The sequence below is a fragment of the Streptomyces sp. NPDC088246 genome (assembly GCF_044741025.1).
Taxonomy (GTDB): Bacteria; Actinomycetota; Actinomycetes; order Streptomycetales; family Streptomycetaceae; genus Streptomyces.
The window spans coordinates 1-97,070 of sequence record NZ_JBIURV010000028.1 but is presented as its reverse complement, the minus strand read 5'-3'; the positions used below and the strand labels follow the sequence as shown (position 1 = coordinate 97,070).

Below are 97,070 nucleotides of genomic sequence, written 5' to 3'. Positions count from 1 at the left end.
TTTGAATGTTCATTGAGCTGGTAGTGACGGACTGAGCGTTGCGCCGTTATGCGGGGTGTGCATCCGTGGAGCGGGGTATCTGAGCGAGTACGGCTGGGCTTGATCACGCAGTGGGTGACGCCCGAGTTGGTGGGCGAGGTCCTGTCGGAGTGTCGCAAACGGGACCGCCGGCCGGGAGCGTTGCCGGCCGGGTTCATGGTCTACTTCACACTCGCGCTTGCGCTCTGAGTAGGCGTGCCCCGAGAGGCTGACCGGATCCCCGGTCACCACCGCGGCTTCGTCGGGTTGAAGTCCGGGTGGAACCGGCGCATGTAACCCGTGTCGTCGCGTCCGGTGATGCCCTGCCGAAGGTAGTTCTCATGCAGCCGGGCAAGCGCGTCCCGGTCCAGCCGCACGCCGAGCCCCGGCGACATCGGCACTGGCACGGCGCCGTCGACGAAGGTCAGCGGGCGCTCCACCACGTCGACACCCAGCTGCCAGGGCGTATGGGTGTCGGCGGCGTAGGACAGCTGCGGCAGTGCCGCGCCGAGGTGGGTCATCGCGGCAAGGCTGATGCCGAGATGGCTGTTGGAGTGCATCGACAGGCCAAGGCCCCAGGTCTCGCAGATGCCCGCCAGGCGCACAGACTGCCGCAGTCCGCCCCAGTAGTGGTGATCGGACAGGATGACCTGAACGGAGCCGCGATCGACGGCCTCGGGAATGTGGTCGAAGGAGACCACGCACATGTTGGTGGCCAGCGGCATCCCGGCGGTCTCGGCGACGGCGGCCATGCCGGCCAGGCCCTCGGTGGGATCTTCGAGATATTCCAGCAGGCCCTGAGTCTCGGCGGCGACCCGGCGGGAGGTCTCGACGCTCCACGCGGCGTTGGGATCGATGCGCAGCGGCAGCGTGGGGAACTCCTCACGCAGCGCGCGAATGGCGTCGAGTTCCACGTCGGGAGGGAAGACACCGCCCTTCAACTTGATCGACTGGAAGCCGTACTTCTGCACCATCGTCCGGGCCTGGGCCACGATCCCGGCAGGGTCGAGCGCGGCGCCGAAGAGGTCCGGGGCATCGCCGGGATGCTGCGCCCACTTGTAGAACAGGTACGCCGAGAAGGGCACGGCGTCGCGTACCCGGCCGCCGAGGAGATCGTGGACCGGACGGCCGATCGCCTGGCCCTGTACGTCGAGGCAGGCGACCTCGAATGCGGAGAAGACCCGCAGCGACACCTTCTCCGGGCCCATGCCGCCGGACGGACCGAGTTTCTCCGACGGCGCGTCAACGGTGCCGAGCAGCCCGTCCACCACGGACTTGATGTATTCGGTCCGGAACGGGTCCAGCCCGATCAGCAGCGGTGCCACCGTACGCAGCACCGCCAGGTGCGAGGCGTCGCCGTAGGTCTCGCCGAGCCCGACGAGTCCGTCGCCGCAGTCGACTTCGATGATCGCGCGCAACGCCCACGGCTCGTGGCAGCCCACGGCGTTGAGCAACGGCGGGTCAGGGAATGCGATGGGCGTGATGCGGATGTCGACGATCGTGGGGTGCCCTGACGGGCTCTGTGGCTCCATGGGGCCCTTCCTCGTACGAGAACCAGTCGTCATGCGCGGGACTCCTCCAGTCGACGGAGCGCCGTGCGTCCGCGGTCCACGATGGACGCGAGTTGCGCGACGTGCTCCGGTGCGGCCTCCACCAGCGGCGGGCGGACGGGGCCGACGGCCAGACCGGCCAGCTGCGCACCGGCCTTAACCAGCGAAACGGCGTAGCCGGGCACGCGGTCGCGCAGCGCGGCGAACGGCAGGTAGAACTCCGTCAGCAGTGTTCGCTGCGCCTCCTCGTCGTCGTCGCGCACAGCCCGGTGGAACGCGGTGGCGATGTCGGGGGCAAAGCAGTGCACCGCCGAGGAGTAGCTCTCCACGCCGATCGCTGCGTAAGCCCGTGCGCTGAGCTCCGCAGTCGGCAGGCCGTTGAGGAATCCGAACTCGGCGGCGCGGGGGTGTCCGCTGGTACGTACGGCCGTGACCAGGCGCAGCATCGCGTCGACGTCGCCGCGGCCGTCCTTGATGCCCACTACGTTCGGGATGTCGAGCAGCTCCACCGCGGCTGCCGGATCGAGGACCGCGTTGGCCCGCTGGTAGACGGTGATCGGCAGCGGTGTGGCCGCGGCGACGTAGCGAATGTGGTGCACCAGCCCCTGCGGGGTGGACGTCAGCAGATAGGGGGGCAGCAACAGCAGTCCGTCGACGCCGCATTCCTGTGCGGCCAGCGCGAACTTCCGCGCGACCCGCGGGCCTCCGACCGCCCCGGCGAACACCGGTATGCGTCCGGCGACCTGCTTCACCGCGGTGGCCACGACCTGCCGGTACTCGTCGAGCCCGAGCGCGGGGAACTCGCCGGTGCCGCACGCCACGAACAGCCCGCTGGGTCCGGCGGCGATCTGTGCCTCGACGTGGGAGGCAAAGACGTCCAGGTCGACCTCGTCGGCGTCGTCGAAGGGAGTCAGAGGAAAGGAGAGCAGTCCCGAGAGCCGCGTTGTTCGTTCATCGCATTTCACGGTATTCATGGATGAATCTCCACTTCAAGGGTTACCTCGGCCGAGGCGGTACTCGGCCGACTGTTACGAGCAGATGGCTGTTATGAACGGATGGCTGTCACAAGGTCTGCCCCAGCGGGATGGCGCACCAGTCGCCCCCGAGCCGGGGTGTGATCGGGTCGGCAGGGTCCGGCAGGCCGCACTCGCCGATCACCTCGGGTGCGAACTGCTCGGCGTCGTCGAGCGGGTGGTAGCCGATCGCCTCACCTTCGGCCAGGCTCACCCAGCCCCGGGTGTTGCGGCTGACTCCCCAGACGATCCGGTAGCCGGGTTCGCGGCAGCTCAGGCAGGCTTCGACGAGGCGGTGCCCGTCGGCCGGTGACAGCCAGGTGGACAGCCCGCGCATCCCGTTCGGCGTCGGGAACCAGCTTCCGATGCGCAGACAGATGATGTCCATGCCGAAGCGGTCGTGGTACAGGCGCCCGGCGGACTCGATCGCGGCCTTGCTCCAGCCGTAGAGGGTGTCCGGGCGGGCCGGTGCGTCTGCGGCGACCGGAGTGCCGTCGTACTGGTGGAAGCCGACGGCATGTGCCGAGGAGGCGAGGACGACCCGGGGCACGCCGGCCAGCCGGGCCGCCTCCAGGAGGTTCAGTGTGCCGCGCACGTTGCGGTCCAGTACGTCGTCCAGGGTGGACTCGACGCTCTGGCCGCCGAGATGGACGATCGCGCTGACGCCCCGGCATGCCTCCAGCAGCGCCTCGGTTTCGGTGAGAGAGGCGATCACGGTCTCCTCCGCTCCGCTCCCTTCGACGGCGGGCGGCGTGGTGATGTCGAGAAGCCGCAGCGTGCGGCCCTCCCGCGCCGCCAGCGGCCGCAGTTGCGTGCCGACCCTGCCGGCGGCGCCCGTGAGCAGAATCCGGGTGGTATCGGTGGAGCCGGTGGCGTGCGCGCCTTGCCGGGGCATGCGGAACCTCCAATGTCGTTCGATGCGTGACTGAGCCGCGTCCATGACCGGCAGCGGCCCGGCCTTCCGGTCACGCCCCGGCGCCGGTGATCAGGTGGCCGAGCCGTAAGCCGGGCCACCCAAGTCAGCGCCGGGAGAGGGCAGTACCGGTGGCCGCTGGCGAACACGTCGCCCGCGCCCACCGGTTCGCCGTACACCGACAGCGACCCGTACCGTTCACCGCGGCCATGGGTGAACACGGTCGCGGTACGGATCGCGCCCGCCTACCGTGTTGCAGCCGGATGGTCCTATTCGTCGCGCTGCGACGGCTTGGCCGCGCCGGTCGCGTGGCGACGGAAGGCCTCTGCGGCGTCGTCCTCCCGGCCGTTGACGAGTATGTCGAGCAGGCGCGCGTGTTCGTCGACCAGCTTGTCGCGGCTGCCGGTGTAGAACGGGTTGGAGACCACGCGCAGCGTCCAGAGACTGGGCTCCATCACCTCCCACAACCGCGGCAGCAGGTGGTTGCCGCTGGCCTGGCAGACGAGGCGGTGGAAAGCCATGTCGCTGTCGCGGAAGCTGCTCGGGTCGTCGTGCAGGGCCGCCCGTCGCATGTCGTCGATCACCGAGTTCAGCTGGTCGACGTAGCCCTCGGCGCGGCGCTGGGCGGCGGCTCGGGCGGCGAACTCCTCCAGCAGACCGCGCAGCTCTCGTGCCTGCTCGGCCTGCTCGATCGAGATGCTGGCGACCCGGCTGCCCAGCCGTGGCACGTGAGTGACCAGGCTCTCGTGTACCAGCCGTTTGACGGCCTCGCGCACGGGAGCCTGGCTGATGCCCAGGCGTTTGGCGATGTCGGATTCGACGATCCGCTGATCCGGCGCCATCTCGCCGCTCAGGATGGCCGAACGCAGCAGCCGGTAGACGCGGTCGGACAGCAGCCCGCCCGACGTCATGCCCCTGTTCTGTTCGAGCAGATCGTTCAGACCAGTCATCAGTGCTCCCTCTGCCGGATCATTGTCATCCTGTCCATGGTGGACGTGCCCGCCGGATCGAGTCCGTAGGCCCCGACGGCCGTTCCGCCCCATACTGCGGCGGCTTCGTCCGCGGTCAGCCCGCCCAGCACACCGGCCGCGGCCCCGGCCACGTCCTCGTACGCCGACCACTGTGTGCTGACCGGCCAGTCGGACCCGAACATCAGCCGGCGTGGCCCGAACACGTCGAGCAGCACCCGAGCAACGGCATCCATGGGCACTCCGCCCGGCTCAGCGGTGGCCTTGCCGAGTCCGGACAACTTGCACACCACGTTGGGCAGTCGGCCCAGTGGCGTCAGCTGCGCGGCCCATTCGCTGAGGCCTTCGCGCCGCACATTGACGGCCGAGATCGCGGCGTGGTCGACGACGAACCGCACCTGCGGCAGGTCCCTGGCCGCTGCGTATGCCTCACGCAGAGTCCCGTGCCCCAGCAGCAGGTCCATGGTCAGGCCCCGCTCACCGAGAGCCGCGAGTGAACGCCGCACCTGGGGCAGTCCGAGACGGGCGCCCTCGCCTGCCCCGACCGGGTCACGGACCCCGACCAGCGCCGAACTCCCGTCCTCCGCACGGAGTGCGTCGATCGTGTCCACACCGGCCGGATCGGCGAGATCCGCGTGGACGACGACGCCGGAGAGCCGTGCGGACCGCGCGGCCAGGCTCAGCAGCCAACGGGCCTCGGCCACGGTCCGCCCGGCCTGCACGACCACAGCCGTCACCGATCCGGCGGCCGCGGTGAGGTCGTCGAGGAGGAAGGGGCGGTTCAGTTCGCCCGCGGACCGCAGCCACGCGTGGTCGTGCAGGCCGGGGTCCCACAAGTGGACGTGTGCGTCGAGGGCGGTCACGGGCTCGGCACCTCCTGCGGGAGCAGCCCCGCCGCGCGCAGCTCTGCCCACAGGTCGGCGGGGACGGTGGTCTGCGCCATGGCGAGGTTCTCCCGCACTTCACCGGCCGTCCTGGCTCCGACGACCAGAGTGGACACGGCAGGATGCCCCCACCCGAACTGCAGGGCCACCGCCTTCATCGGCACCCCGTGGCGGGCACAGATCTCTGCGATGGCCAGCGCGGCGGCAACCTGGTGCGGTTCGGCTGTCCGGTAGTCGTACCTCGCGCCAGGTCGCGGATCCGCCAGCAGGCCGGAGTTGTACACCCCGCCCAGGACGACCCCGACACCGCGAGCCTCGCATTCGGGCAACAGGCCCGTCAGAGCTTCCTGGTCGAGGAGAGTGTACCGGCCGGCCAGCAGCACGCAGTCCACGTCGACCCGCGTGACGATCCGCTCCAGCATGGCGCTCTGGTTCATGCCCGCGCCCACCGCCGACACCACGCCTTGCTCCCGCAGGTCGATCAGGGCGCGGAAGGCCCCCGCGAGGGCCTCCTGCTCATGGTGGTCGGGGTCGTGCACATGCGCGATGTCCACCCCGTCCAGGCCGAGCCGGGTCAGGCTCTCCTCCAGGCACCGCATGGTGCCGTCGTAGGAGAAGTCCGGCTCGGCCCCGTCGCCGGTCAGGAGGTATCCGACCTTGGTCGCGACGACGACCTCGGACCTGGGCACCCCGGCCAGCACCTGGCCGAGGCGCTGTTCGGACACGCCGTTGCCGTACCGGGGAGCGGTGTCGAACAGGCGCGTCCCGCCCGCCAGCGCGGCATGCACCGTGCCGGTGGCGTCTTGCTCCGGAACCGGCTCGTACAGGTTGCCCAGGGGCGCGCAGCCCAGGCCGAGCCTGCCGACCGTGAGACCGGTGCGGCCCAGCACACCCGGGCCCGAGACCTGGTTCATCGCTGCGACGACCGCTGCTGGTCGCGCCACTGCTCGTACTCCGCGCGCGACTCCGAGGTCAGCGGGTAGTAGTTGCCGAGCTTGGCGCCCTGGTCGAGGCGCATCCGGCTGAACACCTCCCACTCCTGGTGGTCCTGGGCCGTGGCGACCACCTCCGGTGCGGTCGCCTGGGGGACGACGACGGCGCCGTCGTCGTCGGCGACCACGATGTCGCCGGGCAGGCACAGCACTCCGCCGGCGGCAACCGGCACGTCGTACGCCCAGGGGAACAGTTCCGACTGGGAGGCGTAGTGCGGGGTGGTGCCGGTGCACCAGATCGGCACGCCGAGCTCGCGGACCCGCGGAGCGTCCCGGATCCGGCCGTCGACGACGATCCCGGCGCCGCCCTTGCGCTTGAAGTAGCGGACGAGCATGTCGCCGACACAGCCGCTGAACGCCGACCCGTACGCCTGGATGACGAGGACGTCACCGGGCTGTACCGCCTCCAGCACCGCCCACAGGGCGGTCTGGCGCTCGACGGCCTCCTGGGCCAGGCCGCTGGCTATGTCCTCTCGCTGCGGCATGAACTGGAGCGTCAACGCCGACCCGGCGATCTTCTGCCCGGTCGCGAGGGGCTGCGGCCCCTCCATCCACGTGCGCCTGATGCCCATGCCGTGGAGCTTCGCGCACGCGGTGGCGCTGCTCACCTGGCCCATCTGGCCCACCAGTTCCGCATCGGCACGCTGGTACGCGTCGCCGCGCACCGGGAGGGGGAACACCGGCTGGGCCTGTTCATCGGTCGTCATTCTGCTTCTCCTGGTATCGGTCGAACGTGGGGTGGCTCGGGGTGAACTGGTGGCGCCGGACCTGCATGTCGAGGCCGAGCCGGGTACCCGGCGGCAGGATCACCAGCAGGTGGTTGTCGCGCACGTCGATGCGCCGGGTACTGGTCGTGAACTCGTCCGCCCGGTAGGCGCGGTTGGGGCCGGGGTAGCCGTCGTCGAGTTGATCCACCACGACGTGGTCGATGCCGTCCTCGGCGAACGCGCCGGCCTGGACGACCACACGCCGTTCTTGCGTATTGCTCAGGTTGACCAACTGGACGCCGACCCGGGTCTCGTCGAGCCCGTCGACGAGGGCGGCGACGTCGGCCGGCAGGCCGGGACGGCCGCGGTCGGCGTCCCAGTAGCGCACCCGGGACTGCTGGAGCCCGCCGTTGTAAGGAGCGGCGGGAGCGCCGGTGGTCAGCTGCACCAGGATCTCGGTCACCACGGGATTGAGCCGCTGCCACCAGTGGATGTCATCGGTGCGGACCGATGACGCGTCCTCGTGGACGAGTGCCATTCTGCGGGCGACCTGACCCAGCGCCATGCCGAGGGCCCGGGCCGGGTAGTCGGGGTTGCGACCGTCGAGGTAGGCGAGCCACGGCGCCTCGTGTCCGGCCTCCTCCTTGTCGCGGAAGGCGTGCACGGTCGTCCAGTCGTAGCCGCATTCGCGTTCCACGTGGTCAAGCCGCTGCCGGTCCTGCGGGTCGCCGGAGCACCACCAGATCCAGGCCGGGAAGGCGATCTGCAGCGGCTGGTGGTCGAACCAGCCGTGCAGGCCGTACCGGTAGGGCACCAGTTGCAGGTCGCTGTCGGCATCAGGGCCGAGGCGCTGGAGCCAGGTCGAGGCCATGCTGGAGTCACCGTCACGAACCGGCCCGCGCGTCGCCTCTTCCAGCACCCGGTCCAGTGGGGCGCGGGCCAGGTCGAACCACGCGTTGTCGCCGGTCACCAGAGCGGCGTTCATGGCAGCGACGACCGCGACCGCACCGACGCTGTGCAGACCGTGCGGCCAGGTCCAGCCGTACGGGCCGCCGTACCAGCGGCCGTCGTGCAGCTCACCGACCTCCCCGGAGGGCCCCACGTTGTCGGGGATGACGCCGCCCGCGGCGGCGGCCCGGTCCCGCCAGGCCTGCACGTAGTCGACGAGCCAGTCGCGGTACCGGTCCTCGCCCGTGTACAGCCACGCGTTGGCGATCAGCGAGGTGGAAGCGAGGTTCACCGCGACGTCGCCGTCGCCGAGCCGCCGGTTCATCGCCTCGCCCATACGCCGCGCGTTGACGGGGTCGGCCAGGTCGTCCCAGGTGTCGATGCCGGGCAGATCCTCCAGGGGAAGGCCGTACGGTTTCATGTTGGTCAGTCCGGCGCCGAACCCCTGCGCCCATCCGTCGTCCACGCCCCGGCGCGGCCCGCCGGCCCCGGTGTGCGGAGCCCGGATGATCCGCTGCGAGCCGTCGACATTGCCGACGGGCGAGGTGGGCAGGTAGAGGTCGGCGAAGCGCAGCGCCCGCTGGCGGAACGTGTCGTCGGACGGGTCGGCCGCGCAGATCCCGTAGAACATCAGCAGCGACTCGCCCTGGTGGAACCAGTCGTACCCGCGCTCGTACTCATCGACCAGGAACCCGGCGTCGGAAAGCTGTCGAGTGATCCCGTTCCAGTGCTTCTTGCAGGCGTCGAGGAGGTCGTCCGCCCCGCCGAGCATGTACAGCATCGGCCAGTTGAAGAACGGTTCGTAGAAGTCGTCCGCCCCGTCACGGCCTTTCAGTTCCCCGTCGAAGCGCAGCCCGCCGTCGGGGTGGCAGTACCGGTCCTCGAAGACCCGCCATGCCTCGTCCAGCACCGAGAACAGCTGTCGTTGCAGTACGGCCCAGGCCGGCGGTTCGCAGGCCGGCACGGACGCCGTCACGCTCACCATGTGCTTGCCCACGGTCACCCCTTCGTCGCGCCGGCGGTGAGGCCACCGACGATCTTGCGTTGCATGATCACGAAGAAGACCAGCACCGGTGCGATCGCCAGGAGCAGCGTCGGGTAGACCACGGACAGGTCGGTGGTGTGCAGACCGATCGCGGAGTACACGCCGGTCATCACGGTATACAGGCCCGACGTCGGGCCCAGCACGATCTGCGGGTTCACGAAGTCCGTCCAGACCCCGATGGTGTGCAGGACGACCGCGGTGACCACGACCGGCCGCATCAGCGGGAAGATCACTTGCCAGAAGGTGCGCAGCCGGCCCGCGCCGTCGATCTGCGCCGCCTCGTCGAGCTCCCGGGGGATGGACTTGATGTAGCCCACGAACAGGAACATCGACAGGGGCAGGGTCAGCGTCGCCTCGTACATGACGAAGCCGGGGATCGTGCCCATCAGACCCGTGAAGCGCAGCACGTAGATCACCGGGATGACCAGGACCTGCCCGGGGATGAACAGCCCGGCCAGGAACACCAGCAGCATCCCTTTGTGCCACGGGCGGGTACCCCGGGCGATGACGTAGGCGGCCGGACCGGCAAGCGCCAGAGACAGCGCGTTGACCAGGACCACGAACAGCACCGTCACACCGAACGCCTTGATGATGTTGTAGTCCGGCGACGACAGCGCCGATCGGAGATAGTCCGTGGACAGCACGCCCGGGTCGGCGGAGAACGGCCGTTGACGGATCGCCGATTCCGGTTTGAACGCGTTGACGATCACGAGGTACAGCGGCGCCAGCATGACCAGTGCGAAAAGACCGAGCATGACCGAGCCGACCCGGCTGCCTGCATTGCGGTTCACAGTTCCACCGCCTTCTCGCTGCGCTGGCGCAGCGCCACGATCACGACGGCGAGCACCGCGATGACGACCATGAGGACAATGCTCTGGGCCGAGGCGTAGCCGATCTTCCCGTTCAGGAACGACTCCGACAGGACCAGGTACGCGTACGTCTGCGTGTGGCCGGCCGGACCACCGTCGGTCATCGCCAGTACCAGGTCGTAGACCCGCAGCAGTTGGACGAGTACGAGGACCACGTTGATCGTCACGGTGGGTGCCAGCATCGGCAGCACGACCTGGCGGAACGTCTGCCAGCGTGAGGCGCCGTCGATGCGCGCCGCCTCCAGGAGCGACTCAGGGATCGTCTGCAGCCCGGCGAGGTAGAGGACCACGTTCACCCCGAACGTCGACCAGATCACCACGAAGACGACCGCTGCGAGCGCCCACTGCGGATCGGACAGGAACGGGATCTTCGAGCGGTGCGCCGCGGTCAGGAGGGTGTTGACCGCTCCTTCGCTGCTCAGTATGGCCGACCACAGGAAACCGATGATGACCGCGCCGAGCACGTGCGGGTAGAAGAACAGGCCCCGCAGCATCGCTTTGACGCGCCCCTGGCCGTTGAGCATGACCGCGAGGCCCAGGCCGAGGACGTTGCAGGCCACGGTGCCGACCACCGCGATCACGAGCGTGACGTATGCCGCGCTCGCCACGTCCGGGTCGTGGAACAGCTGAACGTAGTTGTCCAGGCCGAGGAATTTGGAGTTGTCGGAGAAACCGTCCCAGTCGGTGAGGCTGAGCCGTCCGGCGACCACGACGGGGATGAGGATGAAGGCCACGATCGCCGCCAGTGCGGGGCCGACCATGAAGATGCTGGGCAGGCTGCGGGCGGCGCGTGCGCGCAGCGGGCGCGGGGAAGTGTGGTGAGTGTGACGGGGGCGCTCGGGGACCGGCGGGTTGTCCGACGGTCCAGGAGCGGTAAGCGTCACGTTACTTGGGCGCATTCGCGGCCCACCACTTGTCCATGGCACCCGCCACCTGATCGGCTGTCGTCCCGAGATACATGCTCTGGACCTGGGTGTTGAACTCCGCGGGGAAGCCCGACGGGGAGGAGTTGTCGCCCAGTCCGGGGCCGATCGCCACGGTCTTGCCGCCGGCCTCGTCGAGGAGCTTCGCGATGTCCTTGGTCAGCGGGGAGGCTTCGTAGCTGTATCCGGTACGGAAGTTGCCCTCCGCGCTCAGCGCCTTCGTGATCGCCTTCTTGTCGCTGACCAGGTACTTCACCAGGTCTATTGCCGCGTCCGAGTGCTTGGAGCTCTTGAGCACCGAGTACGGCATGGCCGGGTTGGCCGCCTGTGGCGGCGTGGAGCCGTCGAGCGTGGGGACGGGGAACACGCCCGCGTCGATGCCCGGCTTCGCTTCGGCGAGCGAGGCCGCCAGCCAGTTGCCCATCACCATCGTCGCCGACTTGCCGGCTGTGAAGTTGTTGATCATGTCCTGGTACTTGATGCCGTTGGCGTCCTTGGGAACCAGGCCGTCCTTGATCCAGGACTGGTAGACGCCCAGGTACTTGGCGTAGTTGCTGCCGGCGAAGGTCACGGAGCCCTTGTTCCGCTTCGCGTACCACTGCGGCTCGGTGTTCATCACGTTCGGGTTGGCCATCATCAGGGCCTGCGCGCCGGTGGTCCACTCACCACCGGTCTGCAGCGGCGTGTAACCGGCGCCCTTCAGCTTGCGCAGCGCGGCGGTGAACTCGTCGACCGTCTTGGGCGTCCCGGTGACACCGGCCTTGGCGAAGGCAGCCTTGTTGTAGAACACCAGCGACTGGAGCTGGACGCCGGTACCGGCCATCCACACCTTGCCGTCCAGCTTGGACGCCTCCGCGAACGGTGCGTCCTTCACCCACTGCTCGTCGGGCAGCGGCTCCATCTGTCCGGCGAGAGCCGTGTTCTGCCCGCCGGCGAGGATGTCGGGCGGGCTGCCCGCGGCCAGTTGCTGCTTCAGCGTGTCCTCGATGCCCCTGCCGGTGGGCGCCTCGATCGTGACCTTCACTCCGGGATGACTGGCGACGTACCCCGCCACCAGGTCCTTGTAGAACTGCTTGGTCAGCACCGGAGTGATGTTGACCAGCATGCGGATGTTCTTGTCGCCGCCTGCTGAGTCCGTGCCGGTCGAGCAGCCCGTGAGCAGTGCGGCGGATATGGCGATGGCACCCAGCTTGACCAGGTGCCGGCGAGAAACCGAAACCATCGAAACCTCCATCGATCGCTAATCGCCTATCGCTTATCGATAGCGAGCTCACCATCGAGGACCTGCCGGGCAGCGGTCAAGAGCTGGCAACGGCAGCGTTACCCGTTCGCAACCTACGTGACGGGTGAACTCGGCTTCATTCAGCGGGTTTTGCAAGACCCCTTGACACTCGCTACCGCCGACCCACTACTTGTCGCTCAGCGATTATCGATTAGCCGGAGCATCGTGCAACGAGGGCCCGGCCGGAGGCGCCGTGCGCCCGGACCGAGGGCCCGGTTCCAGTAGGCACCTACGAAAGGCACTACATGTCCAGATTCTCTCGACGTGATCTCCTCAGGGCCGCCGGGGCCGTCGGTGCCGGTGCGTCGGCAGCCCTCATCGCCGGGCCGGCCTACGCCGGTACCGGTGACCGGCGAGACCGGGCCGAGGACCAGAAGTCCTTCTTCGTGGCAACGGACGGGAAGGACTCGAACCGGGGCACGCAGGCCGCGCCATTCGCGACGCCGGAGAAGGCGCGCGACGCGATCCGGGCCTGGCGGCAGGGTGCGCCGGGCCGTGCCACGGCACCGGTGACCGTCTTCCTCCGGGGCGGCACGTACCGGCGGACGCGAAGCTTCACCCTCGAAGCGCAGGACTCCGGTGCGCCGGGCCGGCCGGTCACCTACGCTGCCTACAACGGCGAACAGGTCCGGCTCGTCGGCGGCGTGGACCTGCCTGCTACCGGGTTCGAGGCGGTCAGCGACGAGGCGATACGCAACCGTCTCCCGGCCGGGTCACGTGACATCGTCCGCGAGTTCGACCTGAAGGCGCTCGGGATCACCGACTACGGCCAGATCGTCCAGACCGGATACGGCCTGCCGCGCACGGTCACCCCGCCCGAACTGTTCTTCAACAGCGAGGCGATGACCCTCGCCCGTTACCCGAGCACCGGGTTCCTCGCCGTCGGCCAGGTCATCGACCCGGGCGGGAACCCCCGCAGCGTCCTCGGTGACCCCGACAAGATGGCCGCCGAATTCGCCAAGGGGGCCACGTTCAAGTACACCGACCCCCGGCCGTCGACCTGGACCGACACCAGTGACGTGTGGATGCAGGGCTACTGGTTCTACGAGTGGGCCGACGGCAACCTTCAGATCAAGGCGATCGACCCGGCGGCGCAGACGGTCTCCACCAAGACCGCCAGCATGTACAGCGTCAAGGCGGGCCAGCGCTACTACTACTACAACGTGCTTGAGGAACTCGACTCGCCGGGTGAGTGGTACCTCGACCGGGCCACCGGGAAGCTGTACCTGTACCCGCCGAGTGACCTGACCGGCGCGTCGGTGCAACTGTCGCTGCTCGCCGACCCGATGGCCGTCCTCAACGGCTGCTCGAACGTCACGTTCTCGAACCTCACGTTCGAGGGGTCGCGTGGCGACGGCATCGTCATCACCGACGGCACGTCCAACACGGTCGCGGACTGCACCCTGCGGCTCCTGGGCGGTCGCGCGGTCACGATCGGTGACACGAGTGTCTCGGCCGGCCCGCACGGCGGATCGGGGAACGAGGTCCGCGGCTGCCACATCCAGGCCATCGGCCAGGGTGGCATCGCCCTCGCCGGCGGTGACCGGGCCACCCTCACCCCGGCGCGCAACCGGGCGGTCGGCAACGAGATCCACGACTACAGCCGCCTCCAGTTGACGTACAGCCCCGCAGTCGAACTCGCCGGTGTCGGAAACCACGTCGCCAACAACCACATCTACGATGCGCCGCACGTCGCCATCCTCTTCCGCGGCAACGATCACGTGATCGAGTACAACGAGATCAACGATGTGGTGAAGGAGACCAACGACGCCGGCGCCATCTACGCGGGACGGGAGTGGACCGGACGCGGCACGGTCATCCGCTACAACTTCCTGCACGACATCGTGGGCAGCGGCGGATCCCACTTCGCCTCGGGCGTCTACCTCGACGACTGCTTCTGCGGAACGACGGCGTTCGGCAACATCTTCTACAAGGTAGACACCGCCTTCCAGATCGGCGGCGGCCGGGACAACGTCATCAGCAACAACATCATGCTGTCGTCCGGCCGTTCGGTGACGCTCGACGAACGAGGACTCAACTGGGCGGCGGCGAACGTAGCGCCCGGTGGCGCCTGGGGTATGTACAACATGCTGGCCGCCGTTCCCTACCAGGAAGAGCCCTGGCGGTCGCGCTATCCGAACCTCGTGAACATCGCCGACGACCAGCCGGCGTACCCGAAGTACGACGTCGTCGAGTACAACGCGCTCTACACCGTCGCCGCGCTGAGCATCGCCCCGTCCGCGCGCACCTACGGAACGGTTGACCACAATCTGACACTCACTGCCGATCCCGGCGTCGTGACAGTCGTGGACGGGAAGCCGACCCTGGGCAACGACGACCTGATCGCCGCTCAACTCCCCGGCTATCAGCGGATACCCATGAACCGGATCGGACTCTCGTGACCCGCACGGCCGAGAGCCGCGGGGCAGGGAACCGGCCCAGTCAAAGCCAGTAGATAAATTAGTAATTAATCTTGACGGTGGCCCGGTTGCCCCGTCAGTCTGTATCAGCCGAACGAGGCCCGGCCGCCTGGGTCGGGAGGCCGGGCCTCGTTCCGTGGGCGCGCATGCAAAGTCGCAGGCACACCTCGGCACAGCACAGAGCCGCACCTTTCTGGTCACCCTGCAGTCCAACTCGTCGTACGCGTGAGGCAGTAGCCAACCGTCCGAACGGCGCCACCGGCAGAATCGCCAACAGCTTCACCACCCGAGGAGCCGACAGCCCCGTGAACGGAAACACCCGCTTCGCCGACAAGGTGGCAGTGGTCACCGGAGCCGCGTCGGGCATCGGCGCGGCCACCGCCGAACGGCTCGCCGCCGAAGGCGCGGCGGTGATCCTCGCCGACATCGCCGAGGACGCGGGCGAGCGTGTCGCCGCGGGCATCCGAGCAGCGGGCGGCCGGGCCCTCTTCGTCCGCACGGACGTCGCGGACGAGGGCGACTGGGGGCGGATCATCTCCGCGGCGCACACCTTCGGCCCCGTCGACGTCCTGGTGAGCAACGCCTTCACGGTCGACGTCACCCCCGCGCACGAAATGACCGTCACCTCGTGGGAGCGCCAGCTCGCAGTGAACCTCACCGGAGCGTTCCTCGGCTTCCGTGGGGTCCTGCCCGACCTGCGCGAACGCCGCGGCGCCGTGGTGCTCACCTCCTCGGTCCACGCCCACAAGGGCATCCCCGGACATCCCGCGTACGCGGCGTCCAAGGGCGCGCTGCTCTCTCTGTGCGGACAACTGGCGGTGGAGTACGGACCCGAGGTGCGGGTCAACACCGTCCTGCCCGGCCCCATCCTCACCGGGGCATGGGACCGGGTCTCGGAGGAGGACCGGAGGCAGAGCGTCACCGAGACTGCCGCCAAGCGTTTCGGCACCCCCCAGGAGGCCGCGGCGGCGATTGCGTTTCTCGCCGCCGACGAGGCGTCCTACATCACGGGATCGAGCCTGCTGGTGGACGGCGGCTGGTCCGTCGTCAAGGCCTCGGCCTGACCGTCTCCGTACCCATCGCGCACCAGAAAGGCACACAGACATGACGCCATACGCGCGCCGCGGAGTGCACGGCCAGACCGTGGAGACTCTCGCGCGCCGGGTGCTGAGCGGCGAGATCCCCGAAGGAGCGACACTCGATCTCGTGGCGCTGCAGGACGAGTTGGACGTCAGCCTGACCGCCTTGCGGGAATCCCTGAAGGTCCTCGCCGCCAAGGGGATGGTCGATGCGCGCCAGAAACGCGGCACCTTCGTCAGAGCCCGCGCCGACTGGAACCTCCTCGACGCGGACGTGCTGCGCTGGCAGTTCGCGGGTGGCACCGACTCCGGCACCGATCCGGCACTGCTGCACAACCTCGGTGAGGTGCGCGGCATCATCGAGCCGGCCGCTGTCCGGCTGGCCGCCGCCCGCCGCACCGATACCGACCTGGACGCACTCGAAGCGGCCCTCGCCGCGATGGGTGAGCAGGAGGGCGGCGCGGCCCACGCGGTCGAGGCGGACCTCGCCTTCCACCGCGCGCTCCTCGCGGCCACCCACAACGAATTGCTCGAACGCATGGAGATGGTCATCGAGTCGGGCCTCGCGCACCGCGACGAGATCGTGCACAGTTCGCCGCACGGCGAGGACCCCGTACCCAGTCACCGGGCTGTGCTGGACGCCGTACGCGACCAGGACCAGGCTGCCGCCGAACGCGCCATGCGGGACCTGCTCGACCAGGCCGTACGCGACCTCGACCGGGCCCACGGCACCCGGCCGGCCACCGACGAGGGGACCGCGAACCGGTGAAGATCACTCGCATCGAGACCTTCCTCGTACCGCCACGCTGGCTGTTCTGCCGGATCGAGACCGACGAGGGCGTCGTCGGCTGGGGGGAACCCGTCATCGAGGGGCGGGCCGAGGTCGTCCGCGCCGCCGTCGATGTCCTCGCCGAATACCTGATCGGCCAGGACCCGCTGCGCATCCAGGACCACTGGCAGGTGCTCAGCAAGGGCGGCTTCTACCGGGGCGGCCCGATACTCTCCAGCGCCGTCGCCGGTATCGACCAGGCCTTGTGGGACATTGCCGGCAAGGCCTACGGCGCCCCCGTCCACGCCCTGCTCGGCGGCCCGGTCCGCGACGAGGTACGGGTCTACGCCTGGGTCGGCGGCGATGAACCCGCCGAGCTCACCGAGCAGATCACCGCCCAGGTCGAGGCCGGCTTCACCGCCGTCAAGATGAACGCGGCAGGCCGCACACCACCTCTCCCCACCCCTGCCGAGACCGCTGCCGTCATCGACCGGGTGGCCGCCGCTCGCGCGGTTCTCGGCCCCGGCCGTGATGTGGCCATCGACATGCACGGCAGATTCGGACCGGCCGGCGCGCGCCGCGTTCTGCAGGCCATCGAGCCCCTGCACCCGCTGTTCGTGGAGGAACCCCTCCTTCCCGACCAGGGACACCTGCTGTCCTCCTTGGTCGCTGCCACCTCCGTACCCATCGCCACCGGCGAACGGCTCTACGGGCGCGCCGACTTCCTGCCTTCCCTCACGGCCGGCATCGCGGTCGCCCAGCCGGACCTCTCGCACGCCGGGGGTATCTCCGAGGTCCACCGCATCGCATCGCTCGCCGAGACCTACGGTGCGCAACTCGCCCCGCACTGCCCCCTCGGCCCCATCGCACTCGCCGCCAGTCTCCAGATCGCCTTCGCCACCCCGAACTTCCTCATCCAGGAGCAGAGCCGGGGTATCCACTACAACAAGGACGCCGACCTGCTCTCGTACGTCGTGGACACCGACCCGTTCCGCTTCGTCGGCGGACGGGCGCGGCGCACGGCCCTGCCGGGGCTCGGCATCACCGTCGACGAGAACGCCGTACGCGCGGCTGACCGGACCGGACACGCCTGGCGCAACCCGGTGTGGAGGCACGACGACGGCGCCTTCGCCGAGTGGTGAGCACGATGACCACCCTCAGCATCGAGACCGACCCGGCCCACGGCGGACGGTGGACGTCCCTGCGTGCGGCCGGCCGCGAATGGCTCTGGCACCGCGACGAGCCACGCCGCCCCGGCGCCGTTCCGGGCGACGCCTTCGCCGACGCCGGTGGGCTGGAGGAATGCGTACCGACCGTACGCGGCGCACCCGACCACGGCGATGCCTGGGCCCGGCCCTGGCAGCGGGCCGACGGCACCGAGTCCGTCGACTGCCCGGACTTCCGGCTCAGCCGCCGGATACGCAGCGACGGGGACCGCGCAGTGGCCGACTACCGGCTCACGGCCGAACCCGGATACCGCTTCCTGTGGGCCGCGCACGCGCTGCTCGATCTCTCGGAGGAGGCCTGTATCGGGATCAGGGACGGCACGCCGACCCGCTTCTATCCCGACAGCGGCGCTCGGTGGATCCCCTGCTTCTGGCCGTCGCAGCCCGGACGGACGGCCGGGCTCGACCGGCTCGGGCCGGATGACGGGACAGCCGTCGGCGCGATCGTCGACACCCCACGGGTGTACGTACGCGACGGCGCGGCCACGTTGCGTATGGCCGTCGAGGCCGAAGGGCAGCCGGTGTCCGTAGCGCTGTGGCGCAACCTCGGCGGCTTCCCCGAGCAGGAGCCGTACCGGTCCGTAGGGGTCGAGCCCATGCTCGGCCGGGTCTTCGACCTGGCGGCCGCGGAGGACGGGGACGCCGCGTGCGTCCCGCGCAGCGGCGAGGTCCGCTGGCGTCTCACCGTGGCCGCGCAGGTACCGGAGCCGTGGGCACAACCAGCGCCACGGACGGAGCCGGAAACCAACACAGCATCAGAAGACACAGACAGGAAGGGAACTCGCACGTGGATCTGCTGACCGCGCTGCGCACCCACCGGATCGTCGCCATCGTGCGCGGCGACGACGCGGACGCCGCGCTCAGGACCGTACTGACACTGGTGGAGGAGCACCTCCCGCTCATCGAGGTCTCGCTCAGCGGAAAGGACGCACTCGACGTCATCCGTCGGGCCCGCGCCGCCCTGGGCCCCGGTGCACCCCTTGGTGCGGGCACCGTCCTCACCGCCGACGACGCACACGCGGTACGCGACGCGGGAGCCGACTTCGTCGTCACCCCTGCCGTCTGCGAGGCCGTCACGGAGGCCAAGCTCCTCGGCCTGCCCGTGCTCGCGGGGGTGATGACCCCCACCGACATCGTCGCCGCACAGCGGCTCGGCGCCGACGCCTTCAAGATCTTTCCTGCGGCGCAGGCAGGCGGCCCCGGCTATCTGAGGGCACTGCACGGCCCGTTCCCGGACGCGCCGTTCGTGCCGGTCGGGGGAGTGGACGCCGACGCGGCCGGAACCTATCTCGCGCACGGGGCTACCGCGGTGGGTGTCGGCTCGCCGCTGATCAGCGACGCGGCCGACGGCGGCAGCCTCGAAGCACTCCGCGAGCGGGCGCGCGCGTTCCGCGACGCCGTACGCGCCGCCGCCCCCGCGGACGCCGGCCGATGACCGCCGGCACACCGGCCGTCTGCTGGCAGGACCGGCTCGGGCTCGGTGAAGGAATACGCGCGGTCGACGACGGCATCGTCCTCGTCGACATCCTCACCGGGCGGCTGCTGGCCGGACCCGCGGACCGCTCAGCTCCGCTGACGCAACTCGCCCGGCTGTCCGTGCCTCTGGGCGCGGTCGCCCCCGTCCACGCACGTCCCGGCACCTGGATCGCGGCCGCCGGAACCGGTGTCTGTCTGATCACCGCGCACGGGCGGACCGAGTGGCTCGCGCGCCCCGAGGACAGGGCCGCCACGGCCATGCGGATGAACGACGCGACCGCCGATCCGTACGGCAGGTTCTGGGCGGGCAGCATGGCTTACGACGCCGAGGACGGCGCGGGCTCCCTCTACCGTGTCGACCACGAGGGCACGGTGATCCGGGTGCTGGACGGCCTCACCGTCCCCAACGGCCCGGCATTCTGTGCGGACGGCACCGTGATGTACCTCGCCGACAGCGCCAAGGGCATCATCCGCCGGTACCCGGTCGACCCGGACACCGGGCTGCCGGGTACGCCGGACACTTTCGCCACCTTCGACCGCGGCAGCCCCGACGGTATGACGGTGGACGCCGAGGGCGCCCTGTGGACTGCGGTCTGGGGCACCGGCACCGTCCACCGCTACCGCGCCGACGGCACCTTGGACCGGCAGATCCGAATTCCTGCGACGCAGCCCGCCGGGCTGTGCCTCGACGGGGACAGGCTGTACGTCACCAGCGCGCGGCACGGTCTCGCTGCACCCGGACCGCTGGACGGTGCGGTCTTCACCACCCGGGTCGGCGTCCGGGGCCTGCCCACGTGTGCCTACCACCCCGGGAGAACCGAGTGACGACGATTCACACGTCCCGCGAAACCGGCCGGCGGCCGGTGACGGGACCGGTGACCTGTATCGGTGAGACCATGGCCGCGCTGATCCCCGAACCCGCCGCCCCGCTCGACGGCGCCGGTCTGCTCGGGATCCGGATCGCGGGCGCTGAGTCCAACGTGGCGATGTACCTCGCCGACCACGGGGTGCCCGCCCGTTGGGTCTCCGCGCTCGGTGACGACCCGTTCGGACACCGGATCCGCGCCGAGGTGGCCGCATCCGGTGTCGATGTCAGCGGCGTACGCACCGACCCGCACCGCCCGACCGGACTCCTCGTCAAGGACCCCGGCACTGAGGGCACCCGGGTCCACTACTACCGCCGCGGCTCCGCCGCCTCGGCCCTGACCCCGGACCTCCTGGACGACGACGCCGTGCGCTCCGCAGGCCTCATCCACCTGAGCGGCATCACCCCGGCGCTCTCGGCAGGCTGCCGGGACCTGGTCACCGCGCTGCTCGAGCCCGACATTGCTGAACGCCCGTGCCCCGTGAGCTTCGACGTCAACCACCGGGCCGCTCTGTGGGCGGACGGTGCGGCGGCCACCGTGCTGCTCGGGCTCGCCCGACGGGCGGACATCACGTTCGTGGGCCTCGACGAGGCACAGGCCCTGTGGGGAGACGGACTGACCGACGCCTTCGCCGTACGGGACTTGCTGCCACAACCGCCCGTCCTCGTCGTCAAGGACGGTGCACGGGCCGCCACCGCCTTCGACGGCCCCAGAGTCCACACCGTGCCCGCGCCCAAGGTCGAAGTCATCGAACCGGTGGGCGCCGGTGACGCGTTCGCGGCCGGGTTCCTCGCCGGGCTGCTGCGTGGCGAGGAACCCGTACGGGCGCTGCGGCTGGGGCATCTGACGGCGGGCGCCGCACTGCGGGTGACCGGCGACCACGGCCCGCTGCCGGATCGCGCCCGCCTCGCCGAGCTACTCGACGCGGCGCCCGAGGAGTGGGCAGAAGGTGGGTGACCCGGCGATCCGGGCACTGAGCTGAACCGCATTCCGTGCGGCCCTGAAGCCAGGCATGATCGCCTCGGCCGATGGGAGAACACAGGTCCGATGCCTGCACCCCGGCCCCGAGTCGGTACCCCTCCTGGCCGGCCCCCGACGTCCCGGGAGCCGTCCATGACCGGATCCGGGCACAGTCGCGACGTCACTCGCGAGGTCCTCCGCGAAGCAGAACCCGACCGGGCCCGCCGCCCCCGTGTCCACGTCGGATGAGCCGGCCGCGCACCCGAGTCCAGGCCAACGCCTCCGCTTCCCCACGCACCTCCCCCTCACCACCGGGTCAGCCCAGCAGTGCGCTCAAAGAACCCGCGGTGGTGTGCTGTTCGCGGCGCATCGCGCCCCGGGCCAGATGTACCAGCTCTTGTGGCGTGAGGCCGGCGAGCGTGCGGTGAAAATGCGCGATGAGGTCGTTCACGGCCCCGGCCAGCGCTGCGTCATCGTTGGGCCGGGCGGGCAGTCCGTCGCCGTCCAGCAGGAGTGCCTCAAGAACGGCGTACAAGTGGGCGGAGCCGGCCTCGCGGACCGTGAACGAGAGGTGAGCGGACGCGCTCCCCCCGGTGGCTTCGGCCACATGCGCGAACCCCCTCGGTACGTAGAGGACTTCGCCCTGACGCAGAACCACGTCCAGCAGCGGATCCCCCGGGTCGCCGTCCACGCGCTCGGGCTGCCAGTTCCCGTCGGGCGGTCCCGGATACACACGCCACCGCTTCGAGCCGTGCATCTGCACGGCCAGCACGTCGGCGTCGTCGCGGTGCACAGGACGGCCCTGCGTCCCCGGCGGGGTGAGAAAGAAGAACGCCTCCACCTGGCGTTGAAAACACTCCGCAAGCCCATCGGCCAGTTCCCGCACGCCTGCGTGCCACTGGTCGACGTACCGCAGAAGGAGCGTGGCTCCCTCCTCGCCGATCAGCCGGCGCACCGCCCCGGCATCCACGTAGCGGTTGTCGATCCCGCCCAGGACGACACGGGGGGAACAGTAACGCTCCTCCGGTACAGGACCGTCCTCGTGCACAAGCGTCGCGTAAGGGGTGGTGAGGAGACCTGCATCCAGGATTCTGTCCAGCTCGGCGACCGTCAGCATCTCCATCGGGGGTGTGCGGGGATGCAGTACAGCGGGTGTGCGGCGCCACAGGGTGTGATGAAATGCCTGCTCGTCGTCCACAAATCGTGCAAGCGGGTCCATCGTTGACTCTCCACGTTCCATGCCGTCGGCGTGATCAGACAGTCTGACGGTTGCTGTACGCACGCGGTCGTGCCCGGCCGATGACATCATCCGGAGTGACTGCGTCGAGCTGCGCGCTGAGATGGTCCAGGAGGTCGGCCGCGGTGCGCAGCAGGGCGTCATCGTCCAGCGGACGGCCCGGCAGAGCGAGGCCGTCGACGATCCCCTTCAGCAGAGCGGTGCGCAGATGCTCCGCGCCGACTTCCCTCACCACCACTGTCAGATGGGCCGACGAGGAGTCGCCCACGGCCGCGGCGGTGTGCGCGAAACCTCTCGGCACATACAACACTTCACCGGCCTCAAGGACCGTGTCCAGCAGTGGCGCTCCCGGATTCTCCTCGCGGACCGGCGCCCAGTCGCCGTCGGCCGGCCCCGTGTACACCTGCCAGTGCTTGGCACCGCTGAGCTGGATCGCCAGCAGGTCCCCGTCGTCCCGATGCACCGGACCCCGGCGGCCGGGACGACTCAGGAAAAAGAACGCCTCGACAAGACGGCCAAGCCGCTCGGCAACGCCCCTCGTGAGTTCACGCACCGGGGGATGCCATTGGTCGACGTAACGGAACTGCAGGGTCGCACGCTCCTCATCGATCAGTTGCCGGACCGCCGCCGCATCGACGTACCCCTGGGCAGGGCTCCCGGTGATGACGCGCGTCGGACAGAAGCGCTCGTCGGCGATGCTCCCCTGTGCGGTGTACAGGCCGACATACGGAACGCGCAGCAGCCCCGCGTCGAGGAGCGCGTCCACGTCCGAGAGTGTCAGCACCTCCAACGGCGGGTCCTGCGGCCGCAGAAGCACCGGTTCCTTCCGCCAATACGTACCCAGGAGCTGCTCCACGTTCGGTACGCACCGTTCCAGCCAGTCCATTGTTCCGTCCCTCTCTGAGCGGACCCGCCGGTGTGAGCACCGGCGGGTCCCGGACGCGCTTGCGCGCACTCGCGTGCGCGTCGGTCAGCCGATCACATGACGTCGGGGTAGCAATCCCCGCACCCGGCCTCGATCTTCTGGTCCGAGGTCGGGGACGCGGCGGCATCCCCGACAGACGGCACGAAGAACGCCCCTCCGGCAACGGCGAGCGCCGCCACACTCAGCGCGGCACGCTTGGAGATCTCCGCACGCTTCAACGGCTCTACGGCCTGGGAATACGGCATGACCACTCCTTTCCCCGGCAGCGGTTTCCACCGCGCCCGGGTGTTCACTCGGCCCCGGTTCCGAGGCCGAGACAGATCTTGCGTCGGCCCACGTACGGAGGAGAAGCAGCGCTGACGTATTCCATACGCCACTTACGGATCTCTGATGCGCCCTCTCCCTCTCCTACGGTGTCCTATGTTGTGAGTTGCAGGAGTCGTCGTTTGTAGCAGCAGAGGGTGACGGCGAGTCCGAGGACGGCGAGGTAGTTGCGGGGGTGGCGTTCGTAGCGGTGGTTGAGTCTGCGGTAGCCGGTCAGCCAGGACGTTGGGTCGGCCGCGGCCGAGCAAACGAGGAGGGCGGACCCGTAGCACCATCGTCCAGCAACTGGCAAAGGGCGCCGAGCTGACCGAAGGGCACTGTCACGTTGACTGACCGGGTGGGATGATCTTCTGGTTGGTCATGCTGGGAGGGGTCGTGTGGAGGAATCCCGTCAGGCCGCCTTCCAGAGCCGCTCGGCCTTGCACAACACCCACGGAACCGGCAGATGGAACGGGCCGATCTCCTTCCACGACGACGGCACCGTCATGGCCCTGAGCGTCCTCCCCATCCGCAGACGGCAACCTCACTGAACGCACCCGAAGCGTCGTCAACGCCCGCCCCCAGCAGAAGGGACGTAGACGCCCCGACCCGACAGGCCACATCGATCGCCCCGCAGAAAGACCGCCGCGACACGCAGAACCCCCGTCGGCACCTGCCGACGGGGGTACGTATCTCTCACATCGCTCTCACCAACACCGTAGACACTCCTGGACCACAGGGGCCTGACCTGCACTTACGCGCGTCACCTGGACCACCCTGTACCGCACAAGACACGATCTACAACCTGTGCCATGTAGCACCGAGGAAGGTCCCCAGGACGAGGACCGGGGCCTCTTCTGGCCCGTCAAAGCGGTATTGCAGGGTTTCGACGTTCTTCTCACTCACCCCCTCACGCTCCCACATCTCACATTCTCTTCGTGAGCGGGGGCGGGGGCACTCGCCAGTTCTCCCCACATATCCGCAGCCGGCCGTAGATCCTCCACATCCGGCTTCACGTACCAGCGCTTCGTCATGCGGATGTCGGTGTGCCCGGCCCAACGGGCGAGCAGATGGTCCGGCACGCCCTTGTTCGCCAGGTACGTGAAACAGCTCGCGCGGGCGTCGTACTGCTCACGCAGCCGTTCGAGGCCGCCGTACTGAAGCACCACCGTGTTCTCTACGACATCCGTGTTCGAGCCGTGCGTGCCCGCTATCGGCTCGGGTGCATGCTTGTGACCGGTGAAGCGGAACCACGAACTGACCATTCCCTGGTCCGAGAACCCGTGGTAGTGGCCCTCGAACTTGGCCACGACCTTGCGCTTGCGGTACGCGGCAAGTCGTCACGCGAAGCCGCACTGTATCGCAAGATCGCCGGTCAAGGACACTGAGCTTGGGAAGCTGCGATCATTTGCGGCTGCTCCGGGTGCGCAGGGCCGGTGAGCGGCCTTCACACACCGGGCAGACCATCGGGACGTCGAGGACCGCCTGCCCCAGCATGCGGCTTGCACCGCCGCAGGCACGGGTGGGTGACAGGTCACGGCCCCGCTGCTGGGCGCGGTGCCCGCCGTGCGGGCGGGCCCCGCGCTCTCTCAGGTTCAGTGCCAGTACTTCATGTCAGTTCCTCCTTCCCGGCTGTCGTGGGCGCAGAGTGACCTCGAAGCGGTCGAGACCGCGAAGGGTCAGATTGCGCCGGTACTCTGGTTCCGCGACCGCCCGTGCGTCGGGATAGGCCCTGGCCAGGGTCCCGAGGAGCGATCCGGTCAGCCGGATCGCCATGGACGCGCCCAGACAGGCGTGGGCACCGCGCCCGAACCCCAGGTGCGGGTTCGGGGCACGGTCCAGTCGCAGCTCGGTGGGGTGGGGGAAGCGCAGCGGGTCGTGGTTGGCCGCGCCGAGCAGCAGCGTGACCGGGTCACCGGCCCGGATGACGACGCCCGCCAGCTCGGTCTCCGTAACGCAGACACGGGCGTCCGCCTGTACGGGCGCGTCGTACCGGATCACCTCGTCGACGGCGGTGGCCGGGGGCGCCGCGCGGAAGGCGGCCAGGGCCCCGGGGGAGGTCAGTAGAGCCGAGGCGGCGTTGCCGAGCAGCCGGGAAGCGGATTCGTAGCCCGCGTGGAGAACAGCGCGCAAGCTGTTGCGCAGGACTGTCCGGTCCACGCCGGCGGCATCCGAGTTCCGGGCCACGTAGGCGATGAGCCCCTCCTCGGGCGGATCGGCGAGCCAGCCGCCCGCGTACTCGGCGAGTTCGGCCCGCGCGGCGACCGCCGGCTCGTGCTTCTCCGGCCACAGCCCGGCGTCCATCCCGTCGACGACGGTGCGGGACATGGGCGCGAACCATGCCTGGTCGGGGGCCGGTACGCCAAGGAAGGCGGTGATGAACCGAAGCGCCAGCGGTTCGGCCAGCTCCCCGACGAAGTCGAAGGACGGTCGCCCGGCGAGCTCGGCAAGCAAACCTTGGACCTGTCCCTCCATCCAGTCGTGCAGCGCCTGCCGGTCCTGGGCCCGGAAGCCGTCGAGCAGCAGATGACGAATCGCGGTGTGCTCGGGCGGGTCGAGCGTCTGGACGCTCAGCAACGGGGATGGAATGTCCTCGCCCGCACGACGCCAGTCGGAGGCGAATCGTGCGCTGTCGGTGAGTACGGCAAGGCAATCGGCGTGCCGGGTCAAGACCCAGGAGCCAAGCAGTTCATGCCAGAAGACGGGAGTGTTGGCACGCAACTCCGCATAAGCGGGGTACGGATTCCGCAAGATCGACGGACGGGCCAGATCCAGGATCGGATCGATGGCGGCCGCTTGATCCACGACAACGTCTCCCCCCGTGCAGAAGGCCTGGTTGAGGCCGTAAATGCTTCCGGCAGAGCAGTGCGAGGCGACAAAATCACCGGTGGGTGACACGCCTTCACTGGTAAATCTTCGAACTGATCATCGGCGACGCTACCACGCCACTTCACTGAATGGTATGACTACCTGGCTCAGAACTTTCATATGACTTCGGGGAGTTGCGGATGTCCGAGCAGGGCCAGACGACCGTCCACGATGTGCCGGTGAACGTCGCCCAACAGCCCGATCCTTACCCGCTCTTCGAGCGAATCCGGGAACATGGCGTGGTTCAGCGGGTACGGCTGAATCCCACTCTTGAAGTGTGGATGATCACCGGGTACGACGAGGCGGTGTCGGCGCTCACCGACCCGAGGCTCAGCAACAGCCCGGTCAAGGTCAACGGCCTCGCCGAGGAGATGGCCCACCAGGAGCGCACCAACGTACTGATGGCCAGCATGCTGGTGGCCGACGGCGACGACCACACCCGCTTGCGCAACCTCGTGTCCAAGGCCTTCACCGCGCGCCGCGTGGACGAACTGACGCCGCGCATCCAGGAACACACCGACGCCTTCCTCGACGCGTTCGCTCCGCGGGGATCCGCCGATCTGGTCTCCGAGTTCGCCCTGCCGCTGCCCATGGCCGTACTCAGCGAACTCATCGGCATTCCGGCCGAGGGGCAACCGGATTTCGCCAAACTCGCGGTCGGGCTGATTATGCCGCCGAACACCGCGGAGCGGCTCGCCATGGGCGCCCGCGCCCGTGCCGAACTCGTCGATTTCTTCACACCGTTGATCGCCAAGCGCAAGGTGGAACCGCGCGACGACCTGCTCAGCGCGCTGTGCGCGGCTCAGGCCGAGGAACGGATCAGCGACCGCGAACTGCTTTCCATGGCCATCCTGCTCACCCTCGCCGGGCACGAGACGACCGCCAGCCTGATCGCGAACGGCGTCCACGCCCTGCTGCGCAACCCCGACCAGTGCGCCGCCCTTCGGGACGACCCCGCACTGCTCCCCGGCGCGATCGAGGAATTGATGCGCTACGAGGGTCCGGTCAGCCGCGGCGTCGCCCGCTTCACCGTCGAGGACTTCGAGATCGCCGACGTCACCATCCCGGCGGGCGAAATGATCATCGTCGGACTCGCCGCAGCCAACCGTGACCCGGCCCGTTACGACCGGCCCGACATCCTCGACGTCGCCCGACGGGAAGTCCCTCAACAGCTCGCCTTCGGCCACGGTGCGCACTTCTGCCTGGGTGCCCCACTGGCCCGGACCGAGGCCAGGATCGCCATCGGCTCCCTGCTGCGCCGCTTCCCCGACCTGGCGCTGGCAGCTCCGGACGAATCCCTGGCCCGCCGCGAGGGCATTCTGCGCGGGATGGCCACGCTGCCAGTGACCTTCACGCCGCAGAAGTAGGCGCTCACGGGTCCGCGCCGACCCGCTGAACCCTCCCGGCTGGGGTTCGTCGTGTGCAGCCGGAAACGGACGTACCGGAGAGGAAGTCGCCATGGCACCGGCCTCCAGCACAGCGGAGTTCGATGAGATAGCCCCCACATACGACCAGTCGCGCGGCGGAACCGCCCGCGCCGCCGGTTTCGCCGACCAGATGGCACCGCTTCTGGACCCGGCGCACTTGGTCCTCGACATCGGCGTCGGCACCGGCATTGTGGCCGCCGAGTTGACGGCCCGGGGCCATACGGTGTGCGGCGTCGACCTCTCTCCGGGCATGCTCGCCCTGGCCAGGACCCGGCTGGAGCGGCGCGTGGCCGTGGGTGACGCCTGTCGGCTGCCCGTGCGCACAGCGTCGGTGACGCAGGCGGTGTCCACATGGCTGCTGCACACCGGCCCCGACCGCGGGGCCGTCTTTGGCGAGGTCGCCAGGGTGCTCCGTCCTGGCGGTCGTTACCTGGTGATCCCGGCCCGGGGCATGCGCCCCACGGACGACATCGGCCGCATCGTGAACGAGTTGGAGGATCGCCTGGATCCCGCGGGGACCCGGCAGGACGGCCCGGAGGTGCTCGCCCCGATCGCGGCGGCGCAGGGCTTGGTCTACGAGGGCCCGGCCGGCGAGCGGCCCGCGACGTTCACCGTTTCGCCGCAGGACATGGGGCGGTCGCTGTCCGGCGGGCTGTTCACCGGCGCCTGGTCGCTCGGCGAGGACGACCTGCCTATCGTGGACCAGGCCCGCGAGCGACTGCTGGCCCTGCCCGACCCCACCGTGCCCCGGGTGCGGGCGATGACCGACTTCGTCATGGTCTTCACCCGGACCGACGCCTGAGCACGGCGGCCGGGATCTCGCGCGGGCCACCATGAGGTGGCCCTCGGGAGGGCTCTCTCGCCATCGGCACCCAGCTCATGCGACAACATCGCGATCGGCGAGCTGCGGGATCAGCCGTCGTTGTGATGCGGTCGAAATCGAGGTGCTAGCCTCGCCGTTTCGGTTGAGATGAGGCCGGAAGCGGGGAGGAAATACGAAAGTGCCTTCTGAGCTGGGACGATAAACCTTGTCGAGGGGTTCTGTCGGTCCAAGCGGAAGGCACTTTCTGCGTGCCGGGTATCGGTTCTCGTCCCAAGCTCCACGTCTCCACTGACGGTTCGGGGGTGGTCGGGCACGCGGGCGCACGTTTGCTGGCGGATCTTGCCGATGCCACCGGTCTGACCACCGCCTACTCCACTGCGCTCAGGCCGCTGCGACCGCGTGGCACCGGGCACGATCCGGGCCGGACCGCCACCGAATTCGCGGTGATGCTCACCGACGGCGGTGAGGCGATAGCGGATCTGGCCGTGCTGCGGGACCAGGGCGAGGTATTCGGACCGGTCGCCTCCACGCCCACCGCCTGGCGGTTGCTCGCCGACACCGACGGGGCAGTACTCGCTTCGGTGCGAGCGGCCCGCGCCACGGCCCGGAAAGTCGCCTGGATGCAGGCCGCCGAGACCGGCCAGGGCATACCCGCCGTCCAGGCCGGCGGCCGAGAACTTCCCGGCCTGGTCCTGGACCTCGACGCCACGCTGATCACCTCCCGCTCGGAAAAGGAACAGGCCGCACCCACCTACAAAGGCGGCTTCGGCTTCCATCCACTGCTGTGCTTCCTCGCCAACACCGGCGAGGCCATGTCTGGCCGACTGAGGCCCGGCAACTCCGGAGCCAACACCGCCGCCGATCACATCGCGGTGCTGGACGACGCCCTCGCACAGATCCCCGACGCTCACCGGTACAACACCCAGACGGGCCGAGTGCAGTCAGACGATCGAACTGACACCGTGGCAGATACTGCACGCCGTGGCGCGTGGCTACGTACTGGCCGGCCAGGGAATGGGGCGCGGGCTCGCGGAACACTGGCTGAGCCTGAAGTTCTGCGAAGCGCTGGGCAATAATCGCGCCGGTGCCATGGATCTCACTGACAAGGGCCGCACTCCCGAGCGCTGGTACAAGGCCATGCAGGCCCGGGAATTGGCCGTCGGCTTCGGACTCGCTGCGGCAGAACACATAGTGCAACAGAGATACACGGACCACGTCACCTCGATCCTGGACACCAGTACCGTCCTGCGAGCCGGCTGGCCCCTGAACGTCTCACAACGGAACAAGAGCTCACGGCCCCGCCCCGACTACCTCATCGAAGCGTGGAAGCCCGGCGAGCCGTCGAAAATCACACTCGTAGCCTGCCGCGGGAACCACCAGAAGCCGAGCAAGCGGGGCGGGAGGACCCGCAGCACCACCGTCCAGCAACTTGCAAAGGGCGCCGAGCTGACCGAAGGCATGCACATCGGCCCGTGGAACACGACGCCGTGCCTGATGCTGTCCACTGAACTCATGGGGCAGGGCGGAATCGTGGTCAATGCCCTGCAAACGCCTGGCGAAGCCCTTCTGCCCCTCCGCACACCGGGCACTCCGGGAAACGCCGACGCCGAGATCAGAGACAAGCCCGGCATCCCCTAGCCCAACGCCATTCACATTCCCGCCCGCGACGGGAAACAGGCACGGACTGTCGACGGCTTCCAAGTAGCCGAGGGCGACCTCGGCTGGTTCTCCTAGCCCGTACCGGGGCTGCCAACCTGACCGCTTTGGCCGGCGGAGGACCACAAACCGCCAAATACCTCACCACACGCCAGGGACGACAGCACTACGACGTGCCCACCTTCGCCGCCACGTCAAGCGTTGACGACGCAGACATCGAGGTCGGCGGCACGAAATTCGTCGGCACGGACCATGTCTTCCGTATGGGGTCCGTACGCATCGAGGCATTCTCCGGCATGGCCGAGCCCCTGTACGAACTCATCAAAAAGGGCCGGATGGAGGAATACCGTCAGGCCGCCTTCCAGCGCCGCTCGACCCCGCACAACACCCACGGAACCGGCAGCGGCAAACCCGGTTCGGCGACTGGGGAACAGGTCGTGGCGGCGCAGCCACCGCCGCTCACGGCCGGCGAACACTACGTCAGCGACCTGCCGTTCCATTCCAGTGTGGGCTCTCATACCGACCGGGCGGAGACCTGTTCGGGGAATCAGCGCTGATCGAACCCACCGGAGACATGAACTGATGTACGCATCCAGGTCGTTGGGACGTAGGTTGTGCGTTGACAGTTCACGCTTCGGTTGAAAGACGGACGGTACCCATGACCGACCACGCCACGCCGCCCGGACCGGCGGTGCATCAGAAGATCGATACGTCGGTGCCGCACTCGGCCCGGATCTGGAACTACTGGCTCGGTGGGAAAGACAACTACCCCGTTGACGAGGAAGCCGGCGACGCATACAGCGCCGTCTTCCCCGGCATCGTCACCATCGCCCGCAGCAGCCGTGCATTCCTGCGCCGTACCCTCACGTACCTGGTCACCGAGAAGGGCATCCGGCAGTTCCTGGACGTCGGAACCGGCCTGCCGACCGTGAACAACACCCATGAGGTCGCCCAGCGGCTCGCCCCCGAAACCAGGATCGTCTACGTCGACCACGACCCGTTGGTCCTCGCGCACGCCCGCGCCCTGCTCACCTCCACCCCCGAGGGTGCGACCGCCTACGTCGACGCCAACCTGTCCGACCCCGATCGCATCCTGGCGGCCGCCGCCGAGACGCTGGACCTCACCCGCCCCACCGCCCTGATTCTCAGCAACATCCTGGGCCACGTCGCCGACTACGACCATGCGCGCGACACCGTCACCCGCCTGATGGACGGACTGCCGTCCGGCAGCTACCTCGCCATCAACGATGGTTCACGGGGTACCGACGCCGACTACGAACAGGCCCAGGACGCGTACAACGAGACCGGCGCCGTACCGTACTTCCTGCGCCCCGTCGACGAAATCGCGGCGTTCTTCGACGGTCTGGAACTCTTGGACCCCGGGGTCGTGTCGGTCCCGTTCTGGCGCCCGGACCTCACTTCCCCCACCCCGGAACCCATCGGCGAGCACGGCGGTCTCGCCCGCAAGCCGTGACACCTTGACGGACCGGGCCCGCGTACGACTGGACAGACCGCCGTCTCGTGCGAGACGGCGGTCTTGTCACACGCACGCGTGGCCGACGCCACAACCTGCGACGAAAGCCGCTCTCATGGCTGGCGCTGCTCACGGCCCATGCAGCCCTGGTCGCGGGCGGTCACGGGCTCGCCATGCTCTCCCTTCCGGTGGCCGACGAGTTGCCGGACACGGCCGCGGTGCGGGTCGCCGCGCCCCGTCCGGTCCACCGGACCGAAGCGCTCCACCCGAGGAGCCCGGACGACCGGGTGCGCGCCGCTGTCACCGGGCTCATGCACCCCTGAGGCACTCCGGTCCAAGCCTCAGTACGCCGTGACCTGGTCGGGTTCCGGGGCAGGTGCGGTCGCACGGTGCTGTGGGTGGCCACCCGCTGTGGGCCGCGAGCGGACCGGCAAGCAGATGGTCCGGCCGAGGAGTGCGGCAAAGGGGGACCAGCACCAGCGGAAAGGACGAGCGCGGAGAGCATGATGCCGAGCGCCATCGCGAAGGCGACCTGTTCGCTTCCCGGGGTCGTGGCGAGCGTGACGAAGGAGCCGGCCGGCACCAGCCCGGCCGTCGCGATGGCCGGTGCCGTGTGCCGTACCGCGCGGGCCACGACGGCGCGGGCCGGGCCCGGTCGCTGCATCTCCTCCCGGATCCGGTCGGCGATCAGGATGTTGTAGTCGGTGCCCAGTGCCACGACGAACAGGAACAGCACCAGTGGGAGGGGGAAGTTGACGCCCGGCTTGCCGAGGGCGTGCTGGAACGGGCAGGAAGAGCTCCCGGTCGACCAGGGCTCCGCCACGCTCGGTGGCGTAGGCGGCGAACACCCCGGTCCGGCAATTGCCGGTCCTCCCCGACGTGCCGGTGTACTGCCAGCCCACCTCCGCATCCGAGCGTGTCACGTTCCGCGCTCGGCAGTCAGCGTGCGAGGTTACGCAGCAGTCGCACGTATCGACCCCAGTGGGCCGGTCGTGCCACCGTTCCGGTGCAGACGAGTTCTGCGCGGTCCAGGCTGTCCTCCAGGCATGCGTCGTGGAGTGGCCGCCAGATGAGTGGCCAGGTCAGCCGGGCCGGGCCGCGAGCGTTCATGGCCAGGGTGTGGCGCAGCAGTGTGTGCTCCTCGTCGACGGCCAGGACGGTGTATTCGTGGAATCCGTGGAATCCGCGTGGCCCGCTGAAGGTGAGGCGCACCCAGGTGGAGGGGACGTAGGCGGTGACGGTGTAGCGGATGGGGCCGTGCCCGCCGACCGCTCCGGCCGCCAAGGGGCGGTCGAACTCCATGGGGGGCCATTGCTCTCGCGCCCACAGTTTGTCATCGGTGCCGGCGAGGGTGTCGATCAGCGTTCCCACCTCGCTCTCCTTCCTGACCAGTAGGCGTTCGTGAACGTTGTAGACGCCCATGCGTCCTCCCCGAGACCGTTATAGAGGGTTGTCTCTAATATTGTGGAGGATACTCTCTACTACATGGCAAGACCACCGCGCTTCGATATGAACCAGCTCCTCGACGCTGCCGTGCGACGGGCCGCCGCGCTGGGCCCGGCCGGGGTGACCATGTCCGCGGTAGCCAAGGAGGTGGGAGCCCCGAGCGGTTCGGTCTACCACCGGTTCGCCGGGCGGACGGCTCTGCTCGCCGAAGTATGGTTGCGGACGGTCGAGAGCTTCCAGGAGGGCTACTTCGAGATCCTCGAAGCGGATGTCGACGCGCGGCGGGCGGGGCCCGCGGCGGCCCGCCACGTGGTCGCCTGGAGCCGCGCCCACCCCGAGGAAGCCGCTCTGCTCCTCTACGGCGCTGAGGGCTTCGGGCGCTCCAACTGGTCCGAGGAACACCTCCACCGTGCGGACTGCGGCAACCAGCGCGTGCGCACCGCCCTCGCCTCCGTCGCTGTGGCTCTGGGGGCCGAGGGCCCCCAGGCCACCGAGTGTGTCGCTCTCGCCCTGGTCGACCTGCCCCTCGCGCTGGTACGCCGCCACCTGCGGGCCGGAACTCCCCTCCCCGCATTTGCCGAGGATCTGGCCGAGGAATCCGCCGCCGCGCTGCTCGGCGCGTTTCCTGCCGGCTCGGCCTCTACCCGCTGAAGAACCGCCTCTTGGCAATGGAGCGGGACACCAACGTCGCCTGACGACTGACCGCGGGTGGCGGTGGCTGGTGGCCGTGGCCGGGCATGGCGCAGGTGTGGCCGCAGTCGGTGAAGGCGAGGGCGCCGGGGGTGGGGCCGCTGGTGACGGAACCGCTGATGTTGCAGCGTGGGCACGCGGCGTGGGGGCGGCCGTCGTCAGAGGTGTCGAATGTGCCGTCGGCCAGGTTCATGAACTGCTCGCCGGTCAGTTCCGCCATGCCCTCAACACGCGAATACATTGTCCAGGCCCAGTCGGCCGTAGTGCGACCGGGCTGCGCCTCGGGTCCACAGCCGCCTGGCGGCGGTTGGCTACGGTCCTGTCGGCCGGCCCCAGGTCTCGGTCTTCAGTGCTCTTGCTTCATGGTGTTCGGTTGGCTGAGGTGCGGTTGGGGCGTCACCCGTTGGCGGGGGCTGCTCACGACTGCGTGTTGCGCTCTTGGCGCCAGGCCCGCTGGTTGCGGGAGACTTGTTCAAGGGCGCCCTTGAGGGCGGTGTAGCGGTCGCGGCCGATAGTTCGGCGGTGGCGGTTCTCCATGCCGGCGAGGATGGCCCGAGCCTTGTCGATCTCGTCGAGTCCGTGCTGGGTGGGGACGATGAGTTTGGCCCGGCGGTCGGTGGGGTCGGGTTCGCGGCTGACGTAACCCAGCGCGACCAGTTCATCGACGATCGTGCCGACTATCTGTTTGTGCTGCCCGGAGCGCGTGGCCAGGTCGGTCGCCCTCGTCCCGTCGGGGGTGAGGAAGGCCAGGATCGAACCGTGGCGCGGGCGCACGTGGGGATGGCCCTGCTCGGCCAGGGTCTCGAAGAGTTCGTCCTGGATGGCGCGCATCAGCTGCCCGGTCAGCATGCCCAAGTCGTCCGTCTTCCCTGCAGTTCCCACGTGCGTCGCGCCTCCGCTTCGAATGTAGTCAGGATCTTTGACTATACGTATCGGTGGGCGGGCCTGCCGCTGTGGTGTCGTTGCTGTCCGGCGTTGGTCAGTCGGTGGTGGGTTGGTAGAGGAGGAGGACGATGTCGAGGGCGATCTCGGTGGTGTCGGCGACGCCGGGGATGGGCAGGCCGGGCAGAAGGTGGGGGTGTCCTGGTCGAGGCGGCCTTGGCGAGCATGGCCGGGGGACGCAGCGGCAGGCCGGCCACGTCCGGGAAGAACCGCAGCCGCTCCGTCTGCCCCACCAGGGCCCCGATCAGGCTGAACGTGTCGACCAGGGCCGGTACATACGGGTGGTCCTGCACCCCGACCAGATCCAGGCCGCCCTGCTCGGCGACATCGACCAGCTCGCGATGCAGCCCCAAATCCGTGGTGGGCACGAGAGAGAAACCGAAGTCCAGGCGTGCGGTCATCACGCGTTCCCCCGCTCCGCCGTCGGCCAGCCGTGCAGCACCCCGGTCAGGGCCGGCAGCGTCAGACAGGTCATGGCGGTACTGAACGCCAGGGCGGTCACCGCGTCGCGGACCGCCATCGGCGGCCCGCCCAGTCGCGGCAGCAGCACCGACTCGGCTGCCGGCGAGACCGGATACACCGCGGCGGAGGCCGGCACGGCCATCTTCCAGCGCGGAACCTTCGACTCCGACATACTCATCCGCTCCAAAACAATCAAGACATCCGACTGTCGGGACTGATGACTGATTCGTGGGCTGTGATCACCCCGGACGGCGGCCGCCCACCCGGGGTCCACGACTTGGAGACGGCTCTCGTCGGCAGGTTGCGGATACCCGCCGCCCCCTCGCGGCGTCAGCGGCGGCGACGTCAGCCAGGCTCGGCGGAGTCACCCCTGCTTGCCGTAGAACTGGCGGAGCTGGCCGTTGAGAACACCGAAATCCATGTCGAGCGCCGCGTACACGTCACCGGCGAGGGGATGGGCGTTGTCGGCGAGCATTTCCACCGCCACCGAGGAGTAGTCGGTGACGATCACACCGGCCTGCTGCATGCGCAAGATGCCGGTCGTGCGCTTGGTGTCGTTGAAGGTCCCCGAGGCATCGATGACGCCGTAGACGTCATAGCCGTCCGCCGTGGCCGACAGGGCGGGAAGCGCAAGGCACACCTCGATGGAGATCCCCGCGACGATCAGCTTCTTGCGGCCCGTGGCCGCGACCGCCTCCCGTACCCGCGGATCGTTCCAGGCGTTGACCGTGCTGCGGTCGATGACCTCCAGACCGGATGGCAGGACCTCGGCCAGCTCCGGGACCATCGGACCCCACAGGGAGTCGGCCGCAGTCGTGGTTGCCACGATCGGCACACCCAGCACCTTGGCCGCCCTGGTCAAGCCGACCACATTGTGCTTCAGCTCCCCGACGCTGTAGTCGCGCACCGCCGCGAACAGGCCGACCTGGTGATCCACCAGCAGTAGTGCCGCATTCTCGGGGGTCAACTGCTCGGTAAAACGGCTGACCTGACGGGCCTCACTGGTCTGACTCATGGCTGCGCTCCCTCACGGGTTGGTTGCCGGTCCGAACCCGAACCGGCCAGTAGTCACGTTAGTTGATAGTCACGATTCTTGACAAGATTGACGGTGCGGCCACGCCCGCAAGATGCCGATTCCGCGAGCTCGCACCGCTGTAGCAGATGTCACGCGCGACACGATCAAGACGGGCGCCACGATCACGCCTCCGTGGTGCGCCAACGACGCCCCGGACGGCCGGAGTTCGGCGTAGCCATCACGGAAGCGCGCCCACAACCTCTGATTGGCCGGCGAACGCTTCACCCGGCCACTCGGTGCTCAGCGACGCCCGAGGGGCCGGGGCGGCCGAACGGGAGGGGTTTGCGGTGTCGGCCTCATCCGAGGGGTGGCGTCGGCCTGCACGCAGTCTTCGCGTATCCGTTCCCGGCGCCGGTACAGATCGCTCCTGCCTGCGACGAAAAGCACTTCGATGAGGCCGGAAGCCGTACAAGGGGTTGTCTCTCCCGCACTCCCCTCCAGCCGCAGACGCACCGGTCCAAGGGGCTTGACCGCGGCAATCACCTGCCTGGCGATTCCCACCGCTAGCGGCCCAGGACTGCTCCACCGTTGAGGCCGATCACCTGACCGGTGAGGTAGCCGGCGGCGGGGGAGGCTATGTAGGCGACTGCCGCGGCCACGTCAGCGGGTGTGCCGCCGCGGCCGACCAGCGTGTCGGCCACTTTCTGGGCGTGGAACTCTTCGCTCCAGCGGTCGCCGAAGATTTCGGTGTCGGCCACGTATCCAGGGGCGAGTACGTTCACCGTGATCCCGTCGGGGCCCAGTTGGCGGGCCAGACCGAAGGCCCAGCCGTGCAGCGCGGCCTTCGCGGCGGCGTACGAGCCCGCGGAGTGAGAGCCGACGCCGCCGCGCTGGGCGGCGGCGGAGCTGATCATGATCAGCCGCCCGCCGGGGCGACGCAGACTGCCCTGCAGAACGGTGGTGAGCAGAACCGCCGTCAGCAGATTGGTGTCAAGGTCCCGGCGCCAGGCCTCGGCGAGCGCGGACAGGGAGTCATCTGTGGGGGCAGTGATCACGGCCCCGGCATTGTTGACCAGGACGTCCACCGGCCCCAGCTCGGCGATCACCGTCGCCGCCTCGGCGACCTGCCCGGCGTCGGTCAGGTCGGCGGATATCGGGACGACCCTGGGCTTCCCGACCGACTGGTCGATCTCCCTGCGGGCCTGCTCCAGCGTTTCGGTCCGCCGTCCCAGGACAACCACGCGGTGGCCGTCTGCCGCCAGTCGCCCCGCGATCGCCTTGCCGATCCCGGTCCCGCCGCCCGATACCACCGCGAGTCGCTCCTGCACGGTTTGCCCCCTGAGTCGGCCGTTCAGCCTGCGATCGATTATCGGGCAGGCGGCAGGTATCGGCTGCCCCTGCTGTGCGGTCTGCTGGATTCCGGTCAGGGGGCCGCCGCAGATACGACATATACGACAGGGTTCATCGGGTCGGACATGTCGACGGTGATGTCCTGGGTGGGCCGCGGGTCCTTGTTGGTGTGCGTGGTGCCCGCCCACTCGACGCCGGGGCCGAAGCTCCAGCCCGAGATCTTCTGGTCGCGGTCGCCGATGCTGACCTTGCCGGTCTCCAGAGCGGCGCGGCCGCTGCCCAGCCGGCTCAGGAACCGGTCGAGCCCGGCGGACGTGGTACGGAACTCCACGTACAGCCGGCTGGCCTTCCAGTTGTTGGTCTCGTAGTACTGCACGTCCAGAGCGTTGCCGGGCATCGGCAGCTCGAAGATCCGGCGCTGCACCCGGGACGGCCAGCCCTCCCTGAGCCCTTGTACGGAGGCCTCGGCCTCCTTGTTCTGGCCGGAGCGGCGGCTCTGCCCCGCGGAGATCAGCAGATAGCCGGCCGGAATGCCGATGAGCAGCACGATGATCGTCGCCGTGATCAGGCGGCGGCGGATCACCCTGCGCCGGTCCTGCGGCGGCTTGTCGTCGTCGGGCGGCGAGGACTGGCGCGGCAGGACGGGGTGCTCGACTGCAGTCATGTCTGTGGAGATCCCTAGGAGGTGCGAGTGTTGCGCGTGTTACGGATGGTGCTCGCGGCCTGGTCGTAGATCTGCGCGTACCGCTCGTACCGCTCGACGCGGCGACGGTTGGTACGGCGGAATCTGCGGGCCACCAGCCTGGCCAGGTCGGCGGCGCCGACCATACCTGCCTCCGGGCCGAGCTGCGCCTTTGCGATCCGGGCCTCGGGGCGGTAGCCACGGCCGGTGAGGTGGCGCTTGAAGGCATCCCTGGCGGGGCCGATCAGCAGGTCGTCGGCGGCGCTGACGCCGCCCCCGATGACGAAGCAGGAGGGGTCGAGCGCGGCGGCCAGATTGGCGATGCCGACGCCGAGCCACTGGCCGATGTCCTGGAGGAGTTCGACGCACATCGCATCGCCCTCGCGGGCCAGTTCGGTGATGAGGGGCCCGGTGATGTCGGGGATGTTCCCCTTGACCCGCTCGATGATGCCGTGCGCCACCGGGGAGTCGGCCGCGGCCAGCTCCTTGGCCTCGCGGACCAGGGCGTTGCCGGAGCTGTACTGCTCCCAGCAGCCGCGGTTCCCACAGGGGCAGCGGTGCCCGCCGGGCACCACCTGCATGTGGCCGAACTCACCGGCGACACCGTACTTGCCGCGCTTGACCTGACCGTCCTCCAGGATCGCACCGCCGATGCCGGTACCGAGCGTGATCATGACGAGGTGGTCCTCGCCGCGGCCCGCTCCGAAGCGCCACTCCGCCCAGGCGGCGGTGTTGGCGTCGTTGTCGACCATGACGGGGACGACGAGGCGGGAGGCGAGGGCGTCGCGCAGTGGTTCGTCGCGCCAGGCGAGGTGCGGGGCGAAGAGCACCTTGGAGCGGTCCGCGTCCACCCATCCGGCCGCCCCGATGCCGACGGCGTGCACATCGTGCCGGTCGGAGAGGTCCAGGACCAGCTCGACGATGGTGTCCTCGACGACCTTGGGGCTCTTGGACTTGTCCGGCGTCTCGGTGCGCAGCTGCTCCAGGATGTTGCCGTCGGCGTCGACGACGCCGGCCATCACCTTCGTACCGCCGATGTCGATGCCGACGGTGGGTACCCGCGGCGCCGTGAGGTGCGAGCGCCGCTCCCGGGTGCCCACGGTCCGCAGGACGGTGGCGCGGGCGGAGCCGCGGTGTGTGAAGTCGCGGTACGTGCTCATCGTCCCTGCGGGGTCTGGGGGGCCGGGGGCGGTGCTCCCGGCGGCGGACTGCGCCCGTCGGGCTCGATTCTGCCACTGCCGGGGTACCTCGGCTGGCGGACCGGGTTCCCCCGGGCCGGTACCGGCCCGGGGCTACCGGGGGTCGTCGGCGACGGGATGGCCGCCCAGATGGGTCGGCCCCGGGGCCCGCTCCAGCTCGTGGCTGAGCTCCTCCAGCTCGCTGCCGCCCGCCATCTGGCGGGTCAGCTCGTCCAGAGTGATGCTCGCCTTGGTGTGGCTGCCGGACATGGCGCCCCGCTTGAGCAGGACGAACCGGTCACCGACGAGATACGCGTGGTGCGGGTTGTGCGTGATGAGAACCACGCCGAGACCCGCGTCGCGGGCGGCCGCGACGTACTTGAGGACGACCCCGGACTGCTTGACGCCGAGCGCGGCGGTGGGTTCGTCCAGGACAAGGACCTTCGCGCCGAAGTACACGGCCCGCGCGATGGCGACGCACTGGCGCTCGCCGCCGGAGAGCGTGCCGATCGGCTGGTCGACGTCGCGCAGGTCGATGCCCATGCGCAGCAGCTCGGAACGGGTCGTCTCGCGCATCAGCCGCACATCGAGGCGTTTGAAGGGGCCCGCGCCGGTGGTCGGCTCGGAGCCGAGGAAGAAGTTCCGCCAGACCGGCATCAGGGGGACGACGGCCAGGTCCTGGTAGACCGTGGCGATGCCGCGGTCGAGGGCGTCGCGCGGGTTGGCGAGGGTGGTCTCCTCGCCCTCGATGAGGAAGGTCCCCGTGTCGTGCCGGTGCAGCCCCGCGATGATCTTGATCAGGGTGGATTTACCGGCGCCGTTGTCACCGAGGACGCAGGAGATCTCCCCCGCGTGCACCTCCAGCGAGACGTCCGTCAGGGCCTTGATGTTGCCGTAGAACTTGCTGACGTGATCCAGCTCGACGAGCGCCCGGTGGGACGTCTCCCGGTCGGCCGGTGCCTGGGGGGCCGTCATTTCGTCGCCTCCGCGCGCTTGCGTACCCATGCGTTGAGCAGAGTGGCCAGGAGCAGCATGGCTCCGAGGAAGAACTTGAACCAGTCCGGGTTCCACTCCGCGTACACGATGCCCTTGCTGGTCATGCCGAAGATGAAGGCACCGACCGCGGAGCCGATCGCGGAGCCGTAGCCGCCGGTGATCAGACAGCCGCCGATGACGGCCGCGATGATGTAGATCAGCTCGTTGCCGACGCCCTCGCCGGACTGCACCACGTCGAACGAGAACAGCAGATGCTGCCCGGAGACCCAGGCGGCGAAGGCGACCCCGAGGTAGAGCCCGATCTTGGTACGGATCACTGGGACACCGACCGCGCGGGCCGCGTCGGCCTCGCCGCCGACCGCGAAGATCCAGTTGCCGAAGCGGGTCCGCAGCAGGATCCAGGTGGCGACCGCGACGAGCACGGCCCACCACAGAATGGTGACCTTCAGCTCGACGCCGCCGATGGTCCACTGCGAGGCGAAGACCTGCCGGGCCGACTCGAAGCCCTCCATGTCGGCGATGGACTTCGTCGACACGGTCCCGCTGATCAGCTTGGTGAAGCCCAGATTGAGGCCGGTCAGCATCAGGAACGTACCGAGCGTGATGATGAAGCTCGGCAGTTTGGTACGGGTCAGCATGAAGCCGTTGAACGCCCCGATGGCCAGCGTGACCAGCAGCGACACAAAGACGCCGACCCAGACGTTCGCCGTCATCTGATAGCTGAACATCGACGAGATCAGCGCGGAGCTGGTGACCAGCACACCGGCGGAGAGGTCGAACTCGCCGCCGATCATCAGCAGGGCCACGGGAGCGGCCATGATCCCGATGGTGGAGGCCGCGTACAGCACCGTACCGAGGCTGGAGGTGCGCAGGAAGCTGTCGGCGACGATCGAGAAGAAGATGAAAACGGCCGCGGCGCCGACCACCGAGCCGAGCTCGGGGCGGCCGAGCAGTTTGCGCAGCGGCGAGGTGCGCAGCAGCCGCTCGTCCGCCCCGGCCGGGGCGGACGGCCCTGCAACCGTGCTCATCGGGTCCCCCGCTTCGTGTATTCCGCCAGCTCGGCGGCGTCCTTCGAGGTGATGATCTGCGGGCCGGTGAGGACCGGGCGTCCGCCGCCGAGCACATTGCCGTTGAAGCGGTACAGCCACAGCAGGTCCACGGCCTCATATCCCTGGAGGTAGGGCTGCTGGTCGACCGCGAAGCCGAGGGTCTTGTCCTGGAGCGCCGTGGCGACCTTGGCGTTCAGGTCGAAGGTGTCGATCTCGGCCTTGCTGCCCGCGGTCTTCTTCGCCTTGACGGCGGCGTCCGCGAACGGCGCCCCGAGGGTGACGACCGCGTCGATGTTCTTGTCGGCCTGGAGCTTGGCCTCGATGGACGCCTGGACGTCGGGCATATTGGTGCCTTCGACGTACAGGTTCTGCATCTGCCCGTCGAACGTCCTCTTCGCTCCGGCGCAGCGCTGCTCGTGGCCGACGTTGCCCTGCTCGTGCAGGATGCACAGGGCCTTCTTGCGGCCCCGCGTGTTGAGCTCGTCGCCGACGGCCTCACCCGCGATCGACTCGTCCTGGCCGATATGCGTGAGCGCGCCGAACTGCTTGGACTCCGCGGAGCCCGAATTCACCGTGATCACCGGGATACCGGCCTTGGTGGCCTTGGCGACGACGTCCTTCATCGCGTCGGGCTTGGCGAGTGTGACGATCAGCCCGTCGACCTTCTGGTCGATGGCGGCCTGGACGAGCTGGGCCTGCTGCTGCGCCTCGTCGTTGTGCGAGTACAGGAACTTGATGTTGTCCTTGACGGCCGCCTGCTCGGCGCCCCGCTGGACGATGTCCCAGAAGGTGTCGCCGTCGCCCGAGTGCGTGACCATGGCGAAGGTCCAGCGGGGCGTGCTCACCGCGGACCGGCCCTCGGCGGCGGCCTGGGCCGCGCGCTCCTCCGCCCGCTTGCCACCGGTGCTGCTGCATCCCACGAGGGAAGCCCCGAGCACCGCCGCAAGCACGGCGCCCATCGCACGTACCCCTGTCCGAACCCTTGCCACGACGCCGTGCCCTTCTTGTGCTGCTCGCTGTGCTGCTTGGTGGGGCCGGGGACGATTCACACCCTGCCCGGCTGGCCAAGTATCCCCGAGCCGCCGACTGCGCCGCCCGGCAGGGGCGAGGCACGTGTGTCGGCACCGGGTGTGCACAGCGGCGCGCGGGACGGTCATCGGGTGCCGCGCGCAGTGTATTCCTCCAACTGCGGCACGTCGTCGGCGGTGACGATCGCCGGGCCGGTGAGCACCGGCTTTCCGCCGCCGATGACGTTTCCGTTGGTCCTGTTCAGCCACAGTTCGTCGATGGCGAGATAGCCCTGGAGGTAGGGCTGCTGGTCGACGGCGAAGCCGACCTCATCGGCCTTCAGCCGCTTGACGACCTCGGCGTTCAGATCGAATGTGTCGACCTCCGCCCTGCTGCCGGAGCCCTCCTTGGCCTTGACGGAGGCGGCGGCGAAGGGTGCGCCCAGGGTGACGATCGCGTCGATGCCCTTGTCGGCCTGGAGCTTCGCTTCGATCGAGGAGGTGGAGGCGGGCATGTTGGTGCCCTCCACATTGAGGTTCTCGACGGTGCCCCTGAAGGTCTTGCGCACACCTGCGCAGCGCTCTTCCAGCGACACATTGCCCTGCTCGTGGATGATGCAGACGGCCTTCTTGCGGCCCCGCGCGTCGAGCTCCTCGCCGACGGCCTCACCCGCGACCCTCTCGTCCTGACCGATGTGCCCGAGCGCGCCGATCTCCTTGGAGAACTGCGCGCCCGAGTTGATGGTCACGACGGGTATGCCGGCCTTCACGGCCTTGGCGACGACGTCCGTGACCGCTTCCGGCTTGGCGAGGGTGACAACGATGCCGTCGACCTTCTGGTCGATGGCGGCCTGGACGAGCTGGGCCTGTTCCTTGCCCTCCTTGTTCGCCGAGTACAGGAACTCGACGTTGTCCTTGGCCGCCGCCTGCTTCGCGCCGCTCTGCACGATGTCCCAGAAGGTGTCGCCCTCCCCGGAGTGCGTGACCATCGCGATCTTCATCCGGGGAGTGGAGACCGCCTTGCCCCCGCTGCCGCTTGCGTCCCGGGGCTTCTCCTCGGCGCTCCTGCCGCCGGAACTGCTGCATCCGGTGGCGGTGAGGCCGATGCCGATGGCGGCCGTGGCGATCAGGATTGCCGACTTGCGAAATCTGCGCATCGTGGGTCCGCCCTCTCTCCCCGCCGCCCGAATGCGGCTGGCGGCAGTTCTAGCGGTGGGCGCCTTGGACGTCAACGGGCCCCGTGGCCGTCGTCACCGCACGAGCAGCTGGAAATCGAAGGAGTAGCGCGAGGCCCGGTAGATGTGGGAGCCGAACTCGACCGCCCGCCCGGTGTCGTCGAAGGTGGTGCGCTCCATCGTCAGCAGCGCGGCCCCCTCTGCCTCGGCGAGTGAGGCCGCCTCGTCGGCGGTGGCGAGCCGGGCGCCGATGGTCTGGCGGGCGCTGTGCAGGGTGATGCCCGCGCCACGCATCATCCGGTAGAGGCCGGTGGTTTCCAGCCGTTCTGTGCCCAGGTCGACGATCCCGAGGGGCAGGTGGTTGCGCAGGAGTGCCAGCGGCTCGTCGTGCGCGTACCGCAGCCGCTCGACGAGGTGTACGTCGGTGCCCTCCGCGACTGCGAGTGCGTCGGCGACCGAGGCGTCGGCGGGCTCGACGGTGTTGCGCAGGACGTGGGTCGTGGGGTGCCCGCCCGCGGCCTCCAGGTCGTCGTACAGGCTGCTCAGTCCGAGCGGGCGCCTGACCCTGCTGTGCACGACCTGGGTGCCGACGCCGCGGCGACGGACCATCAGCCCCTTGTCGACCAGTGACTGGATGGCCTGGCGGACGGTGGGCCGGGACAGGCCGAGCCGGGCCGCGAGCTCGATCTCGTTGCCGAGGAGGCTGCCGGGGGCGAGCCGGCCCTGCTCGATGGCCGCTTCCAGCTGCTGGGCCAGCTGGTAGTAGAGGGGAACCGGACTGGAGCGGTCCACGCCGAGTTCGAGTACGGCCGGGTCGGTGGTGGGTTTGGGCACGCGTGGAGGGTATCCCTCACATCAGAACCTCCGGTAGTCAGGTCGTTCTGTTGTCCGGACAGCATGAACACCGAACAAATCCCTACTTTGTCAGGACATATAGTTGACAGAGCAGTCAGTGGGCGGCACGTTGGGTCCATGCGTATCGGACTCATCGGCACCGGCCGGATCGGTTCCTTCCACGCGGGCGTGCTGGCCCGCCATCCCGAGGTGGACGCCCTGGTGGTGACGGACACCGACCGGGCGCGAGCTGCCGAGGTCGCGGACCGCGTCGGCGCGACGGCCGCGGTCGGCGCCGCCGAGCTGTTCGGCGCGGGGGTGGACGCCGTGGTGATCGCCTCGGCCACTTCGGCGCACGCGGAGCTGATCGGGCGGGCCGCACGGGCGGGGCTGCCCGCGTTCTGCGAGAAACCGATCGCACTGGACCTGCCGGGGACACTGAGCGCGCTGTGCGAGGTCGACCGGGCGGGGAGCGTCCTCCAACTGGGCTTCATGCGCAGGTTCGACGTGGGGTACGCGGCGGCGCGCGCCGCCGTGCGGGCAGGGGTGCTGGGCAGGCTGCACACCGTACGGGCGATGACCATGGACCCCGCACCGCCGCCCGCCGCGTATCTGCCGCTCTCCGGGGGGCTGTACCGGGACTGTCTGGTCCACGACTTCGACATGCTGCGCTGGGTGACGGGCCGCGAGGTGACCGAGGTGTATGCCACCGGATCGGATGCCGGGCCCGAGATGTTCCGGGTGGCCGGCGACGTGGACACGGCGGCGGCCCTGCTGACCCTCGACGACGGCACCCTGGCCACGGCGACGGCCACCCGCTGCAACGGCGCCGGTTATGACGTACGGATGGAACTGGCGGGCGAACTGGACCAGATCACGGTCGGCCTGGACGACCGGACACCGGTCACCTCGGCGGAACCGCAGGGCCCCGCCGCGCCGCTCAGCCCCTGGCCGGGCTTCCTGGAGCGGTTCGCCCCGGCGTACGAGGCGGAACTGGACGCGTTCGTACGGGTGGTGCGGGGCGAGCTGCCCAATCCGTGCGACGGGCGGGAAGCGTGGTACGCGCTGCTGATCGCGGAGGCGTGCGAGGTGTCCCGCCGGGAGCGGCGCCCCGTGCGGATCGCGGAGATCGCCGACGGAGCAGCCGTCCGGTCCGGCGCTCGCGCCGCCGGATGAACTGCCGCTGACCGGCCGCCGGGGGCGCGGTCAGGGCACTTCAGGACGGTGCGGCGGACAGTACGGTCCCCTGGGCGACCGCGCAGAGCGTCTTCGCCCCGTCCTCCCGCGCGGCGAACAGCTCGCAGCGGACCACGGCCTGACGGCGGCCGGTGTGCACGACATCGGCGTGGGCGATGAGCGTGCGGCCGGTGGCGGGCCGTATGTACTGGATGGAGAAACCGCCGGTCAGCACGGCCGGCCCGAGGGTCGTCCCGGCGGCGAAGGTGATCGAGTTGTCGGCGGCGTAGGCCAGGACTCCGCCGTGCAGAAAGCCGTTCTGCTGCTGGAGTTCCTGACGGATGTCCACTTCGAGTGTGGCGGCGCCGTCCCCGAAGGCGGTGATCCGCGCCCCGACGAGCCCACTGAACGGCTGGCTCTCGAGGACCTTCTGCGCCATCTGCAAATCAAGTCCGGTCATGACAGAGCTTTTTACCTCACCAGCGGACGGGCAGCTCGCGGACCCCACGGATCAGCATCCCCGGGAGCCAGTCCGGCTCCCCCGCGTCCACGTCCAGTGCGAGACCGGGGCACCGCTCCAGCAGCGTGCGGATCGCGATCCGGCCCTCCATCCGGGCCAGCGGCGCACCCAGACAGAAGTGCAGGCCGTGCCCGAAGGCCAGATGGCCCCGGGTGTCGCGGCGGATGTCGAAGCGGTCCGGTTCCGGGTAGCGGCCGGGGTCGCGGTCGGCGCCCGCCAGAGAGATCAGAACCGGCTCGCCCGCCGGAATGACCCGCTGCCCGATCTCGACCGGTTCGCGGGGGAAGCGGAACGTGGCGGTCTCCACCGGTCCGTCATAGCGCAGCATCTCCTCCACCGCGCCGTCGATCAGGCCGAAGTCGGCACGGAGTACGGCCAGTTGGTCCGGGTGGCGAAGCAATGCCCGTACTCCGTTGGAGATCAGGTTGACCGTGGTCTCATGGCCGGCGACGAGCAGCAGGAAGGCCATGCCCACGAGCTCGTCGGGCGACAGCCCGTCCCCCTCCTCGTCGCGTGTCCTGACCAGGGCGCTCATCAGGTCGTCACCCGGCGAGCACCGCTTGTCCTCGATGAGCTCGGCGAGGTACGCGCCCATGGCGGTCACCGCCTCGCGCTCCTGCTCCGGCGTGGACGGGGTGACGACGTCGTTCGACAGTTTGCGGAAGGTGTTCCGGTCCAGGTCCGGCACACCGATCAGTTCGCAGATGACGGTCATCGGCAGCGGGAACGCGAGCGCGTCCACGAGATCGGCGCGCCCGGCGGGCACCATCGTGTCGAGGAGCTCGTCGGTGATCTGCTGGACGCGCGGGCGCAGGGCCTCGACCCGGCGAGCGGTGAACTCCCGGGTCACGAGCTTGCGCAGCCGGGTGTGATGGGGTGCGTCCAGCTCCAGCATGTTGGCGAAGATCGGATCGTTCCCCTCGGGCCGGTCCACCAGCCCCTGCCACTCCTTGCCGAACCGCTGGTCGGCGAGAGCCGCGCGGCCCTCGCCGTACCCGACCACGAGCCAGATCCGCTCGAATTCGTCGGTACGGATGGTGTGCACGGGACCTGCGGCGCGCAGCTTCTCGTAGTACGGATAGGGATTCGCGGTGAAGTCCTTGACCCCGCGCAGATCTACATCGACGTGGCTACTGGCATCGGACATGGGATCGCCCCTCCCGGTCTGATCGGCTCGATCGCTCGCGATCGACCGGTTCAGACTATGCCGCCGGGCCTGCGCCGTCGTCGTCCAGCAGGCCCGCATCGTGTACCAACAGCGCGATCTGGACACGGTTGTTGAAATCGAATTTGGCCAGGATCCGGGACACCTGCGTCTTCACGGTCGCCACGCTCAGGTAGAGCGTGGTGGCGATCTCGGCGTTGGAGCGGCCGCGTCCGACGGCGATCGCGACCTCGCGTTCCCGGTCGGCGAGCGTGGCGATCCGCCGTCGTGCCCGGTCGGCGCGGTCCACCCGGCCGTCCCGGCCGCCCCCGGGCCCGGAAACGGCGGACGCCGCGCCGCGCGGGACGGCGGCCCGGGCGCATCCGGCGCCACGGTTTCGCCGCCGCTGCGCGGGGTGCGGGAGGCGATCCGTCCCGGTGGGAGCCGCGTCCGCTCGGCGCGGACCCGATCGGCTCACTCGGTCTCACTCGTCGAGGGCGAAGGATCCGAACTGTGCACGGCCGGTGGGCCGGTAGGTGTGGATCGAGATGCCGTTGGGGGTCGTGCGTGCCCCGGTCTGTTCGAAGGCGGTCGGCAGCCCGCCGTCCGGGAAGAGCCGACGGCCCCGGCCGAGCACGACCGGGTGGACGAGGAGGTTGTACTCGTCGATCAGGTCATGCGCCATCAAGGACCGGGCGAGGGCCCCACTGCCGTGGATCTGGAGTTCGCCGCCATCCGTGCGCTCCTTGATCCGGGCGACCTCCTCGACGACGTCGGTGGAGATGACGGTCGTGTTCTGCCAGTCCGCCTTCTCCAGGGTGGTCGAGACGACGTACTTGGGGTACCGGTTGAGGCGGCCGGCGACCGGGTCGTCGGGGTCGGTCACCCTGGGCCAGTGCGCGGCGAAGATGTCGTACGTACGGCGGCCCAGCAGAAACGCGGCGCACCGGTCGAACACCTCGGTCATGAACTGCCCCATTCCCTCGTCCGCGAACGGTACGAGCCAGCCGCCGTACTCGAACCCGCCGCTGGTGTCCTCGTCGGGGCCGCCGGGCGCCTGCATGACACCGTCGAGCGAGAGGAATGTGGTGAGAGTCAGCTTCGTCATGGTCCTTCTCCTGGTCCGGAAATCGATCGCTTCCCCCTTCTGACCTCACTCTGGTCCGGAACTCATCGGTCCACCCGTAGAAACCCCGCTCCCGGGTGCATCGGGGTGGGCGTCCGATTCCCGCCGGTTTCCGCCGCGCAGAAGATCTTTCCTTGTCCATGTCGAAAGACCCGGACGTCGAAAGACCCGGGCGTCGCAGGACCCGACGCCGGGCAGGACCCGGCCTCACGGACCAGGAGACCTACCATGACCACGACCAGCATCACCACGACCACCGGCTCGAACAGGGCCGCACTCGTCACCGGCGGCAGCCGGGGCATCGGTGCCGCGACCGCCCTGCGGCTGGCCCGGGACGGCGCCGATGTGGCGCTGACATACGTGCGGGACGAGGACGGCGCGCAGGCGGTCGTCAAGAAGATCCAGTCGTACGGCCGTCGCGGAATCGCCCTGCGCGCCGACTCGGGCGACCCGGATGCCGTTCCGGCGGCCGTGCGCCGTGCCGCTGACGCGCTCGGCCGGCTCGACATCCTGGTCAACAACGCGGGCATCGGCGTCCTCGGCCCCATCGAAACCCTCACCCCCGCCGACGTCGACCGGGTGCTCGCGGTCAACGTACGGGCGGTCTTCCTGGCCTGCCGCGCGGCGGCGGGCCTGATGGGGAACGGTGGCCGCATCATCTCCCTCGGCACGGCTCTCAGCCGGCACGCGGGCGGTCCCGGCTCCACCCTCTACACGATGAGCAAGTCGGCGCTGGCCGGCCTGACCAAGCCGCTCGCCCGCGAACTCGGCCCGCGCGGCATCACGGTCAACCTGGTCCAGCCAGGTCCGGTCGACACGGACCTCAACCCGGCCGACGGCCCGTTCGCCGCCGGACAGGTGACCGCGACCGCACTGGACCGGTTCGGCACCGTGGACGAAGTGGCTTCCCTGATCGCCTACTTGGCCAGTGACGAGGCGGCGTACATCACGGGTACGGAGGTGACGGTGGACGGGGGCCACGCCGCTTGACCCGGCTTCGCAGCGGCAACCCGCCGGCCGGTCTCCCGGTCCTCGGCCTGATCCGGCGGGGCCACGGCCACAACCGGGGCAACGAGGTCATCACCCAACTGCGCAGGGGACCGTGGGGCTGTGAGCCGGGCTCACCCGCACGGTCCATGTCTCGCGCCCCGGTCCGCCCTACCCTGGCCAGTGAGGTTTCCGAACGAAAAGGGAGATCATGACCGAGACCCCGGTTCACACCCTGAACGACGGCCGCGCCATTCCCGCCGTCGGGCTCGGCACCTGGCCGTTGGGCGACGACGCGGCGGAGAAGGCCGTCGCCGGGGCTCTGGGCCTCGGCTACCGGCTCGTCGACACCGCGCTGAGCTACGGCAACGAGACCGGTACCGGCCGCGGGATCGCCCGCAGCGGCGTGCGGAGGGAGGACGTCTTCGTCACCACCAAGGTCCCGGGCCGGCATCACGGTTACGAGCCGACGCTGGCGTCGTTCGAGGAGTCTCGGCGCAGACTCGGGCTGGAGTACGTGGATCTGTATCTCATCCACTGGCCGTTGCCCCGGCTCGATCTGTACGTCGACACCTGGAAGGCGCTGATCCGGCTCCGCGAGGACGGTCTGGTGCGCTCGATCGGCGTCTCCAACTTCACCGCGGCCCAGATCGACCGGCTGGAGCAGGAGACGGGGGTGCTGCCGGCCGTCAACCAGATCGAGATGCACCCGCGTCTGCCGCAGGACGAACTGCGGTCCGCGCACGCCGCCAAGGGCATCGTCACGGAGAGCTGGAGCCCGCTCGGCCGCGGGCGCGATCTGCTGGCCGCCCCGGGGCTGGTCGCCGTCGCCGAGGCGCACGGCGTGACGCCCGCTCAGGCCGTGCTGCGCTGGCACACCCAGCTCGGTGCCGTACCGATCCCCAAGTCGGCCGATCCGGGACGGCAGCGCGAGAACCTGGACCTGTTCGGGTTCGAGCTGACGGCGGACGAGCTGGCCCGCATCTCGGCCGGGCCGAGGCAGCGGTTCGGCGGGGATCCCGAGGGCCACGAGGAGTTCTGAGGGCCTGTCGCGTCGGTGTGGGTCCGTGCCGCCGTGTCCGCGTCACTCGGCACGGACACACCGACGTGCGGATCACCGCGAGCGCGGGGTGAGCTCCGCCATCCGGGACCAACCCTCGCCCGGCACCTCGACGTTGATGATCTCCGGAGTCTGGGCGACGAGATCCGCCATCGTGTCCATCGCCGCGGCGAAGTGCTGCGACTTCACATGGGCCTCCCCGGCCTCGGGGGAGGCGAAGGCCTCCAGCAGGACGAACTGGTCCGGGTTCTCGACGCTGTACGACCACTCGAAGAACACATTGCCGGGCTCCTTCCGGGTGGCGAGGGTGAAGTCCTCGACGGCCGGGAGCCAGTTGTCGCGGTCGGCGCTGTGGACGGTGAATTTGACGGCGATGAAGATCATGCCCCTAGGATCCCATATGCCTTGGATGCGGACTGATCGGGCACACCCGGATGGAGCCGGACGGGCTGAATATCGGCCCCTCCGGCTCCCGGGTGCGCCGAAGATCCTAACCGCCGAGCTCGCGGTGGCGCGCGGCCAGTCGCGTGGCACCCTCCTTTGTCGGCGAGCCGAACAGCCGCAGCCGGGAGATGCCGCCGTCGGGGAAGATGTCGACCCGGATGTGCGTGGCCCGCACCGCCTCCGGCAGGACGAAGCGGTGGTTCGTGTCGGGCTGCAGCCGGATCCGGGGCAGCACCTCGGTCCACTCGGCGCTCTCCCCGTCGCATGCGGAAAGGCTCGCCCAGCCCGCCGAGTTGCCCTTCAGATACGCGGTGTCGATCTCGACTGCGCGGATCTCCGCCTGCTCGACGAGCCGGTAGCGGATCCAGTCGTTGCCCTTGTCGCGTCGGCGACGGGTCTCCCAGCCGTCGTCCATCTTGCGGGACCTGCCCGGCTGGATGGTGTTGGTGGCCGGGGAGTAGAAGCGGTCGGAGGCGTCCTCGACCATGCCGCCGTTCTCCAGGGCGACCAGATCAAAGGTGCCGAGGGCGGCCAGCCAGGCGGGGTCGGGGGCGACCTCGCCGTACACCCGGAGTCGGGCGATCCCGCCGTCGGGGTGCTGATTGACCCGCAGATGGGTGACACGTTGCTCGGCCGCGACGACGAAGCCGTTGGCCGCGTGCCCGCCAACGGCTGTACGCGGCACGAGCGTTGTCCACTTCACGCTGGGCGCGAGGAGTTCCCCGGGCGACGGGGAGCCGGGGACGCAGGCCGCCTCGACGGAGACGGCCTGCGGGTAGTTGCCGCGGAAGTGGGCGGTGTCGACGATGATGCCGCGTACGACTCCGGGCGCGCCGAGCCGCACGAGTGCCCAGTCGTGGTCCTCGTCCGTGGGGTGAGGCCGGTCGGCGCTCGCGCCGCGTCGGCGGCGGGTCTCCCAGCCGTCCATGATCTTGCCCTTGTGGCCGAAACGCTCGGGATCGAACTCGGCGGGCTCCGGCTTCAGCAGATTCTCGCGCTCGGCGAAGAACTCGTCGTTGGCGGCGATCACTCCCGCGCCGAGCCGCCGGTCGGCGAGGTCGACGAGGTCGGTGAAGGGGAAGTCGGCGGTGCGGTAGTCGGCGTACGGATCGCCGCCGCCGTACGGATTCGCGTCACCGGTGAAGCGGGCTGTCGCCGTCATGGTCAGTGGTTCCTTTCAAGGAGGCGTCCGGTGGGTTCGGCGACGGTGCCGTCCGCCGCGATCCTCGCGCCGCGCAGCCAGGTCGATCTCACGACGCCGCGCAGGGTCCTGCCGGCGTAGGCGGTGACCTGGTTGCGGTGGAAGAGTCCGGCGGGGTCGACGGTGAAGGTCTCGTCCGGAGCGAGGACGGCGAAGTCGGCATCGCGGCCGGCCGCGATGGCGCCCTTGCGGGTGAGCCCGGCCAGCTCCGCGGGTGCGGCCGACATCCAGCGGACGACGTCGTCGAGCGAGTGGCCGCGCTTGCGGGCCTCGGTCCAGATGGCGGGGAGCCCCAGCTGGAGAGAGGAGATGCCGCCCCAGGCGGAGGCGAAGTCCGGCGTCTTGAGGTCGGTGGTGCACGGCGAGTGGTCGGAGACGATGCAGTCGATCGTCCCGTCGGCCAGCCCGTCCCACAGCGCGTCCTGGTTGGCGGCCTCCCGGATCGGCGGGCAGCACTTGAACTCCGTCGCGCCGTCCGGGACTTCCTCGGCGGTGAGGGTGAGGAAGTGCGGACAGGACTCGACGGTGATCCGTACGCCCTCGCCCTTGGCGGCGGCTATCAGTGGCAGCGCGTCACTGGAGGAGAGGTGCAGCACATGAACCCGGGCGTTCAGCCGCCTGGCGTGCGCGATGAGCCCCTCGATCGCGGTGTTCTCGGCGTCACGGGGCCGGGAGGCGAGGAAGTCGGCATACGCGGGCCCACTGCGCTGCGGTGCGGAGGCCAGATGGCGCGGGTCCTCGGCGTGCACGATCAGCAGCCCGCCGAAGCCGGCGATCTCGGCCATGGACCTGGCCAGCTGCTCCTGGTCGAGCTCCGGGAACTCATCGACGCCGGAGGGCGAGAGGAAGCACTTGAAGCCGAACACCCCGGCCTCGTACAGCGGGCGCAGGTCCTTGACATTGGACGGGATCGCTCCGCCCCAGAATCCGGAGTCGATGTGTGCCTTGGGGGCGGCCACCTGTTGCTTGGTGCGCAGATGACCGACGGTCGTGGTCGGCGGGAGGGAGTTGAGCGGCATGTCGAGCAGGGTGGTGATGCCGCCCGCCGCCGCGGCGCGGGTGGCGGTCCAGAAGCCTTCCCACTCGGTCCGGCCGGGGTCGTTCACATGGACATGGGTGTCGACGAGTCCGGGCAGCAGGACGTCGTCACCGAAGTCCTCCGACCGGGCACCGGCCGGCACCTCGGTGTCGTACGGCAGGACGGCGTCGATTCTCCCGTCGGCGACGGCGACCGCCGCGGGACGCGTCCCGTCCGGGGTGACGACACGCGTCGAGCGCAGTACCAGATTCACGTCCGCTCCGGACACCCGTGCTCCTCACTTCGGACTTTCGACCACTGGCAAATTCAACGAACTGTTGAAGGAGTCTTCACTCGGGATTCGGGCCCGTCAAGACCCCAGTTTCCCCGCCGGACGGCCGGTGGACCACCCGCGCCCGCAACTGTAGATTTCCACAAAGTAAAAGACTGATTCCGGAGAGCGGAACGTAACATGGGACCAGTGCGACGCCGCAGAACTGCCCCGCCGACTGCAGACACCGGGACAAACAGGCTCTGACCGGCCAGGACGCCGCACCCGGAGCGGTGGGCCGATCGGGAACCGCCCGGTAGGCTGCTGCCTTGCTCTTCCGCCTCGAAAGGACCGTTGACGTGCCGCCGTCCCACGCCAGCACATCCGACTCCAAGCCCGCCGCTTCCAGCGGTGGTGTGCAGTCCCTTGAGCGCGCCTTCGATCTGCTGGAGCGGATGGCGGACGCGGGGGGCGAGGTCGGGCTGAGTGAACTCTCCGCGAGCAGCGGACTCCCGCTGCCGACCATTCACCGGCTGATGCGCACGCTGGTGCTCTGCGGATATGTGCGCCAGCAGCCGAACCGGCGCTATGCGCTCGGCCCGCGTCTGATCCGGCTCGGCGAGTCCGCGTCCCGGCTGCTCGGCACCTGGGCCCGCCCGTATCTCGCGCGTCTGGTCGAAGAGACCGGCGAGACCGCGAACATGGCGCTGCTCGACGGCGACGAGATCGTGTACGTGGCGCAGGTGCCGTCCAAGCACTCGATGCGCATGTTCACCGAGGTGGGCCGCCGGGTGCTCCCCCACTCCACGGGGGTCGGCAAGGCACTGCTGGCGCATACGCCTCCGGAGGAGGTGCGGGCCCTCCTCGCCCGTACCGGAATGCCGGCCGCCACCGAGAAGACGATCACCACTCCTGACGGCTTCCTCGACGCACTGGAGCAGGTCCGCAGGGTCGGCTACGCGGTCGACGACAACGAGCAGGAGATCGGGGTGCGCTGTCTGGCGGTCTCCGTACCCAACTCCCCCACCTCGGCCGCGATTTCGATCTCGGGTCCGGCGGGCCGGGTGACGGAGGCGGCGACGGAGCGGATCGTGCCGATTCTGCAGCAGGCCGCGAAGGACCTCTCCGACGCGCTGGCCGGCAGCGGTCCCACCGGCTGAGATGTCATGGGGCCGGGCTCCCCATGACGCCTCAGGTCGATACGGGTCATGGGGGCCGGGCTCCCCCATGACGCCTCAGGTCGCTACGGGCGCCGTCAGACGTCCGTCGTCCATCGTGACGGTGCGGTCCGCCCTGTCCAGATGGGCCCGGTCGTGCGTGACCATCACGGTCGCCGTCGACCGCTCCGTCGTGAGCGTGACCAGCAGGTCGAGCACTGCCGCACCCCGCTCGTGATCGAGTGCGCTGGTCGGTTCGTCGACGAGCAGCACCGCCGGTTCGTTCATCAGGGCTCGGGCGATGTTGATCCGCTGACGCTGTCCGCCCGACAGCTGATGGGGCCTGCGGCCGGCCTTGTCCGCGAGGCCGACCGCGTCCAGCAGCTCCAGCGCCCGGCGGCGGGCTCCGCGTACGGCACCGCCCGACAGATGGGTCATCACCTGGAGCTGTTCGGCCGCGGTGAGGGACGGCAGCAGGTTGGGCTGCTGGAAGACGATGCCGATGCGTTCGCGGCGCAGCGCCGCCTTTTCCGCACGGCCGAGGCCCGCGGTGTCCGTACCGGCGACGACGACCCGTCCCTCGTCCGGGGTGACCAGGGTCGCGGCCACCGCCAGAAGGCTGGACTTGCCGGAGCCGGACGGTCCGACGACCGCGGTGAGCGAACCGGCGGGCACGTCCAGTGAGATCCGGTCCAGGGCGGTGAGCCGGCCGTCGCCGTCGGGGTAGGTGAGGGTGACATCGGCGAGGGTGAGGGTCATCGGGCACTCCCGAGTGCGGTGAGCGGGTCGACGGCGGTGATCCGCCGGATGGACAGGGCCGCCCCGGCGGCACCGAGGGTGATCATGACTGCCGCCGGGACCAGGACGGTCGCCGCGTCGAGGACGAACGGCACGGCCCCGCCGCTGACCAACGCGCCGATGCCCGAGGCGAGCGCGGTGCCCACCCCCGTGCCGATGGCGAGCATCACGACGGCCTGCCCGAGTGCGTCGCGCAGCAGATACGGGGTGGAGGCACCGAGCGCCTTGAGGACGGCGACATCGCCGCTGCGCTGGATCGTCCAGACGGTGAAAAAGGCGCCGATCACCAGGGCGGAGATGGCGAACAGGAAGCCGCGCATCAGCTGGAGCGAACCGTTCTCGGCCTGGTAGGAGCCGATGGCGGTGAGGGAGTCCCCGAGGGAGAGCGTGCTCGTGCCCGCCGCCCGGTCGCCCGCGGCGAGGTCGGCGCCGACGGTGGTGGTCAGGGCAATCACCGTGGCGTGCTGCGCCCGGCCGTCGCCGTCCGTCCCGAATCGCTGCCAGTCGTCGAGCGAGGTCCACACGACCGGCGTATGGCTGTACGAGGCATCTCCCGCGACCGCCACGACGGACACCTCGGTGCCGCCCAGCCGCAGCCGGTCTCCGGCCCCGGCGCCCAGGTCGTCGGCGGCCTGTTCGGACAGCACCACCTTCCCCGTGCCGACCCGCGCGCCACCGATGGGCGCCAGGCCCCCGTCCGGCTCGACGCCGAACGCCGATACGGCCGCCGTGTGCTCCCCCTCGACGGTGGCGGCGTTGAGGGTGCGGATGCCGAGCGGCTCCGCGCCGCTCACGCCGGGCCGCTCCGCCCACTTTTGCCAGGTGCTCTCCCCGACGGTCGAATTGGTGAAGGACACCGACTGCCCGTCGGGCGGGGCGGCGAACGCGAGGTGGTCCGCGTTGAGCCCTGTGACGGCCGAGGTGTTCTCCCGGGCCAGACCGGCCGTGAGGCCGGACAGCAGGCCCACGAGCAGCGTGATCAGCACCACGACCGTGCCCATGAGCGCGAACCGCCCCTTGGCGAACCTGAGATCTCTCCATGCGACGAACATGCTCCCAGTCTCGGTTCGCCGGCCTCCGGAGACATCGCTCGGCGGTGGGGCCTGACATCAACCTTTCGATTGACCGGGCGGGGGCGCCGTCCGTCTACGCTGGACGAATCATGGATTCCCGTGCCCACCCTCCGGTCGCCGCCGCGCTGCGGCTGTGCCTGCACGCGCTGCTCGTGGGGCTGCTCGCGCTCGCGGCGGTACAAGCCGTCCGTGACGGCGCCCCGCACACCGCCGCCGTCATCGTGGTCACCTGTGTGATGGCCGCCGTGTACGCGGCGGGGGCGCTCATCCCCGCCGTGCAGCCACACAGCCCACCGGCCGCCCTGTGGCTGGCGCTGCTGGGCGCCGTCTGGCTGGCGCTGCTCGCCCTGTCGCCCGACGCCCTGTGGGTGGCGTTCCCGCTCTATTTCCTGCAGCTGCATCTGCTGCCGACGCGCTGGGCCCTGCCGGCCGTCGCGGTCACCGCCGCCGCCGCCATCGCCAGCTTCGTGCTGCACGGCCAGACCGTCACGCCCGGCACCTTCATCGGTCCGGTGCTCGGCGCGGCGGTCGCGGTCGCGACGGTTTTCGGGTACGACGCGCTGTTCCGGGAGAACGAACGGCGCCGCGAGCTCATCGAGGAGCTGATGGCGACCCGTGCGGAGCTGGCCGAGGCGGAACGCACCGCGGGCACGCTCGCCGAACGTGAACGGCTGGCCCGCGAGATCCACGACACCCTGGCACAGGGCCTGTCCAGCATCCAGCTGCTGCTGCGTGCCGCCGAACGCACCCTCCCCGCCGACGCCCCCGCCACCGCGCACGTACGCCGGGCCCGCGAGGCCGCACAGGACAATCTCGCCGAGGCCCGCCGCTTCGTTCGCGCCCTGACGCCACCCGATCTGGAGAAGGGCTCGCTGGCGGCCGCTCTGGAACGCCTCTCGTCCCGCACCACGGGCCCCGGCCTCACGGTGCAGTTCGCGGTCAGCGGCTCCCCGGTGGAGCTGCCCACCCCGTACGAGGTGGCGCTGCTGCGCACCGCCCAGTCGGCGCTGGCCAACACGGTGCAGCACGCCGGGGCGCGGCGGGCGGAGATCACTCTCAGCTTCATGGACACCTCGGTGTCACTGGACATCGTCGACGACGGCCGCGGTTTCACCCCGGGGAGCGGGCCGGTCGCGGCGGCCACCGGCACCGGCGGCTTCGGCCTGCCCGCGATGCGTTCCCGGGCCCGTTCGCTGGGCGGCACGCTGAGTGTCGAGTCGGCGCCCGGCCAGGGCACCGCGGTCGCCCTCACCCTTCCGCTTCCCGTTCCGCTCCCCGACGGCCGACCAGGACAGGACGCCGCATGACCACCCCCATCAGGCTGCTGCTCGCCGACGACCACCCGGTGGTACGGGCGGGGCTGCGGGCCGTGCTCGACGCCGAATCCGACTTCCGCGTGGTCGCCGAGGCGGCCACCGCCGAGCGGGCCGTCGCGCTCGCCGCGACCGGCGAGTTCGACGTCGTCCTCATGGACCTGCAGTTCGGGGCGGGCATGCACGGCTCCCAGGCCACTGCCGCCATCACGGCACAAGCGGGCGCCCCCCGGGTCCTGATCCTCACCACGTACGACTCGGACGCCGACATCCTGGCCGCGGTCGAGGCGGGCGCCGCCGGCTATCTGCTGAAGGACGCCCCGCCGGAGGAACTGGCGGCGGCGGTGCGCACGGCGGCGGCCGGCCAATCGGCACTCGCTCCGGCTGTCGCCCACCGTCTGATGGACCGCATGCGGACCCCGGCCGAGGCCCTGACCAAGCGCGAACTGGAAGTGCTGCAGCTGGTCGGCGAGGGCCTGTCGAACCTGCAGATCAGCAAGCAGCTCTTCCTCAGCCAAGCGACGGTGAAGTCCCATCTGGTGCACATCTACGCCAAGCTGGGCGTGGACTCCCGCACCTCGGCGGTCGCGGCGGCGACGGCCCGTCGGCTGATCCGCCGCTGATTCCCGGCCGCCGTGCGTCAGCGGCGCGGCGGCTCGCCGAAGAGATCCACGGCGACCCGTACGTCCCTGAGTGCGGAGGCCAGTGCGCTGACCGAGCCGATCGCCCCCGCGATCAGCAGCAGCGAACGACGCAGGCGCGGAATCTCGGGCGCGCCATTGACGGCCATCGCATCCAGCGCGGCCAGCTCGTCCTCGGCGATCCCCCGGTCCGGGAACTCCGCGGGATGCCCCGCCAGCTCTCGGCGGAGTCGGGAGACGGCCGTACGCAGCTCCGCCACCCTCGGATCCTCACCACTGCCGGTCACCCGCGTCTGCCCCACGCTTCGCAACAAAGCACTCCCCCTCGCACATCCTTGTGCCAGTGTTCCGACAGGGTCCCGGACCGCGGTCAAGTGTCCCGGGATGCCCGCAAGTTAACGCCATGACAGGTGTCGAGCGCCACTCCGCAGACAGAATTCGGGGTGCCCCGTAAGGGTGACGCACAGGTGGCTCCGGGGACGGCGCCGCCCGTCCGTGCCCTCCTGGGGCCCGCTTGCGCGAGGAGGGCACATCTGAGGTATCCAGTCCGCATGACTCGGACAACACAGACCCCGATGGTCGCCGGGCTGCTGCTCGCCGCGGGCGGCGGACGGCGACTCGGCGGGCAGCCCAAGGCACTGCTCGAACACCGCGGCCGGCCGCTGGTGGAGCACGCGGTACGCGTGCTGCGGGAGGGCGGCTGCGACCGCGTCCATGTGGTCCTGGGCGCCGCGGCGGAAGAGGTACGGGCACGTGCCGACCTCGCCGGCTGCACGGTGACCGTCAACCCCGAGTGGACCGAGGGCATGGGCTCGTCGCTGCGGGCGGGGCTCGGGACGCTCTGCGGCACGGGAGCGGACGCGGCGCTCGTCCTCCTGGTCGACCAGCCGGGTATCGGCGCGGACGCGGTGACACGGGTGCGATCGGCGTACCGCTCCCGGACGAGTCTCGTGGCCGCCTCGTACGACGGTGAACGCGGCCATCCGGTGCTGTTCGGGGCCGACCGGTGGGCGGACATCGCGGCGGAAGCGGTGGGCGACCGGGGCGCTCGGGCGTATCTGCGGGCACACCGCGATGCGATCACGCTCGTCGAGTGTTCCGATGTGGCTCAGGCGTACGACATCGACACGGTGGAGGACCTCAAGCACCTTGAGTGAACCCACTGGCACCCGGCGCCGGCCCCGCCCCACTTCTGTCGACCCGGAGAATCTCGACATCAACAAACCATTGAACTTCCACCATGAGGAAACTACTATCCACTGGTCAGAAGCCCTCTGCACCCCGGACGGCGCCCACGGCCGTATCCCGGAGCCCTGGCACGCCGTGCCGTTTCAGGCGACCCGGCGGCCGTGAGAAGCCGCCCGCACCACCCGCTGAAGGAGTGACAGCTCATGTCCGCACCAGCGCCGTCCCCGCTGGCCATCGTCGATGCCGAGCCCCTGCCCCGGCAGGATGAGGTCCTGACCGAAGCGGCCCTCGCGTTCGTGGCCGAACTGCACCGGCAGTTCACGCCCCGCCGTGACGAGCTGCTCGCCCGCCGGGGCGAGCGCCGCGCCGAGATCGCCCGTACCTCCACGCTGGACTTCCTGCCCGAGACGGCGGCGATCCGCGCGGACGACTCCTGGAAGGTCGCGCCGGCCCCGGCCGCGCTGAACGACCGCCGGGTGGAGATCACCGGTCCGACCGACCGCAAGATGACCATCAACGCCCTGAACTCGGGCGCGAGGGTCTGGCTCGCCGACTTCGAGGACGCGTCCGCCCCCACGTGGGAGAACGTCGTCCTCGGCCAGCTCAACCTGATCGACGCCTACACCCGCACCATCGATTTCACCGACCCCGGGTCCGGTAAGTCGTACGCCCTGAAGCCCGCCGACGAGCTCGCAACGGTCGTCACCCGTCCCCGCGGCTGGCATCTGAACGAGCGTCACCTCCAGCTCGACGGCACCCCGGTGCCGGGTGCGCTGGTCGACTTCGGCCTCTACTTCTTCCACAACGCCCAGCGCCTCATCGACCTCGGCAAGGGCCCGTACTTCTACCTCCCGAAGACGGAGTCGCACCTGGAGGCCCGCCTCTGGAACGACATCTTCGTCTTCGCCCAGGACTACGTCGGCATCCCACAGGGCACGATCCGCGCGACCGTCCTCATCGAGACGATCACTGCCGCGTACGAGATGGAGGAGATCCTGTACGAGCTCCGCGACCACGCCTCCGGGCTGAACGCGGGCCGTTGGGACTACCTCTTCTCCATCGTCAAGAACTTCCGCGACGGCGGACCGAAGTTCGTCCTGCCGGACCGCAACGCGGTGACGATGACCGCCCCGTTCATGCGCGCGTACACCGAACTCCTCGTGCGCACCTGCCACAAGCGCGGCGCGCACGCCATCGGTGGCATGGCGGCCTTCATCCCGTCCCGCCGTGACGCCGCGGTCAACAAGGTCGCCTTCGAGAAGGTCAAGGCCGACAAGGACCGCGAGGCCCACGACGGCTTCGACGGCTCCTGGGTCGCCCACCCGGACCTGGTCCCGATCGCCTTGGCCTCCTTCGACGCGGTCCTCGGCGAGAAGCCGAACCAGAAGGACCGCCTGCGCGAGGACGTCTCGGTGGCCGCGGGCGACCTGATCGCCATCGACACCCTGGACGCCAAGCCCACGTACGACGGCCTGCGCAATGCCGTCGCGGTCGGCATCCGCTACATCGAGGCCTGGCTGCGCGGCATGGGCGCCGTCGCCATCTTCAACCTCATGGAGGACGCGGCCACCGCCGAGATCTCGCGCTCGCAGATCTGGCAGTGGATCAACGCGGACGTGGTCTTCGAGAACGGCGAGCACGCCACGGCGGACCTGGCCCGCAAGGTCGCGGCCGAGGAACTCGCGGCGATCCGCGCCGAGATCGGCGACGAGGCGTTCGACGCGGGCAAGTGGCAGCAGGCCCACGACCTCCTGCTCCAGGTCTCCCTGGATCAGGACTACGCGGACTTCCTGACGCTGCCGGCGTACGAACAGCTGGGCTGAGCCCCCGCTTCCGCCCCGGCACTCCGCCCCCGGTACCGCACAGCACCGGGGCGTCGTGCCGGGGCGTTCCCGGATGCGTCGGGCCGCCCCGCGAGGAGGCGGCCTCAGCGCGTTCCGGCGTCCGGGCCGGCTTCCGCCCAGACGCACTGGCCCGGGGCTCCGGTGCGCGGCACGGCACACCAGCGGTCCACGAGCAGTTCGGCCCGCGTACGTGACGGACGACCGTCGTACAACCTGCTGCACGCCGGGTTCCAGATGTTCGACCTGGGCGCGCGAGGGGACGCCCCTTGCTCCGCTTCAGCGGCCGTCTGAGCGCGAGGTTCGACCCGGACGTGCGAGGGACGCCCCTGTCCTCGTCAGGATGCCGGACGCCGGGCCCCCACCGGGGGCATGGTGTGCAGCAGCTCCAGTCGGCGCTGGACGGCTTCGACCGCCCCGGAGCGTCGGCCAGGAACGTGTCGGCGCAACGAGACCAGAGGCGGACCGAGTTCCCGGGCCCGCTGCGGGTCGCGAACTTCCTGCCACTGGTGGTGGGCGCGGTCCACGGCGCCTTCTACGGCGGGGTCGTCCGGGGGCTGTTGCCGGGCAAGGCGGGCGTCGGCGGCAGCCATCCACAACTCACAGCTGTGTGCCGGATCGTCGGCCAGACGAGCGAGGTCGGCCCGGACCTCCAGCCAGTGGGTGGCCTGCACGGAGCCCGCGCCGTAGGTACGCAGAGCCCACCCCTCCCACATGGCTGCGAGCGACGCAGCCTCGCTGTGCCGCCCCGCGTGGGCGGCGGCAAGAATCGCAGGCAGCGGATCCGCTACGGCCGCCTCGGTGTTCTCCGAAAACGGAGCAGGAGCCGTCGGAACAGGTGCAGGCTCCTGGTGTGGCCGGCCCGGTGCCGGCACAGCCGATGCCGCAGGGACGGGGACGGCTGCGTGGCCAACGGCCAGGAACAGCGCGTCGTCGGGGCCGGCCTGGGCGGCGGCCTGTTCATGGAGCTCGGCGAGCGGCGGGTTGATGCCACTGCGCCAGGTGGTGGCGAGGGCCTTCAGGTAGGCCGGTTCTACGATCCGGTGGCGGGGCGGCTGCGGGATGATCCGGCCGTATACGCGGATCCCATGGCCCAGGACGAGACCCTCGGTACGGAGCTGCTGCCATGCGTCAGGGGCGGCGACCATGTCGGTGACGACGGTGGTGGTGCCCGGGCGGCGCAGTTTGAGTTCGCCGGCCAGCCAGTGCCAGGGCAATGCGGTGTAGCGCAGGGTGGTCGGCGTTGTCCGGGCGAGTGCGAGGTGGATCAGGCGCTGCTTGTGGTCGAGGTGGAGTTGTCCGGTGATGTAGAGGGAGAGCGGGCCGGGTGTGGCGGCCACGGCGCGGATGCGGGTGAGGACGGTCTGCGGGTCGGTCGGGTCGGCGAGTTCAACGATGGTGGCCGCTGCCGTGCCGGTCAGGAAGCTGGGCGGGACCGCCGCGAGCGTGGGCAGGACGCTGGTTGCGTGGATGAGACAGCCCTTGCCGGCCGGGGCTGCCGCGATTAACAGCGCGGTCCCGGATGCCATGCCGCCCTCCCCGTTGATCATCACAAGAGCACCGTAGCCGCTGCCCGGCTTGTGAACGTAGCCAGCGGCCAACTCCTTTCCGATGCGCAGTGGGGGGTGGGCATCAACAACCACAGGTCGAGATCAGGGCGAGGGGGTCCGGGGCCGAGAAGGGACCCGCGCCCGCGATCCGGCCACCGCCGAGGGCGGCTTCGCTGCGACGGCGATGCAGCGGGAAGCCAGGAGTCCGACAGGACCTGCCCCTGACAAGCCCCTCGGCCTGCGGGAACCGGTTGCACCGAGGCGCGGCGAGCCGGCGGGGAGTGCCGAGCCGAGGGAGGACGGGGTGGTCCGGCCCGAGCACCTCCCCCCGGTGTAGAAGCCGCGCAAGCCACATCCGAACGAGGGCCGCTAGAGCCTGCTGTTGCCCCCCTTGTTGACGATGCTCGCCTTCTTGCAGTTGCCCCAAGTGAGTCGAAGGCCGGTCTTGCCACCGCCCCGGCCGCCCCACTTGATCAGCGAAATACCCTTGCCGTAATAGCCGATTCCGTACTTGTTGCTCTTGAAGACGTTGCCGCGTCCGCAGGTCTCGCCCTTTTCGAGTCGGCCCCACTCGCTGAACATCGCGTACTTGCCGGACTTGGTGAAGGTGTTCCCGATGACAGTGTTGTTCCTGCTCCCGTCCCTGATCCGCACGGGATCATCGCTGATGGACGAGAACTTGTTTCCCGTGATGACGCTGCCTGAGGTCTTGACCAGGTACACCCCGTGCATGTTCGCGCCGTTGCTCAGACGGGAGAAGGTGTTCTTCCTGATCACGATGCCGGAGGAGTTCTGCACGTGGATCGCACCGTAGCCGGTGGGACCGCTGAGTGATGTGAACTTGTTACCGGTGATGGTGATGTTCGAGACGTTCTTGAGCCGGATCGCGTTGGCGTGACCGGAGAACTCCCTGCCGCTGATGGTGAAGCCGCCGGGGCCACCGTCGATGCAGAGCTGATAATCACCCTTGGGGCACTTGACCTGCCCCGGGTACGTCGAGGCGGCTGCCGAGCCCGGTGCGGCCAGGCCGCCCAGGACGAGCGCGCTGCCGGCAGCAGCGGTGACGACGGTATGACGCAAGCGCATTATTTCATCCTCCTGATGTCGATCGGTCTTCGCTGAATGTGACCAGTCGTGGCGGAGCGGTACTCGACTGTCGGACAACGAGACATGGCAGCGGTTCCTTCGCCGAGGTCGGCACCGCCTCCGGATTCCGGACGGTGACGCAAACCTCGGACAAGGGGCCGGGCCCTGGCAATCCCGGCGCGGTGTCCCGGACACGAGGAAGCTCTGACCTGCTTGTCCTCGCTCATCCCGGACAAGTCCCGCCTGCGAAGTCCGGGGTGGCGAGCGGACGAGCGGGCGAGCGGGCGAGCGGGACGAGGCGACGAGGCGACGAGGCGACGAGGCGACGAGGCGACGAGGCGACGAGGCGATCAAACAGAGGCACTGGTGTGCGAATTCGGCATCCATGCGGCTAGGATCACGCGCGGCAAGGCTGTAGCGCAGAGGTCGTCGCGCCCTAGCAGCAAGCTGGAGGACGTCGGTTCGAATCCGACCGGTCTTGCCGCCTTTTTCGTGGAGGAGAGTCGATGGCGTCGGTTCGTCCTGAGCGGGCGGAGAACGCGGTCGCCCTCTCCTGGCCGGGTGCCGACGGGGGACCTGGGGAGTAGTGATGTTGCAGCCGATGCCCGTGCGCTGTCCCGCGATCGAGCACCCGGACATTCCGCTCGCCGACGCGGCCCTGCTGGATCCGCTGCTGGAGCGGCTGGAATCGGCGCACCCCGTCGAGACCGACGAGACCTTCCCGCTCGGCACGCTACGGGTGGACGGACGGGTCGATCTCTGCAAGCAGGGCCTCGGGGCGGCGGGCGCGGTCCGGGTGATGCCCGCAGTCGCCCGCTCCCCGCACGCCGCGCATGTGCTGCTCGGCACCAACTCGCTGGGCGACGAAGGAGCGCGGGCCGTCGCCGACGCGCTCGGCCGGGACGACCACGGGCTGCGAACGGTCTACCTCGGCTGCAATCGCATCGGAGCCGACGGGGTCAGCGCGCTCGCCGGTGCGCTGAGCGAGGACGACACCGTCAGGGCGTTGTGGCTGAAACGCAATCCCGTGGGTGACGCCGGTGTCCGGGCGCTCGTTCCGATGCTTCGCCGCAACACCGTCCTGCGCACCCTCGACCTGGTGAACAGCGGGCTCACCGCCGACGGCCTCGCGGCGCTGCTGGCCGTACTGAGTCAGCGTTCCCGGCCCGTCGACCGGCTGTTCCTCGGGGGCAATGGCCTCGGCGCCGAGGCCGCCGCGCTGCTGGCCGCGCTGATCCGGGACGCGGGGGTGCGGGAGCTGTACCTTCCGGCCAACCACCTCGGTGACGCGGGGGCCGCCGTGCTCGCGGCCGCCGCCGACCCCGCCCGTCCGGTCCGGCTCGGTCTCGGCGGCAATGGGATCGGGCCCGCCGGTGCACGAGCCCTGGCCGATGCGCTCGGCGGGATCGAGGCGCTCGATCTGGGCCGCCCGCCCTCGGAGCGCAGCCTCGGGGCCCGGTCCAATGTCACCGGTGACATCGGAGCCCATGCGCTGGCCGGCGCCCTGCGCGGCAGTCCGCTGCGTCGGCTGGAGCTGTGCCACACCGGACTCACCGGGCGCGGTGCGAAGACCCTGCTCGCGGCCGTCGACGCCGACTCCCGTCTGGAGTACGTGGGGTTGGGGCCGGGCCTTCCCCGCAAGGTGAAGCGGTCCTTCGCGGCGCGGCTGCGCCCGGACTGCGGGCCCCCTGCGGACCTGCGCGCGGTCAGGAGCGTCTACCGGTGAGCCCGGACGCGGCAGCCGGGTACTTCGCGCCGAAGGAGGTGGCGAGCCGACGGCAGGTCCGCCGGTACGCGGTGCCCCGGTGGATGATCGAGGAGTCCGCCGGGCGACGGGCAACGGGAGACTGGCAGGGCGCCTGCTCGACTGCCCGGTTCGATGTGACATTTGACCTGGCCGAGGTCTTGGCGCAGTACGGTCCGGACGTGGCCGGGTCACTCGGGTCCGATCTCCGTCACCTGGTACCCGACCTGGTGCGCTGGCATCTGCCGCGGGTCCTGGGCGGACGCTCGACGCTCGCCACCGACCGGACCGTGGTCCTGGCGGGCTACGGCGACGCGGCGGACGGGCCGGGGCCGACGGCACCGTATCTGTATCTCCGTACACCCCCCATGGTCGACGGACCGCAGCGGATCTCTCTCCGGTTCGGCCCGATGGGACGCAACGCGGCACCCGGCGTCTTCCGCATGGGAATCGAGGACTGGCGAACCTCACGGCATCTGTGGGACGCACGCCGTACCGACGAGCTGCGCACACGGGTCGGTGGCGCGGACCGGCTGCCGTTCTTCCACGCCGACGGCACACCGCGCGGGGCGGACGAACTGCCCGTGGCGGACCCGGGCTCCGGTGATCCGATGGCCCGCGCCGAGTGGGTGACGCTGCTGCACCAGAGCGGCCAGGTGCCCGAGTCCCTGGCGGCGGCCGGAATCGAATGGGATCCGACGCCACCGCAAACGCCTGCGTGGTACCGGGCGACTCCGGAAGGGATCATGTCCGGGCCGGCGCTCGATGTTCCCCGACTGGAGGCGGAGGTCCGGCGGTTCGCGGACCGGAGTCCTTCGGAGCGTTTCCAGATCGGTGAGGACTGGCGGGCCAATCTCCTGCTGGAGTTCACGGGCCGCGGACGGCTGCGGATCAGTCTCGTCGGACGAGGGGCGGCCGAGGGCGCGGCCTTCCTGCCCGAGTCGCTCTGGCGCCGGCTGCCGGACCTCGACCTGTTGCGGGCCGGCGGGGTGTCTCCCGGGGAACTGCATCCGCTGGTCGCAGGCGCACTCTTCCCGGGCCTCGACAGTCCGGCCGGCCCACCGGGGCCGACGCCTCCCGAACCGGTACGGGTCAGGTGCCGGGGCGAATGGCACGACGTCGTCTTCCGCGACGGAACGCTCGGCTCCCCGCACAGCCCGCAGGAGCGACAGCGCGAGAACGCGCTGCGGGCCTTCGGCGGCGCGGTCACCGGCTGCTTCGCCGTGGAGCACGCCTGCACCTCCGGCACGGGCCGGCTGCCCAAGGCCCTGCGGGCGCAGCTACGGGACCTCTTTCTGCGCGCCCAGCACGGGGACACACCGGGGGTCCTGGAACTCCTGGACGCGGGGGTCGACCCCCGGGTACGGGACGGCGGGCAGCGCAGTCTGCTCCATGTGCTGCACCTGCTCGACCACGAGCCCATGCTGCCCCGGCTCCTGGCAGCCGGCCTCGATCTGGAGGCACTGGATCACCGGGACCGCACCCCGCTCTGCACGGCGGTCGGCAACGGTGGTTCGCCGGAACTGGTGAAGGCGCTGGTCGAGGCCGGGGCACGGATCGACGTGGTCGACCAGATGGAACTCTCGCTGGACCAGCTGATCCGCAAGTACCGGCGGACGGACCTGGTCTTCCTCAGGGAACGGGTGGAGAAGGAGCATCCGGGCATCGGGGCCGACTGGTGGGACGAGTGGGAGGACGACGAAGAGGAAGAGGATGAGGAAGGGTGAGCACCATCGCCCGCAGCACTCCGGGGCAGCCATCTGCATCGCCGTCTCCGGCCGCCGTGCCGGGACCGCTGGACGCGGCCGACGATCTCAATCGCAGGCTGCGCACCTCGCGTACCGAAGCCGCCACCAATCCTCAACTGGAGGCACTGGCACTGGCAGTGACGGCCAATCAGCCGGTGCTGCTCTGGGGCGAGCCGGGCATCGGCAAGTCGGCCGGCATGGAGCAGCTCGCCGCCGGGCTCGGCCTCCGGCTGGAAACGGTCATCGCCAGTGTGCACGAACCGTCCGACTTCGCCGGGCTGCCGGTCGTCGGTGACGATCCGGCCGTGTCCGGCGTACCGATGGCCCCGCCCGACTGGGCGGTCCGGCTCGCGCGCACGGGCCAGGGGCTCTTGTTCTTCGACGAGTTGTCGTCCGCTCCGCCGGCCGTGCAGGCGGCACTGCTGCGCGTCGTTCTCGAACGGCGGGTGGGCAGCCTGACGTTGCCGGAATCCGTACGCATCGTGGCGGCGGCGAATCCTCCGTCGAGTGCGGCGGACGGCTGGCACCTCAGCCCACCGCTCGCCAACCGTTTCGTGCACCTCCAGTGGACGCACGATCCGCGCACCGTCGCGCGGGGCATGGCGGGTACGTGGCCCGAGGTGGCGGTCCCGGTCGTCGACGCCGCGAGGGTTGCGGGCTCGGCGGCGCGGGCCCGCGGTGCGGTCTCCGGCTTCCTCACCGCGCGTCCGGGCCTCGTCCATCACATGCCGGCCGATGCGGAGAGCCGTGGCCGGGCCTGGCCGTCCCCACGGACCTGGGACATGGCGCTGCGGCTGCTCGCCACCGGGTATGCGACGGGCGCCGGGCGGGAGGCAGTGGCCGCCGCGCTGACCGGGGCCGTGGGGGACGGTGCGGGCATCGAGCTGCTGTCCTACCTGGAGAACCTCGACCTGCCCGACCCCGACCGCGTACTGGCGGACCCCGCCGCGTTCGCCCTGCCCGAGCGCGGCGACCGGCAGCTGGCCTTCCTCATCGCGGTCGTCGCGGCCGTCCAGGGCGATCTCACCCGGCGCCGCTGGGAGGCGGGCTGGGCGGTGCTGGCGAAGGCCGTGGACGCGGGTGTGCCCGATGTGGCGGCCAGGGCGGCGGTGGACCTGGCGGCGATGCGGGACACCGACTGGCCGGTGCCGGAGGGCATCGACGCCTTCGTGGAACTGCTGCAGCTGTCCGGCGCCCTGCCGCAGAGCGGCTGAGGTGGGCACGTCGGTGCCGGAACCGGAAACCGCCCCAGGGCGGCCCCAGTTGGACATGACGAAGCTGCTCGCCGCCCGCTACCGGGCGGCGACCGACCGGCCCTACCTGGCCTCGGCGCTGTACGCCCTGTCGGTGGTGGCGAGCGCCGAGGTGCCGACGATGGGCGTGGACCGGCACTGGCGTTGCTATGTGTCGCCCGCCTTCGTCGACGCGACACCGGTGGCGGAGCTCGCGGCTGTGTGGGTGCACGAGGTGGCGCATCTGCTGCGCGACCACCACGGGCGGGCGGAGCGTCTGCCCGCCGCCGACCAGCGCGACCCGCACCGCGTCAATGTCGCCCAGGACTGCGAGATCAACGACGACCTCATCGCCGACGGGCTGCCTCTGCCGGCCGGCCGGATGGAGCCGCGGCTCTTCGGCCTGCCGGCCGGGCAGCTCTTCGAGGCCTATCTCCATGACCTGCCGCCGGACCCGACCGTGCACAACTGCGGGTCGGGCGCCCATGGACAACCGGTGCCCTGGGAGCCGGCCGGGGCCGACGGGCCGACACGTCTCGGCCCGGTCGAGGCGGATGCGCTGCGGCGCCACACCGCGGAGGCCATGCGCGCCCATCGGCGCAGCCGGGGCAGCCTCCCGGCGGGCTGGCAGCGCTGGGCGGATCAGGTCCTGGAGCCCACGGTCGACTGGCGGCAGGCGCTCGCGGGCGCGGTACGGGAGGCCGCCGCGTGGGCCGCCGGGGCGATCGACTACACCTACCGCCGCCCGTCCCGCCGCAGTGCGGCGCTCCGCGGCGTCGTCCTGCCCAGCCTGCGCCGACCGTTGCCCCGCGTCGCCGTCGTCATCGACACCTCGGGGTCGATGGGTGACGAGGAGCTCGCCTCGGCTCTGGCGGAGGTCACCGGGGTGCTGCGGGAGGTGGGCGTCCGGGGCAATCGCGTCACCGTGCTGGCCTGCGACGCCGATGTGCGAAGCGTGTCCCGGGTGACGGCCGCCGAACAGATCACCCTGGGCGGGGGCGGCGGCACCGACATGCGTGTGGGCATCGCCGCCGCTCTCGCTGCGCGGGACCGCCCGAACATCGTCGTCGTCCTGACCGACGGCTACACCCCCTGGCCGGACGAGGCCCCCTCGTGCCGGCTCGTCGCGGCACTCATCGGCGCGGACGCCCCACAGCCCCCTCGGTGGGTGGAGACCGTGCGCGTCACCTCCTGAGGCCGGCCGGGACGTCACGTCACCCACCGCGCCCGCCCCGGGAACAACGGACCGTATGTGGGCTCAGTCGCCGAGGACGACCGTGCGCTGAGCGGAGAAGTCCCCCCACTTCCCGTCAGGCAGCCTGGCGCGGATCTTCATCGAATAGCGGGTGCCCGGCGGGTCGCTGACGGTGAGCCGGTAACTCGCCCGGCCTGCGGGCGGGGTGGAGCCCCACACGATCGTGGTGGTCAGCCGGCCGCCCATGAAGAGCTGGTACGCCGGGATCTCGCCGCCCGTCTCGGGCTGCTTCCAGTTCAGGTCGATGACGTACTCCTTGCTCTGGACGCGGTTGCGGATCCGCAGGTCGCTGGGGGCGGTACCGGCCGGAGCGCCCGGGGCGGACGCGGTGGTGAGATCGAGGGCATTGCTGTCCGGCGAGGAGGTGTCGGCGGCGTCGCGGGCGCGGACGGTGAAGGTGTAGACGGTGCCGGGGCGCAGTCCGGTCAGATGCGCCGTGGTCTGTGTGCCGGGCACGCTGTGGATCCGGGAGTCCTCCTGGTAGATGTCGTACGAGGTGATGCCGACGTCGTCCGTCGAGCCGCCCCAGGAGAGGTCTGCCGCCCGGCTGCCGTCCGCCGTGCCGCGCAGTTTCACCGGGCGGGTCGGCGGCTCGTGGTCGGCGGGGGTCGGGGCTGGTGTGGTGACGTTTGCGGCGGCGCTCGGCGCGGAGAGGTTCCCGGCGGCGTCGCGGGCGCGGACGGTGAAGGCGTAGGGGGTCGAGGCGGTGAGTCCGTCGACGTCGGTCATCACCTTGGCTGCCGGGACGGATTTGACCTTCTTGCCCTTGCGGTAGACCTCGTAGCCGGTGACCGCCTTGTTGTCGGAGGCCGGCTCCCACATGACGTGCACGGAGGTGGCGCTGCTGGCCTGTGCTGTCACATGGCCCGGTGTCGTGGGTTTCCGGGTGTCCGCTTCCGGGGTGGAGCCGCAGGCGGTGAGCGCGGCGAGGAGCAGGGCGGCGGAGCAGGCCGACGCGGCGGTTGCGTGGGGGCGTTGCACGGTCGTGCCTTCCATTCGGCAGCAATGGTCCAGACCTGTATCGCATGGTGGGAGGGTCGCCGACAAGAGGGTGCAGCGGAACGTTCCGCAATGTGCCGGTGTGCGCAGACGATCGTGCGTCGGCGGGGTGCCGGATGTGACGTACGGTCGGCTGATGCTGTGCATACGCGGGGTTGTGCTGCCGGAGCGCGAGTGGCGCGAGTTCTGAATCGCCGGCGGGCTCGCGGGCCGGGACGCGGAGACGATCGTCGACGGCGGCCGGCTGCTGCCGGGACTCGTCGACGTACACACGCATCCCGGGGCGCTGGAGCCGGGCGCCCCTTTCGACGAGGAGCTGCTGCGCAGGCAGTTGGGCGAGCACCGCGATGCCGGAGTGCTCGCCGTGCGCACCCCTGGCACCTCGCAACGGATGCCCGCGTGGGTGGAGAAGGACCCTGAGTTGCCGCGCGTGACATCGGCTGCCGGCCCAGGCAGCGCTGGGCGCGGCGTCCTGGACGGCGAGAACCTGGCTCGGTCTGCCGGGGCTCGTGGGCGGCGCACCCGCCGACGTCGTCGCGTACGCCACCGACCCGGCCCTGGACCCTGCCGCGCTGGATCACCCGAGCCGGATCGTGCTCCGGGGACGCGTCGTGCGATGAGCGATGAGTTCCGGGCACCGGAGCAGTCTGCACTGCAGGGATGGAGCGGATCATGGCACCCGGCACTGACAACAACGCCCCGGCCGCGGGTGGAGGCGAAGGACGGCACACGGCTGCCGGCCGGGCCGTGGGCCGGCAGCCGCTCGCCCTTCAGCTGGTGAAGAACTCCGTGATCTGCTGTGCGACCTGGTCGGGGTGGATCTCATGCACCCGGTGGCCGCCCCCGATCGTGATCAGCCGGCAGTCCGGGATCAGCGAGGCCATGTCCTGCAGGCGCCCCTGGGGCATGGTGGACTCCGGGCCGCCGGCGATCATCAGCGTCGGCGCGACGATCTCGCCGAGGCCGGCCGCCCACTCGGGGTCGGGGTCGGCCACCTCGGCCCGGATGGGAGCGACGACGGCCCAGTCGTAGTCCACCGGCCCCTCCGGTTCGGCGGCCGGCTTCAGCTCGCTCGGGAACGGCGGCGGGCTCTCCACCAGCACCAGCCGCTCCACCCGGTCCGCGTGCTCCTGGGCGAGCAGATGGGCGACGACACCGCCCATCGAGTGGCCGACCAGGCCCACCCGGTCGAGCTCGCACTCGTCGAGGAAGCCGAGGACGTCGTCCCGCATCAGCTCGACGGAGTACTCGTCCGGCCAGTCGCTCTCGCCATGACCGCGCAGGTCGATGGCGTACACCCGCCACTGTTCGCCGAGCAGACTCCCGGCCGCCTCCCAGCTCGCGGCGGAGCCGCCGAGGCCGTGCAGCAGGACCACGGGCGAGCCGAAGGGGTCGCCCCAGGTCCGATACGCCAGCCGTACATCGCCGACATCCACAACAGACTGATCTTCCATACCCATGACGCTACAGCCGAATGAACGAAGACCTTTCACCCCCGGCTCCCCGCGGCCCGGCAGGGTTGAGGGGTGAGCGTCGTTCCCCACCCGCTGCTCATCGCTGTCGCCACTGCCGTCATGGCCGTCTCCGTGCTCTCCGGCTGCTCGTCCGACAGGTCCGCCGAGGGCGGTCCGGAAGCCGGGCTCGACGATCCGGCGAACAAGGAGATCGCCATGCAGCTGGTCTCCAGCGCGGAGAACTCCTCGCTCGACCGGAAGGCGCAGTACATGCACATCGAGGACATCGGCGACGGCCGCGGCCTGGAAACGCGACTGCGAACGTCTCAGCCTGGAGGCCATCCGCATCCCCGAACGCCTCTACGAGCGGATCCAGCAGCGCCAGGCCAAGACGATCGACCGGTTCCTGCAGCGCGAGGGCCGTGTTCCGACCGGTGAGGAACGCCTGAAGATCGCTCTGTTCCCGGCCCAGAACGCCAACCGGCAGCGCGTCAAGGGCGTCAGTTGCGGCTGGTTCGACGCACAGTTCCGCGAGTGGATCGACTCGCTCACCGACATTCACGTCGTGACCCGCCAGGCCCGGCACACTCCGGCCACGAACCTGCTCAGGAACGGCGCCAACCTTTCCCACGTCAAGCGTTGCCTCGGACAGGCATCCGCGGCTATGGCCGAGAACTACGTCCACCTCGCCGGCACCGACCATCAGCTCGAAGACGCGCTCGATGCCATCCAGGTCACCGGCCCCGGAGCCTGCGAGCCCGGCGTGCTGCCGGCCGGAGGCGAGCCGATGTCCCGCGCGCAGGCCGAAGCGATGGTGACCGAAGGCGCCCGCACCAACCTCCGCTTCGCCGACAAACGCATCGCCGACCTCGAGATCCAGATCCTCGACCTCCGGCAAGCTGTCCCGAACGCCTCCCGATGAACCTCTATTCGCGATGGCGGTGGTTGTCACATTCGAGGGTCCGGCGGTGTCTTCATGCCGAACGGCCGAACAGGCACACGTACAAGGAGAACACCATGGCGCTACGCGTCCCGAAGGCCGAGCTCCCCACCGAGCTCGGCGAAAACATGATCAAGCAGCTCGGTGCCGTGCCCGAGCCCGTCGAGGTGGTGTGGCACAACCCGAAGGTCGCCACGTCCAACCTGGAGTTCTCGGCCAAGCTGGCCGAGTGGGACGAGGCCGACGCGAGCCTCAAGTCGTTCGCGCACATGGCGGTGGCGGGGCAGGTGGGCTGCGGCTGGTGCCTCGACGTCGGCTACTTCCAGGCGCGGAACCAGAACCTGGACCTGGCCAAGGCGAGCCAGGTGCCGCGTTGGCGGGAGTCGGAGGTGTTCACCCCGCTGGAGCGGGACGTGCTGGAGTACGCCGAGGCCATGACGAACACGCCGCCGACCGTCACCGACGAGCTGCATGCGAGCCTGCTCGACCGGCTCGGCGCGGCGGCGATGGTCGAGCTCACCGCGTACATCGCCTTCGTCAACATGGCGACCAGGAACAACAGTGCGAACGGGATCACCTCGCAGGGCTTCTCCGACGCTTGCGAGATTCCGCTGGCCGCACGTGCCGGGACTTCCGCCGCGGCTCCGTCGGCATGACCGAGGACCCGTTCGTCGCCCATCGCAGTCTGCTGTTCACGGTCGCCTACGAGATGCTCGGGTCGGCGGCCGATGCGGAGGACGTGCTGCAGGAGTCCTGGCTGCGGTGGGCCGACGTCGACCAGACGCAGGTGAGCGACGCGCGGGCGTACCTCGTCCGGGTCGTCACCCGGCAAGCGCTCAACCGTCTGCGAACGTTGTCGCGCAGCCGCGAGGACTACGTGGGTGAGTGGTTGCCGGAGCCGCTGCTGACCAGCCCGGATGTCGCCGAGGACGTCGAACTCGCGGAGAGCGTCTCGATCGCGATGCTGACCGTGCTCGAAACGCTCGGGCCGACGGAGCGCGCGGTGTTCGTGCTCCGCGAGGTCTTCGAGATGCCGTACGGCGAGATCGCCGAGGCGACGGGCAAGTCCGCGGCCGCGGTGCGGCAGATAGGGCGGCGGGCACGCGAGCATGTGGCGGCTCGGCGGCCGCGGGTGCAGGTGAGCCGGTCGGAGCAGCAGGCCGTGGTGGAGCGGTTCCTGGGTGCTTTGCGCACCGGGCAGTTGCAGCAGCTGATGGAGATCATGGCGCCGGACGTGGTCCTGATCGCCGATGGCGGCGGGGTTGCAGCCGCCGCTCTGGCTCCGATCCACGGGGCCGGACCGGTGGCGAAGGTGCTCGCGCGCGCGAACCGGGTGGAAGTGGCCGCGTTCGAGGCGACGACCGTGTGGCTCAACGGAGCGCCCGCGGGCCGGATCGATGTCGACGGCGAGCCGGCCGCGGTGAGCCTCGTGATGGAGAACGGGCGGGTCACCCAGATCTACCTGGTGAGAAACCCGCAGAAGCTGACGCGGCTGGATGAACCGGCCGAACTCGCCAGGTAAGCCCGCTGTTGCTCTGGCGGTGTGAGTGTTCCGGGCGGGTCGAACCGCCCGGAACACTCGCGACCGCACCGTGGTCAGACGTCGGAGTGCAGGGCGAACTCGTACGGGTGCGGGCGCAGCCGCATCGGGTCGAGCGCCCGCCGAGCGGCCTCGTTCATCCGGGGGTCGGTGAGGTCCTGGAAGTCCCTCATAGAACAGGGCGGTCAGGCCTCGCCGGTCCTCGTCGCCGAGCTTGCTGGCCCCATTGGGCTCGGCCAGGACCTGTTCGCGACCAGGTCCCAGTCGCCACCCACCGGCGCCCATCGGCCGGGCCCGGGTGCTGGTCGTGGGCAAGGGCGAGCCGGCACGAAAGCAGCCGAACAGATCAGCGACTGCACTGTTACAGTCCGCTTGCCCCGAGTGCGGGGACACGACGGAAAACAGAATGAGGGGCCCACAGTTGCGCATACGACCGAGACGGTGATCGCGGCGATCGGAGTGGGGCTCGCGCTCGCTCTGGCGCCGATCACGGGGACCGCGGCGGCGCAGGAGACGGGCACCATGGCCGTCACCAACATGGACTTCACCCCGTCCGCAGTGGACGCGACGCCTGGCGGCAAGACCGTCACGCTCCGCTGGACGATGACGGATACCACCCCGGAAGCCGACGGCATGAGCGCCCGGGTCTACCTGCGCCGCCAGGGCGCGACGGCCGGCACGTACCTGGGCGTGCCGCTGGTCGGGACCTATGACGTGGGCTCCTCCGGCCAGGACATCACCATGGTGCCCGGTTCGACGCCTCAGGAGGCCACTTACGAGTGGACCCTGGCCGTTCCGCAGTACGCGGCCGGGACGTCGGTCACCTGGGCCGTCACCCGCGTAGAGGCCTGGGACACCCAAGGCATTTCGCTCGACTGGGACGCCGCCCAACTGGGCGCTTTCCACAACACGTTCGAGGCGAAGACGAGGGCGGGGTCGCGTCGGCGGTCGTGGACACCAACAGCGTCAACGGCTGCCGGCAGACCTCCACCACGGCGACGACCTCGGCGGACGGAACCGTCTCGGTGGACTACGACGTGCCGCGGCAGGTCTTCACCTGCCGCATCACCGGTGTGATCATCACGGACAACGCCGGGAACGTCGCCCTGTACGGCTCGGAGTTCGGCGCACCGGAGACCGGCCTGACGATCACTTCGGCACCCGACACGGTACTGCCCGAGATCGACCAGGCCACGCTCTCGCCCGCCACCATCCCGGCAACGGAACACTCCACCGACATCCGCCTCACCGTGAACGTCTCGGGCACCACCGCGGGTGTCAACGGTTTCGACGTCTACCTGATCGACTCCTCGGGACAGTGGATCCCGGCCGCGTCCGGCGGTGCCTCACTGACCTTCAGCGGCGCGTTGACCCTCTCCTTCCCACTCCCCTCCGACGTGACCCCCGGGACGTGCACCATCGCCCTGCGCCTGTCCGACCAGGCGCGCAAGTCCTCGTCCTTCGGTTTCCCGAACGGCACCCCGATGCCGGGTGGCCCGGTGACTTTGACAGTCACCTAGGCGCCCCGGAGCCCATGCAGACCGCCCAGCATCGTCGGTCTGCACGGCGGCTTCACGCCGAACAATGATCGCCCCGCACCGGGACTGGGCTCCGGCCCCCTCCCGATGCGGGACGAAGGCGCCATGGCATCGCCGTCACTGCCCCGCGGAGCGCCCCTGGGCCCCGGTCGTGTCCTGGGAAGTGGTGTACGGGTTGGACCTGATCCGGGGGTTTGCTCCGGCTTTGAGCGCAGAACATGAACACCCCACAGGCTCGACATCACGGACATGCACGCAACGTGTCATCGCGGTGGAAAGAGCGTTGCAAGATGCGCGCCGGCGTCGAAGGCGCAATTTCCCAGGGCGTTCGACGCCGCGGCCTACGCAGATCCCCACCGCGGGCTCGCCGAGACCAGCCTCCGGCACCAGCTCACCGGAGCAGCGATCAGCCTCGCCCGCATCGACGCCCGCCTCACCGACACACCCCGAGCCCGCACCCGCACCCGCCGCTTCGCGGCACTTCGCCCCGCCGATCAAACGACCGACGGGGCGGGGCAGGCCCCGAATCAACCAACAACGTCCACCTTCCGCGCGGCGCGGGGCCCGCCTGCGCCCTGGGCACGTCCCCAACTCCCTTGCGTCGAAGGGGTGTACGGCACTCACTCCACTCTGATAGGAAAGCTTCCTAACAGACCGATGGAACGACGAACTCCCCTTGGAGGACTGGTGCACACTCCCCACACACGCACCGCACGTCGCAACACCCGCTCCGTGCGCATCGCGGTCATCGCGGTCGGATTGACCCTCACGGCGATACCCGTCGCGGCCTATGCCGGTACCCCCACGCACCCGGCGGTACATCAGCAGGCGGCGGTGGTTCAGCACGCCGCCGCCGCGACCGGGCTCGACGATCCGGCGAAGAAGGAAATCGCCATGCAGCTGGTCTCCAGTGCGGAGAACTCCTCACTCAACTGGAAGGCCCAGTACAAGTACATCGAGGACATCGACGACGGCCGCGGCTACACCGCGGGCATCATCGGCTTCTGTTCCGGCACCGGCGACATGCTCGACCTCGTCGAGCTGTACACCCAGCGCAAGCCGGGCAACGTCCTCGCGAAGTACCTCCCCGCGCTGCGGAAGGTGAACGGCACCGACTCGCACAGCGGTCTCGACCCGAACTTCAAGAAGGACTGGGCGACCGCCGCGTCCGACTCGGCGTTCAAGCAGGCCCAGAACGACGAGCGGGACCGGGTGTACTTCAACCCGGCGGTCAGCCAGGGCAAGGCCGACGGCATCGGCACACTGGGCCAGTTCGCGTACTACGACGCCATCGTCATGCACGGCGACGGCGGCGACAGCACCAGCTTCAGCTCCATCCGCAAGCGGGCCCTCACCAAGGCGAAGCCGCCGGCCCAGGGCGGCAATGAGGTCACGTACCTCAACGCCTTCCTGGACGCCCGGGTCTGGGCGATGCAGCAGGAGGAGGCCCACTCCGACACCAGCCGGGTGGACACCGCCCAGCGGGTCTTCCTGAAGAAGGGCAATCTGAACCTGGATCCGCCGCTCGACTGGAAGGTGTACGGCGACAGCTACCACATCGGCTGACCTGGTACGGCTGTGGCGCGTACGGCAGCACCCCACGAGGGGTCGCCGTACGCGCCACAACGCCGTTCCGGACGGAGCCGGGGGTACCTCCGGGTCAGTGCGCGGCCGCCGGGGCCGCGGCTGCCGGGCTCCGCTCCTGCTCGCGCTCCTGCCCCGACGGATCCGGATCCGGTTTCCTGCCCAGGTGGTTGAAGACCAGGTTGAGCGCGATCGCCACGACGCATCCGGTCGAGATACCGGAGTCCAGCACGACCAGCAGATCCTCCGGGAACGCGTGGTAGAAGTCCGGGGCGGCGATCGGGATCAGTCCGACGCCCACGGCCGCTGCCACGATCAGCGCGTTCTCGCCCTTCTCCAGCGCGGCGGTCGCCAGCGTCTGGATGCCGCTCGCGGCGACCGAACCGAAGAGAACGATGCCGGCGCCGCCGAGGACGGGCAGCGGGACGAGCGCGATGACGGACGCGGCGACGGGAACCAGCCCGAGCACGATCAGGATGCCGCCGCCGGCGGCCACCACGAAGCGGCTGCGGACCTTGGTCATCGCGACCAGCCCGATGTTCTGGGCGAAGGCGCTGCACATGAAGCCGTTGAAGAGCGGGCTGATGGCGCTGCCCAGGGTGTCGGCGCGCAGGCCGCCCTCGATGGTCCGTTCGTCCGCCGGCCGGCCGACGATCTTCCCGAGAGCCAGCATGTCCGCGGTGGACTCGGTCATACAGACCAGCATCACGATGCACATGGAGACGATCGCGGCGATCTCGAACTGCGGTGCCCCGAAGTGGAACGGCGTCGGAAAGCCGATCAGTTCGGCGTCCTTGATGGCGCCGAAGTCGGTGATGCCTACCGGGATCGCGATCAGTGTGCCGATGACCAGCCCGAGCAGAATGGCGATCTGCTGGAGGAAGCCGCGCAGCAGCTTGCGCAGGGCGAGGACGATCAGCAGCGTGACCGCGGCCATGGTGATGTTGGTCATCGAGCCGTAGTCGTCGGCCGTGGCGTTGCCGCCCTGGGACCATCTGAAGGCGACCGGCAGCAGCGAGACACCTATCAGGGTGATCACGGTGCCGGTGACGACGGGCGGGAAGAAGCGGACCAGTTTGCAGAAATACGGGGCGAGCAGGAAGCCGAGCAGGCCCGCCACGATGATCGCGCCGAAGATGACGGCTATGCCGTCGTGTCCACGGTCCTTTCCTATCGCCACCATCGGGGTGACCCCGGCGAACGAGACGCCGTTGACGAACGGCAGCCGGGCGCCGATGCGCCAGAAGCCGAGGGTCTGGAGCAAGGTGGCGAGGCCCGCGGTGAAGAGGCTCGCCCCCATCAGGAAGGCGGTCTCCTTGGGTGTGAGGCCCACGGCGGGCCCCACGATCATCGGCGGCGCCACCACGCCCGCGTACATCGCGGCCACGTGCTGGAGGCCGCTGGTGAACATCTTCAGCGGGGGGAGCGTTTCGTCGACCGGGTGTTTCCGGTCTGCCGAAGCCGATTCGGGGATGAGGTGCGGGTCGGCATCGGGTGCTGCGTCTGCGTCGTTGCGAAACCTGGGCGTAGCTGCCACGGCGGTTCCTCCGGTCGGGTACACGTCTGCGGTGACGTGGGTGTCAGGGAGGTGGTGCAAGTGGTGCGTCGGTGCAGGTGGGGGCAGGTCTTGCAGCTGGTGCGGGCAGCTTTGTCCAGCGGTGCCGGGGCGCGTACGTGCGTACGCGCCCCCGCACCGTTGCCGTGGACCCCGCTCGGGTCCACGGCGGCCGGCCGAGGGCCGTCCCCCTCGGCCGGCCGGTATCGGGGGGGTGCCCCGGAGCGTCAGACTCCGGCGGCGATATGTGCGAGGCGGCGGGCCTCGTCGCGGGTGGCGCGAGCGATGGCGTCCTCGTCCGCGGTGATCAGGTGGTTGCCCTCGACAACCGGCTTGCCGTTGACGAGGGAGAGGGTGACGGGGGCCGCGGCGCCGAAGACGAGTGCGGTCACCGGATCGGCGATGGACGCGTGGGCGAGGGTGTCCAGCTTCCAGAGCACCAGGTCGGCGAGCTTGCCGGGCTCCAGGGAGCCGATCTGGTCGGCGCGGCCGAGTACCTGGGCGCCGCCGTACGTTCCCAGGCGCAGGGTCTGACGGGCATTCAGGGCCTTTTCCCGGTGGGCACCGAGGCGGTTGATGAGGAGGGCGTTGCGCAGTTCGGTGTGGAGTTCGCCGGACTCGTTGGAGGCGGTGCCGTCGACGCCGAGGCCGACCGGGACGCCCGCGGCGAGCATGTCGGGCACCCGGGCGATGCCCGCGGCGAGCCGGGCGTTGGACGAGGGGCAGTGCGCCACGCCCGTTCCGGTGCGGGCGAAGGCGGCGATGTCGGAGTCGTTCATATGGACGCAGTGCGCCATCCATACGTCGTCGCCGAGCCAGCCGGTCGACTCGAAGTAGTCGGTCGGGCCCATCCCGAACAGCTCGTGGCAGAACTTCTCCTCCTCCACGGTCTCCGATCCGTGGGTGTGCATGCGCACCCCCTTGCGACGGGCCAGCTCGGCGCCCTGTCGCAGCAGTTCGGTGGAGATGGAGAACGGGGAGCAGGGTGCGACGGCGACCTGGGTCATCGCGTCGAACGAGGCGTCGTGGTGCGCGTCGACGGTCGCCTCGGTTCCGGCGAGCGCACCGTCGAGGGTCTCCACGGCGAAGTCCGGCGGCAGCCCGCCGTCCTTCACGCTGCGGTCCATGGAGCCGCGGGCGAGGGTGAACCGTACGCCCATGTCCCGGGCGGCCCCGATGATGGCGCCGGACAGATCGCCGGTCCCCCGCGGGTAGACGTAGTGGTGGTCCATGGCGGTGGTGACGCCGCCGCGCGCCATCATGGCGAGCGAACCCTGCGCGGCGGCGCGGACCATCGGCTCGTCGATGCGCGCCCACGTCGGGTACAGCGCGACCAGCCAGTCGAACAGGTTGTGGTCGGTGGCGAGGCCGCGGGTGATCCACTGGTAGAAGTGGTGGTGCGTGTTGATCAGACCGGGGGTGACCAGATGCCCGGTGCCGTCGATGCGGCGTACGACGTTCTGCAGGCCCTGGGGGGCCCGGCCCGCGCCGACGGATTCGATGCGATTGCCCGCGACGACGACATGGCCCGAGGCGTACTCGGTGTCGTCGGCGTCGACGGTCGCGATCGAACAGTTCTCGATGACGATGCGTTCCACGTGCTCAGGAGCTGCCGATGCTGCCATGGTGCTTCCTCTTCTTTCCGGCGGTGTGGGCACGGCAGGACCCTAGGAGGATTTGAGTGCCACAGCCTGGCGGCCATGGGTGCCGAGATGGTGGAAGAACAGATTGAGCAGGACCGCGACGAGCGCTCCGGCGCTGATGCCGGAGCCCAGGACGGTCTGGGCCCAGGACGGGAATCCCGCGTAGAAGCCGGGCGCGGCGAGCGGGATGATGCCCGCCCCGAGCGCCACGGCGACCAGGATGATGTTGGAGCTGTCGTCGAGTCCGGCCTCGGAGAGCGTACGGATGCCGCTCACTGCGATCGAGCCGAACAGAACGATGCCGGCGCCGCCGAGCACGGGCATCGGCACGAGGGAGACGACCGCGCCGAGCACCGGGAAGGCGCCCAGGACCAGCAACGCACCGCCTGCGGCCGCGACGACATAGCGGCTGCGCACCTTTGTGAGTGACACCACGCCGACGTTCTGCGCGAAGGCGCTCGTCGGGAAGCCGCCGAAGACCGGGCCGAGCAGGGTGGCGATGCCGTCGGTACGCAGTCCTCGGGTGATGGTCCGGCCGTCGGTGCGCCGGCCGCAGATCTCGCCGAGCGCCAGCATTCCGGCACAGGACTCGGTCATCAGGACGAGCGTGACGATGCAGAGCGAGAGGATCGCGGCGGGCCGGAACTCTGGGGCACCGAAGGCGAAGGGGGTGGGCAGGGCGGCGACCGGTGCGGCCTTCAGCGTGGAGAAGTCGGCGAGCCCGAACGGGATCGCGGCCAGAGTGCCGATCAACATGCCTATCAACAGGGCGACTTGCTTGAGAAACCCGCGTCCGAAACGCTGGATCAGCAGAATGACGACAAGTGTGAAAGTGGCCAGCGCGAGGTACTTCATCGCGCCGAAGTCAGCGGCGTTCTTGTCGCCGCCCTGCGCCCAGGAGACCGGGACGGGCATCAGGGTGACGCCGATGAGGGTGATGACGACGCCGGTGACCAGCGGCGGGAAGAATCGGAGCAGCCGGCCGAAGAACGGTCCGACGGCCAGGCAGAAGACTCCGGCGACGGTCACCGCCCCGTAGATCGCGGGGAGTTGGTGACCTGGTGCGGTGGTCTCGGCGATGGCGAGCATCGGAGCGATTCCGGCGGAGGAGGCGGCGTTGACGAACGGCAACCGGTTCCCGGCGAAGGCACCGATGCCGAGGGTCTGCAGGACGGTGGTGCATCCCGCGATCAGGAGGCTCGCCGCGATCAGCCGGGTCATGCCCGCCGGGTCGAGGCCGACGGCCTGGCCGATGATGAGCGGAGGGGTGACGACGCCTGCGTACATGGCGGCGATGTGCTGGAGCGCGGCGGGGACGAGCCGCGAGGGGCGGAGCTTTTCGTCCACCGGGTGGACCGAGGTCTCCGGCAGGGTGGGACATGGGCCTTCTGCTTCTGCCGGCCCGAGTACAGGCTGTGCCATGGAAATTCCCTCCGGTCCGGCCGGTCCCCGCCCGGCTGCGTGCGGGCGGGGACCGGATCGGCGCCGCGTCAGAGGTTGGTCATGTCGACCGGGATCTGCGGCTCGATACCGTCCCGCAGCACGGTGGCCTCGATCAGGCCGTACGGGCGGTCCGCCGCGAAGTAGACAGCGCCGTCATCGGTATCGTTCTTGAGCCCGAACGGCTCCAGGTCCACCAGGAAGTGATGGTTGTTCGGCAGGGAGAAGCGGATCTCATCGATCTCGCTGCGGCTGTTGATCACCCGCGAACCCATCTGGTACAGGGTCTGCTGCAGCGAGAGGGAGTACGTTTCGGCGAAGGCCTGCAGGATGTGCTTCCTGGCCTGCACGTACGACTTCTCCCAGTTGGGCATCCGATCGGCGTCGCTGGTCCAGTTGTAACGCCAGGCGGCGGAGACGTCGGTGCACAGGATGCGGTCGTACGCTTCCTTGAGCGTCGTGTACTTGTCCTTGACGTAACCCCAGAACTCCGAGTTGGTGGAGTTCATGACCGTGAGGTCCTTGAGGCCGGAGATGATCTCCCACTTCTCACCGTCGAAGGTGATCTGTGCAGTGCGCAGCTCCTGGCCCTTGCGGACGAAGGAGTGGTTGACCTCGTCCGAACCGATGAACCTCGAGTTGTTGTCCGAGGTCGCGATGCGCTCCCAGGAGTACTCCTGGATCCGGATGCGCGCCACCTTGATCGGTTCCTGCGACGTCACGAAGTGGCGGGCGAGGTGGATACCGAACTGTTCTGCCGACTCGATGCCGTGTTCCTTGGCGAACGCGTACACCGTGTTCTTGGTGGTGTCGGTCGGCAGGACGTGGGCGTTGGAGCCGGAGTAGTGGACATCGTCCATGTCTCCGGAGAGGGCGATGGAGACATTCAGGTCCTTGATGCGGTGGGTGTCGCCGTCCCGTGTGATCCTGACGACGCGGTTCTCTGCTTTGCCGTACTGGTTCTGGCCGAGGATCACAGGGCGGGGGCGGTGGGAATCGGCGGTCATGTCGGTGCTAGCTCCCTCGGTATACGGAGTAGCCGAACGGGTTGAGCAGCAGCGGTACGTGATAGTGCTCGCCCGGCCTGACGGCGAAAGTGATCGCCACCTCCGGGAAGAACGCACCGCTGTCCCTTGCGCGGGGGGCGTCCTGCTGCGCCTCGGCTTGCTTCTTGGAGAAGTACGCCTCGACCTCGAAGTCGAGTCGTACGTGAGTTGTGCCTTCCGGCAGGGCCGGCAGGTCCTTGCACCGCCCGTCCGCGTCGGTCGCGGAGCCGCCGAGCGCCACCCAGGCGGCTTCCGGGCCCGAGCGGGCCGCGAGCGAGACGGCGACACCCTCGGCGGGGCGCCCGACGCTGGTGTCCAGGATGTGCGTGGACACCGATGCGGTGGTTTCGGTGCTCATCAGTCCTTGTCCTCTTCCACGAGACGGGTCAGCCGGATTCGGTTGATCTTCCCGAGTTCGGTGCGCACGATGTCGCGCTCCTGCTCGGGAGAGTTCCCGATCCGGGACTTCACCGCGTCGCGCATCTGCTCACCGGTGGTTCCGGTGGCGCAGGTCAGGAAGACATGTCCGAACCGCTCCTGGTAGGCCAGGTTCAGTTCGAGCATCTCGGCCTTGAGTTCCTCGGTGGCGTCCGCCATCCCCCGCTGTTCGCGGGAGGAGGTCAGGTCTCCGGGCTTCGGGCGGCCGATCGGCGGGTGACCGGCCATCGCATCGGCCAGATCCTCCGGGGTCAGCGCGGCCGTGGCGGCGTCACCGGCAAGGAGAAGGGCTTGTGCGGTGGCGTACGGGCGTAGGGAGAGGATCGCTCTTCCCCATGCCGCACTGGCACACACCTCGTGCAACGCGGTGGTGGCCTCGTCGTCCGCCAGGGTGTTGAACCGGGCGAGGCCCGGTGTGGAGCTCGAAGTCACGGGAGCCTCCGTGGCTGTGTTCGCTGTGCGTCTCTTCGCGTCGCGTCGGTCGGGCTGCGGATAGCTAACGCCCTCCACAACACCACGTCAACACTTTGTTGAAATTACGCGAATGCAAAAGGCCGCCGCCCGATGCTCCGGACGACGGCCAAGTCGTTCTTGCGAACACATGTTCGGTTTATCGTCCTGACAGCACGGCCCCGCCCAGACCTCGGTGTCCAGGACATGCACGCCGAGCCGGTCGCGGATGATCCCAGCACTCACCGCACCAGTGGTGAGCGGCTTCTTGCACCAGATGCGGGCGCGGCCCATGGACTGGTCCCAGGTCAGCGTCCCCGGATTGGGAAGTGGCCGGGAAGCCGGTCCCTCAACTAAGGCCGTCATGGCGCCTGCTCCGCTTCACGGGCGGCGCAGGCGGCGGCGTCCGAGCAGGCCCGCGGGAACCACGAGTACGCGGCACCTCCCTCGGGCCGGGCCCGCTTCTCGCCGAGGTCCACGTCCTCGCCGACGGTGAGAGGTTCCCTGCACCAGACGCAGGACCATCCGCGCTGCTGCTGCTCCGTCAGTTCGCTGACTGGTGGTAAGTCCCTCACGGTCATGGCGTCCCCGGGTCTCGTTGATCTGCTGTGACTGCAAGGTAGGGCGAGGTACAACGGGGGTGGGCACGCAAAGTGCGTGCTCCGTTCGGGGAGTGCTCCATGGAGACTGGACGCATCGCCTACTGGCGAGAGCGGCGCGGCTTCACACAAGCGGACTTCGGTCGGCTGATGGGGCAAACCCGCAGGTGGGTGCAGGATCTGGAGGGCGGGCAGCGTCGGCAGGACCCGCGCCTATCAGTGCTGGTGCGCGCGGCCAAAGTCCTGCGCATCCCTCTGGAGCAGCTACTGATGGACGGGCCTCCCGAGCCGCCCCCGGCGACCACGCCACCTGTCGAGGCGCTGGCCGTCATCGACGTCCTGTACCGCAACGACGAGGACGGGGATCCCCCGCCGCTCACGGAGCTGCGGCGACGGCTCACATACTGCTGCGAGGCGTTCCAGGCCTGCCACTACGGGGCGCTCGGCCGAGAACTGCCCGCGGCAGTCCACGGTCGGCCTCGTCGCCGACGTGGTCGGGGCGACCCCGGCTCCCGGCGGGGACTCGCGCCGCCTGGCCGCGCGATGTGGACTCCCCGCATGACGAAGCGAGTTCTCTACCTCATCGCCTGCGCGGCCGGCCCGACCCAGTACATCGACTCGGGTGTCCGGCAGGCGCAGGCCCGCGGCTGGGACACCTGCCTGATCCTGACGCCGGCCGCTGCGACCTGGTGGGAGCCGCGAATGGGCGAGCTGGAGAAGTCGACCGGGCACCCGGTGCGGTCTCGGTACAAGCTCCCCTGGGAGAAAGACACGCTGCCAAAGGCCGACGCGATGCTGTTCGCGCCGCTCAGCTGCACCAGCCTGAACAAGTGGGGCGGCGGCATCTCGGACACGCTCGCAATCGGGCTCATCTCCGAGGGCGTACACATGGGGGTGCCCGCGCTGGCCATGCCTTACTTCAATCAGGCACAGGGCGCCCAGCCGGCCGTGGCCCGCAGCATCGCTGACCTCCGCAACCAAGGCGTGGTCTTCCTCGACGGGCCGGACGGGTACGAGTCGCACCCTCCGAAGCAGGGCAACCCGCAGGCCTACCCCTGGCATCTCGCCCTCGACACGGTCGGCTCGATTGTCAGTCCCACCTCGTAGCCTTCTCTCATGCCGATCACCCCTTCGCCTGCCACCCCTGTGCGCTCCCCCGCCGCAGTGAACGCGGACATCCGCGCGCTGTGGGCGGCCGGCCCGCTGTCGCCAGAGGGTGAGGCGGAGTATCAGCGGCTGCTGGTGGAGTGGGAAGCCGCGGTCCGGGCGGATGTCGTCACAGCGGCCTGACCTACGCGGCTCCGAGGGCTAACGCACGTCCGCCCCACCCGGGCGCTGTTCCGGGCGGGGCGGTCTCGTAGCTGCGTCCAGCCATAGGCGCGAATGTGATGAGTCCACGGTACTGGGCCGGTATGACAACCGGGGCGGCCCGCGGTGACGGCGGGCCACGGCCAGTGCGGCAGGAGGCGGGCGCGCAAGGTGGTCTCCACAGGAACTTGAATCCGATCAGCCGGCCTGCTGACGCGTAGCGCCTTGCTTGCGGCGCTGCGCACCGCAGTTGGCGAGCGGATTGGGGGCCTATGAACTCGCGCTATCCCACACATGACTCCGGTCCTAGACCTCTGGCTGGCCAGTTCCGCACACACCGAAGGCGCGGGGCGGGCTCCATTCGCCACTTCTTCCGTGTCCGCACGCGGCCGACAAGGGGATACGCCTGCTCGCACCTTTGTCCTGAAGGACTGTTCGTGCAGTACGCGCGCTATCAGCGCAATTCATCTGAAGGTGCGCTTTACACGTATCGCCCGGGCGCGTCGTCGCTGCCGCCGACACCATCCGAAGCGTCGGGCCCGCTGACAGCGGCCGTCCCGCAGCCGGTTCAGCGTCGACTGCCACCGGGTGCGAGCAGGCTGGCGTCCTGGTCCTGGCGGTAGTGTCGCCGCTTACGGCTGGTGACAACGCCCCTACCGGCACGTCCGGATGTGCCCGCCGTCACCCCGGGCACGCGCCCTCCCCGCCCAGCGGGCACCAGCCGCCGAGCGGGCGCACCTTGAAGACATGAGTGCCCCGATAGTCGTCGACGGTCTGTCCCGCTCCGGCGGGCGGAGGGTCACCATCAACGGGCAGATTGCCGGGTTCGCCCACGATGACCGCGACCTCGTCGAATTCCTGAGGCGGGCCGGACTCGACGACGCCTGGGATCTCCTCGACGACCCGCACTGGATTGAATGGCGCGGCCGACGGGCGCACCGGTACGAAGTGGCATGACGAAAGCCCCCGCGGATTTACGAGATTCGAGCCTTTCACCTGTGTGGATATCGCTTCCACATCAGGCGTCCTTTTCCCTGTTGAGGTAGTTGTAGACGGTGAAGCGGCTGACCCCCAGCGCACCCGCCACCGTCTCCACCCCGTGCCGCACGGAGAAGGCACCGCGTGCCTCCAGGGTTCGCACCACCGACTGCTTGGCCTTGCGGTCCAGCTCGGAGAGCGGCATGCCGTGCCGGCGCTCCATGGCGGCCAGGATGTGGTCGAGCGATTCCGAGAGCTGGGGCAGCCGGACGGCTATGACGTCCTCGCCCTCCCAGGCCAGCACGACGTCATCGGCCTGTGCCTGCTCGGGCCCGAGCAGCTCGGCGCCCATGGCGTCGACGAGCGGCTTGACCGCGGTGACGAGGGGGTGGTCCGCCGGTTCGGTCACTTCGAGTCCTCCCCGATGACGTTGACCTGGAGCGACACCCGGGTGGCACCCGATGCCAGCGCTCTGCGCAGCAAGGAGTCCACCGCGGTGAGCACCTCGTCCGCGCCTCCCTCCGCCGTGTTGCCGAAGGGGCCGACGTCCACGGCGTCCAGGTCGGCCGTCTGGATGACCTCGCGGGCCACGACCGCGTGCGCGGGCGCCTCGTCGAGATCGAAGGGCTCGGTGGTGAACTCCACTCTCAAGCGCACTGTGCCTCCCTCATGCGTTCGCCACGTCTTCGTGAACCCGCGGCTCGGGCCCGACCCTAACGGACGGGTGCCGGGGCCGTCCGGTGACGGTTTCCCCCTCAATCGCCGGCCGGGCCCGTACTCCGGTACGGGAGCACGCAGACGGCCACCGGGGCGGGGAAGGCGTCACCGGTACGGGTCAGGCCGCCGCTGCGGGCGTCGACCCGGAACACCGTCACCGTGCTCGACCTCTGGTTCGCCGCGAAGAGCAGCTTCCCGTCCGGTGAGAAGGCGATCTGCCGGGGGAAGTCGCCGCCGACGGGCACCGTGTCGAGCAGCCGCAGTACGGCGCCGTCGTCCTCGACGGCGTATCGCGTCAGGCTGTTGTGGCCCCGGTTGGCGAGGTAGGCGAACCGGCCGTCGCCGGTGACCAGGAACTGTGCGGGATAGCTGGTAGCGGCGCCGGTCCCGGTGGGCTGCGGGGCACCCGGGGACAGGGTGCCGGTGGCCGGGTCGTAGCCGCAGACGACCGCGGTGTTGTCGACCTCGCAGGCCAGATAGGCAAAGCGGCCGCCCGGGTGAAATGTGATGTGCCGCGGTCCGGCCCCGGGGCGCAGGGCCGCGTAGGAGACCTGGTCGAGCGTGCCGCGGTTCTCGTCGAGCCGGTACGTGTACACGGAGTCGTTACCCAGGTCCACGGCGAGGATGTGGTCGCCGTCCGGGGTGGTGACGATCTGGTGGGCGTGCGGCCCGTCCTGGCCGGGGCCGGGGGGTGGCGCGGTGTGGGCGACCAGGTCCGTGCGCTCCCCCAGCGAGCCGTCGCCCCGGATGGGGTGCACCACGACGCTGCCGGAGGTGTAGTTCGCGGTGAGCAGCCACCTTCCCGTGGGATGGACGCAGAGATGAGTGGGCCCCGCCCCGCCCGTGCTGCGGGTTCCCAGCACCCGGTGGCGGCCGTCCGGGGACAGGGCGACCGCCGTCACCCCGCCCCGGTCCTGCTCGTCGACTGCGTAGACGGTGGCGCTCGAGGGGTGCATGGCCAGGTACGAGGGGTTGTCGACGCCGGCGATCGCGGGGCCGGCGGAGATCGCCCCAGTGGTGGCGTCGTACGAGGCCGCGCCGATTCCCTTACCGCCGCCCTCGGCCGAGGTGTACGTACCGAGCAGCAGCTGCCAGGTGGTGCGCGGGCGCGAACCGACCGCGGGTGCGGGGTCCGGCGCAGGCCGGAAAGAGCCGGGCAGCGCGGGGGCCACGGTCAGGGCAGCACCGGCGAACAGGGCTCCGAGGACGGCGCGCCGGCTGGTGGCGTGGTTCATGCGAGGCACCTCGTGTGGGGGTCGGCTGCATCGGATGCACCAGCCACCCTGACCCGCCCCGCACCCCCGCGGCAAGCGGCGCAATTCCGGTTGCACCTTGCACAACCCGCACGAAGGCACCCGGCCGAATTCCGGGCACCCCCTTGACAGCTCCCCTAGCTCCAGGCAATCTTCCGTTACGCAGAAACTAACTTCCGCAATACGGAAGGAGCACTGAAACCCTCATGGGCTACCCGGACCAGCGCTTCGATGTGAACCTTTCGATCCTCTTCACGGAACTCCCGCTCCTGGAGCGTCCCGCGGCCGCCGCCGCGGCCGGCTTCACCGCGGTCGAGCTGTGGTGGCCATGGATCGAGACCCCCACTCCGCCGCAGGCCGAGCTCGACGCCCTCAAGAAGGCGCTCGACGACGCAGGCACCCGGTTGGTGGGGCTGAACTTCTACGCCGGACAGCTGCCCGGCCCCGACCGCGGCGCGCTCTCCGTGCCCGGCCCGGAGTCGGACCGCTTCCGCGCCAATATCGAGGTGGCGGCCGGCTTCGCCGCCTCGGTCGGCTGCAAGGCGCTCAACGCGCTCTACGGCAACCGCGTCGACGGTGTGGACCCGACCGTGCAGGACGAACTCGCCCTGGAGAACCTGGCCGTCGCCGCCCGTGCGGCCGACCGGATCGGGGCAGTCCTGCTGATCGAGACCCTCAACAAGCCGGAATCGCCGCGCTATCCCCTGGTGAGCGCGCCGGCCGGGATCGAGATCGTCGACAAGGTCAACGCGGCGACGGGGCTCGGGAACGCGAAGTTCCTGCTGGACCTGTACCACCTCTCGATGAACGGCGAGGACCTCGGCCGGGTCATCACGGCGTACGCCGGCAAGACCGGCCACGTCCAGATCGCCGACAACCCGGGGCGCGGCGCGCCCGGCACCGGCTCGCTCCCGCTGGAGCGGCTCCTCGACGAGCTGACGAAGGCCGGTTACGACGGCTGGGTCGGCCTGGAGTACAAGCCGGGCGACCGGCCGAGTGCCGAGGCCTTCGAGTGGCTCCCGGCCACCGCGCGGGCCGCCCGCTGAGGGCGGCGGACTCCCCCTCGTACACACGCTTATCGGAAGGCACCCTCATGAGCAACAACCTCCCCAAGGTTGCATGGATCGGACTCGGCATCATGGGCTCCCCCATGTCCGAGAACCTGATCAAGGCCGGGTACGACGTCACCGGTCACACCCTGGAGCAGGAGAAGACCGACCGGCTGGTCGCGGCCGGCGGCACGGGCGCGGGTTCGATCGCCGAGGCGGTCCGGGACGCCGATGTCGTCATCACGATGGTGCCCGCCTCCCCGCAGGTCGAGGCCATCGCGTACGGCCCCGACGGCATCCTGGAGAACGCGAAGCGCGGCGCGCTGCTGATCGACATGTCATCGATCACCCCGCAGACCTCCGTGGACCTCGCGAAGAACGCGAAGGACAAAGGCATCCGGGTGCTGGACGCCCCGGTGTCCGGCGGCGAGGCCGGCGCCATCGAGGCCGTGCTGTCGATCATGGTCGGCGGCGAGCAGCCCGACTTCGACGCGGCGCAGCCGATCCTCCGGGCGCTCGGCAGGACCATCGTGCTGTGCGGTCCGCACGGCTCCGGCCAGACGGTGAAGGCCGCCAACCAGCTGATCGTCGCGGTCAACATCCAGGCGTGCGCCGAAGCGGTCATCTTCCTGGAGAAGTCCGGGGTCGACCTCTGCGCCGCGCTCGACGTGCTGAACGGCGGGCTGGCCGGCTCGACCGTCCTGACCCGCAAGAAGGACAACTTCCTGAAGCGGGACTTCGCACCGGGCTTCCGGATCGACCTGCACCACAAGGACATGGGCATCGTCACCGACGCCGCCCGCAATGTCGGTGCCGCACTGCCTGTCGGCGCCGTGGTCGCGCAACTCGTCGCCTCGCTGCGCGCACAGGGCGACGGCGGCCTGGACCACTCGGCACTGCTGCGCTCGGTCGAGCGCCTGTCGGGGCAGACCGTCCGGGCCTGACCGGTCCGGCCCGTACCGGCAACCCGGATCGGCCACCCAGAGACTTCCGGATGGCGTCGGCGCCGACACCTGTCCTGTCGCGCCCAGGCGTCGGCGCCGTCCGGAACACCAGACTCCAAATTTCAACAAACTGTTGACGTCTGATTCGGCGCGTATCTACGCTCCTGGAGCCTCAAGCCGTCTCAGTTCAGCAGCTCAGCAGCTCCCGTACGGAAGGTCGCCCCGACACCATGACGCAGCGTGTGCTTACGACCGAGTCAGGCGCCCCGGTCGCCGACAACCAGAACTCCGCCACCGCCGGCGTCGGTGGCCCGATCCTCCTCCAGGACCAGCACCTGCTGGAGAAGCTTGCCCGCTTCAACCGGGAGCGCATACCGGAGCGCGTGGTCCACGCCCGCGGCTCCGGCGCGTACGGCTACTTCGAGGTGACCGACGACGTCACCGCCTTCACCCGCGCCGACTTTCTCTCCGCGGTCGGCAAGCGCACCGAGACATTCATCCGCTTCTCCACCGTGGCCGACTCGCTGGGCGGCGCCGACGCCGTCCGCGACCCGCGCGGATTCGCCCTCAAGTTCTATACGGACGAAGGCAATTACGACCTGGTCGGCAACAACACTCCGGTGTTCTTCATCAAGGACCCGATCAAGTTCCCCGACTTCATCCACTCGCAGAAGCGCGACCCTTTCACGGGCCGTCAGGAGCCGGACAACGTCTGGGACTTCTGGGCCCACGCGCCCGAGGCGACGCACCAGGTCACCTGGCTGATGGGTGACCGCGGCATCCCCGCCTCGTACCGCCACATGAACGGCTACGGCTCGCACACGTACCAGTGGACGAACGCCGAGGGCGAGGCCTTCTTCGTCAAGTACCACTTCAAGACGAACCAGGGTGTGCGCTCCCTCTCCAGCGAGCAGGCCGCCGAACTCGCGGGCAGGGACGGCAACTCGCACCAGACGGACCTGCTGCAGGCCATCGAGCGTGGAGTGAATCCGTCCTGGACGCTGCACGTGCAGGTCATGCCGGCCGCCGAGGCCGCGGACTACCGCTTCAACCCGTTCGACCTGACCAAGGTGTGGCCGCACAGCGACTACCCGCTGCAGCGGGTGGGCCGGCTGGTCCTCGACCGCAACCCGGACAATGTGTTCGCCGAGGTCGAGCAGGCCGCGTTCTCCCCGAACAACTTCGTGCCCGGCATCGGCCCGTCCCCGGACAAGATGCTCCAGGGCCGGCTTTTCGCCTACGCGGACGCGCACCGCTACCGGCTGGGCGTCAACCACACCCGGCTCCCGGTGAACGCGCCGCGCACCGCCGTCGTCGACAACTACGGCCGCGACGGGCTGCACGCCACGCGCAACGGTGCGCGCCACGACAAGAACTACGAGCCCAACTCGTACGCGGGCCCCGCCCAGACCGGCGCGGCGCTCTCCGCCCCGCTCGCGATCCACGGCTGGACCGGCACCCACGAGGCGCCCGCCCACACCAAGGACGACGACTTCTTCCAGGCGGGCGAGCTGTACCGGCTGATGTCCGAGGACGAGAAGGGCCGCCTGGCCGCCAACATCGCCGGGGGGCTGTCCCAGGTGACCCGCGACGACGTGATCGAGAAGAACCTCGCCCACTTCCACGCCGCCGATGCCGACTACGGCAAGCGCGTGGAGGAGGCCGTCCGCGCCCTGCGCGAGGACTGAGCCTCCCGTTGAACCCTGCTCGCGCCGTGTACCCGGATGAGGGGTGTCACGCGGCGCGGGCAGGACGAGGTCGCGGCGGCCGTGCGACGCCAGTGCGGTGGCGGGGGCCCGGGGTCTCCCGTCTCCTGACCTGAAGGAGACGGGGCTTTGAGCCCGATCGCCGCCGCCGCGACCCTTGTGCTGCTTCACCCGTGCCAGGGTGCGGACTGACGCCTGGGGCCTTCAAGATCGAGGACGAGCGTCGGGCCCACAACCGCCTGGGGCTTGGCAGACGGCCCGAGCGGGGGCATGGCCGCTCTCCCCGCAGCAGACCGCGGCCCGGCTCATGCCACGCAGAACTCGTTTCCTTCCGGGTCTCCCAACACTCCGTTCTAGCGGTTCTGGAGTGTCGCCGTGGGTGCATCGGTGCTGGTCAAGGGCGAGAACGTCAGGAACTCTCTGGTCCCCACAGAGGGCATGACGACTACTCGCAACCCCCTAGCCGGGACGGTGTTCCAGACCGAGACCCTTCGGGGTGTGCGGTGCGTCCGGCTCTCCGTACTCACTGACGAGACCACCAGCCCCGAGCGGCAGCGCGAAGCCGACGACAAGATTGCCGCCGAACTCGGGGTGAGCTTCGGCGAGGGTGACGGGCTCCGCGAAGCCGTGGACCTTGACGTGTCGGCGAGCAAGGTTGCCCCGTTCGACCGTCCCGCGCTCGGCTCATGGCTCGCCCGTCCGGACGAGTACGACGCGCTTGTCTGGTGGCGCTTTGACCGTGCCATCCGGTCCATGAGCGACATGCACGACCTTGCCAAGTGGGCGAAGGCTCACCGGAAGATGCTCGTTTTCGCCGAGGGAATCGGCGGGGGCAAGCTCGTCTTTGACTTCCGGAACCCGATGGACCCCACGTCCGAACTCATGATGATGATGCTTGCCTTTGCCGCTCAGGTGGAGTCGCAGAGCATCACGGACCGCGTTACCGGAGTCATGGCAGCCATGCGCCGGATGTCGCTCCGGTGGCGTGGTGGTGGTCGGCCCCCGTACGGCTACATGCCCGCCCCCATGCCCAAGGAACACGGCGGGGTCGGCTGGACGCTGGTGCCCGACCCGGACGCCGTGACGGTCATTGAGCGCATCGTTCGAGAGCTGTTGGAAGGCAAGACCGTTTCGGCAATCGCCGTGGGGCTCAATGCGGGCGGGAAGCCGAGCCCGCGCGATCACTGGGCAGTGAAGAACGGACGCAAGACCGGCGGCAAGACCGGGGGTGAGACGGGACTCACCAAAGACGCGTTCAACTGGAACCCCGCGGTCATTGCGCGGATGCTCCGCAATGAGACGTTGCTCGGCTGGAAGATGCACCGGGACAAGCCCGTCCGGGACGCCGAGGGCAACCCGATCATGCAGACGGAACAGCCGATCATGACCCGCGAAGAGTTCGACCGTATCGGCGCGGTTCTCGACTCCCGCAGCATCGACAACCGGGAACGGTCGGACACGGACGCACTGCTGTTGCGCGTGATCCACTGCGACTCTTGCGGGGCCGCATGTACCTGTCCAAGCCGACCCGCAAGAGTGCGAGCGTCAGTGACTTCTACAAGTGCAACAGCCACGCACGCGGGGACCTGTGCACGCTGCCCGCGAACGTCAAGGCTGAGTGGGTGGACGAGTACGTGACCGCCGAGTTCCTGCGGCTGGTCGGCTCCGTCCAGACGACACACGTAGTCGAGATTCCCGGCTATGACCCCGAGCCCGAGCTACGCGCCACCCTCGCCGAGTTCGCCGAGCACCAGGAACAGAAGGGGCGGCAGAAGTCCCGGCACGCTTCCGCTGCGTGGCAAGAGCGCGCGGACGCGTTGGACGCTCGTATTGCCGACTTGGAGAACCGCGAGAAGCGCGACGCACAGCGCATTGTGACCCCCACGGGCCGCACGTTCGCCGACGAGTGGGCAGCCGCAGACACAGCGAGCCGGCGAGCCATGCTCATTGAAGCCGGGGTTCGGCTGGACGTACGGCGTGGCACCCGTGGCGGGTGGCGGAAGCTGGACACGTCCCGAGTGGACTTCCACATGCGCGGAGAGCTGGACCCCGCCGCCGAAGCCGCTACCGCTACCGCTGCGGACCAGGAAGCCGAGACCCGCGACGACGCACCCCCGGCACCGGGGAGCACGGTCCGGCTCGCCGAGCCCGCCCCCGAGCTGGTCCCCGTTGCCGAGCCCGTCCCCGAGCTGGTGCCGCTCGCCGCGTGAGCCCTCGCACAAGCCCCGGCAGTCCATGTGACCGCCGGGTCTTGCCATACCCGTACGCGGACGCTCCGGGGCTCACAGAGCGGCAGCCGGACCAGCGGGCGGACCCTATGGCGATATGACGGTTAGAGGGTTGTTTTCGTATGTACATAAACAAATAGAGAGAAAACCAAATCGTCCGTCCAACCGTCATCCCGTCATGGCTCGGGGACGGGAATCCCGTGGTCCCCACACCACAGTGAGGGACCGAGCGAGCCACGTTCACCGCACGGCGGGGACGGGAATTCGGTGGTCCCCACAACACAGTGAGGGACCGGAACGGACCCCGCGCACTTCGTACGGCGGGGGCCGGGAATTCGCTGGTCCCCACAGCACAGTGAGAGCGGGTTACCGCGCACCCCACCAGCCCGGAACGGGCGTCTGAGTGCCCGACTCTCACGAACAGCTCTGCCCGTGCAACACGCACCCTCACGGGGTGGCCGCAGTGGTCGTGAGGCAGAGCTCGCCCGCCAGCAGCCCCATCGTGAACATGTCGTACCACTTGCCGTCACGGCGGAAGACCTGACGAAGACGGCCCTCCTCAACGAAGCCGACCTTCTCGTAGACCCTGCGCGCGGCATGGTTCTCGGTAACCACGGTCAGCGTTACCTTGTGGAGGCGCATGTCCTCAAAGCCGTAGCGGCAGATCGTCCGCACCGCATCGGTGGCGTATCCGCGGCCCCAATACGCCTTCTCGCCCAGGTAGATATCGAGCTTCGCGATGCCCTTCTCCGGGTCCGCGTCGTGCAGCATGATCAGGCCGATGAGCTGGCCGTCGGCCAGCGCCTCAATGCCAAGGAGCAAGTCGCCATAGGCGTTGCGGGGGCGCTCCTCCAGCCACTTGCGGACGCGCTCCACCGGCTGGGCATACGTGTCGTCCATCCACCGCATGACCTGAGGGTCGTGGTTCCAGCGCCACAGTGCGTCGGCGTCCGCGGGACCCATCGCCCGCAGTTTCACCAGTTCTCCAAGCGCCATGCTCACCGACCCCTTGTGCGTCTCGTGATCATCTTACGAATCACGAAGTGGTACCACGGTCGGGATCGCACGCTCAATCGGTTTCGGCGGTGCCGAAACCGGGTCCAGAGCAATGTTCGGAAGGAAGCGCCGGCTGTCAGGGGACCATCCCACGGTGTGGGCAGCTACCAGTTGCAGTTGGGGGAAGCCGAGGAGGTGGGACTTCTAAAACACGCCCTAGCTTGATCTTTAACCTGTGCGGCGGGGACGTGGGGTCGTTGGGTTCTTCGTCCGTCGCTTCGTGGTGTCTTTTTTGCGGACTGTGTGCACGTCGTGGCGTGGGGTTGGCCGGGTGTTCTTGCCACCGGGCGGCCGTCCGGGACCGGGGCGTGAGGATTTCGGTGCCCCGGCGGGACAGCCTGCCTTCGGGCGGAGGTGCCGGAAATCGCGGCGGACTCGGGCTGGGGTGAGCCGGTCGGGCGGGCTGGGTTTCTCCCACGGCCGGCGCAGGTCGGCCGCCAGCGGGCGGGCCAGGCGTAGTTGGGTGAACACAGCGAGGATCAGCCAGGTCCAACGGTCGGCGGCTTCCGGGGTGCGGATCTTGGGGCAGGTCCAGCCCAGGGTCTGCTTGAAGAGGCGGAAGGTGTGCTCGATGTCGAAGCGCCG

Annotated in this window: 95 protein-coding genes, 1 tRNA gene and 8 pseudogenes; 45 read left to right on the top strand and 59 right to left on the bottom strand. The window is 69.6% G+C overall.

All coding sequences use genetic code 11. The features are described from left to right. Window positions 1-48 precede the first annotated feature (48 nt). Window positions 49-228, top strand: a complete 180-nt coding sequence (locus ACIPEK_RS32110) for a transposase domain-containing protein (protein ID WP_402003291.1) — start codon at window positions 49-51, stop codon at window positions 226-228. Between the two features lie 35 nt (window positions 229-263). Here the strand turns inward: ACIPEK_RS32110 and ACIPEK_RS32105 are convergent, their stop codons facing one another. From ACIPEK_RS32105 to ACIPEK_RS32055, 11 genes are all read right to left on the bottom strand, one after another. Next, complete coding sequence (locus ACIPEK_RS32105; protein WP_402003309.1) at window positions 264-1,550, bottom strand: glucarate dehydratase family protein; 1,287 nt, start codon at window positions 1,548-1,550, stop codon at window positions 264-266. A 29-nt stretch (window positions 1,551-1,579) separates the two neighbouring features. Beyond that, entirely contained in the window at window positions 1,580-2,542 is a 963-nt protein-coding gene (locus ACIPEK_RS32100) for a 5-dehydro-4-deoxyglucarate dehydratase (protein ID WP_402003288.1), read from the bottom strand. Window positions 2,543-2,630: 88 nt separating this feature from the next. Beyond that, window positions 2,631-3,476, bottom strand: coding sequence for an NAD-dependent epimerase/dehydratase family protein (locus ACIPEK_RS32095; protein WP_402003285.1), 846 nt, complete (start codon window positions 3,474-3,476; stop codon window positions 2,631-2,633). A 287-nt stretch (window positions 3,477-3,763) separates the two neighbouring features. Then, on the bottom strand, window positions 3,764-4,444 hold the full coding sequence (locus ACIPEK_RS32090) for a GntR family transcriptional regulator (RefSeq protein WP_241200358.1): 681 nt from the start codon (window positions 4,442-4,444) through the stop codon (window positions 3,764-3,766). Beyond that, window positions 4,444-5,325, bottom strand: coding sequence for an amidohydrolase family protein (locus tag ACIPEK_RS32085; protein WP_402003282.1), 882 nt, complete (start codon window positions 5,323-5,325; stop codon window positions 4,444-4,446). The genes ACIPEK_RS32090 and ACIPEK_RS32085 overlap by 1 nt, the downstream gene beginning before the upstream one ends. After that, entirely contained in the window at window positions 5,322-6,260 is a 939-nt protein-coding gene (locus tag ACIPEK_RS32080) for an aldo/keto reductase (protein ID WP_402003306.1), read from the bottom strand. Before ACIPEK_RS32080 ends, ACIPEK_RS32085 begins: the two co-directional genes overlap by 4 nt. Then, entirely contained in the window at window positions 6,257-7,045 is a 789-nt protein-coding gene (locus ACIPEK_RS32075; RefSeq protein WP_402003279.1) for a ribonuclease activity regulator RraA, read from the bottom strand. The genes ACIPEK_RS32080 and ACIPEK_RS32075 overlap by 4 nt, the downstream gene beginning before the upstream one ends. Further along, on the bottom strand, window positions 7,032-8,990 hold the full coding sequence (locus tag ACIPEK_RS32070) for a hypothetical protein (protein ID WP_402003276.1): 1,959 nt from the start codon (window positions 8,988-8,990) through the stop codon (window positions 7,032-7,034). Before ACIPEK_RS32070 ends, ACIPEK_RS32075 begins: the two co-directional genes overlap by 14 nt. A gap of 2 nt (window positions 8,991-8,992) precedes the next feature. After that, a complete protein-coding gene (locus ACIPEK_RS32065; RefSeq protein WP_266750906.1) occupies window positions 8,993-9,829 on the bottom strand; it encodes a carbohydrate ABC transporter permease in 837 nt (278 codons plus the stop codon). After that, window positions 9,826-10,806, bottom strand: coding sequence for a carbohydrate ABC transporter permease (locus tag ACIPEK_RS32060; RefSeq protein WP_402003273.1), 981 nt, complete (start codon window positions 10,804-10,806; stop codon window positions 9,826-9,828). The genes ACIPEK_RS32065 and ACIPEK_RS32060 overlap by 4 nt, the downstream gene beginning before the upstream one ends. Beyond that, window positions 10,793-12,052: an ABC transporter substrate-binding protein gene (locus ACIPEK_RS32055; protein WP_402003270.1), complete on the bottom strand. Its 1,260-nt coding sequence runs from the start codon at window positions 12,050-12,052 to the stop codon at window positions 10,793-10,795. The genes ACIPEK_RS32060 and ACIPEK_RS32055 overlap by 14 nt, the downstream gene beginning before the upstream one ends. Before the next feature lie 305 nt (window positions 12,053-12,357). On the opposite strand from ACIPEK_RS32055, the gene ACIPEK_RS32050 reads away from it, so the two are divergent. The 8 genes from ACIPEK_RS32050 (at window position 12,358) to ACIPEK_RS32015 (ending at window position 20,905) form a co-directional block, all read left to right on the top strand. Beyond that, the gene (locus ACIPEK_RS32050) at window positions 12,358-14,514 is read left to right on the top strand and encodes a right-handed parallel beta-helix repeat-containing protein (RefSeq protein WP_402003267.1); all 2,157 of its coding nucleotides are present in this window, start codon (window positions 12,358-12,360) and stop codon (window positions 14,512-14,514) included. A 323-nt stretch (window positions 14,515-14,837) separates the two neighbouring features. Continuing rightward, the gene (locus ACIPEK_RS32045) at window positions 14,838-15,596 is read left to right on the top strand and encodes an SDR family NAD(P)-dependent oxidoreductase (RefSeq protein ID WP_402003264.1); all 759 of its coding nucleotides are present in this window, start codon (window positions 14,838-14,840) and stop codon (window positions 15,594-15,596) included. A 40-nt stretch (window positions 15,597-15,636) separates the two neighbouring features. Next, window positions 15,637-16,380 (top strand): FadR/GntR family transcriptional regulator, encoded by a 744-nt coding sequence (locus ACIPEK_RS32040; RefSeq protein WP_402003261.1) that lies wholly within the window; start codon window positions 15,637-15,639, stop codon window positions 16,378-16,380. Next, window positions 16,377-17,522 (top strand): galactonate dehydratase, encoded by a 1,146-nt coding sequence (gene dgoD, locus ACIPEK_RS32035; RefSeq protein ID WP_402003258.1) that lies wholly within the window; start codon window positions 16,377-16,379, stop codon window positions 17,520-17,522. Before ACIPEK_RS32040 ends, dgoD begins: the two co-directional genes overlap by 4 nt. A gap of 5 nt (window positions 17,523-17,527) precedes the next feature. Continuing rightward, a complete protein-coding gene (locus ACIPEK_RS32030) occupies window positions 17,528-18,406 on the top strand; it encodes a hypothetical protein (protein WP_402003256.1) in 879 nt (292 codons plus the stop codon). Continuing rightward, window positions 18,394-19,041 (top strand): bifunctional 4-hydroxy-2-oxoglutarate aldolase/2-dehydro-3-deoxy-phosphogluconate aldolase, encoded by a 648-nt coding sequence (locus ACIPEK_RS32025; protein ID WP_402003253.1) that lies wholly within the window; start codon window positions 18,394-18,396, stop codon window positions 19,039-19,041. The genes ACIPEK_RS32030 and ACIPEK_RS32025 overlap by 13 nt, the downstream gene beginning before the upstream one ends. After that, on the top strand, window positions 19,038-19,907 hold the full coding sequence (locus ACIPEK_RS32020; protein ID WP_402003250.1) for an SMP-30/gluconolactonase/LRE family protein: 870 nt from the start codon (window positions 19,038-19,040) through the stop codon (window positions 19,905-19,907). The genes ACIPEK_RS32025 and ACIPEK_RS32020 overlap by 4 nt, the downstream gene beginning before the upstream one ends. Next, window positions 19,904-20,905 (top strand): sugar kinase, encoded by a 1,002-nt coding sequence (locus ACIPEK_RS32015; RefSeq protein ID WP_402003247.1) that lies wholly within the window; start codon window positions 19,904-19,906, stop codon window positions 20,903-20,905. The genes ACIPEK_RS32020 and ACIPEK_RS32015 overlap by 4 nt, the downstream gene beginning before the upstream one ends. A 319-nt stretch (window positions 20,906-21,224) precedes the next feature. Here ACIPEK_RS32015 and ACIPEK_RS32010 read toward each other — a convergent pair whose 3' ends face one another. The 6 genes and pseudogenes from ACIPEK_RS32010 to ACIPEK_RS31985 form a co-directional block, all read right to left on the bottom strand. Further along, window positions 21,225-22,127 (bottom strand): JmjC domain-containing protein, encoded by a 903-nt coding sequence (locus ACIPEK_RS32010; protein ID WP_402003244.1) that lies wholly within the window; start codon window positions 22,125-22,127, stop codon window positions 21,225-21,227. Between the two features lie 34 nt (window positions 22,128-22,161). Then, window positions 22,162-23,031 (bottom strand): JmjC domain-containing protein, encoded by an 870-nt coding sequence (locus ACIPEK_RS32005; RefSeq protein ID WP_402003241.1) that lies wholly within the window; start codon window positions 23,029-23,031, stop codon window positions 22,162-22,164. 92 nt (window positions 23,032-23,123) lie between these two features. Beyond that, complete coding sequence (locus ACIPEK_RS32000; protein WP_402003238.1) at window positions 23,124-23,315, bottom strand: hypothetical protein; 192 nt, start codon at window positions 23,313-23,315, stop codon at window positions 23,124-23,126. A 173-nt stretch (window positions 23,316-23,488) separates the two neighbouring features. Then, a pseudogene (locus ACIPEK_RS31995) lies at window positions 23,489-23,617 on the bottom strand (IS5/IS1182 family transposase); the annotation flags it as partial. 658 nt (window positions 23,618-24,275) lie between these two features. After that, the gene (locus ACIPEK_RS31990; protein WP_402003235.1) at window positions 24,276-24,683 is read right to left on the bottom strand and encodes a hypothetical protein; all 408 of its coding nucleotides are present in this window, start codon (window positions 24,681-24,683) and stop codon (window positions 24,276-24,278) included. Window positions 24,684-24,987: 304 nt separating this feature from the next. Beyond that, a complete protein-coding gene (locus tag ACIPEK_RS31985) occupies window positions 24,988-26,178 on the bottom strand; it encodes a cytochrome P450 (protein WP_402003232.1) in 1,191 nt (396 codons plus the stop codon). Between the two features lie 203 nt (window positions 26,179-26,381). Here ACIPEK_RS31985 and ACIPEK_RS31980 point away from each other — a divergent pair, with 203 nt between their 5' ends. From ACIPEK_RS31980 to ACIPEK_RS31955, 6 genes and pseudogenes are all read left to right on the top strand, one after another. Next, entirely contained in the window at window positions 26,382-27,608 is a 1,227-nt protein-coding gene (locus ACIPEK_RS31980; RefSeq protein ID WP_402003229.1) for a cytochrome P450, read from the top strand. A gap of 91 nt (window positions 27,609-27,699) precedes the next feature. Then, window positions 27,700-28,470, top strand: a complete 771-nt coding sequence (locus ACIPEK_RS31975; protein WP_402003226.1) for a class I SAM-dependent methyltransferase — start codon at window positions 27,700-27,702, stop codon at window positions 28,468-28,470. A gap of 239 nt (window positions 28,471-28,709) precedes the next feature. Then, window positions 28,710-29,414: pseudogene (locus ACIPEK_RS31970) on the top strand (transposase); the annotation flags it as partial. A gap of 58 nt (window positions 29,415-29,472) precedes the next feature. Continuing rightward, complete coding sequence (locus tag ACIPEK_RS31965; protein WP_402003223.1) at window positions 29,473-30,129, top strand: hypothetical protein; 657 nt, start codon at window positions 29,473-29,475, stop codon at window positions 30,127-30,129. 191 nt (window positions 30,130-30,320) lie between these two features. Beyond that, the gene (locus ACIPEK_RS31960) at window positions 30,321-30,704 is read left to right on the top strand and encodes a hypothetical protein (RefSeq protein ID WP_402003220.1); all 384 of its coding nucleotides are present in this window, start codon (window positions 30,321-30,323) and stop codon (window positions 30,702-30,704) included. A 101-nt stretch (window positions 30,705-30,805) separates the two neighbouring features. Next, entirely contained in the window at window positions 30,806-31,621 is an 816-nt protein-coding gene (locus ACIPEK_RS31955; protein WP_402003217.1) for an SAM-dependent methyltransferase, read from the top strand. 160 nt (window positions 31,622-31,781) lie between these two features. Here ACIPEK_RS31955 and ACIPEK_RS31950 read toward each other — a convergent pair whose 3' ends face one another. The 3 genes and pseudogenes from ACIPEK_RS31950 to ACIPEK_RS31940 form a co-directional block, all read right to left on the bottom strand. Further along, window positions 31,782-32,357 carry an MMPL family transporter gene (locus ACIPEK_RS31950; RefSeq protein ID WP_402003303.1) on the bottom strand — a complete coding sequence of 192 codons (576 nt, stop codon included), beginning with the start codon at window positions 32,355-32,357 and terminating at the stop codon, window positions 31,782-31,784. Window positions 32,358-32,406: 49 nt separating this feature from the next. Beyond that, a pseudogene (locus ACIPEK_RS31945) lies at window positions 32,407-32,541 on the bottom strand (transposase); the annotation flags it as partial. A gap of 19 nt (window positions 32,542-32,560) precedes the next feature. Continuing rightward, complete coding sequence (locus tag ACIPEK_RS31940; RefSeq protein ID WP_402003214.1) at window positions 32,561-33,043, bottom strand: SRPBCC family protein; 483 nt, start codon at window positions 33,041-33,043, stop codon at window positions 32,561-32,563. A 63-nt stretch (window positions 33,044-33,106) separates the two neighbouring features. On the opposite strand from ACIPEK_RS31940, the gene ACIPEK_RS31935 reads away from it, so the two are divergent. Next, window positions 33,107-33,718 carry a TetR family transcriptional regulator gene (locus tag ACIPEK_RS31935; RefSeq protein WP_402003211.1) on the top strand — a complete coding sequence of 204 codons (612 nt, stop codon included), beginning with the start codon at window positions 33,107-33,109 and terminating at the stop codon, window positions 33,716-33,718. On the opposite strand, the gene ACIPEK_RS31930 is transcribed toward ACIPEK_RS31935, so the two are convergent. From ACIPEK_RS31930 to ACIPEK_RS31870, 13 genes are all read right to left on the bottom strand, one after another. Then, the gene (locus ACIPEK_RS31930) at window positions 33,708-33,977 is read right to left on the bottom strand and encodes a hypothetical protein (protein ID WP_402003208.1); all 270 of its coding nucleotides are present in this window, start codon (window positions 33,975-33,977) and stop codon (window positions 33,708-33,710) included. The genes ACIPEK_RS31935 and ACIPEK_RS31930 overlap by 11 nt on opposite strands. 197 nt (window positions 33,978-34,174) lie before the next feature. Further along, the gene (locus ACIPEK_RS31925) at window positions 34,175-34,639 is read right to left on the bottom strand and encodes a MarR family winged helix-turn-helix transcriptional regulator (RefSeq protein ID WP_402003206.1); all 465 of its coding nucleotides are present in this window, start codon (window positions 34,637-34,639) and stop codon (window positions 34,175-34,177) included. Between the two features lie 41 nt (window positions 34,640-34,680). Continuing rightward, entirely contained in the window at window positions 34,681-35,100 is a 420-nt protein-coding gene (locus tag ACIPEK_RS31920; RefSeq protein ID WP_402003203.1) for an LLM class flavin-dependent oxidoreductase, read from the bottom strand. Next, a complete protein-coding gene (locus ACIPEK_RS31915) occupies window positions 35,100-35,333 on the bottom strand; it encodes a hypothetical protein (protein ID WP_402003200.1) in 234 nt (77 codons plus the stop codon). The genes ACIPEK_RS31920 and ACIPEK_RS31915 overlap by 1 nt, the downstream gene beginning before the upstream one ends. 192 nt (window positions 35,334-35,525) lie before the next feature. Continuing rightward, entirely contained in the window at window positions 35,526-36,176 is a 651-nt protein-coding gene (locus tag ACIPEK_RS31910) for an isochorismatase family protein (protein WP_402003197.1), read from the bottom strand. 563 nt (window positions 36,177-36,739) lie between these two features. Beyond that, window positions 36,740-37,504 (bottom strand): SDR family NAD(P)-dependent oxidoreductase, encoded by a 765-nt coding sequence (locus ACIPEK_RS31905; RefSeq protein WP_402003194.1) that lies wholly within the window; start codon window positions 37,502-37,504, stop codon window positions 36,740-36,742. Window positions 37,505-37,599: 95 nt separating this feature from the next. After that, window positions 37,600-38,190: a hypothetical protein gene (locus tag ACIPEK_RS31900; RefSeq protein ID WP_402003192.1), complete on the bottom strand. Its 591-nt coding sequence runs from the start codon at window positions 38,188-38,190 to the stop codon at window positions 37,600-37,602. Window positions 38,191-38,204: 14 nt separating this feature from the next. After that, window positions 38,205-39,368 carry an ROK family glucokinase gene (locus ACIPEK_RS31895; protein WP_072486134.1) on the bottom strand — a complete coding sequence of 388 codons (1,164 nt, stop codon included), beginning with the start codon at window positions 39,366-39,368 and terminating at the stop codon, window positions 38,205-38,207. Window positions 39,369-39,500: 132 nt separating this feature from the next. Beyond that, complete coding sequence (locus ACIPEK_RS31890) at window positions 39,501-40,361, bottom strand: ATP-binding cassette domain-containing protein (protein ID WP_402003189.1); 861 nt, start codon at window positions 40,359-40,361, stop codon at window positions 39,501-39,503. Continuing rightward, on the bottom strand, window positions 40,358-41,410 hold the full coding sequence (locus ACIPEK_RS31885) for an ABC transporter permease (RefSeq protein ID WP_402003186.1): 1,053 nt from the start codon (window positions 41,408-41,410) through the stop codon (window positions 40,358-40,360). The genes ACIPEK_RS31890 and ACIPEK_RS31885 overlap by 4 nt, the downstream gene beginning before the upstream one ends. Continuing rightward, window positions 41,407-42,390 (bottom strand): sugar ABC transporter substrate-binding protein, encoded by a 984-nt coding sequence (locus ACIPEK_RS31880; protein WP_402003183.1) that lies wholly within the window; start codon window positions 42,388-42,390, stop codon window positions 41,407-41,409. Before ACIPEK_RS31880 ends, ACIPEK_RS31885 begins: the two co-directional genes overlap by 4 nt. Before the next feature lie 194 nt (window positions 42,391-42,584). Beyond that, on the bottom strand, window positions 42,585-43,595 hold the full coding sequence (locus ACIPEK_RS31875; RefSeq protein WP_402003180.1) for a sugar ABC transporter substrate-binding protein: 1,011 nt from the start codon (window positions 43,593-43,595) through the stop codon (window positions 42,585-42,587). A 93-nt stretch (window positions 43,596-43,688) separates the two neighbouring features. Beyond that, complete coding sequence (locus ACIPEK_RS31870) at window positions 43,689-44,447, bottom strand: GntR family transcriptional regulator (protein WP_402003177.1); 759 nt, start codon at window positions 44,445-44,447, stop codon at window positions 43,689-43,691. Between the two features lie 138 nt (window positions 44,448-44,585). Between ACIPEK_RS31870 and ACIPEK_RS31865 the strand changes: the two genes are divergently transcribed. After that, complete coding sequence (locus tag ACIPEK_RS31865; protein WP_402003174.1) at window positions 44,586-45,623, top strand: Gfo/Idh/MocA family oxidoreductase; 1,038 nt, start codon at window positions 44,586-44,588, stop codon at window positions 45,621-45,623. A gap of 40 nt (window positions 45,624-45,663) precedes the next feature. Here the strand turns inward: ACIPEK_RS31865 and ACIPEK_RS31860 are convergent, their stop codons facing one another. From ACIPEK_RS31860 to ACIPEK_RS31845, 4 genes and pseudogenes are all read right to left on the bottom strand, one after another. Further along, window positions 45,664-46,083: a PaaI family thioesterase gene (locus ACIPEK_RS31860; RefSeq protein WP_402003171.1), complete on the bottom strand. Its 420-nt coding sequence runs from the start codon at window positions 46,081-46,083 to the stop codon at window positions 45,664-45,666. A 16-nt stretch (window positions 46,084-46,099) separates the two neighbouring features. Next, window positions 46,100-47,290, bottom strand: coding sequence for a cytochrome P450 (locus ACIPEK_RS31855; RefSeq protein ID WP_402003168.1), 1,191 nt, complete (start codon window positions 47,288-47,290; stop codon window positions 46,100-46,102). A 55-nt stretch (window positions 47,291-47,345) separates the two neighbouring features. Further along, window positions 47,346-47,618, bottom strand: a pseudogene (locus ACIPEK_RS31850) (response regulator transcription factor); the annotation flags it as partial. Between the two features lie 153 nt (window positions 47,619-47,771). Next, window positions 47,772-48,395 (bottom strand): dihydrofolate reductase family protein, encoded by a 624-nt coding sequence (locus ACIPEK_RS31845; protein ID WP_402003165.1) that lies wholly within the window; start codon window positions 48,393-48,395, stop codon window positions 47,772-47,774. A 246-nt stretch (window positions 48,396-48,641) separates the two neighbouring features. Here ACIPEK_RS31845 and ACIPEK_RS31840 point away from each other — a divergent pair, with 246 nt between their 5' ends. Both ACIPEK_RS31840 and ACIPEK_RS31835 read left to right on the top strand, forming a co-directional pair. Further along, the gene (locus ACIPEK_RS31840) at window positions 48,642-49,403 is read left to right on the top strand and encodes an SDR family oxidoreductase (protein WP_402003162.1); all 762 of its coding nucleotides are present in this window, start codon (window positions 48,642-48,644) and stop codon (window positions 49,401-49,403) included. Between the two features lie 208 nt (window positions 49,404-49,611). Then, entirely contained in the window at window positions 49,612-50,442 is an 831-nt protein-coding gene (locus ACIPEK_RS31835) for an aldo/keto reductase (RefSeq protein ID WP_402003159.1), read from the top strand. Window positions 50,443-50,514: 72 nt separating this feature from the next. Here ACIPEK_RS31835 and ACIPEK_RS31830 read toward each other — a convergent pair whose 3' ends face one another. The 3 genes from ACIPEK_RS31830 to allB all read right to left on the bottom strand — a co-directional run bounded on the left by ACIPEK_RS31830 (window position 50,515) and on the right by allB (window position 53,412). After that, a complete protein-coding gene (locus ACIPEK_RS31830) occupies window positions 50,515-50,844 on the bottom strand; it encodes a putative quinol monooxygenase (protein ID WP_114247492.1) in 330 nt (109 codons plus the stop codon). A 106-nt stretch (window positions 50,845-50,950) separates the two neighbouring features. After that, window positions 50,951-52,066: an allantoicase gene (gene alc / locus ACIPEK_RS31825; RefSeq protein ID WP_402003155.1), complete on the bottom strand. Its 1,116-nt coding sequence runs from the start codon at window positions 52,064-52,066 to the stop codon at window positions 50,951-50,953. Window positions 52,067-52,068: 2 nt separating this feature from the next. Continuing rightward, window positions 52,069-53,412, bottom strand: coding sequence for an allantoinase AllB (gene allB / locus ACIPEK_RS31820; protein WP_402003152.1), 1,344 nt, complete (start codon window positions 53,410-53,412; stop codon window positions 52,069-52,071). 341 nt (window positions 53,413-53,753) lie between these two features. On the opposite strand from allB, the gene ACIPEK_RS31815 reads away from it, so the two are divergent. After that, window positions 53,754-54,554 carry an IclR family transcriptional regulator gene (locus tag ACIPEK_RS31815; RefSeq protein WP_402003150.1) on the top strand — a complete coding sequence of 267 codons (801 nt, stop codon included), beginning with the start codon at window positions 53,754-53,756 and terminating at the stop codon, window positions 54,552-54,554. A 75-nt stretch (window positions 54,555-54,629) separates the two neighbouring features. Here the strand turns inward: ACIPEK_RS31815 and ACIPEK_RS31810 are convergent, their stop codons facing one another. After that, a complete protein-coding gene (locus tag ACIPEK_RS31810; RefSeq protein WP_402003147.1) occupies window positions 54,630-55,310 on the bottom strand; it encodes an ABC transporter ATP-binding protein in 681 nt (226 codons plus the stop codon). Continuing rightward, the gene (locus ACIPEK_RS31805) at window positions 55,307-56,401 is read right to left on the bottom strand and encodes an ABC transporter permease (RefSeq protein ID WP_402003144.1); all 1,095 of its coding nucleotides are present in this window, start codon (window positions 56,399-56,401) and stop codon (window positions 55,307-55,309) included. The genes ACIPEK_RS31810 and ACIPEK_RS31805 overlap by 4 nt, the downstream gene beginning before the upstream one ends. Window positions 56,402-56,511: 110 nt before the next feature. Here ACIPEK_RS31805 and ACIPEK_RS31800 point away from each other — a divergent pair, with 110 nt between their 5' ends. Both ACIPEK_RS31800 and ACIPEK_RS31795 read left to right on the top strand, forming a co-directional pair. Further along, window positions 56,512-57,729: a sensor histidine kinase gene (locus tag ACIPEK_RS31800; RefSeq protein WP_402003141.1), complete on the top strand. Its 1,218-nt coding sequence runs from the start codon at window positions 56,512-56,514 to the stop codon at window positions 57,727-57,729. Continuing rightward, window positions 57,726-58,358: a response regulator gene (locus tag ACIPEK_RS31795; protein WP_402003138.1), complete on the top strand. Its 633-nt coding sequence runs from the start codon at window positions 57,726-57,728 to the stop codon at window positions 58,356-58,358. The genes ACIPEK_RS31800 and ACIPEK_RS31795 overlap by 4 nt, the downstream gene beginning before the upstream one ends. 17 nt (window positions 58,359-58,375) lie before the next feature. Here the strand turns inward: ACIPEK_RS31795 and ACIPEK_RS31790 are convergent, their stop codons facing one another. After that, window positions 58,376-58,678: a DUF5955 family protein gene (locus tag ACIPEK_RS31790; RefSeq protein ID WP_402003135.1), complete on the bottom strand. Its 303-nt coding sequence runs from the start codon at window positions 58,676-58,678 to the stop codon at window positions 58,376-58,378. Between the two features lie 249 nt (window positions 58,679-58,927). On the opposite strand from ACIPEK_RS31790, the gene ACIPEK_RS31785 reads away from it, so the two are divergent. Together ACIPEK_RS31785 and aceB are read left to right on the top strand one after the other, a co-directional pair. After that, window positions 58,928-59,533, top strand: coding sequence for an NTP transferase domain-containing protein (locus ACIPEK_RS31785; protein WP_383076800.1), 606 nt, complete (start codon window positions 58,928-58,930; stop codon window positions 59,531-59,533). Between the two features lie 234 nt (window positions 59,534-59,767). Further along, the gene (gene aceB / locus ACIPEK_RS31780) at window positions 59,768-61,387 is read left to right on the top strand and encodes a malate synthase A (protein ID WP_402003132.1); all 1,620 of its coding nucleotides are present in this window, start codon (window positions 59,768-59,770) and stop codon (window positions 61,385-61,387) included. A 356-nt stretch (window positions 61,388-61,743) separates the two neighbouring features. Here the strand turns inward: aceB and ACIPEK_RS31775 are convergent, their stop codons facing one another. Both ACIPEK_RS31775 and ACIPEK_RS31770 read right to left on the bottom strand, forming a co-directional pair. Next, entirely contained in the window at window positions 61,744-62,934 is a 1,191-nt protein-coding gene (locus ACIPEK_RS31775) for a hypothetical protein (RefSeq protein WP_402003129.1), read from the bottom strand. A 390-nt stretch (window positions 62,935-63,324) separates the two neighbouring features. Next, on the bottom strand, window positions 63,325-64,041 hold the full coding sequence (locus ACIPEK_RS31770; protein ID WP_402003126.1) for a right-handed parallel beta-helix repeat-containing protein: 717 nt from the start codon (window positions 64,039-64,041) through the stop codon (window positions 63,325-63,327). A gap of 408 nt (window positions 64,042-64,449) precedes the next feature. Here ACIPEK_RS31770 and ACIPEK_RS31765 point away from each other — a divergent pair. From ACIPEK_RS31765 to ACIPEK_RS31745, 5 genes are all read left to right on the top strand, one after another. Continuing rightward, a tRNA-Cys gene (locus ACIPEK_RS31765) sits at window positions 64,450-64,522 on the top strand. Window positions 64,523-64,630: 108 nt separating this feature from the next. After that, complete coding sequence (locus tag ACIPEK_RS31760) at window positions 64,631-65,767, top strand: gala protein (protein ID WP_402003123.1); 1,137 nt, start codon at window positions 64,631-64,633, stop codon at window positions 65,765-65,767. Continuing rightward, entirely contained in the window at window positions 65,764-67,512 is a 1,749-nt protein-coding gene (locus ACIPEK_RS31755; RefSeq protein WP_402003120.1) for an ankyrin repeat domain-containing protein, read from the top strand. Before ACIPEK_RS31760 ends, ACIPEK_RS31755 begins: the two co-directional genes overlap by 4 nt. Further along, entirely contained in the window at window positions 67,509-68,747 is a 1,239-nt protein-coding gene (locus ACIPEK_RS31750) for an AAA family ATPase (protein WP_402003117.1), read from the top strand. The genes ACIPEK_RS31755 and ACIPEK_RS31750 overlap by 4 nt, the downstream gene beginning before the upstream one ends. Before the next feature lie 55 nt (window positions 68,748-68,802). Then, window positions 68,803-69,960, top strand: coding sequence for a VWA-like domain-containing protein (locus tag ACIPEK_RS31745; protein ID WP_402003300.1), 1,158 nt, complete (start codon window positions 68,803-68,805; stop codon window positions 69,958-69,960). A gap of 63 nt (window positions 69,961-70,023) precedes the next feature. Here the strand turns inward: ACIPEK_RS31745 and ACIPEK_RS31740 are convergent, their stop codons facing one another. Together ACIPEK_RS31740 and ACIPEK_RS31735 are read right to left on the bottom strand one after the other, a co-directional pair. Beyond that, window positions 70,024-71,016 carry a fibronectin type III domain-containing protein gene (locus ACIPEK_RS31740; protein WP_402003115.1) on the bottom strand — a complete coding sequence of 331 codons (993 nt, stop codon included), beginning with the start codon at window positions 71,014-71,016 and terminating at the stop codon, window positions 70,024-70,026. A gap of 773 nt (window positions 71,017-71,789) precedes the next feature. Further along, on the bottom strand, window positions 71,790-72,473 hold the full coding sequence (locus tag ACIPEK_RS31735) for an alpha/beta fold hydrolase (protein WP_402003112.1): 684 nt from the start codon (window positions 72,471-72,473) through the stop codon (window positions 71,790-71,792). Window positions 72,474-72,545: 72 nt separating this feature from the next. Between ACIPEK_RS31735 and ACIPEK_RS31730 the strand changes: the two genes are divergently transcribed. The 8 genes and pseudogenes from ACIPEK_RS31730 (at window position 72,546) to ACIPEK_RS31695 (ending at window position 78,057) form a co-directional block, all read left to right on the top strand. Further along, window positions 72,546-72,911, top strand: coding sequence for a chitosanase (locus ACIPEK_RS31730; RefSeq protein WP_402003109.1), 366 nt, complete (start codon window positions 72,546-72,548; stop codon window positions 72,909-72,911). Next, window positions 72,805-73,395 carry a tyrosine-type recombinase/integrase gene (locus ACIPEK_RS31725; protein ID WP_402003297.1) on the top strand — a complete coding sequence of 197 codons (591 nt, stop codon included), beginning with the start codon at window positions 72,805-72,807 and terminating at the stop codon, window positions 73,393-73,395. The genes ACIPEK_RS31730 and ACIPEK_RS31725 overlap by 107 nt, the downstream gene beginning before the upstream one ends. A 95-nt stretch (window positions 73,396-73,490) precedes the next feature. Beyond that, window positions 73,491-74,069, top strand: coding sequence for a carboxymuconolactone decarboxylase family protein (locus ACIPEK_RS31720; RefSeq protein ID WP_402003106.1), 579 nt, complete (start codon window positions 73,491-73,493; stop codon window positions 74,067-74,069). Further along, complete coding sequence (locus ACIPEK_RS31715) at window positions 74,066-74,935, top strand: RNA polymerase sigma-70 factor (protein ID WP_402003103.1); 870 nt, start codon at window positions 74,066-74,068, stop codon at window positions 74,933-74,935. Before ACIPEK_RS31720 ends, ACIPEK_RS31715 begins: the two co-directional genes overlap by 4 nt. A 459-nt stretch (window positions 74,936-75,394) precedes the next feature. Further along, complete coding sequence (locus ACIPEK_RS31710) at window positions 75,395-76,030, top strand: hypothetical protein (protein ID WP_402003100.1); 636 nt, start codon at window positions 75,395-75,397, stop codon at window positions 76,028-76,030. Beyond that, entirely contained in the window at window positions 75,979-76,473 is a 495-nt protein-coding gene (locus ACIPEK_RS31705) for a hypothetical protein (protein WP_402003097.1), read from the top strand. Before ACIPEK_RS31710 ends, ACIPEK_RS31705 begins: the two co-directional genes overlap by 52 nt. A gap of 290 nt (window positions 76,474-76,763) precedes the next feature. Beyond that, window positions 76,764-77,004: pseudogene (locus ACIPEK_RS31700) on the top strand (transposase); the annotation flags it as partial. A gap of 174 nt (window positions 77,005-77,178) precedes the next feature. Next, a complete protein-coding gene (locus tag ACIPEK_RS31695) occupies window positions 77,179-78,057 on the top strand; it encodes a chitosanase (RefSeq protein WP_402003295.1) in 879 nt (292 codons plus the stop codon). Between the two features lie 94 nt (window positions 78,058-78,151). Here ACIPEK_RS31695 and ACIPEK_RS31690 read toward each other — a convergent pair whose 3' ends face one another. The 7 genes from ACIPEK_RS31690 to ACIPEK_RS31660 all read right to left on the bottom strand — a co-directional run bounded on the left by ACIPEK_RS31690 (window position 78,152) and on the right by ACIPEK_RS31660 (window position 85,228). Beyond that, entirely contained in the window at window positions 78,152-79,612 is a 1,461-nt protein-coding gene (locus ACIPEK_RS31690; RefSeq protein WP_402003094.1) for a nucleobase:cation symporter-2 family protein, read from the bottom strand. Between the two features lie 245 nt (window positions 79,613-79,857). Next, window positions 79,858-81,255 (bottom strand): 8-oxoguanine deaminase, encoded by a 1,398-nt coding sequence (locus tag ACIPEK_RS31685; protein ID WP_402003091.1) that lies wholly within the window; start codon window positions 81,253-81,255, stop codon window positions 79,858-79,860. A gap of 42 nt (window positions 81,256-81,297) precedes the next feature. Further along, window positions 81,298-82,695 carry a nucleobase:cation symporter-2 family protein gene (locus tag ACIPEK_RS31680; RefSeq protein WP_402003088.1) on the bottom strand — a complete coding sequence of 466 codons (1,398 nt, stop codon included), beginning with the start codon at window positions 82,693-82,695 and terminating at the stop codon, window positions 81,298-81,300. A gap of 68 nt (window positions 82,696-82,763) precedes the next feature. After that, a complete protein-coding gene (gene pucL, locus ACIPEK_RS31675; RefSeq protein ID WP_402003085.1) occupies window positions 82,764-83,720 on the bottom strand; it encodes a factor-independent urate hydroxylase in 957 nt (318 codons plus the stop codon). A gap of 7 nt (window positions 83,721-83,727) precedes the next feature. Then, the gene (gene uraH / locus ACIPEK_RS31670) at window positions 83,728-84,117 is read right to left on the bottom strand and encodes a hydroxyisourate hydrolase (RefSeq protein ID WP_402003082.1); all 390 of its coding nucleotides are present in this window, start codon (window positions 84,115-84,117) and stop codon (window positions 83,728-83,730) included. Further along, window positions 84,117-84,629 (bottom strand): 2-oxo-4-hydroxy-4-carboxy-5-ureidoimidazoline decarboxylase, encoded by a 513-nt coding sequence (gene uraD, locus ACIPEK_RS31665; RefSeq protein WP_402003079.1) that lies wholly within the window; start codon window positions 84,627-84,629, stop codon window positions 84,117-84,119. Before uraD ends, uraH begins: the two co-directional genes overlap by 1 nt. Window positions 84,630-85,009: 380 nt before the next feature. Next, the gene (locus ACIPEK_RS31660; RefSeq protein ID WP_402003076.1) at window positions 85,010-85,228 is read right to left on the bottom strand and encodes a hypothetical protein; all 219 of its coding nucleotides are present in this window, start codon (window positions 85,226-85,228) and stop codon (window positions 85,010-85,012) included. Between the two features lie 99 nt (window positions 85,229-85,327). Between ACIPEK_RS31660 and ACIPEK_RS31655 the strand changes: the two are divergent. From ACIPEK_RS31655 to ACIPEK_RS31640, 4 genes and pseudogenes are all read left to right on the top strand, one after another. Further along, a pseudogene (locus ACIPEK_RS31655) lies at window positions 85,328-85,501 on the top strand (helix-turn-helix domain-containing protein); the annotation flags it as partial. A 303-nt stretch (window positions 85,502-85,804) separates the two neighbouring features. Next, window positions 85,805-86,353 (top strand): flavoprotein, encoded by a 549-nt coding sequence (locus ACIPEK_RS31650; protein WP_402003293.1) that lies wholly within the window; start codon window positions 85,805-85,807, stop codon window positions 86,351-86,353. Between the two features lie 9 nt (window positions 86,354-86,362). Continuing rightward, window positions 86,363-86,536: a hypothetical protein gene (locus ACIPEK_RS31645; protein WP_376277004.1), complete on the top strand. Its 174-nt coding sequence runs from the start codon at window positions 86,363-86,365 to the stop codon at window positions 86,534-86,536. 765 nt (window positions 86,537-87,301) lie between these two features. Further along, complete coding sequence (locus ACIPEK_RS31640) at window positions 87,302-87,511, top strand: hypothetical protein (RefSeq protein ID WP_402003073.1); 210 nt, start codon at window positions 87,302-87,304, stop codon at window positions 87,509-87,511. A gap of 61 nt (window positions 87,512-87,572) precedes the next feature. Here the strand turns inward: ACIPEK_RS31640 and ACIPEK_RS31635 are convergent, their stop codons facing one another. The 3 genes from ACIPEK_RS31635 to ACIPEK_RS31625 all read right to left on the bottom strand — a co-directional run bounded on the left by ACIPEK_RS31635 (window position 87,573) and on the right by ACIPEK_RS31625 (window position 89,484). Continuing rightward, entirely contained in the window at window positions 87,573-87,941 is a 369-nt protein-coding gene (locus tag ACIPEK_RS31635; RefSeq protein ID WP_402003071.1) for a helix-turn-helix domain-containing protein, read from the bottom strand. After that, a complete protein-coding gene (locus ACIPEK_RS31630) occupies window positions 87,938-88,189 on the bottom strand; it encodes a hypothetical protein (RefSeq protein ID WP_383079988.1) in 252 nt (83 codons plus the stop codon). The genes ACIPEK_RS31635 and ACIPEK_RS31630 overlap by 4 nt, the downstream gene beginning before the upstream one ends. Before the next feature lie 98 nt (window positions 88,190-88,287). Next, window positions 88,288-89,484: a lactonase family protein gene (locus tag ACIPEK_RS31625; RefSeq protein ID WP_402003067.1), complete on the bottom strand. Its 1,197-nt coding sequence runs from the start codon at window positions 89,482-89,484 to the stop codon at window positions 88,288-88,290. Window positions 89,485-89,708: 224 nt separating this feature from the next. Here ACIPEK_RS31625 and ACIPEK_RS31620 point away from each other — a divergent pair, with 224 nt between their 5' ends. From ACIPEK_RS31620 to ACIPEK_RS31605, 4 genes and pseudogenes are all read left to right on the top strand, one after another. Then, window positions 89,709-90,548, top strand: a complete 840-nt coding sequence (locus ACIPEK_RS31620) for a TIM barrel protein (RefSeq protein ID WP_402003064.1) — start codon at window positions 89,709-89,711, stop codon at window positions 90,546-90,548. A 47-nt stretch (window positions 90,549-90,595) separates the two neighbouring features. Then, on the top strand, window positions 90,596-91,495 hold the full coding sequence (locus ACIPEK_RS31615) for a 2-hydroxy-3-oxopropionate reductase (protein WP_402003061.1): 900 nt from the start codon (window positions 90,596-90,598) through the stop codon (window positions 91,493-91,495). Window positions 91,496-91,725: 230 nt separating this feature from the next. Further along, the gene (locus tag ACIPEK_RS31610) at window positions 91,726-93,183 is read left to right on the top strand and encodes a catalase (RefSeq protein ID WP_402003058.1); all 1,458 of its coding nucleotides are present in this window, start codon (window positions 91,726-91,728) and stop codon (window positions 93,181-93,183) included. Window positions 93,184-93,639: 456 nt separating this feature from the next. Further along, window positions 93,640-95,411 (top strand): annotated as a pseudogene (locus ACIPEK_RS31605) (recombinase family protein). Window positions 95,412-95,876: 465 nt separating this feature from the next. Here ACIPEK_RS31605 and ACIPEK_RS31600 read toward each other — a convergent pair. Together ACIPEK_RS31600 and ACIPEK_RS31595 are read right to left on the bottom strand one after the other, a co-directional pair. After that, on the bottom strand, window positions 95,877-96,425 hold the full coding sequence (locus tag ACIPEK_RS31600; RefSeq protein ID WP_402003055.1) for a GNAT family N-acetyltransferase: 549 nt from the start codon (window positions 96,423-96,425) through the stop codon (window positions 95,877-95,879). A gap of 228 nt (window positions 96,426-96,653) precedes the next feature. Next, window positions 96,654-97,070 (bottom strand): annotated as a pseudogene (locus ACIPEK_RS31595) (transposase); the annotation flags it as partial.

Bases quoted from the DNA above. Each gene is read 5' to 3' on its own strand.
- ACIPEK_RS32110 (WP_402003291.1), top strand. From the start codon at position 49: ATGCGGGGTGTGCATCCGTGGAGCGGGGTATCTGAGCGAGTACGGCTG.
- ACIPEK_RS32105 (WP_402003309.1), bottom strand. From the start codon at position 1,550: ATGGAGCCACAGAGCCCGTCAGGGCACCCCACGATCGTCGACATCCGC.
- ACIPEK_RS32100 (WP_402003288.1), bottom strand. From the start codon at position 2,542: ATGAATACCGTGAAATGCGATGAACGAACAACGCGGCTCTCGGGACTG.
- ACIPEK_RS32095 (WP_402003285.1), bottom strand. From the start codon at position 3,476: ATGCCCCGGCAAGGCGCGCACGCCACCGGCTCCACCGATACCACCCGG.
- ACIPEK_RS32090 (WP_241200358.1), bottom strand. From the start codon at position 4,444: ATGACTGGTCTGAACGATCTGCTCGAACAGAACAGGGGCATGACGTCG.
- ACIPEK_RS32080 (WP_402003306.1), bottom strand. From the start codon at position 6,260: ATGAACCAGGTCTCGGGCCCGGGTGTGCTGGGCCGCACCGGTCTCACG.
- ACIPEK_RS32075 (WP_402003279.1), bottom strand. From the start codon at position 7,045: ATGACGACCGATGAACAGGCCCAGCCGGTGTTCCCCCTCCCGGTGCGC.
- ACIPEK_RS32060 (WP_402003273.1), bottom strand. From the start codon at position 10,806: ATGCGCCCAAGTAACGTGACGCTTACCGCTCCTGGACCGTCGGACAAC.
- ACIPEK_RS32055 (WP_402003270.1), bottom strand. From the start codon at position 12,052: ATGGTTTCGGTTTCTCGCCGGCACCTGGTCAAGCTGGGTGCCATCGCC.
- ACIPEK_RS32050 (WP_402003267.1), top strand. From the start codon at position 12,358: ATGTCCAGATTCTCTCGACGTGATCTCCTCAGGGCCGCCGGGGCCGTC.
- ACIPEK_RS32040 (WP_402003261.1), top strand. From the start codon at position 15,637: ATGACGCCATACGCGCGCCGCGGAGTGCACGGCCAGACCGTGGAGACT.
- ACIPEK_RS32030 (WP_402003256.1), top strand. From the start codon at position 17,528: ATGACCACCCTCAGCATCGAGACCGACCCGGCCCACGGCGGACGGTGG.
- ACIPEK_RS32020 (WP_402003250.1), top strand. From the start codon at position 19,038: ATGACCGCCGGCACACCGGCCGTCTGCTGGCAGGACCGGCTCGGGCTC.
- ACIPEK_RS32010 (WP_402003244.1), bottom strand. From the start codon at position 22,127: ATGGACCCGCTTGCACGATTTGTGGACGACGAGCAGGCATTTCATCAC.
- ACIPEK_RS32005 (WP_402003241.1), bottom strand. From the start codon at position 23,031: ATGGACTGGCTGGAACGGTGCGTACCGAACGTGGAGCAGCTCCTGGGT.
- ACIPEK_RS32000 (WP_402003238.1), bottom strand. From the start codon at position 23,315: ATGCCGTATTCCCAGGCCGTAGAGCCGTTGAAGCGTGCGGAGATCTCC.
- ACIPEK_RS31980 (WP_402003229.1), top strand. From the start codon at position 26,382: ATGTCCGAGCAGGGCCAGACGACCGTCCACGATGTGCCGGTGAACGTC.
- ACIPEK_RS31975 (WP_402003226.1), top strand. From the start codon at position 27,700: ATGGCACCGGCCTCCAGCACAGCGGAGTTCGATGAGATAGCCCCCACA.
- ACIPEK_RS31955 (WP_402003217.1), top strand. From the start codon at position 30,806: ATGACCGACCACGCCACGCCGCCCGGACCGGCGGTGCATCAGAAGATC.
- ACIPEK_RS31940 (WP_402003214.1), bottom strand. From the start codon at position 33,043: ATGGGCGTCTACAACGTTCACGAACGCCTACTGGTCAGGAAGGAGAGC.
- ACIPEK_RS31935 (WP_402003211.1), top strand. From the start codon at position 33,107: ATGGCAAGACCACCGCGCTTCGATATGAACCAGCTCCTCGACGCTGCC.
- ACIPEK_RS31930 (WP_402003208.1), bottom strand. From the start codon at position 33,977: ATGGCGGAACTGACCGGCGAGCAGTTCATGAACCTGGCCGACGGCACA.
- ACIPEK_RS31920 (WP_402003203.1), bottom strand. From the start codon at position 35,100: ATGACCGCACGCCTGGACTTCGGTTTCTCTCTCGTGCCCACCACGGAT.
- ACIPEK_RS31915 (WP_402003200.1), bottom strand. From the start codon at position 35,333: ATGTCGGAGTCGAAGGTTCCGCGCTGGAAGATGGCCGTGCCGGCCTCC.
- ACIPEK_RS31910 (WP_402003197.1), bottom strand. From the start codon at position 36,176: ATGAGTCAGACCAGTGAGGCCCGTCAGGTCAGCCGTTTTACCGAGCAG.
- ACIPEK_RS31900 (WP_402003192.1), bottom strand. From the start codon at position 38,190: ATGACTGCAGTCGAGCACCCCGTCCTGCCGCGCCAGTCCTCGCCGCCC.
- ACIPEK_RS31895 (WP_072486134.1), bottom strand. From the start codon at position 39,368: ATGAGCACGTACCGCGACTTCACACACCGCGGCTCCGCCCGCGCCACC.
- ACIPEK_RS31890 (WP_402003189.1), bottom strand. From the start codon at position 40,361: ATGACGGCCCCCCAGGCACCGGCCGACCGGGAGACGTCCCACCGGGCG.
- ACIPEK_RS31885 (WP_402003186.1), bottom strand. From the start codon at position 41,410: ATGAGCACGGTTGCAGGGCCGTCCGCCCCGGCCGGGGCGGACGAGCGG.
- ACIPEK_RS31880 (WP_402003183.1), bottom strand. From the start codon at position 42,390: ATGGGCGCCGTGCTTGCGGCGGTGCTCGGGGCTTCCCTCGTGGGATGC.
- ACIPEK_RS31875 (WP_402003180.1), bottom strand. From the start codon at position 43,595: ATGCGCAGATTTCGCAAGTCGGCAATCCTGATCGCCACGGCCGCCATC.
- ACIPEK_RS31865 (WP_402003174.1), top strand. From the start codon at position 44,586: ATGCGTATCGGACTCATCGGCACCGGCCGGATCGGTTCCTTCCACGCG.
- ACIPEK_RS31860 (WP_402003171.1), bottom strand. From the start codon at position 46,083: ATGACCGGACTTGATTTGCAGATGGCGCAGAAGGTCCTCGAGAGCCAG.
- ACIPEK_RS31855 (WP_402003168.1), bottom strand. From the start codon at position 47,290: ATGTCCGATGCCAGTAGCCACGTCGATGTAGATCTGCGCGGGGTCAAG.
- ACIPEK_RS31845 (WP_402003165.1), bottom strand. From the start codon at position 48,395: ATGACGAAGCTGACTCTCACCACATTCCTCTCGCTCGACGGTGTCATG.
- ACIPEK_RS31840 (WP_402003162.1), top strand. From the start codon at position 48,642: ATGACCACGACCAGCATCACCACGACCACCGGCTCGAACAGGGCCGCA.
- ACIPEK_RS31835 (WP_402003159.1), top strand. From the start codon at position 49,612: ATGACCGAGACCCCGGTTCACACCCTGAACGACGGCCGCGCCATTCCC.
- ACIPEK_RS31830 (WP_114247492.1), bottom strand. From the start codon at position 50,844: ATGATCTTCATCGCCGTCAAATTCACCGTCCACAGCGCCGACCGCGAC.
- alc (WP_402003155.1), bottom strand. From the start codon at position 52,066: ATGACGGCGACAGCCCGCTTCACCGGTGACGCGAATCCGTACGGCGGC.
- ACIPEK_RS31810 (WP_402003147.1), bottom strand. From the start codon at position 55,310: ATGACCCTCACCCTCGCCGATGTCACCCTCACCTACCCCGACGGCGAC.
- ACIPEK_RS31805 (WP_402003144.1), bottom strand. From the start codon at position 56,401: ATGTTCGTCGCATGGAGAGATCTCAGGTTCGCCAAGGGGCGGTTCGCG.
- ACIPEK_RS31800 (WP_402003141.1), top strand. From the start codon at position 56,512: ATGGATTCCCGTGCCCACCCTCCGGTCGCCGCCGCGCTGCGGCTGTGC.
- ACIPEK_RS31795 (WP_402003138.1), top strand. From the start codon at position 57,726: ATGACCACCCCCATCAGGCTGCTGCTCGCCGACGACCACCCGGTGGTA.
- ACIPEK_RS31785 (WP_383076800.1), top strand. From the start codon at position 58,928: ATGACTCGGACAACACAGACCCCGATGGTCGCCGGGCTGCTGCTCGCC.
- aceB (WP_402003132.1), top strand. From the start codon at position 59,768: ATGTCCGCACCAGCGCCGTCCCCGCTGGCCATCGTCGATGCCGAGCCC.
- ACIPEK_RS31775 (WP_402003129.1), bottom strand. From the start codon at position 62,934: ATGGCATCCGGGACCGCGCTGTTAATCGCGGCAGCCCCGGCCGGCAAG.
- ACIPEK_RS31770 (WP_402003126.1), bottom strand. From the start codon at position 64,041: ATGCGCTTGCGTCATACCGTCGTCACCGCTGCTGCCGGCAGCGCGCTC.
- ACIPEK_RS31760 (WP_402003123.1), top strand. From the start codon at position 64,631: ATGTTGCAGCCGATGCCCGTGCGCTGTCCCGCGATCGAGCACCCGGAC.
- ACIPEK_RS31745 (WP_402003300.1), top strand. From the start codon at position 68,803: ATGACGAAGCTGCTCGCCGCCCGCTACCGGGCGGCGACCGACCGGCCC.
- ACIPEK_RS31740 (WP_402003115.1), bottom strand. From the start codon at position 71,016: ATGGAAGGCACGACCGTGCAACGCCCCCACGCAACCGCCGCGTCGGCC.
- ACIPEK_RS31735 (WP_402003112.1), bottom strand. From the start codon at position 72,473: ATGGAAGATCAGTCTGTTGTGGATGTCGGCGATGTACGGCTGGCGTAT.
- ACIPEK_RS31720 (WP_402003106.1), top strand. From the start codon at position 73,491: ATGGCGCTACGCGTCCCGAAGGCCGAGCTCCCCACCGAGCTCGGCGAA.
- ACIPEK_RS31715 (WP_402003103.1), top strand. From the start codon at position 74,066: ATGACCGAGGACCCGTTCGTCGCCCATCGCAGTCTGCTGTTCACGGTC.
- ACIPEK_RS31685 (WP_402003091.1), bottom strand. From the start codon at position 81,255: ATGGCAGCATCGGCAGCTCCTGAGCACGTGGAACGCATCGTCATCGAG.
- ACIPEK_RS31680 (WP_402003088.1), bottom strand. From the start codon at position 82,695: ATGGCACAGCCTGTACTCGGGCCGGCAGAAGCAGAAGGCCCATGTCCC.
- pucL (WP_402003085.1), bottom strand. From the start codon at position 83,720: ATGACCGCCGATTCCCACCGCCCCCGCCCTGTGATCCTCGGCCAGAAC.
- uraH (WP_402003082.1), bottom strand. From the start codon at position 84,117: ATGAGCACCGAAACCACCGCATCGGTGTCCACGCACATCCTGGACACC.
- ACIPEK_RS31660 (WP_402003076.1), bottom strand. From the start codon at position 85,228: ATGACCGTGAGGGACTTACCACCAGTCAGCGAACTGACGGAGCAGCAG.
- ACIPEK_RS31650 (WP_402003293.1), top strand. From the start codon at position 85,805: ATGACGAAGCGAGTTCTCTACCTCATCGCCTGCGCGGCCGGCCCGACC.
- ACIPEK_RS31645 (WP_376277004.1), top strand. From the start codon at position 86,363: ATGCCGATCACCCCTTCGCCTGCCACCCCTGTGCGCTCCCCCGCCGCA.
- ACIPEK_RS31640 (WP_402003073.1), top strand. From the start codon at position 87,302: ATGAGTGCCCCGATAGTCGTCGACGGTCTGTCCCGCTCCGGCGGGCGG.
- ACIPEK_RS31625 (WP_402003067.1), bottom strand. From the start codon at position 89,484: ATGAACCACGCCACCAGCCGGCGCGCCGTCCTCGGAGCCCTGTTCGCC.
- ACIPEK_RS31620 (WP_402003064.1), top strand. From the start codon at position 89,709: ATGGGCTACCCGGACCAGCGCTTCGATGTGAACCTTTCGATCCTCTTC.
- ACIPEK_RS31615 (WP_402003061.1), top strand. From the start codon at position 90,596: ATGAGCAACAACCTCCCCAAGGTTGCATGGATCGGACTCGGCATCATG.
- ACIPEK_RS31610 (WP_402003058.1), top strand. From the start codon at position 91,726: ATGACGCAGCGTGTGCTTACGACCGAGTCAGGCGCCCCGGTCGCCGAC.
- ACIPEK_RS31600 (WP_402003055.1), bottom strand. From the start codon at position 96,425: ATGGCGCTTGGAGAACTGGTGAAACTGCGGGCGATGGGTCCCGCGGAC.